Source organism: Streptomyces sp. NPDC001709, assembly GCF_053596375.1.
The window spans coordinates 113,727-201,985 of record NZ_JBSFGB010000018.1; the positions used below are offsets into that span (position 1 = coordinate 113,727).

General features: G+C 71.2%; 79 protein-coding genes, 7 tRNA genes and 2 pseudogenes (1 of these 88 only partly in view). 21 read left to right on the forward strand and 67 right to left on the reverse strand.

Going from position 1 to position 88,259, the window contains the following annotated elements; all coding sequences use genetic code 11:
• The 11 genes from rpoZ to pyrR form a co-directional block, all read right to left on the reverse strand.
• Positions 1–109: the beginning of a DNA-directed RNA polymerase subunit omega gene (gene rpoZ / locus ACWC0C_RS25680; RefSeq protein WP_003982715.1), read on the reverse strand. It extends 164 nt beyond the left edge of the window; 109 of the gene's 273 nt are visible here — the first part of the coding sequence; its start codon is at positions 107–109; its stop codon lies off the left edge, out of view.
• Between the two features lie 52 nt (positions 110–161).
• Complete coding sequence (gene gmk / locus ACWC0C_RS25685) at positions 162–719, reverse strand: guanylate kinase (RefSeq protein WP_450866135.1); 558 nt, start codon at positions 717–719, stop codon at positions 162–164.
• A gap of 73 nt (positions 720–792) precedes the next feature.
• On the reverse strand, positions 793–1,116 hold the full coding sequence (locus tag ACWC0C_RS25690; RefSeq protein WP_003977346.1) for an integration host factor: 324 nt from the start codon (positions 1,114–1,116) through the stop codon (positions 793–795).
• 299 nt (positions 1,117–1,415) lie between these two features.
• On the reverse strand, positions 1,416–2,261 hold the full coding sequence (gene pyrF / locus ACWC0C_RS25695) for an orotidine-5'-phosphate decarboxylase (protein ID WP_449196731.1): 846 nt from the start codon (positions 2,259–2,261) through the stop codon (positions 1,416–1,418).
• The gene (locus ACWC0C_RS25700) at positions 2,258–3,364 is read right to left on the reverse strand and encodes a quinone-dependent dihydroorotate dehydrogenase (protein ID WP_450866137.1); all 1,107 of its coding nucleotides are present in this window, start codon (positions 3,362–3,364) and stop codon (positions 2,258–2,260) included. The genes pyrF and ACWC0C_RS25700 overlap by 4 nt, the downstream gene beginning before the upstream one ends.
• A 67-nt stretch (positions 3,365–3,431) precedes the next feature.
• Positions 3,432–6,740, reverse strand: coding sequence for a carbamoyl-phosphate synthase large subunit (gene carB, locus ACWC0C_RS25705; protein ID WP_450866138.1), 3,309 nt, complete (start codon positions 6,738–6,740; stop codon positions 3,432–3,434).
• A complete protein-coding gene (carA, locus tag ACWC0C_RS25710) occupies positions 6,733–7,875 on the reverse strand; it encodes a glutamine-hydrolyzing carbamoyl-phosphate synthase small subunit (protein ID WP_449196728.1) in 1,143 nt (380 codons plus the stop codon). The genes carB and carA overlap by 8 nt, the downstream gene beginning before the upstream one ends.
• On the reverse strand, positions 7,872–8,432 hold the full coding sequence (locus ACWC0C_RS25715; protein ID WP_449196727.1) for a PH-like domain-containing protein: 561 nt from the start codon (positions 8,430–8,432) through the stop codon (positions 7,872–7,874). Before ACWC0C_RS25715 ends, carA begins: the two co-directional genes overlap by 4 nt.
• Positions 8,429–9,715 carry a dihydroorotase gene (locus ACWC0C_RS25720; protein ID WP_450866141.1) on the reverse strand — a complete coding sequence of 429 codons (1,287 nt, stop codon included), beginning with the start codon at positions 9,713–9,715 and terminating at the stop codon, positions 8,429–8,431. The genes ACWC0C_RS25715 and ACWC0C_RS25720 overlap by 4 nt, the downstream gene beginning before the upstream one ends.
• Before the next feature lie 5 nt (positions 9,716–9,720).
• Positions 9,721–10,707 carry an aspartate carbamoyltransferase catalytic subunit gene (locus tag ACWC0C_RS25725; RefSeq protein ID WP_450866142.1) on the reverse strand — a complete coding sequence of 329 codons (987 nt, stop codon included), beginning with the start codon at positions 10,705–10,707 and terminating at the stop codon, positions 9,721–9,723.
• 86 nt (positions 10,708–10,793) lie between these two features.
• Positions 10,794–11,375 (reverse strand): bifunctional pyr operon transcriptional regulator/uracil phosphoribosyltransferase PyrR, encoded by a 582-nt coding sequence (gene pyrR / locus ACWC0C_RS25730; RefSeq protein ID WP_449196824.1) that lies wholly within the window; start codon positions 11,373–11,375, stop codon positions 10,794–10,796.
• Positions 11,376–11,637: 262 nt separating this feature from the next.
• Here pyrR and bldD point away from each other — a divergent pair, with 262 nt between their 5' ends.
• Positions 11,638–12,141, forward strand: a complete 504-nt coding sequence (gene bldD / locus ACWC0C_RS25735; RefSeq protein ID WP_086170636.1) for a transcriptional regulator BldD — start codon at positions 11,638–11,640, stop codon at positions 12,139–12,141.
• Positions 12,142–12,291: 150 nt separating this feature from the next.
• On the opposite strand, the gene nusB is transcribed toward bldD, so the two are convergent.
• From nusB to ACWC0C_RS25800, 13 genes are all read right to left on the reverse strand, one after another.
• Positions 12,292–12,726 carry a transcription antitermination factor NusB gene (nusB, locus tag ACWC0C_RS25740; RefSeq protein ID WP_449196724.1) on the reverse strand — a complete coding sequence of 145 codons (435 nt, stop codon included), beginning with the start codon at positions 12,724–12,726 and terminating at the stop codon, positions 12,292–12,294.
• A gap of 2 nt (positions 12,727–12,728) precedes the next feature.
• Positions 12,729–13,295 (reverse strand): elongation factor P, encoded by a 567-nt coding sequence (gene efp, locus ACWC0C_RS25745; RefSeq protein WP_014671526.1) that lies wholly within the window; start codon positions 13,293–13,295, stop codon positions 12,729–12,731.
• A 56-nt stretch (positions 13,296–13,351) separates the two neighbouring features.
• Positions 13,352–14,467 (reverse strand): aminopeptidase P family protein, encoded by a 1,116-nt coding sequence (locus tag ACWC0C_RS25750; RefSeq protein WP_449196723.1) that lies wholly within the window; start codon positions 14,465–14,467, stop codon positions 13,352–13,354.
• Positions 14,468–14,559: 92 nt separating this feature from the next.
• Positions 14,560–15,432 (reverse strand): Pro-rich N-terminal domain-containing protein, encoded by an 873-nt coding sequence (locus tag ACWC0C_RS25755; RefSeq protein WP_449196722.1) that lies wholly within the window; start codon positions 15,430–15,432, stop codon positions 14,560–14,562.
• Positions 15,433–15,608: 176 nt separating this feature from the next.
• Entirely contained in the window at positions 15,609–16,700 is a 1,092-nt protein-coding gene (gene aroB, locus ACWC0C_RS25760; protein ID WP_449196721.1) for a 3-dehydroquinate synthase, read from the reverse strand.
• The gene (locus tag ACWC0C_RS25765) at positions 16,697–17,179 is read right to left on the reverse strand and encodes a shikimate kinase (RefSeq protein WP_449196823.1); all 483 of its coding nucleotides are present in this window, start codon (positions 17,177–17,179) and stop codon (positions 16,697–16,699) included. The genes aroB and ACWC0C_RS25765 overlap by 4 nt, the downstream gene beginning before the upstream one ends.
• A 32-nt stretch (positions 17,180–17,211) precedes the next feature.
• Complete coding sequence (aroC, locus tag ACWC0C_RS25770; RefSeq protein WP_449196720.1) at positions 17,212–18,396, reverse strand: chorismate synthase; 1,185 nt, start codon at positions 18,394–18,396, stop codon at positions 17,212–17,214.
• A gap of 165 nt (positions 18,397–18,561) precedes the next feature.
• On the reverse strand, positions 18,562–19,401 hold the full coding sequence (locus tag ACWC0C_RS25775; RefSeq protein WP_450866144.1) for a shikimate dehydrogenase: 840 nt from the start codon (positions 19,399–19,401) through the stop codon (positions 18,562–18,564).
• Entirely contained in the window at positions 19,382–21,046 is a 1,665-nt protein-coding gene (gene mltG, locus ACWC0C_RS25780; protein WP_450866146.1) for an endolytic transglycosylase MltG, read from the reverse strand. The genes ACWC0C_RS25775 and mltG overlap by 20 nt, the downstream gene beginning before the upstream one ends.
• A 123-nt stretch (positions 21,047–21,169) precedes the next feature.
• A complete protein-coding gene (gene ruvX / locus ACWC0C_RS25785) occupies positions 21,170–21,634 on the reverse strand; it encodes a Holliday junction resolvase RuvX (RefSeq protein ID WP_023552096.1) in 465 nt (154 codons plus the stop codon).
• 37 nt (positions 21,635–21,671) lie between these two features.
• Positions 21,672–24,344 carry an alanine--tRNA ligase gene (gene alaS, locus ACWC0C_RS25790; RefSeq protein ID WP_450866148.1) on the reverse strand — a complete coding sequence of 891 codons (2,673 nt, stop codon included), beginning with the start codon at positions 24,342–24,344 and terminating at the stop codon, positions 21,672–21,674.
• On the reverse strand, positions 24,344–24,691 hold the full coding sequence (locus ACWC0C_RS25795; RefSeq protein ID WP_450866149.1) for a hypothetical protein: 348 nt from the start codon (positions 24,689–24,691) through the stop codon (positions 24,344–24,346). The genes alaS and ACWC0C_RS25795 overlap by 1 nt, the downstream gene beginning before the upstream one ends.
• Positions 24,692–24,707: 16 nt before the next feature.
• Positions 24,708–25,154 carry a DUF948 domain-containing protein gene (locus ACWC0C_RS25800; RefSeq protein ID WP_449196714.1) on the reverse strand — a complete coding sequence of 149 codons (447 nt, stop codon included), beginning with the start codon at positions 25,152–25,154 and terminating at the stop codon, positions 24,708–24,710.
• A 161-nt stretch (positions 25,155–25,315) separates the two neighbouring features.
• Between ACWC0C_RS25800 and ACWC0C_RS25805 the strand changes: the two genes are divergently transcribed.
• Entirely contained in the window at positions 25,316–27,484 is a 2,169-nt protein-coding gene (locus ACWC0C_RS25805; protein ID WP_450866151.1) for an ATP-binding protein, read from the forward strand.
• Between the two features lie 89 nt (positions 27,485–27,573).
• Here ACWC0C_RS25805 and rpsD read toward each other — a convergent pair whose 3' ends face one another.
• The 3 genes from rpsD to ACWC0C_RS25820 all read right to left on the reverse strand — a co-directional run bounded on the left by rpsD (position 27,574) and on the right by ACWC0C_RS25820 (position 30,563).
• Entirely contained in the window at positions 27,574–28,188 is a 615-nt protein-coding gene (gene rpsD, locus ACWC0C_RS25810) for a 30S ribosomal protein S4 (protein ID WP_055705441.1), read from the reverse strand.
• 316 nt (positions 28,189–28,504) lie between these two features.
• Positions 28,505–29,860, reverse strand: a complete 1,356-nt coding sequence (locus tag ACWC0C_RS25815) for a replication-associated recombination protein A (protein ID WP_450866153.1) — start codon at positions 29,858–29,860, stop codon at positions 28,505–28,507.
• A gap of 46 nt (positions 29,861–29,906) precedes the next feature.
• Positions 29,907–30,563: a vitamin K epoxide reductase family protein gene (locus ACWC0C_RS25820; protein ID WP_450866154.1), complete on the reverse strand. Its 657-nt coding sequence runs from the start codon at positions 30,561–30,563 to the stop codon at positions 29,907–29,909.
• Between the two features lie 144 nt (positions 30,564–30,707).
• Between ACWC0C_RS25820 and ACWC0C_RS25825 the strand changes: the two genes are divergently transcribed.
• The 4 genes from ACWC0C_RS25825 to ACWC0C_RS25840 are packed head-to-tail and all read left to right on the forward strand — an operon-like array spanning position 30,708 to position 34,247.
• On the forward strand, positions 30,708–31,574 hold the full coding sequence (locus ACWC0C_RS25825) for an ABC transporter ATP-binding protein (RefSeq protein ID WP_450866155.1): 867 nt from the start codon (positions 30,708–30,710) through the stop codon (positions 31,572–31,574).
• Positions 31,571–32,416 carry an ABC transporter permease gene (locus ACWC0C_RS25830; protein WP_450866156.1) on the forward strand — a complete coding sequence of 282 codons (846 nt, stop codon included), beginning with the start codon at positions 31,571–31,573 and terminating at the stop codon, positions 32,414–32,416. The genes ACWC0C_RS25825 and ACWC0C_RS25830 overlap by 4 nt, the downstream gene beginning before the upstream one ends.
• Positions 32,413–33,624 (forward strand): sensor histidine kinase, encoded by a 1,212-nt coding sequence (locus tag ACWC0C_RS25835; RefSeq protein ID WP_450866158.1) that lies wholly within the window; start codon positions 32,413–32,415, stop codon positions 33,622–33,624. The genes ACWC0C_RS25830 and ACWC0C_RS25835 overlap by 4 nt, the downstream gene beginning before the upstream one ends.
• Complete coding sequence (locus ACWC0C_RS25840) at positions 33,621–34,247, forward strand: response regulator (RefSeq protein ID WP_449196707.1); 627 nt, start codon at positions 33,621–33,623, stop codon at positions 34,245–34,247. Before ACWC0C_RS25835 ends, ACWC0C_RS25840 begins: the two co-directional genes overlap by 4 nt.
• A 40-nt stretch (positions 34,248–34,287) precedes the next feature.
• Here the strand turns inward: ACWC0C_RS25840 and hisS are convergent, their stop codons facing one another.
• Both hisS and ACWC0C_RS25850 read right to left on the reverse strand, forming a co-directional pair.
• Positions 34,288–35,550: a histidine--tRNA ligase gene (hisS, locus tag ACWC0C_RS25845; RefSeq protein ID WP_450866160.1), complete on the reverse strand. Its 1,263-nt coding sequence runs from the start codon at positions 35,548–35,550 to the stop codon at positions 34,288–34,290.
• A 12-nt stretch (positions 35,551–35,562) separates the two neighbouring features.
• Positions 35,563–36,276: an MBL fold metallo-hydrolase gene (locus ACWC0C_RS25850; protein WP_450866161.1), complete on the reverse strand. Its 714-nt coding sequence runs from the start codon at positions 36,274–36,276 to the stop codon at positions 35,563–35,565.
• Between the two features lie 170 nt (positions 36,277–36,446).
• Here ACWC0C_RS25850 and ACWC0C_RS25855 point away from each other — a divergent pair, with 170 nt between their 5' ends.
• The gene (locus ACWC0C_RS25855; protein WP_450866163.1) at positions 36,447–37,277 is read left to right on the forward strand and encodes a peptidylprolyl isomerase; all 831 of its coding nucleotides are present in this window, start codon (positions 36,447–36,449) and stop codon (positions 37,275–37,277) included.
• Between the two features lie 152 nt (positions 37,278–37,429).
• Positions 37,430–38,659 (forward strand): DUF349 domain-containing protein, encoded by a 1,230-nt coding sequence (locus tag ACWC0C_RS25860; protein WP_449196703.1) that lies wholly within the window; start codon positions 37,430–37,432, stop codon positions 38,657–38,659.
• Between the two features lie 71 nt (positions 38,660–38,730).
• Here the strand turns inward: ACWC0C_RS25860 and relA are convergent, their stop codons facing one another.
• From relA to pgsA, 15 genes are all read right to left on the reverse strand, one after another.
• Positions 38,731–41,268: a GTP pyrophosphokinase gene (gene relA / locus ACWC0C_RS25865; protein ID WP_449196702.1), complete on the reverse strand. Its 2,538-nt coding sequence runs from the start codon at positions 41,266–41,268 to the stop codon at positions 38,731–38,733.
• Positions 41,269–41,611: 343 nt separating this feature from the next.
• Complete coding sequence (locus ACWC0C_RS25870) at positions 41,612–42,160, reverse strand: adenine phosphoribosyltransferase (protein WP_449196701.1); 549 nt, start codon at positions 42,158–42,160, stop codon at positions 41,612–41,614.
• Complete coding sequence (gene secF / locus ACWC0C_RS25875; RefSeq protein WP_449196700.1) at positions 42,157–43,263, reverse strand: protein translocase subunit SecF; 1,107 nt, start codon at positions 43,261–43,263, stop codon at positions 42,157–42,159. Before secF ends, ACWC0C_RS25870 begins: the two co-directional genes overlap by 4 nt.
• Before the next feature lie 3 nt (positions 43,264–43,266).
• A complete protein-coding gene (gene secD, locus ACWC0C_RS25880) occupies positions 43,267–45,051 on the reverse strand; it encodes a protein translocase subunit SecD (RefSeq protein WP_450866165.1) in 1,785 nt (594 codons plus the stop codon).
• Between the two features lie 142 nt (positions 45,052–45,193).
• Positions 45,194–45,697: a preprotein translocase subunit YajC gene (gene yajC / locus ACWC0C_RS25885; RefSeq protein ID WP_449196698.1), complete on the reverse strand. Its 504-nt coding sequence runs from the start codon at positions 45,695–45,697 to the stop codon at positions 45,194–45,196.
• A gap of 189 nt (positions 45,698–45,886) precedes the next feature.
• Positions 45,887–46,969 carry a Holliday junction branch migration DNA helicase RuvB gene (gene ruvB / locus ACWC0C_RS25890; RefSeq protein WP_449196697.1) on the reverse strand — a complete coding sequence of 361 codons (1,083 nt, stop codon included), beginning with the start codon at positions 46,967–46,969 and terminating at the stop codon, positions 45,887–45,889.
• 26 nt (positions 46,970–46,995) lie between these two features.
• A complete protein-coding gene (gene ruvA, locus ACWC0C_RS25895) occupies positions 46,996–47,601 on the reverse strand; it encodes a Holliday junction branch migration protein RuvA (protein WP_449196696.1) in 606 nt (201 codons plus the stop codon).
• On the reverse strand, positions 47,598–48,137 hold the full coding sequence (ruvC, locus tag ACWC0C_RS25900; protein ID WP_449196695.1) for a crossover junction endodeoxyribonuclease RuvC: 540 nt from the start codon (positions 48,135–48,137) through the stop codon (positions 47,598–47,600). Before ruvC ends, ruvA begins: the two co-directional genes overlap by 4 nt.
• Positions 48,138–48,263: 126 nt before the next feature.
• On the reverse strand, positions 48,264–49,016 hold the full coding sequence (locus ACWC0C_RS25905) for a YebC/PmpR family DNA-binding transcriptional regulator (RefSeq protein ID WP_361692804.1): 753 nt from the start codon (positions 49,014–49,016) through the stop codon (positions 48,264–48,266).
• A gap of 48 nt (positions 49,017–49,064) precedes the next feature.
• Positions 49,065–49,670: a pyridoxal 5'-phosphate synthase glutaminase subunit PdxT gene (gene pdxT, locus ACWC0C_RS25910; protein ID WP_449196694.1), complete on the reverse strand. Its 606-nt coding sequence runs from the start codon at positions 49,668–49,670 to the stop codon at positions 49,065–49,067.
• A 21-nt stretch (positions 49,671–49,691) separates the two neighbouring features.
• Positions 49,692–50,597 (reverse strand): pyridoxal 5'-phosphate synthase lyase subunit PdxS, encoded by a 906-nt coding sequence (gene pdxS, locus ACWC0C_RS25915; protein WP_449196693.1) that lies wholly within the window; start codon positions 50,595–50,597, stop codon positions 49,692–49,694.
• A gap of 126 nt (positions 50,598–50,723) precedes the next feature.
• Positions 50,724–51,266: a hypothetical protein gene (locus ACWC0C_RS25920; protein ID WP_449196692.1), complete on the reverse strand. Its 543-nt coding sequence runs from the start codon at positions 51,264–51,266 to the stop codon at positions 50,724–50,726.
• 716 nt (positions 51,267–51,982) lie between these two features.
• On the reverse strand, positions 51,983–53,146 hold the full coding sequence (locus tag ACWC0C_RS25925) for a glycosyltransferase family 4 protein (protein WP_449196691.1): 1,164 nt from the start codon (positions 53,144–53,146) through the stop codon (positions 51,983–51,985).
• The gene (locus ACWC0C_RS25930; protein ID WP_449196690.1) at positions 53,143–54,051 is read right to left on the reverse strand and encodes a phosphatidylinositol mannoside acyltransferase; all 909 of its coding nucleotides are present in this window, start codon (positions 54,049–54,051) and stop codon (positions 53,143–53,145) included. The genes ACWC0C_RS25925 and ACWC0C_RS25930 overlap by 4 nt, the downstream gene beginning before the upstream one ends.
• On the reverse strand, positions 54,048–54,716 hold the full coding sequence (gene pgsA, locus ACWC0C_RS25935; protein ID WP_449196689.1) for a phosphatidylinositol phosphate synthase: 669 nt from the start codon (positions 54,714–54,716) through the stop codon (positions 54,048–54,050). The genes ACWC0C_RS25930 and pgsA overlap by 4 nt, the downstream gene beginning before the upstream one ends.
• A gap of 296 nt (positions 54,717–55,012) precedes the next feature.
• Between pgsA and ACWC0C_RS25940 the strand changes: the two genes are divergently transcribed.
• Together ACWC0C_RS25940 and ACWC0C_RS25945 are read left to right on the forward strand one after the other, a co-directional pair.
• Positions 55,013–57,214 carry an elongation factor G-like protein EF-G2 gene (locus ACWC0C_RS25940; protein WP_449196688.1) on the forward strand — a complete coding sequence of 734 codons (2,202 nt, stop codon included), beginning with the start codon at positions 55,013–55,015 and terminating at the stop codon, positions 57,212–57,214.
• 211 nt (positions 57,215–57,425) lie between these two features.
• Complete coding sequence (locus tag ACWC0C_RS25945; RefSeq protein ID WP_449196687.1) at positions 57,426–59,072, forward strand: hypothetical protein; 1,647 nt, start codon at positions 57,426–57,428, stop codon at positions 59,070–59,072.
• 29 nt (positions 59,073–59,101) lie between these two features.
• On the opposite strand, the gene ACWC0C_RS25950 is transcribed toward ACWC0C_RS25945, so the two are convergent.
• The 4 genes from ACWC0C_RS25950 to ACWC0C_RS25965 all read right to left on the reverse strand — a co-directional run bounded on the left by ACWC0C_RS25950 (position 59,102) and on the right by ACWC0C_RS25965 (position 63,632).
• Positions 59,102–59,659 carry an HIT family protein gene (locus ACWC0C_RS25950; RefSeq protein WP_449196686.1) on the reverse strand — a complete coding sequence of 186 codons (558 nt, stop codon included), beginning with the start codon at positions 59,657–59,659 and terminating at the stop codon, positions 59,102–59,104.
• 67 nt (positions 59,660–59,726) lie between these two features.
• Positions 59,727–61,703, reverse strand: a complete 1,977-nt coding sequence (gene thrS, locus ACWC0C_RS25955; RefSeq protein ID WP_449196685.1) for a threonine--tRNA ligase — start codon at positions 61,701–61,703, stop codon at positions 59,727–59,729.
• A 121-nt stretch (positions 61,704–61,824) separates the two neighbouring features.
• The gene (locus tag ACWC0C_RS25960) at positions 61,825–63,069 is read right to left on the reverse strand and encodes a hypothetical protein (RefSeq protein WP_450866171.1); all 1,245 of its coding nucleotides are present in this window, start codon (positions 63,067–63,069) and stop codon (positions 61,825–61,827) included.
• Positions 63,066–63,632, reverse strand: coding sequence for a DUF4365 domain-containing protein (locus tag ACWC0C_RS25965; protein WP_449196683.1), 567 nt, complete (start codon positions 63,630–63,632; stop codon positions 63,066–63,068). The genes ACWC0C_RS25960 and ACWC0C_RS25965 overlap by 4 nt, the downstream gene beginning before the upstream one ends.
• Before the next feature lie 168 nt (positions 63,633–63,800).
• Here ACWC0C_RS25965 and ACWC0C_RS25970 point away from each other — a divergent pair, with 168 nt between their 5' ends.
• A complete protein-coding gene (locus ACWC0C_RS25970) occupies positions 63,801–64,526 on the forward strand; it encodes an exonuclease domain-containing protein (RefSeq protein ID WP_449196682.1) in 726 nt (241 codons plus the stop codon).
• Positions 64,527–64,571: 45 nt separating this feature from the next.
• Here ACWC0C_RS25970 and ACWC0C_RS25975 read toward each other — a convergent pair.
• The 7 genes and pseudogenes from ACWC0C_RS25975 to ACWC0C_RS26005 form a co-directional block, all read right to left on the reverse strand.
• Positions 64,572–64,643, reverse strand: a tRNA-Val gene (locus ACWC0C_RS25975).
• 39 nt (positions 64,644–64,682) lie between these two features.
• Positions 64,683–65,129, reverse strand: a complete 447-nt coding sequence (locus tag ACWC0C_RS25980) for an SRPBCC family protein (protein ID WP_450866173.1) — start codon at positions 65,127–65,129, stop codon at positions 64,683–64,685.
• A 214-nt stretch (positions 65,130–65,343) separates the two neighbouring features.
• Positions 65,344–65,668, reverse strand: a pseudogene (locus ACWC0C_RS25985) (exo-rhamnogalacturonan lyase family protein); the annotation flags it as partial.
• Positions 65,669–66,532: pseudogene (locus tag ACWC0C_RS25990) on the reverse strand (ABC transporter substrate-binding protein); the annotation flags it as partial. It lies immediately after the preceding pseudogene.
• 31 nt (positions 66,533–66,563) lie between these two features.
• The gene (locus ACWC0C_RS25995; protein ID WP_450866174.1) at positions 66,564–67,559 is read right to left on the reverse strand and encodes an alpha/beta fold hydrolase; all 996 of its coding nucleotides are present in this window, start codon (positions 67,557–67,559) and stop codon (positions 66,564–66,566) included.
• 875 nt (positions 67,560–68,434) lie between these two features.
• Positions 68,435–68,506 (reverse strand) — tRNA-Val (locus ACWC0C_RS26000).
• 85 nt (positions 68,507–68,591) lie between these two features.
• A complete protein-coding gene (locus ACWC0C_RS26005) occupies positions 68,592–69,068 on the reverse strand; it encodes a TIGR02611 family protein (protein ID WP_449196679.1) in 477 nt (158 codons plus the stop codon).
• Positions 69,069–69,259: 191 nt separating this feature from the next.
• Here ACWC0C_RS26005 and ACWC0C_RS26010 point away from each other — a divergent pair, with 191 nt between their 5' ends.
• Entirely contained in the window at positions 69,260–69,673 is a 414-nt protein-coding gene (locus ACWC0C_RS26010; protein WP_004002642.1) for an SsgA family sporulation/cell division regulator, read from the forward strand.
• Between the two features lie 307 nt (positions 69,674–69,980).
• Positions 69,981–70,541 carry a CGNR zinc finger domain-containing protein gene (locus ACWC0C_RS26015; RefSeq protein WP_450866176.1) on the forward strand — a complete coding sequence of 187 codons (561 nt, stop codon included), beginning with the start codon at positions 69,981–69,983 and terminating at the stop codon, positions 70,539–70,541.
• A 132-nt stretch (positions 70,542–70,673) separates the two neighbouring features.
• Here ACWC0C_RS26015 and ACWC0C_RS26020 read toward each other — a convergent pair whose 3' ends face one another.
• Positions 70,674–70,826 carry a hypothetical protein gene (locus ACWC0C_RS26020; RefSeq protein ID WP_165289388.1) on the reverse strand — a complete coding sequence of 51 codons (153 nt, stop codon included), beginning with the start codon at positions 70,824–70,826 and terminating at the stop codon, positions 70,674–70,676.
• A 200-nt stretch (positions 70,827–71,026) separates the two neighbouring features.
• Positions 71,027–71,470, reverse strand: a complete 444-nt coding sequence (locus ACWC0C_RS26025) for a hypothetical protein (protein ID WP_449196677.1) — start codon at positions 71,468–71,470, stop codon at positions 71,027–71,029.
• Positions 71,471–71,757: 287 nt separating this feature from the next.
• Here ACWC0C_RS26025 and ACWC0C_RS26030 point away from each other — a divergent pair, with 287 nt between their 5' ends.
• Positions 71,758–72,282 (forward strand): DsbA family protein, encoded by a 525-nt coding sequence (locus ACWC0C_RS26030; RefSeq protein WP_450866178.1) that lies wholly within the window; start codon positions 71,758–71,760, stop codon positions 72,280–72,282.
• A gap of 43 nt (positions 72,283–72,325) precedes the next feature.
• On the opposite strand, the gene ACWC0C_RS26035 is transcribed toward ACWC0C_RS26030, so the two are convergent.
• From ACWC0C_RS26035 to ACWC0C_RS26045, 3 genes are all read right to left on the reverse strand, one after another.
• Positions 72,326–73,150, reverse strand: a complete 825-nt coding sequence (locus ACWC0C_RS26035; RefSeq protein ID WP_449196675.1) for a GNAT family N-acetyltransferase — start codon at positions 73,148–73,150, stop codon at positions 72,326–72,328.
• A 113-nt stretch (positions 73,151–73,263) separates the two neighbouring features.
• On the reverse strand, positions 73,264–74,085 hold the full coding sequence (locus tag ACWC0C_RS26040) for an aminotransferase class IV (protein WP_450866180.1): 822 nt from the start codon (positions 74,083–74,085) through the stop codon (positions 73,264–73,266).
• Positions 74,082–75,137, reverse strand: a complete 1,056-nt coding sequence (locus ACWC0C_RS26045; RefSeq protein WP_450866182.1) for a chorismate-binding protein — start codon at positions 75,135–75,137, stop codon at positions 74,082–74,084. The genes ACWC0C_RS26040 and ACWC0C_RS26045 overlap by 4 nt, the downstream gene beginning before the upstream one ends.
• A 178-nt stretch (positions 75,138–75,315) precedes the next feature.
• Between ACWC0C_RS26045 and ACWC0C_RS26050 the strand changes: the two genes are divergently transcribed.
• The 5 genes from ACWC0C_RS26050 (at position 75,316) to ACWC0C_RS26070 (ending at position 75,793) form a co-directional block, all read left to right on the forward strand.
• Positions 75,316–75,388 (forward strand) — tRNA-Gly (locus ACWC0C_RS26050).
• Between the two features lie 38 nt (positions 75,389–75,426).
• A tRNA-Cys gene (locus tag ACWC0C_RS26055) sits at positions 75,427–75,500 on the forward strand.
• Between the two features lies 1 nt (position 75,501).
• Positions 75,502–75,573 (forward strand) — tRNA-Val (locus ACWC0C_RS26060).
• A gap of 47 nt (positions 75,574–75,620) precedes the next feature.
• A tRNA-Val gene (locus ACWC0C_RS26065) sits at positions 75,621–75,692 on the forward strand.
• Positions 75,693–75,721: 29 nt separating this feature from the next.
• Positions 75,722–75,793, forward strand: a tRNA-Val gene (locus ACWC0C_RS26070).
• 88 nt (positions 75,794–75,881) lie between these two features.
• On the opposite strand, the gene ACWC0C_RS26075 is transcribed toward ACWC0C_RS26070, so the two are convergent.
• Both ACWC0C_RS26075 and ACWC0C_RS26080 read right to left on the reverse strand, forming a co-directional pair.
• A complete protein-coding gene (locus ACWC0C_RS26075) occupies positions 75,882–76,184 on the reverse strand; it encodes a TFIIB-type zinc ribbon-containing protein (RefSeq protein WP_450866184.1) in 303 nt (100 codons plus the stop codon).
• A gap of 80 nt (positions 76,185–76,264) precedes the next feature.
• Complete coding sequence (locus ACWC0C_RS26080) at positions 76,265–77,212, reverse strand: aminoglycoside phosphotransferase family protein (protein ID WP_450866186.1); 948 nt, start codon at positions 77,210–77,212, stop codon at positions 76,265–76,267.
• A 66-nt stretch (positions 77,213–77,278) separates the two neighbouring features.
• Between ACWC0C_RS26080 and ACWC0C_RS26085 the strand changes: the two genes are divergently transcribed.
• Entirely contained in the window at positions 77,279–77,485 is a 207-nt protein-coding gene (locus tag ACWC0C_RS26085; RefSeq protein ID WP_450866187.1) for a hypothetical protein, read from the forward strand.
• A 128-nt stretch (positions 77,486–77,613) separates the two neighbouring features.
• On the opposite strand, the gene ACWC0C_RS26090 is transcribed toward ACWC0C_RS26085, so the two are convergent.
• Positions 77,614–77,790: a hypothetical protein gene (locus ACWC0C_RS26090; RefSeq protein ID WP_450866189.1), complete on the reverse strand. Its 177-nt coding sequence runs from the start codon at positions 77,788–77,790 to the stop codon at positions 77,614–77,616.
• Positions 77,791–78,393: 603 nt separating this feature from the next.
• On the opposite strand from ACWC0C_RS26090, the gene ACWC0C_RS26095 reads away from it, so the two are divergent.
• A complete protein-coding gene (locus tag ACWC0C_RS26095) occupies positions 78,394–79,797 on the forward strand; it encodes a protein kinase domain-containing protein (protein WP_450866191.1) in 1,404 nt (467 codons plus the stop codon).
• Positions 79,798–80,065: 268 nt separating this feature from the next.
• Here ACWC0C_RS26095 and ACWC0C_RS26100 read toward each other — a convergent pair whose 3' ends face one another.
• The 4 genes from ACWC0C_RS26100 to cbiE form a co-directional block, all read right to left on the reverse strand.
• Positions 80,066–80,884, reverse strand: coding sequence for a TrmH family RNA methyltransferase (locus ACWC0C_RS26100; protein WP_449196668.1), 819 nt, complete (start codon positions 80,882–80,884; stop codon positions 80,066–80,068).
• Positions 80,885–80,972: 88 nt separating this feature from the next.
• A complete protein-coding gene (gene cobA, locus ACWC0C_RS26105) occupies positions 80,973–82,205 on the reverse strand; it encodes a uroporphyrinogen-III C-methyltransferase (RefSeq protein WP_450866193.1) in 1,233 nt (410 codons plus the stop codon).
• Between the two features lie 220 nt (positions 82,206–82,425).
• Positions 82,426–86,772, reverse strand: a complete 4,347-nt coding sequence (gene cobT / locus ACWC0C_RS26110; protein ID WP_450866195.1) for a nicotinate-nucleotide--dimethylbenzimidazole phosphoribosyltransferase — start codon at positions 86,770–86,772, stop codon at positions 82,426–82,428.
• A gap of 345 nt (positions 86,773–87,117) precedes the next feature.
• The coding region (gene cbiE / locus ACWC0C_RS26115) for a precorrin-6y C5,15-methyltransferase (decarboxylating) subunit CbiE (RefSeq protein WP_450866197.1) at positions 87,118–88,259 on the reverse strand (1,142 nt) is incomplete at its 5' end.

An 88,259-nucleotide genomic window follows, 5' to 3' on the forward strand; every position in this document is an offset into this window, starting at 1 on the left:
CACGCTTGGCCGCGTAGATCACGAGGCTGTACTTCGAGTCGGTGGCCTCGAGAAGCTCGTCGATCGGCGGGTTGATGATGCCCTCGGGCGCGGTGATGGAAGAGGACACGCTCTACCTTCCGATGGGTGGGAAAAGATCATTCATGATCACACACTCGTGATCACACAACATCCATCAAGGCTAGCAGCTCGCGCGCCACGTCCTCGACGGAGGTGTTGACCAAGGTCGTGTCGAACTCCGGCTCGGCCGCCAGTTCGGTCCTGGCCGCCTCCAGGCGGCGCTCGATGACCTCGGGCGGCTCGGTGCCACGGCCGGTCAGCCTGCGCACCAGCTCCTCCCAGGAGGGCGGAGCCAGGAACACCAGCTGGGCGTCGGACATGGAGTCCCGGACCTGCCGGGCGCCCTGGAGGTCGATCTCCAGCAGGACGGCCTCGCCGTTCTCCAGCCGTTCCTGTACGGCCGCGCGGGGCGTGCCGTAGCGGTTGCCGGCGAACTCGGCCCACTCCAGCAGCTCGCCGTTGGCGATCAGCTTGTCCATCTCCTCGTCGGTGACGAAGAAGTAGTGGACTCCGTGCTGCTCGCCGGGGCGCGGCCTGCGGGTGGTGGCCGACACCGAGAGCCAGACCTCGGGGTGTTCCTTGCGCATATGGGCGACGACCGTGCTCTTGCCGACCCCCGAGGGGCCGGAGAGCACGGTCAGCCGCGGACGTTCACTCATGCAGCGATTATTCCAGCAATCCCGGAGTGCCCGGGACTCCCGGTCCGCCTCCCCGTGGGCCGGGGCTGCGGCCTCAGGAGCCGGTGCTGCCGAACTCACGCTCCAGGGACGCGATCTGGTTGGAACCGAGACCGCGCACGCGGCGGCTCTCGGAGATGCCCAGACGCTCCATGATCTGCTTGGCGCGGACCTTGCCCACGCCCGGAAGGGACTCGAGCAGCGCGGAGACCTTCATCTTGCCGATGACGTCGTTCTCCTGGCCCTGCTTGATGACCTCGTGCAGGGAGGCGCCGGAGTGCTTGAGTCGATTCTTGACCTCGGCCCGCTCCCGGCGAGCCGCGGCGGCCTTTTCGAGCGCGGCTGCGCGCTGTTCGGGGGTAAGGGGCGGAAGAGCCACGCCTACGTCACCTCGGATGTCGAACTGTCGGATACGGACCGGTGAGGAACCTAGTCGCCCCACACCTGGGGAGCCACGAGCAACACGCTTCGCCCGTTCTCCCCCACTACCTAATGGGTGTGGGGGTGTCCCCACAGCTCGGAGACTAGCGGTCAAGTCCGCCAGAGTCAGCGAGAACAGCGGAAAAGTCCTGGTCAGCCTCCGCCAGGCCGGACATTTCAGACATAATGCCCCCGATTTGAGGATGTATTCACGCTCAAGTCGTCATGCCGCCGCTCCCGGAGCACCCCTCGCAGGACTCAGGCACCCGCGACAGCGGCCTGGATCTCCTGCGCGAAGCGCTCGGCGGACGCGCGCAGCGCCCCGACGTCGGGACCGTGACGCAGGACACCCCGGCTGACGTTCGGCACGACGTTGCGCAGCGCCGCGCCGAACACCTGCGGAAGGTCGGCCGGGGTCGCGCCCTGGGCGCCGACGCCGGGGGCGAGCAGCGGGCCGTTGATGGCCAGGTCGTACGACGACAGGTCGCCGACGGTGGCGCCGACCACGGCACCGAAGGAGCCCAGCGGCTCCTCCCCCGCGTTCTCGGCGGCCAGGTGGGCCAGCATGGTCGCGCCCACGGTACGGCCGTCGGCGCGGACCGCGTGCTGGACCTCGGGCCCTTCCGGGTTGGAGGTCAGCGCCAGCACGAACAGTCCGGCGCCGCTCTCCCGGGCCAGCGCGACGGCCGGGCTGAGCGAGCCGTAGCCGAGGTACGGCGAGACGGTCAGGGCGTCGGAGAACAGCGGGGCGTCCTTGTGCAGGAACGCCTCGGCGTACCCGGCCATGGTCGAGCCGATGTCGCCGCGCTTGGCGTCCATCACGACGAGGGTGCCGGCCGCGCGCGCCTCCTGGACGATCGTCTCCAGGACGGCGACGCCGCGCGAGCCGAAGCGCTCGAAGAAGGCGCTCTGCGGCTTCATCACCGCGACCCGGTCGGCCACCGCCTCGACGACCGTGCGGCTGAACCGCTCCAGACCGGCCACGTCGTCGTTCAGGCCCCACTCAGCGAGCAGGGAGGCGTGCGGGTCGATGCCGACGCACAGCGGGCCGCGCTCGTCCATGGCGCGGCGCAGGCGGGCACCGAAGGGCTCCAGGATCGTCATGCGGGCTTCCTCACGTCGGCGCCGACCGCGTCGGCGAGGGTGGCGTACGGGCTGGTGCGCAGGCGGGCGGCGAGGCCCTTGTGGATCGCACGGGTCCAGAAGGGGCCCTCGTAGATGAAGGCGCTGTACCCCTGGACCAGCGTGGCACCGGCCAGGATGCGCTGCCAGGCGTCCTCGGCGGTCTCGATGCCGCCCACGCCCACGAGCGTGATCCGGTCGCCCACGCGCGCGTACAGGCGGCGCAGCACCTCCAGGGAGCGCGCCTTGAGGGGGGCACCGGACAGGCCGCCGGTCTCCTTCACCAGCGAGGGTGCGGATTTCAGACCGAGTCCCTCGCGCGCGATGGTGGTGTTGGTCGCGATGATGCCGTCCAGGCCCAGCTCCACGGCCAGGTCGGCCACGGCGTCGATGTCCTCGTCGGCGAGGTCCGGCGCGATCTTCACCAGCAGCGGGACGCGCCGGCCGGGGACCGTGCGGTCGGCGGCCTCGCGCACGGCGGTCAGCAGCGGGCGCAGCGACTCGGTGGCCTGCAGGTTGCGCAGGCCGGGCGTGTTCGGCGAGGAGACGTTGACCACCAGGTAGTCCGCGTACGGCGCGAGGCGCTCGGCCGACTTCACATAGTCGGCGACGGCCTCCGCCTCCGGGACGACCTTCGTCTTGCCGATGTTGACGCCCACGACCGTCTTGAAAACCGGCTGACGCGAGGCGAGGCGGGCCGCCACGGCCAGCGAGCCGTCGTTGTTGAAGCCCATGCGGTTGATCAGCGCGCGGTCCGCGACGAGGCGGAACAGCCGCTTCTTGGGGTTGCCGGGTTGCGGCTCGCCGGTGACCGTGCCGATCTCGACGTGGTCGAAGCCCAGCATCGACATGCCGTCGATCGCGACGGCGTTCTTGTCGAAGCCGGCGGCGAGCCCGAAGGGGCCGTGCATGCGCAGCCCGAAGGCCTCGGTGCGCAGCTCCTTGTAGCGGGGTGCGAGGGCGGCTGCGATGAAAGTGCGCAGCACGGGGATGCGGACGGCCAGGCGGATCCAGCGGAAGGCCAGGTAGTGGGCCTTCTCGGGGTCCATCCGTGTGAACACCAGGCGGAAGAACAGCTCGTACATCTCGAAAAAGTCCTCAGAGGTCCTCAAGAAGAGGGGGACACCGTTTCCGGTGTCCCCCTCAGGGCTGCTAGTCGCGGCCCGCGGTCAGGTGTTCCGCGTGTTCCTGGAGCGAACGGACGCCCACGTCACCGTGGTTGAGTGCGTCGATGCCCTGGACGGCCGCGGCGAGTGCCTGGACGGTGGTCAGGCACGGCACGGAGCGGGCCACCGCGGCCGTACGGATGTCGTAGCCGTCGAGGCGGCCACCGGTGCCGTACGGGGTGTTGACGATGAGGTCGACCTCGCCGTCGTGGATCAGCTGGACGATGGTCCGCTCGCCGTTCGGGCCGGTGCCCTCGGACTGCTTGCGCACGACCGCGGCGTTGATGCCGTTGCGCTTGAGGACCTCGGCGGTGCCCGACGTGGCCAGCAGCTCGAAGCCGTGGGCGACCAGCTCACGCGCCGGGAAGATCATCGAGCGCTTGTCGCGGTTGGCGACCGAGATGAACGCGCGGCCCTTGGTGGGCAGCGGGCCGTAGGCGCCCGCCTGCGACTTGGCGTACGCCGTGCCGAAGACGGAGTCGATGCCCATGACCTCGCCGGTGGAGCGCATCTCCGGGCCGAGGATGGTGTCGACGCCGCGGCCGTGGATGTCGCGGAAGCGCGACCACGGCATGACGGCCTCCTTGACGGAGATCGGCGCGTCCAGCGGCAGCTCGCCGCCGTCGCCGTCCTTCGGCAGCAGGCCCTCGGCGCGCAGTTCGGCGATCGTCGCGCCCAGCGAGATGCGGGCGGCGGCCTTCGCGAGCGGCACCGCCGTCGCCTTGGAGGTGAAGGGGACCGTCCGGGAGGCGCGCGGGTTGGCCTCCAGGACGTAGAGGATGTCTCCGGCCATGGCGAACTGGATGTTGATGAGCCCGCGGACCCCGACACCCTTGGCGATGGCCTCGGTCGAGGCACGCAGCCGCTTGATGTCGAAGCCGCCGAGGGTGATCGGGGGCAGGGCGCACGCCGAGTCGCCGGAGTGGATGCCGGCCTCCTCGATGTGCTCCATCACGCCGCCGAGGTACAGCTCCTCGCCGTCGTAGAGGGCGTCGACGTCGATCTCTATCGCGTCGTCCAGGAAGCGGTCGACGAGGACCGGCCGGGAGGGGCTGATCTCGGTCGACTCGGCGATGTAGGCGGCGAGGCGGGTCTCGTCGTAGACGATCTCCATGCCGCGCCCGCCGAGCACGTACGACGGCCGGACCAGGACCGGGTAGCCGATCTCGTCGGCGATGGCCTTGGCCTCGTCGAAGGTGGTGGCCGTGCCGTGCTTCGGGGCCGGCAGGCCCGCCTCGGCGAGGACGCGCCCGAAGGCGCCGCGGTCCTCGGCCGCGTGGATGGCCTCCGGGGACGTGCCGACGATCGGCACGCCGTTGTCCTTCAGGGCCTGCGACAGGCCGAGCGGGGTCTGGCCGCCCAGCTGCACGATCACGCCCGCGACCGGTCCGGCCTGCTGCTCGGCGTGCACGATCTCCAGCACGTCCTCCAGCGTCAGCGGCTCGAAGTACAGCCGGTCGGAGGTGTCGTAGTCGGTGGAGACGGTCTCCGGGTTGCAGTTGACCATCACGGTCTCGTAGCCCGCGTCGCTCAGCGCGAAGGAGGCGTGGACGCAGGAGTAGTCGAACTCGATGCCCTGGCCGATGCGGTTCGGGCCGGAGCCCAGGATGATGACGGCCGGCTTCTCGCGGGTCGCGACCTCCGACTCCTCGTCGTAGGCGGAGTAGAAGTAGGGCGTCTTCGCGGCGAACTCGGCGGCGCAGGTGTCGACCGTCTTGTAGACCGGGCGCAGGCCGAGCGCGTGCCGGACCTCGCGGACGACGTCCTCGCGCAGGCCGCGGATCTCACCGACCTGCTGGTCGGAGAAGCCGTGCCGCTTGGCCTCGGCGAGCAGCTCGCGGGTCAGCTCGGGCGCCTCGGCCAGCTCGTCCGCGATCTCCTTGATCAGGAAGAGCTGGTCCACGAACCAGGGGTCGATCTTCGTGTACTCGAAGATCTCCTCGGGCGTGGCACCGGCGCGGATGGCCTGCATGACCGTGTTGATCCGGCCGTCGGTGGGGCGCACGGCCTCGCGCAGCAGCGCGTCCTTGTCCCCGGTCTCGCCGACGAAGGTGAACTGGCTGCCCTTCTTCTCCAGCGAGCGCAGCGCCTTCTGGAAGGCCTCGGGGAAGTTGCGCCCGATGGCCATGGCCTCGCCGACCGACTTCATGGTGGTGGTCAGCGTGGAGTCGGCCTGCGGGAACTTCTCGAAGGCGAACCGCGGGGCCTTGACCACCACGTAGTCGAGGGTCGGCTCGAAGGAGGCCGGCGTCTCCTGGGTGATGTCGTTCGGGATCTCGTCCAGGGTGTAGCCGACGGCCAGCTTGGCGGCGATCTTGGCGATGGGGAAGCCGGTCGCCTTGGAGGCGAGGGCCGACGACCGCGACACACGCGGGTTCATCTCGATGACGATCACGCGGCCGTCGTCGGGGTTCACCGCGAACTGGATGTTGCAGCCGCCGGTGTCGACGCCGACCTCGCGGATCACGGCGATGCCGATGTCGCGCAGGATCTGGTACTCGCGGTCGGTGAGCGTCATCGCGGGCGCGACGGTGATCGAGTCACCGGTGTGCACGCCCATGGGGTCGAAGTTCTCGATGGAGCAGACGACCACGACGTTGTCGTGCTTGTCGCGCATCAGCTCCAGCTCGTACTCCTTCCAGCCGAGGATGGACTCCTCCAGGAGCACCTCGGTGGTCGGGGAGAGCGTGAGGCCCTGACCGGCGATGCGGCGCAGCTCCTCCTCGTCGTGGGCGAAGCCGGAGCCGGCGCCGCCCATGGTGAAGGACGGGCGGACGACGACGGGGTAGCCGCCGAGCGTCTCGACGCCCTTGAGGACGTCGTCCATGGAGTGGCAGATGACCGAGCGGGCGGACTCGCCGTGTCCGGTCTTGCGCCGGACCTCCTCCACGACCTCCTTGAACAGGTCGCGGTCCTCGCCCTTGTGGATCGCCTCGGGCTTGGCGCCGATCAGCTCGACGCCGTACTTGGCCAGGACGCCGTTCTCGTGCAGCGAGATGGCGGTGTTCAGGGCCGTCTGGCCGCCCAGGGTGGGCAGCAGGGCGTCGGGGCGCTCCTTGACGATGATCTTCTCGACGAACTCCGGGGTGATCGGCTCGACGTACGTGGCGTCGGCGATCTCCGGGTCGGTCATGATCGTCGCCGGGTTGGAGTTGACGAGGATCACGCGCAGGCCCTCGGCGCGCAGGATGCGGCACGCCTGCGTGCCGGAGTAGTCGAACTCGGCGGCCTGGCCGATGACGATCGGGCCGGAGCCGATGACCAGGACGGACTGGATATCGGTGCGCTTAGGCACGCTGGCCCTCCATCAGGGAAACGAAGCGGTCGAACAGGTAGGCGGCGTCGTGCGGGCCCGCTGCCGCTTCGGGGTGGTACTGGACGGAGAAGGCCGGCTGGTCGAGCAGCTGCAGCCCCTCCACGACGTCGTCGTTCAGGCAGACGTGGGAGACCTCGGCGCGGCCGAACCTGGTCTCGCTGACCTTGTCGAGCGGCGCGTCCACGGCGAAGCCGTGGTTGTGCGCGGTGACCTCGACCTTGCCGGTCGTACGGTCCTGGACCGGCTGGTTGATGCCGCGGTGGCCGTACTTCAGCTTGTAGGTGCCGAAGCCGAGGGCGCGGCCGAGGATCTGGTTGCCGAAGCAGATGCCGAACAGCGGCGTCCTGCGCTCCAGGACGGCGGTCATCAGCGCGACCGGGCCGTCGGCCGTGGCCGGGTCACCGGGGCCGTTGGAGAAGAAGACCCCGTCCGGGTTCACGGCGTAGATCTCGTCGGCCGTGGCCGTCGCCGGGAGCACGTGCACCTCGATGCCGCGCTCGGCCATCCGCTGCGGGGTCATGCCCTTGATGCCGAGGTCGACGGCGGCGACGGTGAACCGCTTCTCGCCGATCGCGGGGACGACGTACGCCTCCTTGGTCGCGACCTCCTCGTACAGGCTCAGGCCCTTCATGCGGGGCTGGGCCTGCACACGCGTGAGGAGCTCGGACTCGGCCGTGATCGCCTCGCCGGAGAAGATGCCGGCGCGCATGGAGCCGCGCTCGCGCAGGTGGCGGGTGAGGGCGCGGGTGTCGATCCCGGAGATGCCGACCACGCCCTGGGCGACCAGCTCGTCGTCCAGGGAACGCTTGGCGCGCCAGTTGGACGGCACGCGCGCGGGGTCGCGCACGACGTAGCCGGAGACCCAGATGCGGCTCGACTCGTCGTCCTCGTCGTTCCAGCCGGTGTTGCCGATCTGCGGGGCGGTCGCGACGACGATCTGCCGGTCGTACGAGGGATCGGTCAGGGTTTCCTGGTAGCCGGTCATACCGGTGGAGAACACGGCCTCGCCGAAGGTCTCCCCCACGGCCCCGTAGGCGCGGCCGCGGAAGGTGCGGCCGTCCTCCAGGACGAGTACGGCGGGAACCTTGGCAGTTCCCCTGGTGGAGGTCGTCATCGTGCGCCTTCCGTGTCGTTGATCATGTGGTTCAGGGTGTCGACCCACTCGGTGTGCTCGGCCGCCTCGTCGGAGCGGAAGCCGGAGTCGATCAGCTTGTCGCCGAGCGCCCAGGTCACCACCAGCAGTCCGCCCTCGGGGAGGACCTTGCCGGCGATGGCCTTGTCCAGCCGGGCCCCGCGCAGCGCGGTGGTGGGGACGAAGAAGTCTCTGGCTCCGGGGCGTTCGACCTCCAGACCTTGCTCCGTCAGGGTCAGCTCGACCCGGCTGCGGGTGCCCAGGCCGTGGGCCACGATGCGGTCCAGCCACTGTCCTGCGGTGGTGGAGCCGTGGTAGCGGCCGCTCAGCTCAAGTTTCGCCGGGCCGGTCTCCTCCGGCGCGCTGGGCGGCGCGGGCAGGTCACTCTGGAGGGTGCCGCGCCACTTCCAGCCCTCGCGCATCAGCCAGTAGACGAGCGCGATGAAGAGGGCGAGTCCGACGAGCCAGCCGATGCGGGCCGGCCAGTCGGTGACGTCGGCCGACCTCTTGGCCTCGGCCAGCAGGATTACAGGTGTCACGTGAGCTTCCCGTCGACGAGCGTGGCCTTGCCCCGCAGCCACGTGTGCGTCACACGGCCCGGCAGCTCACGCCCCTGGTACGGGGTGTTGCGGCTGCGCGAGGCGAAGCCCGCGGGGTCCACCCGGCCACGGTATTCCGTGTCGACGAGGGTGAGGTTGGCGGGCTCACCAGCCGAGACGGGACGGCCGTGCCCGGTGGCCTGTCCGATCTGCGCGGGCTTGACGGACATACGGTCGGCGACGCCGGCCCAGTCCAGCAGGCCCGTGTCGACCATGGTCTCCTGGACCACTGACAACGCGGTCTCCAGGCCGACCATGCCCATGGCGGCCGCGGCCCACTCGCAGTCCTTGTCCTCGTGCGGGTGGGGGGCGTGGTCGGTGGCGACGATGTCGATCGTGCCGTCCGCGAGCGCCTCGCGCAGGGCGTGCACGTCCCGCTCGGTGCGCAGCGGCGGGTTGACCTTGTAGACCGGGTTGTAGGTGCGCACCAGCTCGTCGGTGAGGAGCAGGTGGTGCGGGGTCACCTCGGCGGTGACGGCGATGCCGCGGGACTTGGCCCAGCGGACGATCTCCACGGAACCGGCGGTCGACAGGTGGCAGATGTGGACGCGGGAGCCGACGTGCTCGGCGAGGAGCACATCGCGGGCGATGATCGACTCCTCGGCGACGGCCGGCCAGCCGCCCAGGCCCAGCTCGGCGGAGACGACGCCCTCGTTCATCTGGGCGCCCTCGGTGAGCCGCGGCTCCTGCGCGTGCTGGGCGACGACCCCGCCGAAGGCCTTCACGTACTCCAGCGCACGGCGCATGATCACCGCGTCGTCGACGCACTTGCCGTCGTCGGAGAAGACGGTGACCCCGGCGGCGGACTCGTGCATGGCGCCCAGCTCGGCGAGCTTCTTGCCCTCCAGGCCGACGGTGACGGCGCCGATGGGCTGCACATCGCAGTAGCCGTGCTCCTGGCCCAGCCGGTAGACCTGCTCGACGACGCCGGCGGTGTCGGCGACGGGGAAGGTGTTGGCCATGGCGAAGACCGCGGTGTAGCCCCCGGAGGCGGCCGCGCGGGTGCCGGTCAGGACCGTCTCGGAGTCCTCGCGGCCCGGCTCGCGCAGGTGGGTGTGCAGGTCGACCAGGCCCGGCAGCAGCACCTTGCCGCCGGCCTCCACGACCTCGGCGCCCTCGGCGGACAGCCCCGTGCCGACCGCCTCGATCACCTCGCCGTCGATCAGCACGTCCTGCGGCTCGCCGCCGAGCACCTTCGCACCACGGATCAGGATCTTGCTCATGGGTCTTACTTCTCCTCGGAACCGGTGGGGCGGGTGTGGGTGACGGCGGGTTCGTTGCCGCCGAGCAGCAGGTACAGGACGGCCATCCGGATGGAGACGCCGTTGGCGACCTGCTCGACGGCGGTGCAGCGGTCGGAGTCGGCGACCTCGGCGGTGATCTCCATGCCGCGCACCATCGGGCCGGGGTGCATCACGATGGCGTGCTCGGGCAGCCGGGCCATCCGGTCGCCGTCGAGGCCGTAGCGGCGGGAGTACTCGCGCTCGGTCGGGAAGAAGGCGGCGTTCATCCGCTCGCGCTGGACCCGGAGCATCATCACCGCGTCGGACTTCGGCAGCACGCTGTCGAGGTCGTACGACACCTCGCACGGCCAGCTCTCGACACCGACCGGCACCAGCGTGGGCGGGGCGACCAGGGTGACGTCGGCGCCGAGGGTGTGCAGCAGGTCGACGTTGGAGCGGGCGACCCGGCTGTGCAGGACGTCGCCGACGACGGTGATGCGCTTGCCGGACAGGTCCTGGCCGAGGCCGGCGTCCCGGCCGATCAGCCGACGGCGCATGGTGAAGGCGTCCAGCAGGGCCTGGGTGGGGTGCTGGTGGGTGCCGTCGCCGGCGTTGATGACGGCCGCGTCGATCCAGCCGGAGTTCGCGAGGCGGTACGGGGCTCCGGAGGCGCCGTGCCGGATGACCACGGCGTCGACGCCCATCGCCTCGAGGGTCTGGGCGGTGTCCTTCAGGGACTCGCCCTTGGAGACGCTGGACCCCTTGGCGGAGAAGTTGATGACGTCGGCGGAGAGGCGCTTCTCGGCGGCCTCGAACGAGATACGCGTGCGCGTGGAGTCCTCGAAGAAGAGGTTGACGATCGTGCGGCCGCGCAGGGTCGGCAGCTTCTTGATCGGCCGGTCGGCGACCCGGGCCATCTCCTCGGCGGTGTCGAGGATCAGGACGGCGTCGTCGCGGGTGAGGTCGGCGGCCGAGATGAGATGACGCTGCATCTGTCAGGCTCCGTAAGGCAGTTCGGGAGGATTGGGGCAAATCGGCGCGCATGCGGGCACGCCGAAGCGGCCGTGCGCCGGATCTGCTACTGGTCGGCCCGCTTCACACCGAGCAGCACGGTGTCGCGACCGTCCTCCTCGGCGAGCTGGACCTTGACCGTCTCCCGCAGCGACGTGGGGAGGTTCTTGCCGACGTAGTCGGCGCGGATGGGCAGCTCCCGGTGGCCCCGGTCCACCAGGACCGCGAGCTGGACCGCACGGGGGCGCCCGATGTCGTTCAGGGCGTCGAGGGCGGCACGGATGGTACGGCCGGAGAAGAGCACGTCGTCGACGAGGACGACCAGCTTGCCGTCGATGCCGTCACCGGGGATCTCGGTGCGGGCCAGCGCACGCGGCGGGTGCATGCGCAGGTCGTCGCGGTACATGGTGATGTCGAGCGAGCCGACCGGGACCTTGCGGTCGGTGATCTGCTCCAGCTTGACGGCGAGCCGCTGGGCGAGGAAGACACCCCGGGTGGGAATACCGAGGAGCACCACGTCGTCGGCGCCCTTGGCGCGCTCCACGATCTCGTGGGCGATACGGGTCAGCACGCGGGCGATGTCGGGGCCTTCGAGAACGGGCCGCGCATCGGATGCACGCAGCTGGGCGTGCGAGTCCTGCTTGTCCATGTTGTCCATGGAAAACGGACCTCCTTCTCCGCCTCACGGGACGGATCTTAAAGGACGTCGGATTTGCGCCATCCACCGTAGCAGGTCCAGGCGAGGGCCCCGATCACCCCCCTGGCGCAACCGGCTGCCACTACCACGGAAGAGTCGGTGTGGACCATTCGGCTTGACGCACAAGAGTCACGCTGCGTAACCTCACAGTGAGTTACCAGCCGCGCGGCGGGAAGCCAGTCCGGCCGCGTCGACACAGTGTCCGGGGAGCTATATGTCCAGCGAATACGCCAAACAGCTCGGGGCCAAGCTCCGGGCCATCCGCACCCAGCAGGGCCTTTCCCTCCACGGTGTCGAGGAGAAGTCCCAGGGTCGCTGGAAGGCCGTGGTGGTGGGTTCGTACGAGCGTGGCGACCGTGCCGTAACCGTACAGCGGCTCGCCGAGCTGGCCGATTTCTATGGGGTTCCTGTGCAGGAGCTCCTGCCGGGCACCACGCCGGGCGGCGCCGCCGAGCCCCCGCCGAAGCTGGTTCTGGACCTGGAGCGGCTGGCCACGGTGCCGGCCGAGAAGGCGGGCCCCCTGCAGCGCTACGCGGCGACGATCCAGTCCCAGCGCGGTGACTACAACGGCAAGGTGCTCTCCATCCGCCAGGACGACCTGCGCACACTCGCCGTCATCTACGACCAGTCCCCCTCGGTCCTCACCGAGCAGCTGATCAGCTGGGGTGTGCTGGACGCGGACGCCCGCCGCGCGGTGGCGACGCACGAGGAGAGCTGACCGCTCCGAGCATCAGCAGAAACGTGCCGCCGGGGTGCCCGGAACCTGACTGGTTCCGGCCACCCCGGCGGCTTTTCCACATCACCGGGGAAACGCCGGAGGCCCGCAGCACAGGCATGCTGCGGGCCTCCGGCGAGGTCGTACCGGGCTTTACGCCTGGTCCCGGCGCAGGGACGGCTTGAGCTCCTTGAGCCGGCCGAGCAGACCGTTCACGAAGGACGGCGACTCGTCGGTCGAGAACTCCTTCGCCAGCTGCACCATCTCGTCAAGGACGACGGCGTCGGGGGTCTCGTCGACCCAGATCAGCTCGTACGCACCCAGCCGCAGGATGTTGCGGTCGACCACCGGCATCCGGTCCAGCGTCCAGCCGACCGCGTACTGGGCGATCAGCTCGTCGATCCGCCTCGCGTGTTCCGCGTAGCCCTCGACCAGCTGCATCGTGTACTCGCTGACCGGCGGCTGCCGGGTGTCGGACCGGGACAGCCGGATCCAGTCCGCGAGGACCGTCAGGACGTCGGCGTTGCGCTGGTCGCCCTCGAAGAGGATCTGGAAGGCGCGCTTGCGGGCCGTGTTGCGGGCAGCCACGGTTAGCTGTTCACCCGGCCGAGGTAGTCGCTCGTACGGGTGTCGACCTTGATCTTCTCACCGGTGGTGATGAAGAGCGGGACCTGGATCTGGTGGCCGGTCTCCAGGGTGGCGGGCTTGGTACCACCGGTGGAGCGGTCGCCCTGGACACCCGGCTCGGTCTCGGCGATGGTCAGCTCGACGGCCGCCGGGAGCTCGACGAAGAGCACCTCGCCCTCGTGCTGCGCGACGGTGGCGGTGAAGCCCTCGACGAGGAAGTTCGCGGCGTCGCCGACGGCCTTCCGGTCGATGTGCAGCTGGTCGTAGGTCTCCATGTCCATGAAGACGAAGTACTCGCCGTCCATGTACGAGAACTGCATGTCGCGCTTGTCGACAGTGGCGGTCTCGACCTTGACGCCGGCGTTGAAGGTCTTGTCGACCACCTTGCCGGACAGCACGTTCTTCAGCTTGGTGCGCACGAAGGCCGGGCCCTTGCCGGGCTTGACGTGCTGGAACTCGACGACGGACCAGAGCTGGCCGCCTTCGAGCTTGAGCACCATGCCGTTCTTGAGGTCGTTCGTGGAAGCCACGGTTGCGGAATCTCCTGGACTGACGTACGACCCCGGGGCATGCGCACAGCGCGAGGCTAGAGCGCGAGCAGCTCCTTGGTCGTGATGGTGAGTAGCTCGGGTCCGCCGTCCGCCTCGGGGCGTACGACGAGCGTGTCATCGATCCGGACACCGCCCCGGCCCGGGAGGTGGACCCCCGGTTCGACGGTGACCGGCACGCAAGCGTCCAGTTTACCCATGGCCGCGGGCGCCAACTGCGGGTCCTCGTCGATTTCGAGTCCGACGCCGTGTCCGGTCAGCGGTGGCAGGGCCTCCGCATAGCCGGCGGAGTCCAGTACGTGGCGTGCCGCGCGGTCCACGTCGCGGTAGGCGGCGCCGGGTGCCAGGGACTCGCGTCCGGCGCGCTGGGCGGCGAAGACGAGGTCGTACAGCTCGATCTGCCAGTCCGCGGGCGAGGTGCCGATCACGAAGGTCCGGCCGATCTCGCAGCGGTAGCCGCGGTAGGTCGCGCCCAGGCACACCGTGAGGAAATCGCCCTCCTCCACCCGGCGGTCGGTGGGGCGGTGACCGCGGCGGCCGGAGTTCGGCCCGGTGGCGACGGACGTGGGAAAGGCCGGCCCGTCGGCGCCGTGGTCGACCAGGCGGCGCTCCAGCTCCAGCGCGAGGTGCCGTTCGGTGCGGCCGACCAGGATGGATTCCAGCAGCTCGCCGAGCGCCTGGTCGGCGATCTCCGCGCCGATGCGCAGGCAGGAGATCTCCTCCTCGTCCTTGACCACCCTGAGCTGCTCGACGGCCGCGCCGAGGTCGCCGAGGCGGAGACCTGGGGCGACGGCGGTGATGGCCCTGTGCCGGGCGACCGTGAGGTGGTGTTCCTCCACGGCCAGGGAATCGGCGTCCTGGGCCACGGCGAGGTCGGCCGCCGCGACTGCGGCGTCGCCGCCGAGGACGCCGTTCGGCGGGAGGACGTGCAGGCGCAGGTTCTCGTCCGGGCGGCCCTCGTAGGGGCGGTCGTCGGGCGGGCCCGTGCAGACGAGGAGGTCCTCGCGTTTGCCGAGCAGCAGCGCGGAGCCCTGGGGGGCTGCGGCGGCGAGGTAGCGCACGTTGGCTGGGCGGGTGACGAGCGCTGCCGTGGTGCCGGCCGCGGTGAAGTGGTCTCTCAGGCGGGATCGGCGGGTCGCGTACACCTCTGACATGAGATGAGCGTAGGAGTTTTGACCGGTTTGTGCCGGTTTTTGGGGGCCGAGTGGGGCCCGCGCCCCTTCAGGTGGGACCACCTGCCCCCTGCTTACCAGCTCGGTGGGCTCGCTATCGCTCTCGCCAGGACCTCGTCCAGTACGCGGGCCGTGCCGTGGATGTCCAGCTGGGAGTTGTCGATGATCGGGAGGCCCGAGCCGTACCAGCCGGCCATGCGGCCGTGGATGCGGGCCACCTCCTCGTCGGTGAGGCGGCGGTTGCCGGTGCGCTCGGCGTTGCGTTCCAGGACGATGTCCAGGCCCGGCAGCAGGACGACCGGGAGCAGACCGGGGCCGACGTGCCGCTTCCAGCCGCCGAGGCCGACGACCGGGCGGTCCGGGAAGACGGCGTCGTCCAGGATGCAGGAGATGCCGTTGGCGAGAAAGTTGCGGGCGGCGAAGCCGCAGGTGCGGCGGGCCAGGCGGTACTGGGCCTCGGAGTTGTCGTTCCAGCCCGACTGGGGGTCGGCGAAGCCGGAGCGGACCCATTCGCGGACGTCGTCCAGGCTGATGTGGGCGGTGGGCACGCGGCGGTGGTCCGCCCAGTACTTGGCGACGCTGGTCTTGCCCGCGCCGGCCGGGCCGATCAGCAGGACGGCCAGGGTCGTGGTCGCCGGGTCGGGGACCGCGGCCTGGGCCGGGGGCGCCATGGGCACACCGACCGGGCCGCCGGGAGGCAGCGGGACGTGACCGGTGGTATCAGGGGCCGACGGGACGGCGGGCTGCGCTGCGGGGGGCTGGGGCGCGGGGGGTTGCGGGGGCGTCGGCGGGACGGCGCCGGCCGGGGCCGGGAAGCCCGGCGGCGGGGGCACGGGGGCGGGTCCCGGGTGCGGGCCCGGGTGGTGTGCGGCCGACGCCCAGCCGGCGTGCGGCACCTGCCCCGGCTGGTGGGGCGGCGGCAGCGGAGACCCCACTGCGTGCTGCATCCGTTGCCACTCCGTCTCGTACAAGCAGTTCGTGCAGGCAGCGGGGGCTAACCCGCTGCCTACCGAACGGTACCGTCCCCCGCCGTCATTTGGTGAAACGGCCGGGGGCGGCCTGAAGTGCCCATTCCGCAAAGGAAGTCGAGGTCAGGAATCGGGCGGACGGAACAGCCGGGGACTTACTGGCCCACTTCTCCGTACGCGGCGAGCAGCACGGCCGGGTCCGGCCCCTCCAGGACGGTCGGCTTGGCCAGGCCGTCGAGGACGATGAAGCGCAGCAGGTCGCCGCGGGACTTCTTGTCGATCTTCATGGTCTCCAGCAGCTTGGGCCACTGGTCGTAGCGGTAGTGCAGCGGGAGGCCGACCGCTTCCAGGACCGTGCGGTGGCGGTCCGCCGTCGCGTCGTCCAGCCGGCCCGCCAGGCGGCCCAGTTCGGCGGCGAAGTGCATGCCGACGGCGACCGCCGCGCCGTGCCGCCACTTGTAGCGCTCGTTCTGCTCGATGGCGTGGCCGAGCGTGTGGCCGTAGTTGAGGATCTCGCGCAGGCCCGACTCCTTCAGGTCCGACGAGACGACCTCCGCCTTCACCCGGATGGAGCGCTCGATCAGCTCGGCCGTGTGCGGGCCCGCAGGGGTCCGCGCGGACTCGGGGTCGGACTCGATCAGGTCCAGGATCACCGGGTCGGCGATGAAGCCGGCCTTGATGACCTCGGCGAGCCCGGAGACGTAGTCGTTGACCGGGAGGGAGTCCAGGGCGGCCAGGTCGCACAGGACGCCGGCCGGCGGGTGGAAGGCGCCGACGAGGTTCTTGCCCTCGGCGGTGTTGATGCCGGTCTTGCCGCCGACCGCCGCGTCCACCATCGCCAGCACGGTGGTCGGGATGGCGATCCAGCGCACCCCCCGCAGCCAGGTCGCGGCGACGAAACCGGCGAGGTCCGTGGTCGCGCCGCCACCCACGCCGACGACGACGTCGGAGCGGGTGAAGCCCGACTGGCCGAGCGCCTTCCAGCAGTAGGCGGCGACCTCGGCCGTCTTGGCCTCCTCGGCGTTCGGCACCTGGATGGCGATCGCCTCGTAGCCCTGCCCGGCCAGGTCGGCGCGCAGCGCGTCACCGGTCTCGGCCAGCGCCTCGGGGTGGATCACCGCGACCCGCTTGGCCTTGGCACCGATCAACCCGGCCAGCTCGCCGAGCAGTTGACGCCCGACCAGCACCTCGTAGGGGTCGGTGCCCGCCGTGCCGGCGACCTGGATCCGGGTGACTGCCTCGCTCATGCTTCCTTCAACTCCAGTGCGTCCAGCGCTGCTTGGGTGACCTCTTCGGGGGTACGGCCGTCCGTCGGTACGACGGCGGAGGCGACCTCCTCGTACAGGTGCCGCCGCGCCTCCATCAGTTCGCGCCACTGCTTGCGCGGGTTGACGGCGAGCAGCGGCCGGGCCACGTTCAGGCCGGTGCGCTTGACGGCCTCCTCCACGTCCATGGACAGGTAGACCACCCGGTGCCCGGAGAGCAGCGCGCGCGTGTCGGCGTCGAGGACGGCGCCGCCGCCGAGCGCGAGGACGCCCTCGTGCTCGGCGAGCGCGGTGCGCACGGCCCGCTTCTCGATCGCCCGGAAGACGGGCTCGCCCTCGTCGACGAAGATCTCGGCGATGGCACGGCCCTCGGCGGCGACGATGTCCTCGTCGGTGTCCCGGTAGCCGAGCCCGAGGCGCTCGGCGATCATCCGGCCGACGGTGGACTTGCCGACGCCCATCGGTCCGACCAGGACGACCGCAGGCACGGCGCTCACCGGATCCGGAGGTTGTCGAGGTACGACTGCACGTTGCGGCGGGTCTCGGCCACGGAGTCGCCGCCGAACTTCTCGGCGACCGCGTCCGCGAGGACGAGCGCGACCATGGCCTCGGCGACGATGCCGGCGGCCGGCACGGCGGAGACGTCGGAGCGCTGGTGGTGGGCCTGGGTGGCCTCGCCGGTGGTGACGTCCACGGTCTGCAGGGCGCGCGGCACGGTCGCGATCGGCTTCATCGCGGCCCGCACCCGCAGCAGCTCCCCGGTGCTCAGTCCGCCCTCGGTGCCGCCGGCGTGACCGGAGACCCGCCGGATGCCCTCGGGCGTGTTGACGATCTCGTCGTGCGCCTTGGAACCGGGTACCCGAGCCAGCTCGAAGCCGTCGCCGATCTCGACGCCCTTGATCGCCTGGATACCCATGAGGGCACCGGCGAGCCGGGCGTCCAGCTTGCGGTCCCAGTGCACGTGCGAGCCGAGGCCGACCGGAACGCCGTACGCCAGCACCTCGACCACACCACCGAGCGTGTCGCCGTCCTTGTGGGCCTGGTCGACCTCCGCGACCATCGCCTTCGAGGCGTCCGCGTCCAGGCAGCGCAGCGGGTCGGCGTCCAGCTTCTCGACATCGGCCGGCGTGGGGTACACGCCCTGCGGAGCCTTCACGGAGCACAGCTCGACCACGTGGGAGACGATCTCGATGCCGGCCGTCTCCTTCAGGTAGGAGCGGGCGACCGCGCCGAGGGCCACCCGGGCGGCCGTCTCACGGGCGGAGGCGCGCTCCAGGATCGGGCGGGCCTCGTCGAAGCCGTACTTCTGCATGCCGGCGAGGTCGGCGTGGCCGGGGCGCGGGCGGGTCAGCGGCGCGTTACGGGCGAGGCCCGCAAGGATCTCCGGGTCCACCGGGTCGGCCGCCATGACCTGCTCCCACTTGGGCCACTCGGTGTTGCCCACCATGATCGCGACCGGGGAGCCGAGGGTCAGGCCGTGCCGGACGCCGCCCAGGAAGGTGACCTCGTCGCGCTCGAACTTCATCCGCGCACCGCGGCCATAGCCGAGCCGCCGCCGTGCGAGGTGGTCCGCCACCATCTCCGTGGTGATCGGCACGCCGGCGGGAAGCCCCTCCAGCGTCGCGACAAGTGCGGGACCGTGGGATTCCCCCGCGGTCAGCCAACGCAGCCTGCTCAACGGTGCTCCTCAGTGCTCGCGCCCGGTACTGCCCTGCGTACGCACGTCCTCGCGTACGGCGACGGCGTGACCGGGTGCGCGACCCCGGTACGCCACCTCCGATCCTCCCACGTCCGGGGCGATTGTCCGGCCGCCGGTCCAGCAGGCGGACGCGTCGCCGGGCGGTCAGCGGGCGGCGAGCGCCTTCTCACCGGCGCGGCGCATCGCCTCCACGGGCACCGGGGAGCGGCCGGTCATCTGCTCGACCTGGAGGACGGCCTGGTGGACCAGCAGGTCGAGGCCGCTGACCACGGCTCCGCCGAACATGGACCAGCGGGCCGCCAGCTCGGTGGGCCAGGGGTCGTAGAGCACGTCGAAGAGGGCGGCGGGACGCTCGGGTACGGCGGCGGCGAGCGCGTCGGTCGTGCCGGCGGGCGTGGTGGCGATCACCAGGGGGGCGCGCAGTGCCTGCTCGGCGTCCGCCCAGTCCGCCGTACGCACGTCCACGTCGAGGCGTTCGCCCCACCGGCGCATCTCGGCGGCGCGGGCCTCGCTGCGGACGTAGGCGACGACCTCACCCGTGCACACGCGGGCCAGGGCGGCGAGCGCGGAGGAGGCGGTGGCGCCGGCACCGAGGATGGCGGCGGAGTCGACCTGCTCGATGCCGTGCTCGCGCAGGGCGGCCACCATGCCCGGGATGTCGGTGTTGTCGCCGAGCCGGCGGCCGTCCTCGGTGAGGACGACCGTGTTGACCGCGTCGACGGAGGCGGCCGTGTCGCTGATCTCGTCCACCAGCGGGATGACCGCCCGCTTCAGCGGCATGGTCAGCGACAGCCCCGCCCACTCCGGCCCGAGCTTCTCGAAGAAGCCGGGCAGTCCGGCCTCGTCCACCTCGAAGCGGTCGTACGACCACCCGGTGAGCCCGAGTTCGTCGTACGCGGCCCGGTGCAGCACCGGGGAGAGCGAGTGGGCGATGGGCTTACCGAGTACGGCGGCACGGCGGGCGTCAGTTGCCCGAGCTGGCATTGAACTTTTCCTTGAGTCGCTGGAATTCGGCGAGGGTCTTGGCGAATTCGGTGTTGTTCACCCCGTCGGTCGCCACGAAATAGATCCAGCCGTCGTGTGTCGGATCCAGTGCCGCCTTCAGCGCGTCCTCACCGGGGTTGCCGATCGGACCGGGCGGAAGTCCCTTGCGGGTATAGGTGTTGTACGGGCTGTGGTTGCCGTTGATCTCTTTGAGGGAGATGTGGATGTTGCTCGTGCCCTTGACGTAGTTGTACGTCGAGTCGAACTGCAGGTACTGGTTCGTCTCGGTATTGGTGGGCTTCAGGCGGTTGTAGACCACTTCCGCCATCTTGCGGAAGTCGTCGTGCGTCTTGCCCTCCGCCTGTACCAGGCTCGCGACCGTGACCAGCTCGAACGCGTTGTTCAGGCCCAGGGCCTGCGCCTTCGCCGTGAGACCGTAGGCGTCGTACTTGGACCTGGCCTCCGCGACCATCTGCTTCAGGATGCTGTCCGGCTTCATGCCCTTGGCGGCCGGATAGTTGCCCGGGAAGAGGAAGCCCTCCAGCGGGTCCTTGATCTCGCCGGCGTACTGCGTGTTCTGCGCCCAGCTCGGCAGGCCGAAGCTCTTGTATTCCTTCTGGGCGACCTTCCGGGTGGTGCCGGCGGAGAGTTCGAGTTTCTTGTCGATCGCCTCGTAGACGCCCGCGTTGCGCTCGCCCGGAGTCACCACGACATTGTTCTGGCTCTTCGGGTCCAGCATCATCTTCACGGCGCTGGCGGCGGACATCTCCTTTTTCAGGAGGTACGCACCCGCCTGGATGCGGTTGCCGCCCTGGATGTCGTTCTGCGCGTGCACGAAGGCTTCGGCGCTCTTGACGACCCCGGCCTGCTTCAGACGGTTGCCGATGTCCCAGCCGCCCGCGCCCTTGGGGATCTCGACCGTCACGGTCTCGTTGGTGCCGCTGCCCACGTAGTCGGGAGCCGGGGCGAAACGATTTTGGTAGAACTTGTAGCCGAAGTAACCGGCCGTGCCGATGCCGCCGCCCAGGACGAGGACGACGACCATGCAGGCGCAGCCGGTGCGTCGTTTCTGGCCCTTCTTGGCGGGTTTCTTGCCCTTGCCGCGCCGGTCACGGCGGCTCTGGAGCTCGTGCTCCTCCTCGTCGTCATCGGCGCCGCCCCCCGAGAAGAAGGCGTGCTCCTCCTCGTCGGGCGCGGTCTCGGGCTCGGGTTCCGCCTCCGGGCGCCTGCGGCCGGGCGGCTGCGGCGGCGGGTAGGCGTCCTCGCCGCCGTAGAAGGTGGGCTGCTCCCCATAGGCGGCGGGCTGCTGGCCGTACGGGTCGCCGGGGTCGGCGGGGTACGGCACCTGGCCGTGGGCTCCGGCCGCGTCCCAGCCGCCGTGCTGCTGGTACTGCTGCTGGGGCTGGGCGGTGTACTGCGGATGACCCTGTTCGTCGTAGTACTGGTAGTGCTGGTCGCCGTACCCGGGCTGCTGCTCCTGGTTCCAGTTGCCGTACTGCGGCTGCTGCGGGTAGTGCTGCGGCTGGCCGCCGTAGCCAGGCTGCTGGCCGAGGTGCGCCTGCTGCCCTTCCCATCCGCCGTCCCCGTACAACGGGTCCTGCGGATGCCACGGTTCGGGGCCTGGGCCCCGGCCATACTCAGTCATCGATCCCCTAGAGCCGCGAGGCCGACCGGTCGCGGGGCCGGTGGGCCCGCTTCCGTTCCGCCTCTTGCTGTGCGTCGGCTGTTCGAACACCGGCGCATCGCGCGGAACGTTACCGTATCGCGATCAGATGACCACTTCGACGCCCTCGCCGGGTGCTTTACCTGACACCCGTTCGGATTCCAGGGCCTGCTGCAGGATGATCACAGCGGCTGCCTGGTCGATGACGGCCCGGCCCTTCTTCGATTTCACCCCCGAGGCGCGCAGTCCCTGGCTGGCCGTCACGGTCGTCATCCGCTCGTCCACCAGGCGGACCGGCACCGGCTTGATGCCCTTGGCCAGCTCCTGGGCGAAGGCACGGACCTTGACGGCGGCCGGGCCCTCGCCCCCTTTGAGGGAGCGGGGGAGTCCGACGACGACCTCGATCGGCTCGTACTCCTCCACCAGTTGACGCAACCGGCGGTGGGCGGCGGGGATGTCCCGGCCGGGGACCGTCTCCACCGGAGTGGCGAGGATCCCATCGGGGTCGCACGAGGCGACCCCGATCCGGGCGTCCCCGACGTCGATCGAGAGCCGACGTCCTCTGCGCATTTCCGACCGTTTCCTTACTTCGCCGTCTTCTTCGCCGTCACTTGGCGGTGTCGGCGACGAGACGCTCGACGGCCTCGACGGCCTCACCGACGGCGGCGGGGTTCTGGCCGCCGCCCTGGGCCACGTCCGGCTTGCCGCCACCGCCGCCGCCGAGGGTCTTGGCGGCCGTGCGGACCAGGTCACCGGCCTTGAGACCGCGCTCGCGGGCGGCCTCGTTGGTGGCGATGACCGTCAGCGGCTTGCCGCCCGTGACCGTGAAGAGGGCCACGACCGCGGCCCGTCCGCCCTGGATGCGGCCGCGCACGTCGAGGACCAGCTTGCGCAGGTCATCGGGGGTCGTACCGTCCGGGACCCGGCCGGTCACCACGGCCACACCGCGCACGTCCTTCGCGGACTCGGCGAGACCGGCGGCGGCCTGGAGCACCTTCTCGGCGCGGAACTTCTCGATCTCCTTCTCGGCGTCCTTCAGCTTGCCGAGCATCGAGGAGACCTTCTCCGGCAGCTCCTCCGGGCGGCCCTTGAGCAGCTCGGTCAGCTGGTTGACGACCGTGTGCTCGCGGGCGAGGAAGGTGTAGGCGTCCACGCCGACCAGGGCCTCGATACGACGGACACCGGAGCCGATGGAGGACTCGCCGAGCAGCTTCACCAGGCCCAGCTGGGCGGTGTTGTGCACGTGCGTGCCGCCGCACAGCTCCTTGGAGAAGTCGCCGATGGTGACCACGCGGACGCGCTCGCCGTACTTCTCGCCGAACTCGGCGATGGCGCCCTGCTTCTTGGCCTCGTCGATGCCCATGATCTCGGCGTGCACGTCGAGGTCGCGGGCGAGCACCTCGTTGATCTTCTGCTCGACGTCGGTCATCACGGCCGTCGGCACGGCGGACGGGGAGCCGAAGTCGAAGCGGAAGCGGCCGGGCTGGTTCTCGGAACCGGCCTGGGCGGCCGTCGGGCCGAGGGCGTCGCGCAGGGCCTGGTGGGTCAGGTGGGTGGCCGAGTGGGCGCGGGCGATGGCCTTGCGACGGCGGGCGTCGATCGAGGCGTGGGCCTTGGCGCCGACGGTCACTTCGCCGACCTGGACGACGCCCTTGTGGACGTAGACACCCGGGACCGGCTTCTGGCAGTCGCGGATCTCGATCACGGCACCGGAGTCGGCCTTGATCCGGCCGGTGTCGCCGATCTGGCCGCCGCCCTCGGCGTAGAACGGGGTGCGGTCGAGGACGATCTCGACCTCGTCGCCCTCGGTGGCGGCCGGCGAGGAGACGCCGTCGACGAGGATGCCGACGATGGTGGTCTCGCCCTCGGTGTCGCTGTAGCCGATGAAGTCGGTCTCGCCGGCGGCGTCGGCGATCTCCCGGTAGGCACCCATGTCGGCGTGGCCGGTCTTCTTGGCCTGGGCGTCGGCCTTGGCGCGCTCCCGCTGCTCCTTCATCAGGCGGCGGAAGCCCTCCTCGTCCACGGAAAGGCCCTGCTCGGCGGCCATCTCCAGGGTGAGGTCGATCGGGAAGCCCCAGGTGTCGTGGAGCAGGAAGGCCTTGTCGCCGGCCAGGACCGTGCCACCGGCCTGCTTGGTCTCGGTGACGGCGGTGTCGAGGATGTTGGTGCCGGCCTTCAGGGTCTTGAGGAAAGCGTTCTCCTCGGCGAGGGCGACCTTCTCGATGCGCTCGCGGTCGGTGATCAGTTCGGGGTACTGCTGCCCCATCATCCGGATCACGGTGTCGATCAGGTCGAGCACGACCGGGCCGGTGGCACCCAGCAGGCGCATGTTGCGGATGGCGCGGCGCATGATGCGGCGCAGGACGTAGCCACGGCCCTCGTTGCCGGGGGTGACGCCGTCGCCGATCAGCATCGTGGCCGTACGCATGTGGTCGGTGACCACGCGGAGGGACACGTCCGAGTCGTGGGCGTCGCCGTAGCGGACGCCGGTCAGCTCGGTGGCCTTGTCGATGACGGCCATGGAGGTGTCGATCTCGTACATGTTCTGCACGCCCTGCAGAATCATGGCGAGCCGCTCCATGCCAAGGCCCGTGTCGATGTTCTTGCTCGGCAGGTCCCCGAGGATCTCGAAGTTGTCCTTGCCGATGCCCTCGCCGCGCTCGTACTGCATGAAGACGAGGTTCCAGATCTCCACGTACCGCTCGTCGTTGACGGCGGGGCCGCCCTCGACGCCGAACTCGGGGCCGCGGTCGTAGTTGATCTCGGAGCAGGGGCCGCAGGGGCCGGGGACGCCCATGGACCAGTAGTTGTCCTTCATGCCCAGGCGCTGGATGCGCTCCTTGGGCACGCCGACGACCTCGTGCCAGATGCGCTCGGCCTCGTCGTCGTCCTTGTAGACGGTGATCCACAGGCGCTCGGGGTCGAGGCCGTAACCGCCCTTGTCCTGGGGCGTGGTGAGCAGCTCCCAGGCGTACTTGATGGCGCCTTCCTTGAAGTAGTCGCCGAAGGAGAAGTTGCCGCACATCTGGAAGAAGGTGCCGTGGCGCGTGGTCTTGCCGACCTCTTCGATGTCGGGCGTGCGCACGCACTTCTGCACGCTGGTGGCGCGCGGGTAGGGCGGCTTGACCTCACCCAGGAAGTAGGGCTTGAAGGGCACCATGCCGGCGGGGACGAGGAGCAGAGTCGGGTCGTCCGCGATGAGCGACGCCGAAGGGACGACGGTGTGCCCGCGCTCCTCGAAGAAGCTCAGCCAGCGGCGGCGAATCTCGGCCGACTCCATCAGTGGTCCTCATTCCGGTTGTACGAGTACGTCGTGTTCTCGATGTACTTCGGGTTGCTGCGGTTGTTCTCGATGGCGGGGTAGCGCCGGGGCCCGGGGAGTTCGGGGGCCGCGTCGATGCCGAGCGCCTCGCCCAGCTCGGCCTCCCGCTGCGCCATGTTGTCGCGGACGTCGAGCGCGAAGCCCACCGCGCGGTCCTTGAGTCGCTGACCGGTCTCCAGGGCCTTGTTGGCCGCGGTCGCGGCGAGGCTCTCCGGGGTCAGCTGCTTGAGCTTGCGGTTGACCTTGGTGGTGACCCACACGCCGGCGGCGACACCTGTGGTGAACCAGAACGTACGGCGGAACATCGCTCGGTCTCAGCCCCTACTTCCCGCGGAGGTTTCGCTTGCGTCGTGCGGCGGGAACCGTGCGGCCCACGATCACGGTACGCCGGGGTGCCTTCGCGGGCACGTCCTCCTTGCGGCCGCCCAGCGCCCGGCGGACGCCGTAGCCGAAGGCCGCGACCTTGACCAGCGGGCCGCCGAAGGTGGAGGCGACGGTGGTCGACAGCGCGGAGGCGTTGGACGTGACCTCCTGGACGTCGGAGGCGATGGCGTCGACGCGGTCGATCTGGGTCTGCGCGGAGCGCACGGTCGCGGAGGCGTCGGCGAGCAGGGGGACGGCCTGGTCGGTCACGTCCGCCACGAGCTTGGTGGTCGCCTTGAGCGTCTGGGCCAGCCTCGCGAGAGCCACCGCGAGGAAGGAGACCAGGATCGCCCAGAAGACGGCCACCAGGATCCCGGCCACCTCTCCACCGGACACTGTGTGCACCCGCTCCCTGAAACGTGCCCCAACATCGAAAGCATCGAAAAACTCGAGTCCGAGCCTATCGCGCCGGGGCCGGGGCTCCGTACCGGATTACCGGGTGGCGGGGGCGGAGTTACGGGAAGCGATTGTACGCATTGAACACGTTTCAGTACGCTCCGTGTCCCATGCGAGGTCCTCAGCGTCCTGATCCCTTCACCGACGGCGATCCGCCCCTGGAACTGACCACGTTCGTCGGGCGCTCGGCCGAACTCAGCGGGCTGACGGACACGCTCGGCGGGGCGCGGCTGGTGACCGTGACCGGCATCGGCGGTGTCGGCAAGTCCCGGCTGGCCGCGCGGGTCGCCGCGGGGTGGGAGTCCGCCGCCGGGCGGGTGGAGCTGGCGCCGGTGCGCGATCCGCAATTCGTGGAGTACGCGGTGGCGGAGGCGCTGGGGCTGACCGACCACACCGCCCGGCTGCCCCGGGAGACGCTGCTGGGGCATCTCGCCGGCCGTCCGGCCCTGCTGGTGCTGGACGGGGTCGAGCATCTGGTAGACGCCTGTGCCGAGTTGACGGCGGAGCTGCTGCGGAAGCTGCCGGAGCTGCGGGTGCTGGCCGTGGGCCGGCGTCCGCTGGGGCTCGCGGGCGAGCGGCTGTTCCCGCTGGCGCCCCTGGGCGAGGACGAAGCGGTGGAGCTGTTCGCCGACCGGGCCCGGGAGCAGGGGCTACGGGTGTCCGACGGCCCCGAGGTGCGCGAGCTGTGCCGGCGGCTGGAGGGGATCCCGCTGGCGCTGGAGCTGGCGGCCGGGCGGCTGCGCGCGCTGTCCCCGGCACAGCTGCTGCAGCGGCTGGACGACCGGTTCCGGCTGCTGACGGCGAGCGGCCGGGACGGCGCCGGGCGCGCGGTCCCCGGCGGCCCGCCGTCCCGCCACCGGACACTGCGCACGGCGATCGGCTGGAGCCACGAGCTGTGCACGCCCGCCGAGCGGCTGCTGTGGGCGCGGCTGTCGGTGTTCGCGCAGACCTTCGACCTGGAGGCCGCCGAGTATGTGTGCAGCGGGGACGGGCTGCCGGCCGAGGACGTTCTGGACGTGCTGTCGGAGCTGGTGACCCAGTCGGTCGTGACCCGCGAGGAGAGTCCGGCCGGGCCCCGCTACCGGATGCTGGACACCGTCCGGGACTACGGCGCCGAGTGGCTGGAGGGCGTCGGGGACGCGGGGCGGCTGCGCAGGCGGCACCGGGACTGGTACCTGGGCCTGGCGACCTGGTGCGAGCTGGACTGGTTCTCGCCCCGGCAGGGTGAGGTCGCCGCGCGGGTCGAGGCGGAGCTGCCCAATCTACGGGCGGCCCTGGAGTTCTGTCTGACGGAGCCGGAGGAGGCCCATCTCGGCCAGTACCTCGCGGGGTCGCTGTGGTTCTGCTGGGTCGGCTGCGGTCGGCTCGCGGAGGGCCGGCGCTGGCTGGCGCGCAGTGTGGAGCTGGAGTCGGAGTACGAGCAGTCGCGGCTGAAGGCGCTGTGGGTGCTGGGCTATGTGGCGATCCTCCAGGGCGACACGGTGCCGGCGCTGACGGCGCTGCGGGAGTGCCGGGAGCGGGCCGAGCAGGTCGCGGATCCGACGGCGGTGGCGTATGCCGAGCATCGCACCGGCTGTCTGGCGCTGGTCAGCGATGACATGGTGCGTGCAGAAACGCTGCTGCGGTCGGCGCTGGACCGCTACCAGGAGATCGGCGAACTCAACAGCAACGTGCTGATGGGCCAGGTGGAGCTGGCGATGACGCGGGCCTTCCAGGGGGACCTGCCGGACGCGGTGCGGCTGTGCGAGGACGTGCGCCGGGTGTGCGAGGACCACGGGGAGCGCTGGGCCCGCTCCTACGCGCTGTACGTGCTGGCGTACGCCGCCTGGCAGGACGGCGCCCAGGACAGGGCACGGGAACTGCTCGCCGAGTGTCTGCGCAACGCCCACGCCTTCCACGACCTGCTCGGCTCGGTGCTGTCGCTGGAGCTGCTGGCCCTGGTGACGGCGGCCCAGGGCGATCCGGCCGAGGCGGCGCTGCTCCAGGGGGCGGCGGGCCGCATCTGGCCGTCGGTGGGACTGCCGCTGTTCGGCTCGGCGTACTACAACGCGCCGCACGAGCGGTGCGAGGCGATCGTGCGGGAGTCGCTGGGCGACGGGGGCTACGAGGAGTGCGTGCGGGAAGGTGCCCGACTGGACCGCGCGGACGCCGTGGCGCGTGCCCTTCGGCAGGATGCGGTACGGCCGTTGGAAGCGCTGCCGGCTCCGCGCGGGGCGAGCGACGCGCCCCGCAGGGGCGCGGGGAACTGTGCTACCAGCCCTGACCGGCCCGCGCTGTAGAGACGACCGAAAACGCGGCCCGCCGCCTCGCCCACCCGGCAGGGCCGGGCGGGGAGACGGCGGGCTGAGGTATTACGCCGTGGCTGGGGTCAGCGGGCGTAGTACTCGACGACGAGCTGCTCGTCGCAGATCACCGGGATCTCCTTGCGGTTCGGCTCGCGGTCCAGGCGGAACGCCAGGGCCTTGAGGTTCACCTGCAGGTAGCGCGGGGTCTCACCCTCGGGGGCGAAGCCACCCTCGCGGGCGATCGTGAAGAGCGTCTTGTCCTTGGAGCGGTCGCGGACCTGCACGACGTCGTCCGGACGGACACGGAAGGACGGCTTGTCGACCTTCTGGCCGTTGACCTGGATGTGGCCGTGGACGACCATCTGACGGGCCTGGTAGATGGTGCGGGCGATGCCCGAACGCAGGACCAGGGCGTCGAGACGGCGCTCGAGCTCCACGATCAGGGCCTCACCGGTCTTGCCCTGAACCTTGGACGCGCGCTCGTAGGCGCGGACCAGCTGGCGCTCGGAGATGTCGTACTGCGCACGCAGACGCTGCTTCTCCAGCAGACGGACCTTGTAGTCCGAGTTCTGCTTGCGGCCACGGCCGTGCTCACCCGGCGGGTAGGGGCGGGCCTCGAAGTACTTGACGGCCTTCGGGGTCAGCGCGATGCCGAGGGCACGCGACTTCTTGACCTTGGGGCGGGACTGGTTCGCCACTGTCTCTATCTCTTTCGTAGTTTCCGGCTCGTCAGAGTTAAGGGAGGTCGCCTCCGCAGCCGGGGAATCCCGCCGGGTCCGCATGGGACCTGCCGGGCAGCCGTTCCCCTGGTCTGGGCACAACGTGCAGCACGCGAGTGGCCCACCGACCGTCCCGGGGCTCCGGGTGGTGGTGGGCTGCCCGCGACACCGTTCGACGGTGCGCGACGCTCCTGGAGTCCGTTTTCCCGAGGACTGGCCCCGGGGGCCGGACTCCGGCCGGGTGTCCCGCTCTGACTGCGCGGGACTCGGCACTTCGGCCAAGTCTACAGGGCGCTCAGGACCGCCTGCGACCGAGGTGCTTCCTGGTCCACTCCACCGCGTCCGCGTACCGCGCCTCGGTGCCGTGCCGGCCCGGGGTGTAGTACTCGCGGTCCTTCAGGGCGTCCGGGGCGTACTGCTGCTGGGCGATGCCCTCGGGCAGGTCGTGCGGGTACACGTACCCCTGCGCGTGGCCGAGCTTGGCGGCGCCCTTGTAGTGCCCGTCGCGCAGGTGGGGCGGGACCGGGCCGGCCAAGCCCTTGCGTACGTCCTCCATGGCGGCGCCGATCGCGGTGGTCGCCGAGTTGGACTTGGGGGCGAGCGCGAGGGCGATGGTGGCGTGGCTGAGGGTGAGGGCGGCCTCGGGGAAGCCGATCATGGCGACGGCCTGGGCCGCGGCGACCGCGATGGGCAGGGCGTTCGGGTCGGCCAGGCCGATGTCCTCGCTCGCGGAGATCATCAGGCGGCGCGCGATGAAGCGTGGGTCCTCGCCGGCCTCGATCATGCGCGCCAGGTAGTGCAGGGCGGCGTCGACGTCGGAGCCCCTGATGGACTTGATGAGGGCGCTGGCGACGTCGTAGTGCTGGTCGCCGTCGCGGTCGTACTTCACCGCTGCCCGGTCGACCGTCTGCTCCAGCGTCTCCAGGCTGATCTCGCCCTCGCCCTGGTCCAGCGCCGCCCCGGCGGCGGCCTCCAGGGCGGTCAGGGCCCTGCGGGCGTCGCCGCCGGCGATGCGCAGCAGGTGCTCCTCGGTGTCCTCGGGGAGGCCGACGGCGTCCTTCAGGCCGCGCTCGTCGGTCAGCGCGCGCTTGAGCAGGCCCCGGATGTCGTCGTCGGTGAGGGGTTCGAGGGTGAGCAGGAGGGAGCGGGAGAGCAGGGGCGAGATCACCGAGAAGTACGGGTTCTCGGTCGTGGCCGCGATCAGGGTCACCCAGCGGTTCTCGACGGCCGGGAGCAGGGAGTCCTGCTGGGCCTTGCTGAAGCGGTGGATCTCGTCCAGGAAGAGGACGGTCTCCTTGCCGAAGCCACCGGTGGCGCGGCGGGCGCCGTCGATGACCGCGCGGACCTCCTTGACGCCGGCGGTGATCGCGGACAGCTCCACGAACCGCTTGTTCGTCGCCTTGGAGACGACGTACGCGAGGGTGGTCTTGCCGGTGCCGGGCGGGCCCCAGAGGATCACCGAGGACGGTCCGGCCGGGCCGCCGGAGCCCTCGCCGACCAGCCGGCGCAGCGGGGAGCCGGGCTTCAGCAGATGCTGCTGGCCCACGACCTCGTCGAGGCTGCGCGGGCGCATGCGCACCGCCAGGGGGCTGGCTGCCGGGTCCTTCTCCTGGCGTTCTTCTGCTGCGGCGGTGAACAGGTCGGGTTCCACGTCCAAAACCCTAAATCACGGCACTGACAACGCGGCCGGTGCGGGGTCAGGCCCAGAGCTGGCTGCCCCAGCGGGTCAGGATCAGCATGGCGATGACACCGCAGTGGGTGACCGGGACGACCCAGGTGAACTCGGCGAGGAACCGCTTCAGCCAGCCCGGCGCGGGCAGGAAGTCGTTGCGGACGTTGAACGAGGTCACGTACCAGAACATGGTGATCGTGGCGACCCAGGCCAGTGAGCACCACAGGCACAGCGCGTTGATCCGGTACAGGGACTGGAACTGCAGCCAGGTGACGAAGCCGACACCGAAGAGCGTGCCGAAGTTGAAGGTCAGCCAGTACCAGCGCGGGAAGCGGGCGCGGGTCAGCAGGCTCATGCCGACGCAGATGACGATGCCGTAGCAGACCAGGCCGAGCATGGGGTTCGGGAAGCCGAAGACCGCCGCCTGCTTGCTCTCCATGACGCTGCCGCAGGACACGACCGGGTTGACGCTGCAGCCGGGCGTGAAGGTCTTGCCCGCGACCTTGGCCTCGAGGATCTTGAACTTGTCGATCGTGATGACCCAGGAGGCCAGCACTCCGGCCGCCCCGGTGATCACCAGCAGGAGGGCGAAGGCACGGCTGCCGCCCACCGTGCGCGGGGCGTCGGCGGCACGCTCGGGACCCGGCTCCGTGGAGACGTCGTTGACTGTCGTCTTGCTCATCACGCCGATCCGTCACTTGAGAGTTGGACCATCTTCGGGCACGGCTCATTGTGCCGCACGCACATGTGTGTCCACCGTTCGGAGGACATAAGGAGGTACGCACGGTGGTCACGGACCGTTCGGTTCCGGCCGATGCTCGAGGGCATGACAGCACACGCGAACGAACTCGCGGTGGACGTCCGGGGGCTGCGCAAGCGGTACGGGGGCGTGACCGCGGTGGACGGGCTCGATCTCGGCATCCGGCACGGTGAGGTGTTCGGCCTGCTCGGGCCGAACGGCGCGGGCAAGAGCACCACGGTGGAGATCCTCCAGGGCAACCGGTCGCGCGACGGGGGCGAGGTGTCGGTCCTGGGCTCGGACCCGGCGACGGGCACGCGCGCGTGGAGGTCCCGTGTGGGAATCGTCTGGCAGGACGAATCCGCGCCCGCGGAGTTGACGGTCCGCGAGACCGTACGGCACTTCGCCCGCTACTACCCGCGTCCGCGGGATCCGGAGGAGGTCATCCGCCTGGTCGGCCTCGAGGCGAAGGCGAACAGCCGGATCAAGGGGCTCTCCGGCGGCCAGCGGCGCCGCCTCGACGTGGCGCTCGGCGTGATCGGCGGCCCCGAGCTGCTGCTCCTGGACGAGCCGACCACCGGCTTCGATCCGGTCGCCCGGCGCCGGTTCTGGGACCTGATCCGGCTGCTCGCCGACGAGGGCACGACGATCCTGCTCACCACGCACTACCTGGAGGAGGCCGAGACCCTCGCGGACCGGCTCGCGGTCGTCGCGCAGGGCCGGGTCGTCGCCGAGGGCACACCCGCCGACCTGCGCCGGCGGTACGGCGGTGAGGCCACCGTCGCCTGGCGGGAAGCCGACGGCTCGCCGCGCACGGAGCACACCGACATGCCGACCCGGACCGTCGCCGCGCTCATGGGCCGCTTCGGCGGTGAGATACCCGGACTGACCGTGACCCGCCCCACCCTGGAGGACGTCTACCTCCGGCTGACCGGCCAGGAGGCCGCCCGATGACCACGACCGCGGTACGAGCCACCGCCCGCGAGAGCGCCGGCTCCCTGCCCGGCGCCTGGAGGCTCGGGCTGCTGCGCGGCGGCCTGGAGATCAAGCAGTTCTTCCGGCTGCGCGAGCAGGTGGTGTTCACCTTCTCCTTCCCGGTGGTGTTCCTGTTCCTGTTCGCGTCGATCTTCCACGACGATGTCGGGCACACCGGGATCACCGCCTCCCAGCTGTACGTTCCCGCGATGATGGCCTCCGGGATCATGTCGACGAGCTTCCAGTCGCTCGGCATCTCCATCGCCGTGGAACGCGACGAGAAGGTGCTGCGGCGGCTGCGGGGCACCCCGATGCCTCCCGCGGCCTATTTCCTCGGCAAGATCTGGCTGGTTCTGTTCACCGCTGTCCTGGAGACCGCGATCCTGCTGGCCGTCGGCACGACGTTCTACCACGTCCACCTGCCGTCGGACGCCGGGCGCTGGTTCGACTTCGGGTGGATCTTCGTGCTCGGTCTGACCGGGTGCGCGCTGCTCGGCATCGCCATCAGCTCGGTGCCCAAGTCGGCCAAGAGCGCCAGCTCGGTCGTCGTCCTGCCCTTCCTGGTGCTCCAGTTCATCTCCGGGGTCTACATCGCCATCGACACCATCCCCGGCTGGATGCTCGACATCGGCGCCCTGTTCCCGCTGAAGTGGATGTGCCAGGGGCTGCGGGGCGTGTTCCTGCCCGACTCCGCCAAGGTGCTGGAGCAGGCGGGCAGCTGGGAGTTCGGGCGGATCGCCCTGGTGCTGGCCGCCTGGTGCGTCGGAGGATTGGCGCTGTGCTTGCTGACCTTCCGGTGGAAGAACCGGCGCGACGGATGAGGGGCGACCGCGCCCGGGGCGTCGACGCCTGGGACCGCACGATCCGGCTCTGGGACGTCTACTTCGCCGTCGCGTGGGTGGCCACGCTGGCCCTCGTCCTCGGCGCGGAGCATCCCCCGTGGCCGGTGCGCGCGGTCGCGGCCGGACTGCTCGTGCCGCTGGTGCCCTGGTACGCGGTGTTCGGCCGCCGCCTGCTCACGGAGGATCCTCCGGGCGGGCGGCGCGGCCTGTGGTACCTGGCCGGGGCGCTGGCGCTGTTCCTGCCGTCGGCGGTCCTGGCGGGCGAGACCCGGCTGGTCACGTTCGCGCTGGTCCCCCAGTGCTTCATGACCCTGCGCATGCGCGGCGCCCTGGTCGCGGTGGCGGTGATCAACCTGGCGCCGGTCGCGGGCTGGGCGCTGCTGTGGCGGCCGGGCGGCGACGTCCTGTTCGCCAACGTGCTGTTCGCCGTGGTCTGTCTGGCGTTCTCCGGGGTGGTCGGCGCCTGGATCATCCGGATCATCGAGCAGAGCATGGAACGCGCCGAGCTGATCGCCGAGTTGGACGCCAGCAGGCACGAGGTCGCCCGGCTGTCGGCCGCGCACGGCGCCCTCGCCGAACGGGAGCGGCTGGCCCGCGAGATCCACGACACCCTCGCGCAGGGCTTCACCAGCCTGCTGATGCTGGTCCAGGCCGTGGACGCGGAACTCGGCTCGGATCCCGCGCAGGCCCGCCGCCATCTCGCCCTCATGGAGGACACCGCCCGCCGCAATCTCGCCGAGGCCCGCGCGCTGGTCGCCGGCGGCGCACCCGCCGACCTGGCGGGCGCCAGCCTCCCGGACGCGCTGGACCGGCTGGCCGCCCGCCAGGAGGCGGCACTGGAGGTGACCGGTCCGGTGCGCGCGCTGCCGGCCGGTGTGGAGGTGGTGGCCCTGCGCGCCTGCCAGGAGGCCCTCACCAACGCCCGTAAGCACGCCGGGAGTTCGGTGCCGGTCGAGGTCCGCCTCGCCTACGCCGACGACACGCTGACCCTTTCCGTCCGCGACGAGGGCCGCGGCTTCGATACGGCCGCCGCGTCGAACGGGTACGGTCTGGCCGGGCTGCGCGCCCGCGCCACCGAGGTGGGCGGGACGGCATCGGTGCACAGCGCGCCCGGCGACGGTACGACGGTGACCGTACGCCTGCCCGCTCCCGCCGTTGTGTCCGCCCTGACAAGTGAGGTGCCGTGATCCGGATCGTCCTGGCCGACGACCACCCCGTCGTACGGGAAGGCCTGCGCGCCATGCTGAGCGCCGAACCGGACCTGGAGGTGGTCGGCGACGCGGCCAGCGGGCCGCAGGCGGAGGCCCTGGCGGCGGAACTGGGGCCGGACATCGTGCTGATGGACCTGCGTATGCCGGGCGGCGGGGGCGTGGACTCGATCGTGCGGATGACCGCGGCCGGGCTGCCGTGCCGGGTGATCGTGCTGACGACGTACGAGACGGACCGGGACATCCTGCGCGCCGTGGAGGCGGGCGCCGCGGGCTACCTGCTCAAGGACCTGCCCCGGCGCGAGCTGGCGGACGCGGTACGGGCCGCTGCGCGGGGCGAGACGGTTCTGGCCCCCTCAGTGGCGGCCCGCCTGGTGGACCAGCTCCGCACCAGGCCGGAACGCCCCCGGCTGTCCGACCGCGAGACGGCGGTCCTCCGCCTGGTGGCCGAGGGCTGCACCAACGCGGAGATCGGCCGCAGGTTGTTCATCGGCGAGTCGACGGTGAAGACCCATCTGCTGCGGATCTTCGGCAAGTTGGGGGTGGACGACCGGACCGCGGCGGTGACGAGCGCGATGCGGCACGGGTTGCTGGAACAGTGAGAGGGCGCCGGGAACGACCGGCGCCCTCGCATCGCTCACATCAGCCGAGCCGGGACTCCAGCTCCGCCACGATCTCGTGCACACCGATCGCCGTCTGCTCGCCGGACTCCATGTCCTTGAGCTGGACGACGCCCTCGGCGAGGTCGCGTTCGCCGGCCACGAGCGCGTAGCGGGCGCCGCTGCGGTTGGCGTTCTTCATGGCGCCCTTCAGACCCTTGCCGCCGTACGAGAAGTCCGCCGCGATGCCGACCTTGCGCAGCTCGGTCACCTTCGCGAACAGCACGCGGCGGGCCTCCTCGCCGAGCGGGACGGCGTAGACCGAGGTGGCGGACGGGAGGTCCAGCTCCACGCCCTCCGCCTCCAGCGCGAGGACCGTGCGGTCGACGCCGAGGGCCCAGCCGACCGACGGCAGCGCGGGGCCGCCGATCATCTCCGACAGGCCGTCGTACCGGCCGCCGCCGCCCACCGCGGACTGCGAGCCCAGACCGTCGTGCACGAACTCGAAGGTCGTACGGGTGTAGTAGTCCAGGCCGCGCACCAGCTTCGGGTCGTTCTCGAAGGCCACGCCCGCCGCCGTGATCAGCTCGCGCACCTCCTCGTGGTACGCCTTGCAGGCGTCGCACAGGTAGTCGCGGAGCAGCGGGGCACCCGTCAGCTGCTTCTGGACGGACTCGCGCTTGTCGTCCAGGACGCGCAGCGGGTTGATGTCGACGCGGCGGCGCGTGTCCTCGTCCAGGTCCAGGCCGCGCAGGAAGTCCTGCAGCGCGGCCCGGTACACCGGACGGCACTCCTTGTCGCCCAGGCTGTTGAGGAGGATCCGGAAGTTGCGCAGGCCCAGCGAGCGGTACGCCTGGTCGGCCAGGATGATCAACTCGGCGTCCAGCGCCGGGTCCTCCGCTCCGATCGCCTCGGCACCGACCTGGGAGAAGTGCCGGTAGCGGCCCTTCTGGGGGCGCTCGTAGCGGTACTGCGAGCCCGAGTACCAGACCTTCACCGGGAGGTTGCCCGTCTTGTACAGGTTGGCCTCGAGGACCGCGCGCAGCACGGGGGCGGTCGTCTCCGGGCGCAGGGCCAGCTTGTCGCCGCCCTTCGTCTCGAAGACGTACATCTCCTTCGTCACGATGTCGGTGGACTCACCGACGCCGCGCGCGAACAGCTCCACGCTCTCGAAACCGGGCGTCTCGATGTAGCCGTAGCCGGAGCTCCTGAGCGGCGCGGCGATCGCCTCGCGGACGGCCAGGAACCTGGCGCTGTCCGGCGGCAGCAGGTCGTATGTGCCCTTGGGGGCCTTGAAAGTGCTCACGGAAGTCTCTCGTCACATTCCTCGTCGGGGAGCGATGTTCACGTCCGCTCCCTGGCCGGCGGCCACCTGCCGCAGATAGGCGTTGGTGGCGCGCTCCTGGCCGATGGTCGTCTGGGGGCCGTGGCCGGACAGCACCACGGTGGAGTCGTCGAGCGGCAGGCACACGCGGGCCAGCGACTCGAGCATGTCCGCCATGGATCCGCCCGGCAGGTCGGTGCGTCCGATGGAGCCGGCGAACAGCAGATCCCCGGAGAAGAACACCGACGGGATGTCGGCGGTCTCGGGCATCCGGAAGGTCACCGACCCCTTGGTATGGCCCGGCGCGTGCGCGACGGAGAATTCCAGGCCCGCCAGTTCGAGGGTCGTGCCGTTCGTCAGCTCCCGGACGTCGTCCGGCTCCCCCACGGTCAGCTCGCCCATCAGCGGCATGCCGATGGACCGGCCGAGCGCCTTCTCGGGGTCGCTCATCATGTACCGGTCCTCGGGGTGGATCCAGGCCGGTACGTCGTGGGCGCCGCAGACCGGGACGACCGAGGCCACGTGATCCAGGTGGCCGTGGGTGAGGACGACGGCGACGGGCTTGAGCCGATGCTTCTTCAGCGCTTCCTCGACGCCTTCGGCGGCCTGGTGGCCGGGGTCGATGATCACGCACTCCTCACCGGCGGCGGGGGCGACGAGATAACAGTTCGTCCCCCAGGCCCCGGCGGGGAACCCGGCAATGAGCACGATCGTCCTTCGTTGTGTCGATACGGGTGGCTGCAAGCTGTCGTCCAGAGCCTACCGGCGCTGCCGTTTCCTCAGCGAACCCATATACGGTACGGGGCTACACGCAACGGTCGGCTCACGAGGACGCACGCGTACCGGTCGACACACGACACGCATGAGGAGAGAACCCGGTGGTCAGCCAGGAGCAGCGGCGGCGTCAGCTCGCCCGGGAGAAGTTCTTGCGGCAGCAGCAGCGGCGCACACAGGCGCGCCGCAAGGCCGCCGTGCGCAACTCCGTGATCGCGTCGGTACTGGGCGTGGTCGTGATCGGAAGTGTCGCGCTGTACACGACCGGAGTGCTGAAGAACGACGACAAGAAGACCAACACCGCGGCCGACGTGACGCCCAGCGCCACGCCGACCAGCAAGGCCCCGGACCCGTGCGCGAAGCCCGCGGCCGGCTCGGTGAAGAAGCTGAGCTGGAAGAAGGAGCCGGCGATGACGATCGACACGTCGGCGAAGTACTCGATGAAGCTCGCCACGACGTGCGGTGACATCGACATCGCGCTGAAGACGGCGGCCGCCCCGCACACGGTGAACTCGTTCGACTTCCTGGCGGGCCAGGGCTACTTCGACCACACCAAGTGCCACCGTCTGACCACGACCGGCATCTATGTGCTGCAGTGCGGCGACCCCCAGGGCACCGGCATGGGCGATCCGGGTTACAAGCTCCCGGACGAGAACCTGAAGGACAAGAGCCTGAAGGGCAACACCTACCCGGCGGGCACGGTGGCGATGGCCAACACCGGTCATCCGCACACCGGCGGCAGCCAGTTCTTCCTGGTCTACAAGGACAGCCCGTTGCCGCCCACTTACACGCCGTTCGGCACGGTGTCCGACGCGGGCATGAAGGTGCTGCAGAAGATCGCCGCCGCCGGCGCCCAGGCGGCCGATCCGTCCACGGGCAACACCGCTCCCAATGCGACCGTGGTGATCAACAAGGCGACGGTGACGAAGTCCTGACCCGGTCCTGATGCTCAAGACGGCCAACTGCGGAATTTCGGTCGCGCTGGATGCGGACAGGCAACCCGCTGGTCGCCTATGTTGGCCGTGACGAAACTGTGGACGATGCCCGGGCTGCGAAGGCCCCGCAGGCATCATGTGGAGGAGGCGCTGTGAGCAGCGACCCGTGGGGCCGCGTCGACGAGACGGGGACCGTGTACGTGCGTACGGCCGACGGCGAGCAGGTCGTCGGTTCCTGGGCGGCCGGCTCCCCTGAGGAGGCGCTGGCCTACTTCGAGCGCAAGTACGAGGGCCTGGTTGTCGAGATCGGCCTCCTCGAGAAGCGAGTGCAGACCACCGACCTGTCGGCGAAGGACGCCCAGACCGCGATCGACCACCTGCGTGAGCAGGTGGACGCGCACCACGCGGTCGGCGATCTGGACGCGCTGCGGGGGCGTCTCGACAAGCTCGTGGAGACCGTGGCGGCGCGCCGGGAGGAGCGCAAGCAGCAGCGGGCCAAGCAGTCCGACGAGGCCCGCAAGGCCAAGGAGGACCTGGTCTCCGAGGCGGAGCAGCTGGCGCAGTCCGACCAGTGGCGGGCGGCCGGCGAGCGGCTGCGGGCGCTGGTGGACACGTGGAAGGGGCTGCCGCGTCTGGACCGCAAGTCCGACGACGAACTGTGGCACCGCTTCTCGCACGCCCGGTCGGCGTTCTCCAAGCGGCGCAAGGCGCACTTCGCGCAGCTGGACGCGCAGCGCGAGGAGGCCCGCCGGACCAAGGAGCGACTGGTCGCCGAGGCCGAGGCGCTGTCGGGCTCGACGGACTGGGGTCCGACGGCGGCGCGCTACCGCGAGCTGATGGCGCAGTGGAAGGCCGCGGGCCGCGCCCAGCGCGAGCACGAGGACGACCTGTGGAACCGCTTCCGCGGCGCCCAGGACGTGTTCTTCGCGGCCCGCGGCTCGGTGTTCGCCGAGCGGGACGCGGAGCAGTCGGAGAACCTGAAGCTGAAGGAGGAGCTGGCCGAGGAGGCCGAGAAGCTCCTGCCGATCGGCGACCTGAAGTCCGCGCGGGCCGCCTTCCGCTCGATCAACGAGCGCTGGGAGGCCATCGGCCACGTCCCGCGGGACGCGCGGCCGAAGGTCGAGGGCCGGATGCACGCGGTCGAGCGGGCGATCCAGGAGGCCGAGGAGGCCGAGTGGCGCCGGACGAACCCGGAGGCACGCGCGCGTGCCGAGGGTCTGACCGGTCAGCTGCAGGCCGCCGTGGACAAGCTGCGGGTGCAGATCGACCAGTCCCGCGCCCAGGGCAACAACGCCAAGGCCGACAAGCTGGAGCGTGAGCTGGAGGGCCGCCAGGCGCTCCTGGACCAGGCTCTGAAGGGCTTGCAGGAGTTCGGCGGCTGATCCCCCGAAGCACATGCGAAAGGCCCCGTACGCGCCGTACGGGGCCTTTCACATGGCTGCGTGGGACCGGTTTACGACCGGGTGCGTCCCGACGTCACGCGGTACACGTCGTACACGCCCTCCACGCCCCGTACGGCCTTCAGGACGTGGCCGAGGTGCTTCGGGTCGCCCATCTCGAAGGTGAACCGGGAGGTGGCCACCCGGTCGCGGGAGGTCTGGACGGCCGCCGAGAGGATGTTGACGTGCTGGTCGGACAGCACGCGGGTGACGTCCGACAGCAGGCGCGAGCGGTCCAGCGCCTCGACCTGGATGGCGACCAGGAACACCGAGGACTGGGTGGGCGCCCACTCGACGTCGAGGATCCGCTCCGGCTCGCGGGACAGCGACTCGACGTTGACGCAGTCGCTGCGGTGAACCGATACGCCGCTGCCCCGGGTGACGAACCCGATGATCGGGTCGCCCGGTACGGGCGTACAGCAGCGGGCCAGCTTGACCCACACGTCGTCGACGCCCTTGACGACGACGCCCGGGTCGGCGCTGGAGCGGCGTTTGCGGCCGCGGGTGCGGGACGGCGGGACCGCCTCGTCGATCTCCTCCGTGGCGGCTTCCTCGCCGCCGAGGGCCTGGACGAGCTTCTGCACGATGTGCTGCGCGGAGACATGACCCTCGCCGATCGCGGCGTACAGCGCGGAGATGTCCGAGTAGCGCATCTCGTGCGCGAGCGTGACGAGGGAGTCGCCGGTGAGGATGCGCTGGATCGGCAGGTTCTGCTTGCGCATCGCCCGGACGATCGCGTCCTTGCCCTGCTCGATCGCCTCGTCCCGGCGCTCCTTGGAGAACCAGGCGCGGATCTTGTTGCGGGCGCGCGGCGACTTGACGAAGCCGAGCCAGTCGCGGGACGGTCCGGCACCGGGTGCCTTGGAGGTGAAGACCTCCACCAAGTCGCCGTTGTCCAGGGTGGATTCGAGCGGTACGAGCCTGCCGTTGACCCGCGCTCCTATGGTGCGGTGGCCGACCTCGGTGTGGACGGCGTACGCGAAGTCGACGGGCGTGGCCCCCGCGGGCAGCGCGATGACGTCGCCCTTGGGGGTGAAGACGAAGACCTCGTTGCGGGACAGGTCGAAGCGCAGGGACTCCAGGAACTCGCCGGGATCCTCGGTCTCCTTCTGCCAGTCCAGCAACTGCCGCAGCCACGCCATGTCGTTGATGGCGTCCTTGTCCTTGCCGGAGGCCTTGGGCACGTCCGTACGCACCTTGGAGGCACCGGCGACGGCCTCCTGCTTGTACTTCCAGTGCGCGGCGATGCCGTACTCGGCGCGGCGGTGCATGTCGAAGGTGCGGATCTGCAGTTCGACCGGCTTGCCGTTGGGCCCGATGACCGTCGTGTGCAGCGACTGGTACATGTTGAACTTGGGCATCGCGATGTAGTCCTTGAACCGGCCCGGGACCGGGTTCCATCGCGCGTGCACGGTGCCGAGGGCGGCGTAGCAGTCACGGACCGTGTCGACAAGGACACGGATCCCCACCAGGTCGTAGATCTCGGCGAAGTCGCGGCCCCGCACGATCATCTTCTGGTAGACGCTGTAGTAGTGCTTCGGGCGGCCGGTGACGGTCGCCTTGATGCGGGCGGCCCGCAGGTCGGCCTGGACCTCGTCGGTCACTATGGCGAGGTACTCGTCCCGCTTGGGCGCCCGCTCGGCGACGAGCCGCACGATCTCGTCGTACATCTTGGGGTAGAGGATCGCGAACGCGAGGTCCTCCAGCTCCCACTTGATGGTGTTCATGCCCAGGCGGTGGGCGAGCGGCGCGTAGATCTCCAGCGTCTCGCGCGCCTTCTTCTCCTGCTTCTCGCGCTTCAGGTAGCGCATGGTGCGCATGTTGTGCAGGCGGTCGGCGAGCTTGATGACCAGGACGCGCGGGTCCTTGGCCATCGCCACGACCATCTTGCGCACGGTCTCGGCCTGCGCGGCCTCGCCGAACTTGACCTTGTCCAGCTTGGTGACGCCGTCGACGAGGAGGGCGACGACGTCGCCGAAGTCGCGGCGCAGGTCGTCCAGGCCGTACTCGGTGTCCTCGACGGTGTCGTGCAGCAGCCCCGCCATCAGGGTGGCCGGGTCCATGCCCAGCTCGGCGAGGATGGTGGTGACGGCGAGCGGATGCGTGATGTACGGGTCGCCGCTCTTGCGCTTCTGGCCGCGGTGCCAGCGCTCGGCGACCTGGTAGGCGCGCTCGATCTGGCGCAGCGTGGAGTTCTCGATCTTGGGGTCGTTGCTGCGCACTATCCGCAGCAGGGGTTCCAGGACCGGGTTGTACGGGTTCGCGCGCTGCACACCGAGGCGGGCGAGGCGGGCGCGGACGCGGTTGGAGGAGCCGGTGCGGACGGGCTGGCCGACGGGCTGACGCACGACGGGGGGCTGGGCCGGGCGCTCGGGCGGGGCCGGCTTGGGACGTGCGGCCTCGGCAGCCTTCTCGACGGGCGCGGACTGGGCGTGCTCGATCGGCCCGCGGGTGTCGTTCTTCGCGTCGGACACGTGCGGCGCGGGCTTCGCCGCGGCGGCCGAGGCGGACTCGGGCTTGGCGGCGGTCAGGTGCTGGGCCTCGTCTGGCAAGAGGGCTCCTCGTGCGCGATCCGGGTCCCCCGGTCAGGCTCCGGAGACCCCATGGTAGCGATCCTGCGGCTGGTCATCGCCTTCAGCCTGAAGTGAGGACCGTCAACCAGTGCAACGCGGGAGGCTTCCGCCGGATTCCGAAGAGGTGGATTCCGGGTGTTCGCAGGGCGTGCGGGGGGTGTCCTGCGGGGTGGCCTCGGCTTCGCCTTCGGCCCGCTTTTGTTTTCCCACCCGCACCACCCGTGCACCTTTCGCCGTCGGCGGCCGCGGCAGGTGTAGGGGTGCGGGTGGGAAACACAAAGCGGCCTACGGCGAAGCCGAGGCCGCTTGTGCGGTAACGCGCTCAGACCTGGAGCAGTGCCTCCAGCGGCGCTCCGCCCAGCGCCGGCTCCAGCCGGGTCCGGCCGCCCAGGAAGCCGAGCTCCATCAGCACCGCGAGGCCGGAGACATCCGCACCGGCGCGCTGGATCAGCTGGATCGCGGCCTCGGCCGTACCGCCCGTGGCGAGCACGTCGTCCACGATCAGCACACGGTCACCGGCGGCCAGATCCTCCGCGTGCACCTCGATCTCGGCCGAGCCGTACTCCAGGTCGTACGCCTGGCGCAGCGTCGCTCCGGGCAGCTTGCCCGCCTTGCGGACCGGGATGAAGCCGAGGCCCGCGCGGACGGCCACCGGGGAGCCGAGGATGAAGCCCCGGGCCTCCAGTCCGACGATCTTGGTCGCGCCGGTGTTCGCGGCGATCTCGGCCAGCGCGTCGGTCAGCGCCGTGAACGCGGCCGGGTCCGCCAGCAGCGGGGTGATGTCCTTGAACATCACGCCCGGCTCGGGATAGTCGGCGACGTCCCGGATACGGCTGAGCAGCAGCCCTGTGATGTCCGCGAGCTCGGTCATCGGCGCTTCCCGGAGGGTCGGCCGCGGCCCCGGCTGCGGGACGCGGGCTGGTTGCGGGGGCCCACGACGGCGGGGGCGGCGTCGGAGTCGTCGTCGGACACCGTGCGGTCCGCGGTGAGGTCCTCCTCGGCGGCGGCCTGGGCGCGCTTGGCCAGGACCCGCTTGGTGAGGGCCTTCATCGCCGGCTCGCGCTCCTTGAGGTCGGCGACGAGCGGCGTGGCGATGAAGATCGAGGAGTAGGCACCGGCGGCGAGGCCGACGAACAGCGACAGCGAGATGTCGTTCAGCGTGCCGGCGCCGAGGAAGCCACCGCCGATGAAGAGCAGACCGGCGACCGGCAGCAGGGCGACGACCGTGGTGTTGATGGAGCGGACCAGGGTGCCGTTGATCGAACGGTTCGCGATGTCGCCGTAGGTCCAGCGGGTCTGCTTGGTGATGTCCTTCGTCTGCTCCTTGAGGCTGTCGAAGACGACGACCGTGTCGTAGAGCGAGTAACCGAGGATCGTCAGCAGACCGATGACCGTACCGGGCGTGACCTCGAAGCCGACGAGGGCGTAGATACCGGTCGTGATGGTGATGTCGTGGATCAGCGCGACCAGGGCCGCGACGGCCATGCGCCACTCGAAGGCGATGGCCAGGTAGATCACGACGAGCACCATGAAGATGCCCAGGCCCTCCCAGGCCTTGTTGGCGATCTGCTGGCCCCAGCTCGGGCCGACCAGGTCGGCGGCGAGCTTCTCGGGGTTGAGGCTCAGGTCCTTGGCCAGCTCCTGCTTGATCTTGTCGGACTGGCCGGTGTCGATGCCGGCGATCTGGATGCGCAGGCTGCCGTTGCCGAGCTTCTGCACGATCGCCTCATGGCCGGAGGCGTCCTTGGCGTAGGTCTCCGCCTGGGCCACCGAGGTGCTCATGCCGGTCGGCGTGGTGAAGACCGCGCCGCCCTTGAACTCGATGCCCATGTTCAGGCCACGCACCGCCAGGCCGAGGATGGCCGTGATGGTGATCAGGATGGAGATGCCGTACCAGATCTTGCGCTTGCCGACGAAGTCGTACGAGATCTCGCCGCGGTGCAGTCGAGCGCCGAGGTTGCCGAGTTTCGACATGGCTCAGGCCTCCTTCGGGTCGACAGAGCCGGCGGCAGGACCGGCGGGACGGCGGGTGCGGCGCAGCGGCGGCTTGGCACCCAGGCTCTTCGGGTCGAGACCGGACCACTTGTGGCCGTTCGCGAAGAACTTACGGCGGGCGAGGAGTGTCATCAGCGGCTTGGTGAACAGGAAGACGACGACGACGTCGAGCAGGGTGGTCAGGCCGAGGGTGAACGCGAAGCCCTGGACCTTGCCGACGGTCACGATGAACAGGACGGCGGCGGCGAGGAACGACACGAAGTCGGAGACCAGGATGGTGCGCCGGGCGCGCGGCCAGCCCCGCTCGACGGCGGGGCGCAGGGTGCGGCCCTCGCGGATCTCGTCCCGGATGCGTTCGAAGTACACGATGAACGAGTCCGCGGTGATACCGATGGCGACGATGGCACCGCAGACGGCCGGCAGATTCAGCGCGAAGCCGATGGCCGGGCCGAGCAGCGACATGATCACGTAGGTGAGGATCGCGGAGACGAGCAGGGAGGCCATGGCGACGACCGACAGGCCGCGGTAGTACGCGACCAGGTAGATCACGACCAGGGCGAGGCCGATCGCGCCGGCGAGCAGACCGGCGTGCAGCTGCTCACCGCCGAGCGCGGCGGTGACGGTGGTGACGGACTGCTCCTGGAAGGAGAGCGGCAGGGCGCCGTACGACAGCATGTTGGCGAGGCTCTGGGCGTCCTGCTGGGTGAAGCTGCCGGAGATCTCCGCCTGGCCGCCGGTGATGGCCTGCCGCACGAACGGGCTGGAGACGACCTCGCCGTCGAGGACGATGGCGAACTCGTTCTGCGGGTCCTGCTTCTGGGCCAGCTGGCCGGTGATGTCGGCGAACTTCTTGGAGCCGCCGGAGGTGAAGGTCATCTGGACCTGCCAGCCGGAGGCGCCCTGGGTGTCGAAGACGGCCTGCGCCTTCTTCACGTCGGTGCCGTCGACGGCGGCCGGGCCGAGCACGTACTTGTACCAGAGCTTCTTGATCTGGCCGCAGGCCACCGTGGGCTCACCGGGCTTGGCGGCGCCGCCCACCTTGGCGCGCTCGGCGGGCTTGGTGCAGTCCAGGGCGGCGTACTGGGCCTGGAGCTTGGCGGCGGCCGAGCCGCTGCTCGAGGAGGCCGAGGGGGTGGCCGACGGCTTGGAGCTGCCGGAGGCGGAGGTGCTCGGCGAGGGGGTGGAGTCGGCCTTCAGCGCGTCCGTGACCGCGCGGCCCTGGGAGGTCGCCGAGGCCGTAGGGGACGCGGTGGAGGACGAGGACGCCTTCTCCTTGGAGGAAGAGGCGGAGGGGCTCGTGCTCGGCTTCGGCGAGGAGCTGCCGCTGGGGGACGCGCTCGGCGAGGGGCTCTGCCCGGCGGGGACGCTGGGCTCGCTGGCCAGGACCGGGCGGAAGTACAGCTTGGCGGTGGTGCCGACCTGCTGCTGGGCTTCCTTGGAGTTGGTGCCCTTGGGGATGTTGACGATGATGTTGTCGTTCCCCTGGGTCTGCACCTCCGCCTCGGAGACGCCGAGGCCGTTGACACGGCGGTTCATGATGTCGACCGCGGTGTCCATGTTGGCCTTGTTGATCGCGGACCCCTGGTCGGCCTTCGCCTTGAGCGTGATGCTCGTACCACCGGCGAGGTCGATGCCGAGACGCGGAGTGGTGTTCCCGGAGAGGAACATGCCTCCGGTGAGCGCCACGATGGCGATCAGGATGAGGGCCAGCGAGCGCCCCGGCTTGCTCTGGGCACTCGCGCTCCGGCCCCTCTTAGGTGCTGCCACCTTCTCGTACTCCCTCTCGGGCCGCCCCGCGCCCGGTCGGCGCGGTCGGCCATGACATGGTGTCGGGCTGTCCGTGCGGGAAACAGACGCCCGGTGGTGCGCGGGGCGTGATTATGCCGCGCAGCGCACCACCGGGGCGTGACTACTTCGCGTCGGAGTCGCCGTCGGTCTTCTTCGGCTCGTCCTCCGCCTTGGCCTCGGCGGCCTCGGCCGCGTCGGTGCCGTCTTCGCCAGCGTCCTTCTTACCGAGGTCGACGGCCTTGTCGTCGGAGGCGGCGGCAGCGGGCGAGTCGGACTCGTCGGTCTCGGTGAGGGAGGAGGCGTCGTCCGGGACGATGTCGGCGTCGGCCTTCAGGTCGTGCTCGATGCCGTGGACGATGCGGTTGTACTCGTCGTCCGTGAGGACGGCGCCGATCGCGTTCTTGGCGAAGAGGAGCTCGACGCCCGGACCGGCGTCGAGGAGGACCGTGTCCTCATTGACCTCCTTGACCGTCGCGTACATCCCCCCGATCGTGCGGACACCGGAGCCGGGCTGCATCTCGTTCCGCATGGTGGCAGCCTGCTGCTGCTTCTTCTTGGCCGAGCGCGTCATCAGGAACATGGCCGCGATGAGCACGATGAAGGGGAGAAGGGTAAAGGCATTCACGGGACGGGGTTTCCTTCGCGCGACCGCGACGGAGAGCGGCCTTTTGGATGGGGGTGTGGTCGGCGCCGCCCGCAAGGGCGGCATCGGCGGAGTCTAAGCGAGTCCGCGTGCATGGAACAACGCTCAGCATGGCACCTGGGTTCCTGCCCGGGCCAATGCCTTGGCCGTCCCATAGCCATCATGGCCCCATCAGGTCCCGAACAGGTCCTGTTGTCCGTTTCCCCCGGTCGTGCCCCCGGTCGCCGAGTGGGGCGGGGTCAGGCCGAGGTGCGCCCAGGCGGCGGGCGTGGCGACCCGGCCGCGCGGGGTCCGGGCGAGCAGTCCCTCCCGGACGAGGAACGGTTCGGCGACCTCCTCGACGGTCTCCCGCTCCTCCCCCACCGCGACGGCGAGCGTGGACAGGCCGACCGGGCCGCCGCCGAAGAGCTTCAGCAGGGCCTGAAGGACGGCGCGGTCGAGGCGGTCGAGGCCGCGCGCGTCGACCTCGTAGACGGCGAGGGCGGCCGCGGCGATCTCGCGGGTGACCAGGCCGTCCGCCTTGACCTGCGCATAGTCGCGGACGCGGCGCAGCAGGCGGTTGGCGATGCGGGGCGTGCCACGGGAGCGGCCGGCGATCTCGGCGGCGCCGTCCGGCTCGATCTCGACGTCCAGCAGGTTCGCCGAGCGGTGCACGACCCGTTCCAGTTCGCGCGGCTCGTAGAACTCCATGTGCGCGGTGAAGCCGAAGCGGTCGCGCAGCGGGGGCGGCAGCAGGCCCGCGCGCGTGGTGGCGCCGACCAGGGTGAAGGGGGGCAGTTCGAGCGGGATGGCGGTGGCGCCGGGGCCCTTGCCGACGATGACGTCGACACGGAAGTCCTCCATCGCCATGTACAGCATCTCCTCGGCGGGCCGGGACATGCGGTGGATCTCGTCGAGGAAGAGGACCTCGCCCTCCTGGAGGGAGGAGAGGATCGCGGCGAGGTCGCCGGCGTGCTGGATGGCGGGGCCGGAGGTGATGCGGATGGGGGCGCCCATCTCGGCCGCGATGATCATCGACAGGGTGGTCTTGCCGAGGCCGGGCGCGCCGGAGAGCAGCACATGGTCGGCGGTGGCGCCACGCGCGCGTGCGGCGCGCAGGACGAGGTCGAGCTGTTCGCGGACCTTCTCCTGGCCGATGAACTCGCCGAGGTCCTTGGGGCGCAGCGCGGCCTCGACGGCCTGGTCCTCCCGGTCGGCGGACGCACCGACGAGCCGCTCGGAGGCGGGGGTGTCGGTGGTGTCGTCCCAGTTCATATGCGTGTGCCTCGATCGTCGTGGGGTCAGCGGGCGCGGTTCAGGGTCTGCAGGGCGGCCTTCAGCAGCTGCCCGACCTGCGGGGTACCGCCGGCGGCCTCCGCCTGGGGCGCCACGGCGGCAACGGCCTCGTCGGCCTCGCGGGTGGCGTAGCCGAGACCGATGAGGGCCGCGTGCAGCTGGTCGCGCCACCCCTGGGTGACCGGGGCGCCGACCGCGGGGGCGCCGACGGGTTCGCCGAGCCGGTCCTTCAGCTCCAGCAGCAGCTTCTGCGCGCCCTTCTTGCCGATGCCGGGGACGGCGGTGAGGGCCTTCTCGTCGCTGGTGGCCACGGCGCGGCGCAGCGCGTCCGGGGTGTGCACGGCGAGCATGGCCTGGGCGAGGCGCGGGCCGACGCCGCTCGCGGTCTGGAGCAGCTCGAAGACCTGGCGCTCGTCGTCGTCGACGAAGCCGTACAGGGTCAGCGAGTCCTCACGGACGACGAGGGAGGTGTGCAGCTTGGCGGGCTGACCGATGCGGAGCGTGGACAGCGTGTTGGGCGTGCACTGGACGGCCATGCCGACGCCGCCGACCTCGACGACCGCTGCGTCGGGGGCGAGCGCGGCGACCGTGCCACTGACGAAGGCGATCATGCCGTACGGCCTTTCGTTGCGTTGACGGTGTGGCGGGCGACCGCCTGCTGGAGCCGGTTCTGGGCGGGGGCGCGCCAGATGTGGCAGATGGCGAGCGCGAGGGCGTCCGCGGCATCGGCGGGCTTGGGCGGCGCGGAGAGCCGGAGCAGCCGGGTGACCATGGCGCCGACCTGGGCCTTGTCGGCACGTCCGGAGCCGGTGACGGCCGCCTTGACCTCGCTCGGGGTGTGCAGGGCGACCGGGATGCCGCGCCGGGCGGCGCACAGCATGGCCACGGCGCTGGCCTGGGCGGTGCCCATCACCGTACGGACATTGTGCTGGCTGAAGACTCGCTCTACGGCGACGAACTCGGGCCGGTGCTCGTCCAGCCACTGCTCGATGCCCTGCTCCACGGCAAGGAGGCGGTGGCTGAGATCGGCGTCCGCGGGCGTGCGTACGACACCGACGCCGAGCATGGTGAGCGGGCGGCCCGCGACCCCCTCGACGACACCGACACCACACCGGGTCAGCCCGGGGTCCACCCCCAGTACGCGCACCGGGCCCCTCCCTCCGATCGCCTCGATCACGTGTTTGTGCAGGCTATCGGGTCCCACTGACAATGACGGCGGGCCGGTGGGACGTGTCCCACCGGCCCGCCGGAAATCCGCTGAACCCGCGGAGCGTTACGCGTCGACCTTCTCCATGATCTCGTCGCTCACGTCGAAGTTGGCGAAGACGTTCTGCACGTCGTCGCTGTCCTCGAGGGCGTCGATGAGCTTGAAGATCTTCTTGGCGCCCTCCTCGTCCAGCTCGACCTGGACGGACGGCACAAAGCTGGACTCGGCGGAGTCGTAGTCGATGCCGGCCTCCTGGAGGGCGGTGCGCACTGCGACCAGGTCGGTGGCCTCGCTGATGACCTCGAAGGTCTCGCCGAGGTCGTTGACCTCCTCGGCGCCCGCGTCCAGGACGGCACCGAGCACGTCGTCCTCGCTCAGCTCGCCCTTGGGGACGATGACGACGCCCTTGCGGCTGAACATGTAGGACACCGAGCCCGGGTCGGCCATGTTGCCGCCGTTGCGGGTCATGGCGACGCGGACGTCGGAGGCGGCGCGGTTGCGGTTGTCGGTGAGGCACTCGATGAGCACCGCGACACCGTTGGGGCCGTAGCCCTCGTACATGATCGTCTCGTAGTCGGCGCCGCCGGCCTCGAGACCGCCACCGCGCTTGATCGCGGAGTCGATGTTCTTGTTCGGGACCGACTGCTTCTTGGCCTTCTGGACGGCGTCGTAGAGCGTCGGGTTGCCGTCGAGGTCGACGCCGCCCATGCGCGCCGCGACCTCGATGTTCTTGATCAGCTTCGCGAAGAGCTTGCCGCGCTTGGCATCGATCACGGCCTTCTTGTGCTTCGTCGTGGCCCATTTAGAGTGGCCGGACATCTGCCTGTCTCCTTCGCGTAACCAATCTCTGTACGAACGTCAGAGATCCTACAAGGACTCCGACGCCCGGTTGGCGCGCACCATGTCGACGAAGAGGGAGTGCACACGGTGGTCGCCGGTCAGTTCCGGATGGAACGACGTGGCGAGCGCGTTGCCCTGGCGGACGGCGACGATGTGACCGTCGTGCTCGGCGAGCACCTCGGCCTCGGCCCCGACGGACTCGACCCACGGGGCACGGATGAAGACGCCCTCTACAGGATCGCCCTCGACGCCCTTGACGTCGACCGCGGCCTCGAACGACTCGTTCTGCCGTCCGAAGGCGTTGCGGCGCACGATCATGTCGATGCCGCCGATGGTCTCCTGACCCGAGCGAGGGTCGAGGATCTTGTCGGCGAGCATGATCATGCCCGCGCAGGTGCCGTAGACGGGCATGCCGTCACGCACGCGCGCGCGGAGGGGCTCCATCACGCCGAACAGCACGGCCAGCTTGGAGATGGTGGTGGACTCGCCGCCGGGCAGGACGAGGCCGTCGACCTCGGCGAGTTCCTCGGGGCGCCGCACCGGCCTGGCCACGGCGTCGGCCGCGGCCAGGGCGATGAGGTGCTCCCGTACGTCGCCCTGGAGGGCCAGGACGCCTATGACAGGAGTGTTCATGGGGTTCGGTTACCTGTGTGCTTACCAGCCGCGGTTCGCGTAGCGCTCGGTCTCGGGGAGGGTGTCGCAGTTGATGCCGACCATGGCCTCGCCGAGGTTGCGGGACGCGTCCGCGATGATCTTCGGGTCGTCGTAGAAGGTGGTGGCCTTCACGATGGCGGCGGCGCGCTTGGCCGGGTCGCCGGACTTGAAGATGCCGGAGCCGACGAACACGCCTTCGGCGCCGAGCTGGCGCATCAGGGCCGCGTCGGCCGGGGTGGCGACGCCGCCGGCGGAGAAGAGGACGACCGGGAGCTTGCCCAGCTCGGCGACCTCCTTGACCAGCTCGTACGGGGCGCGCAGCTCCTTGGCGGCGGCGTACAGCTCGTGGTTGTCGAAGCCGCGCAGCTTGGCGATCTCGTTCTTGATCTGGCGCAGGTGACGGACGGCCTCGACGACGTTGCCGGTGCCGGCCTCGCCCTTGGAGCGGATCATCGCGGCGCCCTCGGCGATGCGGCGCAGGGCCTCGCCCAGGTTGGTGGCACCGCAGACGAACGGAGTGGTGAAGGCCCACTTGTCGGAGTGGTTGACCTCGTCGGCCGGGGTGAGGACCTCGGACTCGTCGATGTAGTCGACGCCGAGGGACTGCAGCACCTGGGCCTCGACGAAGTGGCCGATGCGGGACTTGGCCATGACCGGGATCGAGACGGCGTCGATGATGCCCTCGATCATGTCCGGGTCGGACATGCGGGCCACGCCGCCGTCCTTGCGGATGTCGGCCGGGACCCGCTCCAGGGCCATGACGGCGACGGCGCCCGCGTCCTCGGCGATCTTCGCCTGCTCCGGCGTGACGACATCCATGATCACGCCGCCCTTGAGCTGCTCGGCCATGCCGCGCTTCACGCGGGCGGTGCCGGTCTCGGGGGCCTGGTTCTCGGTGCTGGACACGGGTGACCTCACTGATGGGAAAGAGGATTTCTGCACCGACGAGGAAACGTGAGTGGACCAGGCCACAGCAAGGGCCAATGGCAAGCCGGTGGATCCTTTTCGTTCAGGGGAGGTTCCCCTGGGGGTTCAGGCGGCCCGCTCCACCAGGGCCACGGGGGGCTCGTCGTCCATCTCGAAGGCCAGCGGGAACGGGGCGTGGCCGGCCAGCCGGAACCAGCGGACCTTGCGGTGTTCGCGCAGCCTGCGGGCGGCTCCGACGGCGTCGTTGTGGAAGCGGCGGGCCATCGGGACCCGGCGGACGGCCTCGGCCAGCTCGTGGGCCGCCTCCTCGCCGCCGGGTGCCTCCCGTACGGCCTCCACCTGGGCCGGTTCCGCGAAGACCGCGCGCAGCGCCTGGCTCAGCTCGCTCTCCGCGACCTCGCGCTGCTCCTCCTCGGCCTGCCGGGCGGCGTGCGCGGCCTCGTACAGCACGATCGAGGCGGCCGGGTCCAGCACACCCGAGGTCGCGAGTTCCTGCGCGACGGAGGCCCGGCGCAGCAGCTGCGCGTCGAGCGCGGCCCGCGCGGCGTCCATGCGCACGTGCAGCCGGTCCAGCCGCCCGGCCGTCCAGCTCAGGTACACACCGATCGCGACGAGTGCGACAAGGATCCAGATGAGGGTTGCGGTCACGCCGGAAGGCTATCGGCTGCGCACACCCGGCCTTCACGGCAATCCCGCACCGGGTCCGGCCGCCCTCCAGCAGGCTGGGCGCGCCACCGAGTGCTGCTGCGGGTGCTCCGGCCCGGTACGCGACTGAGGCTGCGGGCGCGCCGCAGCGGCTCAGGACTACGGCTGTCGCCCGCACGGCACGGCACGGACACCGGGACCGCAGCGGACCGGTCCCCGCGGACCCCGGAAGCGTCCGGGCCGTCCTGTGACTCGCGGGCTGGGCCGGGGGCTGGTGGCCTGGGGCGGCCCGGCCGGGGCTGAGGCTCTGCCTGTTCGCGGTGGGCGGTGCCACTGTGGTGCGGGGAGGAATCGGGCTGGGCCAGGTGCAAGGCGGCCCGGCCGAGGCTGAGGCTCCGCACGGTCCGTGGTGGCTGGCATCGGCTGGTGCCGGGGGGAATCGGGCTGGGCCAGGCGCTAGGTGGTGGACCGGCCGAGACCAAGGATCCGCACCGTCCGCGAGGGCCGACGCCGGGTGGTACGGCCGGCCCCAGTGCGTCGTGGGCCGGCTGGCGCTGAGGCTCCGCACGGTCTGCGGTAGCCGGGGAAGGCTGGGACCGGGAGGGCGTGGCTGTGGTCGTGGGGTGGGTCGGGTTCGTGTCGGTCGGGTGTGTCCCGCGCCCGCGTTGCGGCACCGCTCCGGCCGATCGGCCCCTGCAGCCCGGACCGTGTTCGTGGTCTCAGTCGCGGGCGAGCCCGAAGCGTGCCCGGAGCCCCGTCGTGCGCTCGTCCGCGGCGACCGCTGCCGCGCCGGCCGTGACCGTTTCGTAGACGGACAGGATGTCCGCGCCGACCGTCGACCAGTCGAAGCGCCGTACATGGGCGCTGCCGCGTTCGCGCAGCTCGGTGCGGCGGGCTGGGTCCTCCAGGAGCCGTACGGCCACCTCGGCGAGTGCGTCGGCGTCCTCGTTGGCGAAGACCTCGCCCGCCTCGCCCTGGTCCAGGACCTGCACGAAGGCGTCCAGGTCGGAGGCGAGGACAGGGGCGCCCGCGGACATCGCCTCCACCAGGATGATGCCGAAGCTCTCGCCTCCGGTGTTGGGCGCGACGTACAGGTCGACGCTGCGCAGGAAGCTCGCCTTGTCCTCGTCGCTGATCATGCCGAGGAACTCCACGCGCGAGCGCAGCTCCTTCGGCAGGTCCTCGACGGCCGCCTCCTCGTCGCCGCGCCCCGCGACCAGCAGCCGGGTCTGCGGGCGGGCGGCGAGGATCTTCGGCAGGGCCTTCATGAGGACCGGCAGGCCCTTGCGGGGCTCGTCGATGCGGCCGATGAAGCCGATGGTGTCGCCCTGCCACTCCGGCTTCGGCTCGGCCTTCGCGAAGAAGTCCACGTCGACGCCGTTGGGGATGACCACCGCGTCTCCGCCGAGGTGCTCGACCAGCGTCCGGCGGGCGTACTCGCTGACCGCGATCCGGGCGCTGATCTTCTCCAGGGCGGCCTGGAGGATGGAGTACGCGGCGATCATCGCGCGCGAGCGCGGGTTGGACGTGTGGAAGGTGGCCACGATCGGGCCGGACGCCGCCCAGCAGGTCAGCAGGCCCAGCGAGGGCGAGGTCGGCTCGTGGATGTGGACCACGTCGAAGGCGCCCTCGTGCAGCCAGCGCCGTACCCGCGCGGCCGACAGGAAGCCGAAGTTCAGCCGGGCCACCGAGCCGTTGTACGGCACCGGGACCGCGCGGCCGGCCGAGACGACGTACGGCGGCAGCGGGGTGTCGTCGTCGGCCGGGGCGAGCACGGAGACGTCGTGCCCGAGGCGGAGGAAGTACTCGGCGAGGTCGCGGATGTGGAACTGGACCCCGCCGGGCACGTCCCAGGAGTACGGGCAGACGATCCCGATTCTCACGAGGGTCCCTTCGCGGGGTCGAGGTCGGCGAGCCACAAGCGCTGGAGCATGTGCCAGTCCTCCGGATGGTCGGCGATCCCGGTGGCGAAGGCGTCGGCCAGCGCCTGTGTCATGACAGACGTCTTCTCGGCGCGCGTACCTGACTCCGGTACCTCGATCGGGGGGTGCACACGGCCCTGCATGACGGGCGAGTCGTCGTACCAGAGCGTGACCGGCAGTAGCAGCGCGCCGGTCTGCTGGGCGAGCAGAGCCGGGCCCGCGGGCATCCGGGTCCGCTCGCCGAAGAAGTCGACCTCGACACCGGAGGCGGACAGGTCCCGGTCGGCGACCAGGCAGACCAGACCGCCGTCACGCAGCCGCCGGGCCAGGGTGCCGAAGGCGGAGCCGCCGCTGTGCGGCAGGACCTCCATGCCGAGACCCTCGCGGTAGGCGACGAAACGGTCGTACAGCGTCTCGGGCTTCAGCCGCTCGGCGACCGTGGTGAACGGCGTCTCCAGCTTGGTGGTGACCCAGGCGCCGGCCAGGTCGTAGTTGCCCATGTGCGGCAGGGCGAGGATGACGCCCTGGGGGGAGGCGAGCCCGTCGGTGAGGTAGTGCACGTCCTTCGGGTCGAAGCCCGTCTTTATGCGCTCGCGGCTCCAGGCCGGCAGCCGGAAGGACTCCATCCAGTAGCGCAGGTACGAGCGCATGCCCGCGCGGGACAGCTCGCGCAGGCGCTCCGGGCCGGCGTCGGGCAGCACGCGCGCGTAGTTGGACTCGAGGCGCTGTACGCCCTTGCCGCGCTGCTTCCAGGCGAGGTCGGCGATGGTACGGCCGAGACGGACCGCGGCGGGTTCGGGGAGCTTCTTGACGGTGCTCCAGCCGACGCCGTACAGCCCGTCGGTGAGCCGTTCGGCGGCGCTCACTTCGCGGCCTCGCTGGGGCTCTGCCGGGCCGCGGCGGCCTCGGCCTCCGCGGACTCGCGGCGCACGGTGACGACCCGCTGGATCAGCGTGACGAGGCTGCCGACGGCGACGATCCACAGGGCGATCGGCAGCAGCCACTGGATGCCCGGCACACCGAACTTGTGGAAGCCCGCGAAACCGGCCGCGACCAGCGAGATCACCAGCCGCTCGGCGCGCTCGACGAGCCCGTTGACGGCGACCGGCAGCCCGATCGACTCGCCGCGCGCCTTGGTGTACGACACCACCTGGCCGCTGGCCAGGCAGAAGATCGAGACGGCGCACAGGGCGTTGTTGTGGCCGTTGCCCGCGTACCAGAGCGCGAAGCCGCCGAAGATGGCGCCGTCGGCGACCCGGTCGAGGGTGGAGTCCAGGAAGGCGCCCCAGCGGCTGGAGCGGCCCAGCTGCCGGGCCATGTTGCCGTCGACCAGGTCGGAGAAGACGAACAGGGTGATCACGACCGTGCCCCAGAAGAACTCTCCCCGGGGGTAGAAGACCAGCGCTCCCGCGACCACTCCGGCCGTGCCGATGAGCGTGACCGTGTCTGGGCTGACCCCCCGCCGGATGAGAAACGCGGCGAACGGCGTGAGGACACGCGTGAAGAATGCACGCGCGTACTTGTTCAGCATGGCCTTCCCGACGGTCGGTGTCGCCGCGGCCCCTGGTGGCCTCCGGCTGGCCCATCGTAGCCACGCGCGTGCGTGCGTGACGGGCGGGCACCCACGGCCCGTGGCGCGAACCGGTATGCGCCGCCGTACGCGGGCGCGCGCGGCGCGATCGGCGGCCGTGGCTGTCGTTCGTATGGACGCAGCGTGACGGGAGTGGAAAGCTCGAATAACCGCGGGCGTCGCCGGAGCCGCCAGTGCACGCGGGTCCCGCACGTCCGCGCCCACACATGACCTCACCGTGCACGGGAGGCAGGATCATGGGCGACAAGACACAGACACACCACCCCGGGGCCGCCGGCAGGGCTCTGGAGGCCGACCAGCCCGCATCCGTACGGAACGTGGTGCTGGTCGGCCACTCCGGTTCGGGCAAGACGACTCTGGTGGAGGCCCTCGCGCTGAGTGCGGGGGCGGTGAACCGGGCGGGCCGCGTGGAGGACGGCGGAACCGTCTCGGACTACGACGAGATCGAGCACCGGCAGCAGCGCTCCGTACAGCTCTCCCTGGTGCCGGTCGAATGGGACGGCATCAAGATCAACGTCCTCGACACTCCCGGATACGCCGATTTCGTCGGGGAGCTCAGGGCCGGTCTGCGTGCGGCGGACGCGGCCCTCTTCGTCGTCTCGGCCTCGGACGGCGTGGACGGCTCCACGCGGATGGTCTGGGAGGAGTGCGCGGCCGTCGGGATGCCGCGCGCGATCGTGATCACACACCTGGAGGCCGCACGCGCGGACTTCGAGGAGATGACACGTACGTGCGCCGAGGCCTTCGGCGGCGACGACCCGGACGCGGTGCTGCCGCTGTATCTGCCGCTGCGCGGACCCGAGGGTCCCGACGGGCACGCGCCCGTGACCGGGCTGGTCGGGCTGCTGTCGCAGAAGGTGTTCGACTACTCGACCGGCGAGCGCAAGGAGTCCGAGCCCGGCGAGGACCAGCTGCCGCACATCGAGGAGGCCCGCAACCGGCTCATCGAGGGGATCATCGCCGAGAGCGAGGACGAGACCCTCATGGACCGCTATCTCGGTGGCGAGCAGGTCGACGTCAAGACGCTGATCCAGGACCTGGAGCGGGCCGTCGCCCGCGGCTCCTTCTTCCCCGTCCTGGCCGCCGCCCCCGCCGCCGACGGCGCCAAGCAGGGGCTCGGCACGGTCGAGCTGCTGGAGCTGGTCACCGGCGGCTTCCCGACCCCGTTCGAGCATCCGCTGCCCGAGGTCACCACCGTCGACGGCAAGGCGCGCCGGCTGAAGCCGTGCGACACCGGCGGACCGCTGGTCGCCGAGGTCGTGAAGACCTCCTCCGACCCCTACGTCGGCCGCGTCTCCCTGGTGCGCCTGTTCTCGGGCACTCTGCGCCCCGACCAGACGGTGCACGTCTCCGGGCACGGACTGACCGACCGCGGCCACGAGGACCACGATGTCGACGAGAAGGTCGGCGCCCTGTCCATGCCCTTCGGCAAACAGCAGCGCCCGGTGACGCACGCCGTCGCCGGCGACCTGGTGTGCGTGGCCAAGCTCGGCCGTGCCGAGACCGGGGACACGCTCTCCGCCAAGGACGACCCGCTCCTGATGGAGCCCTGGCGGATGCCCGACCCGCTGCTGCCGCTCGCGATCCAGGCGCACAGCAAGGCCGACGAGGACAAGCTCTCGCAAGGCCTGTCCCGGCTGGTGGCCGAGGACCCGACGATGCGTCTGGAGCAGAACCAGGACACCCACCAGGTGGTCCTGTGGTGCCTGGGCGAGGCCCACGCGGACGTCGCCCTGGAGCGGCTGCGCAGCCGCTACGGCGTCCAGGTCGACGTCGTGCCGCACAAGGTCTCCCTCCGGGAGACGTTCGCGAACAAGGCCGCCGGGCGCGGGCGGCACGTGAAGCAGTCCGGCGGGCACGGCCAGTACGCCATCTGCGAGATCGAGGTGGAGCCGCTGCCGGGTGGCTCGGGCATCGAGTTCGTGGACAAGGTGGTCGGCGGCGCCGTACCGCGCCAGTTCATCCCGTCCGTGGAGAAGGGCGTACGGGCGCAGGCCGCCAAGGGGGTCGCCGCCGGATACCCGCTGGTGGACGTGCGGATCACGCTGCTGGACGGCAAGGCGCACTCGGTGGACTCCTCCGACGCCGCCTTCCAGACCGCGGGCGCCCTGGCACTGCGCGAGGCCGCGGCCGACGCGAAGATCCATCTGCTGGAGCCGGTGGCCGAGGTGTCCGTGCTGGTCGGCGACGACTACGTGGGCGCGGTGATGAGCGACCTGTCCAGCCGGCGCGGGCGGTTGCTCGGCACCGAACAGGTGGGCTCGGGGCGGACCCTGATCCGGGCCGAGGTGCCCGAGTTCGAGATCGGCCGGTACGCCGTGGACCTGCGCTCGCTGTCGCACGGCACGGCCCGTTTCGACCGCTCCTACGCCCGGCACGAGCCGATGCCGCCGCAGATCGCCGAACGGATCCGCGAACAGGCGGGCGAGAACGGGTAGTTCACCACTTCGCGCCGGGAGCGCGGGCGGGCGGCTTCGGCCGTCCGCCCGCGGGTTGTCGGTGGCGGCGGATACGCTGATCACCTGATCGCGTCGTGCCGCAGTCGTCCGGTGGTGACGGGTAATCGACGCGTCGGCCTGTTCAACAGGTGTGCGGAGCGAGGAAGTCGGGAAGGCCGCAGAAGCGAAACCGGCGGCGATGGGGGCGGGAATGTCGTTGGGAACGGAGTGGGACGGGCCCCAGGTACCCGTCTCGGGCGACGCGAGTCAGGCGGCGACGGCCGCGCTGGCCTCCGCGGCATACCGGGACAGCCCGATGGACGAGATCAAGAAGGCCGACAACGAATGGCACCAGACGACCGTCAATACCGGCCGGATCGCGCTGCTGCGGCCCAACCTCGGTGAGGCGTTCTCGCGGGCCGTGGTCGCCCGGATGCTCGCTCCCGGCCGCAAGCCGCTCATCCAGTCCTTCGGCTCCGAGCCCCAGTTCGTCGTCGAGCACTGCCTCGCGGCCAACAACATCCGCCGGGAGCGCGACAACCGTCTGACGGCCGTCACCGTCCTGTGCGGAGTGCTGTTCCTGCCCGGACTGATCGCCTGGCTGCTGGTCTTCCAGCTGCGCACGTTCGTCGCCAAGCGCGACGACAAACGGGTCGGCGCGCTCGCCACCGCCCTGCTCCTCGGTGTCGGCGTGCTCGCCGCGCTGTTCCTGATCAAGATGCCGTTCCACGGCTTCTGGGCGTGGTATGCCCGGGCGTGCGTCGTCGTGCCCGTGCTGGGCTGGTTCTGGGCCAAGCGGATCTGCGAGAGCACGGCCAAGGACCTACGGGCCCGCTGGGGCGGCCTGCTCTCGGGCACCAGCGTCGGCGCCAAGGTCCCCGAGGCCGTGCCGAGCGGTCCGAACCAGACCGCCGCCGAGGAACTGCGCCAGTCGCTGGCCCGGCTCGGCGCCGAGCAGCAATCCAACTCGGTCTTCTACGCAGGCCCCAAGGGCATACTCGGCATGGGCACCCGCTGGGGTTCCTGGCAGCTCGCCGAGGACCTGGTGGCCGCCGACCCGACCCGGGAGATCCACCCCTTCCGCAGCTGGGACGTCATACGCGCGATCCACGACCAGCTCGCCCTGCTGGAGCGCGGCCCGCTGAACACCGGCGGCTTCCCCAAGGCATCCATCAAGCACTGGATCGTCACGCCGATCGGTGAGAAGGCCGCTGAGGTGTCCCGGCCCGAGGGCACCGACGTCGAGGCCTTCCAGGTCAAGCCGCACGCGATACAGGAGATCTGCAACAAGCAGCAGTTCGGCAGCGGCGACCGGCACTATCTGGGTGTGCAGTGGACGCTGTGGGACGGGCAGCTGGTCATCACCATGCTGATCACCGTGACCGTGCTGCACGAGACGCTGCGCATCGAGGTCACCGGGCACGCGCTGGGACCGGTGAACCCCCTGTTCACCTCCAAGCCGGAGCCGCCGAGCAAGGAGGTCGCCAAGTCGCTCAAGCCCTGGGAGACCCGGAAGGTCATGCTGCCCCTGGTCACCACCGACGAGGTGGTACGGCTCGCGACGCGCGCCCCGCTGAGCTGGTATCCGCCGCTGCTCAACTGGCTCGGCGGCTCGGTGACCCTGCCTGAGCCGTTCGGCCTGCGGCACGCCTGGGCCGACCAGCCGTGGCGGCACCGCTTCATGGCCGACGACGCGCTGCGCGCGGCCACGCCGGTGCTACGGGTGGTGCACTCGGCGGCGATCAGGGTGCTGGAGGAGAACGGCGTGGACACGGAGAAGTTCGGGACGCGGTCCGGCATCCTCAGCGGGCTGGTGCAGGATGTGGCGCCCAGGAAAGCCGACCTGTACGACGCGTGAGCGGTGCCCTCGGCAGAGCGCACCCGGGCCTATGCCGGCCAGGCCTCGGCCAGCATCTTCCTGGTGTCGGCCAGAAGCTGCGGCAGCACCTTCGTGTGGCCCACGACCGGCATGAAGTTCGTGTCGCCGCCCCAGCGCGGCACGATGTGCTGGTGCAGGTGGGCGGCGATACCGGCGCCCGCGACCGTGCCCTGGTTCATGCCGATGTTGAAGCCGTGCGCGCCGGAGGCGGTACGCAGGGCCGTCATCGCCTGCTTGGTCAGCTCGGCCAGCTCGGCGGTCTCCGGCCCGGTCAGCTCGGTGTAGTCGGCGACGTGCCGGTACGGCACGGTCATCAGGTGGCCGCCGTTGTACGGGTAGAGGTTGAGGACGGCGTACACATGCTCCCCGCGCCGGACGATCAGTCCGTCCTCGTCGGACTTGGCCGGGATCGAGCAGAAGGGGCAGCCGTCGTCGGCCCCCGGACCGGTCGGCTTGTTCTCGCCCTGGATGTAGGCCATCCGGTGGGGCGTCCACAGGCGCTGGAACGCGTCCTGCGTCCCCACTCCGATCTGCTGCTCCGGCTCACTCGTCATGCTGTGCAGCATATGGCGTCCCGCCTGCGGACAGGGAAGGCCCCCGGGGAGAACCCCGGGGGCCTCGGAATCAGGCGGTTCAGACCTGGGCCCGCTCCACCACGACTTGAGCGATCTTGGCGATGGCCTCGTCGAAGGGGATGCCGTTCTCCTGGGAGCCGTCGCGGTAGCGGAAGGACACCGAGCCGTTCGACATGTCCTCGTCGCCCGCGATGACCATGAAGGGCACCTTCTGCTTCTGGGCGTTGCGGATCTTCTTCTGCATACGGTCCGAGGAGGAGTCCACCTCGACGCGCAGGCCCTTCTTCCGGGCCGCCGCCGCGAACTTCTGCAGGTACTCCACGTGCGCGTCGCCGATCGGGATGCCCAGCGCCTGCACCGGCGCCAGCCACGCCGGGAACGCGCCCGCGTAGTGCTCCAGGAGCACCGCGAAGAAGCGCTCGATCGAGCCGAAGAGGGCTCGGTGGATCATCACCGGGCGCTGCTTCGAGCCGTCCGGGCCCGTGTACTCCAGGTTGAACCGCTCGGGCAGGTTGAAGTCGAGCTGGATGGTCGACATCTGCCAGGTACGGCCGATCGCGTCCTTGGCCTGCACGGAGATCTTCGGGCCGTAGAAGGCGGCGCCGCCCGGGTCCGGGACGAGGGGCAGGCCCTGCTTCTCGGCGACCTGGCGCAGGGTCTCGGTCGCCTCCTCCCAGACCTCGTCGGAACCGACGAACTTCTCCGGGTCCTTGGTGGACAGCTCCAGGTAGAAGTCGGTCAGGCCGTAGTCGCGCAGCAGGCCGAGGACGAAGGTGAGCGTCTTGTCCAGCTCCTCGGACATCTGCTCACGGGTGCAGTAGATGTGCGCGTCGTCCTGCGTGAAGCCGCGGGCGCGGGTCAGGCCGTGCACGACGCCCGACTTCTCGTACCGGTACACGGTCCCGAACTCGAAGAGACGCAGCGGCAGTTCGCGGTAGGAGCGGCCGCGCGCGTCGAAGATCAGGTTGTGCATCGGGCAGTTCATGGGCTTGAGGTAGTAGTCCACGCCCTCGTCGAGCTGCATGGGCGGGTACATGCCCTCGGCGTACCAGTCCAGGTGCCCGGACGTCTCGAAGAGCTTCCCCTTCGTGGCGTGCGGGGTGTAGACGAACTCGTAGCCCTCTTCCTCGTGGCGGCGGCGCGAGTAGTCCTCCATGACCCGGCGGACGATGCCGCCCCTGGGGTGGAAGACGGCGAGGCCGGAGCCGATCTGCTCGGGGATGGAGAAGAGGTCCAGTTCGGTGCCGAGCTTGCGGTGGTCGCGCTTCTCGGCCTCGGCGAGGAAGTCCAGGTAGCCCTTCAGCTCGTCCTTGGACGGCCAGGCGGTGCCGTAGATGCGCTGCAGCATCGGGTTCTTCTCGCTGCCGCGCCAGTAGGCGGCCGCGTTGCGCATCAGCTTGAACGCCGGGATCAGGCGGGTGGAGGGCAGGTGCGGACCGCGGCAGAGGTCCTTCCAGCACAGCTCGCCGGTCTTGGCGTCCAGGTTGTCGTAGATCGTCAGCTCGCCGGCGCCGACCTCGACGTCCGCGCCGTCGTCGTGCGAGGCCGAGCCCTTGAGGCCGATCAGCTCCAGCTTGTACGGCTCGTCGGCCAGCTCCTCGCGGGCGGCCTCGTCGGTCACCACACGGCGGGCGAACTTCTGCCCCCGCTTCTGGATCTCCTGCATCTTCTTCTCGATGGCCTTGAGATCCTCGGGCGTGAACGGCTTCTCGACGTCGAAGTCGTAGTAGAAGCCGTCCTTGACGGGCGGGCCGATGCCCAGCTTCGCCTCGGGGAACAGCTCCTGCACGGCCTGGGCCATGACGTGCGCGGTGGAGTGGCGCAGGATGTTCAGGCCGTCCTCGGACGAGATCTCTACACCCTCGACCTCGTCACCCTCGGACAGCTCGTGGGCGAGGTCCTTCAGCTCACCGCCCACGCGCGCGGCGATGATCGAGCGCTCGCCCGCGAAGAGGTCGGCGGCCGTAGTGCCCGTCGTCACCACGCGTTCTTCCCGCTCGGAATCGCGTTGGATGATCACACGGACGTCTGACACCGGTCTCTCCTGACTGAAGGTGGGGTGCGGCGCCGTACCAGGAACGCGCGCACAGGCGATCGTACCGACCCCACGGCACCGACCGCGAAACGGTCACCCTCAGTCCCCTGTCCGATACTGCTCAGTCCTCGTCCCCGTACTCTCCCGGCTCCCTGTCCCCGCACGCCTCCTCGAAGAAGTCGAGGTTCTCCTGCAGGGACTTCAGCAGCCGGTCCCGCTCCCCCTCGTCGACCTGCACGGGTACGACCCCGGAGGCGCCGGTGAGCCGGCGGAAGCCGCCCCGGCGCTCCAGCCGGCCGTGCACGCGCACCGGCAGGCCGACGAGGTGGGCGTGGCCTGCGATGCGGTAGTCCTCCTCGTCCAGGGTGACGCGGACGTGCGGCACGTCCGCACCGGTGAGGACGCGCAGCCGTACGGTGCCCTCGCCGCCGGGGCCGGAGCGGCGCATGCGGACGACGGCGCCGGTGATGCGGACCGGCACGGAGGGTTCCTCGCGCAGATAGCGGGCGGCGGCCTCGCGCAGGACGGGCAGGTCGCCGGGTGAGAACTCGACGGGTTCGGCCGAGGGGGCGCAGCCCTCGGGGACGCCGGCGCCCGGCGCCCAGGCGACGGCGATCCGGGCGCCCTCGGTGCCCCGGACGAGCACGGCCAGCGCCTCGGTCAGCTCGCGGCTGACTCCGGCCTCGACGGCGCCGTCGAAGGCGTCCATGCCGCCGGTGGCCCGCTGGTAGTCGATGGCCTCGCGGGCCGCGTACAGCGCCTGGTGGAGGCGGACGGCGAGGGAGCGGCCGGTGGGCACGGGCACGAAGGCGGTGAGGTGGCGTCCCTCGGCGGAGGGGCCGACGAGGACGTCGTCCAGGAGGGCGGCGGCGGCGCGGCGGTGGCGGGCGCCGTAGTAACCGGCACGCGCGCGTGTGGCGAGGGCGGCGGCGAGCAGCATCTGCCGGGCGGCGCCGCGCAGTTGCTCGTCCGCGGTCCAGGGCGCGGCGCCGACCGGTCCGCTCGGGGTGTCCCGTCGCCAGCGGATCTCGTCGCTGGGTACGGCGAGGGAGATCAGCACCTCGCGGGCGGCGGGCGTCTCGCTGCGGGCGAGGGCGTCGAGGGCCTCGCCGAGCAGGTCCTCGCTGTCGGGGAAGGCCCGGCTCTCCGGCACCAGCAGGCTGGTCCCGCCACCGCCCGGCCCCGGCGGGGTCCAGCGGCCGTAGCGTCCCGGGGCTCCGCCGCGCCGCTGCCAGCCGTGCCGGTGCAGCAGGGCGCCGAGCACGGCGGGGTCGACCTGGGCGGGGTCGGGGGGCCGGTGCCAGGCGAGGTCGTCCGGATGCGGCCGGACCTGGCGTGGCAGCTCCTCGTAGGGGCGGATCCTCATGGCCTGCCTCCCGTCCCGACCCGCGTCATGATCTCGCACAGCGCCCGGTCGTCGAAGATGCGCGAGGTCGGGATCCGCACGGTGGTCCGGTTCCGGCCGGTGATGGGGTGGCCGGCCAGGTTCACCCAGTAGCAGCAGTGCCTGAGGTCGAGCCGGTCGTGGCTGGCGCGCAGCCAGTCGTCCTGCGAGCGCGGGACGAGCATGACGACCAGGACCTTGTGCACCGAGACCGGGGTGCGGGCGAGCTTGCGCAGGTGGTCGTTGTCGAGGGTGAAGGAGAAGTGGCGCCCCGGAGGGTTCGGCGCGACCTGGTACGTGGCCTTCAGCTGCACCTTGATCGTGACCTCGTCGTCGACGGTGTGTCCGGGCGCGCTGTGACTGACGTGCCAGTCGATGCCGTTGTCCGGGAAGGGCTGGGACAGCGAGCAGCCGGCCGCGGCGGCGACCGCGTGCAGATAGCCGACCTGCAGTGTCTCCATGCAGGCGGTGGTGGCGAGCGTGCCGCGGAGGGGGCCCGCGCGATCGGGCAGCAGCCCGCCCCGCTCGGGCTGCGCTATGGCCATGACCAACAGCCTTCCAGGCAATGAGTGTCCCCGCTGCGGGCCGCTGAACTGCAAAGACCCGTACTCCTGTTGTCTCCTCGCGGCGTACGGCGCAAACGGCCCGGGTATCACCAAACGGGCAGAAGACGGAACGTCACCTGCCCTGGGTGAACGAGGAGTTGGGTTGGGATGACGTACTGGTACGAGGGGCCGCTGGCCGCCTTCGACACGGAGACGACGGGCGTGGACGTCGAGACCGACCGGATCGTGTCGGCCGCCGTCGTCGTCCAGGACGCGCCGGGTACCCGGCCCCGGGTTTCCCGCTGGCTGGTGAACCCGGGGGTGCCGGTGCCCGAGGCGGCGACGGCGGTGCACGGGCTGACGGAGGAGCACCTGCAGCACAACGGCCGCTGGCCGGCGCCGGTGATGTACGAGATAGCCGAGCAGCTGGCGGAGCACGCGGCGATGGGCCGCCCGCTGGTGGTGATGAACGCGCCCTTCGATCTCACGTTGCTGGACCGGGAGTTGCGCCGGCACCGGGCGTCGTCGCTGGACCGCTGGTTCGAGTCGGTGCAGCTGAGGGTGCTGGACCCGCGGGTGCTGGACAAGCACCTGGACCGCTACCGCAAGGGCCGCCGCACGCTGACCGACCTGTGCGACCACTACGGCGTGACGCTGCAGGACGCGCACGACGCGGGCGCGGACGCGCTGGCCGCCCTGGAGGTCGTACGGGCCCTGGGCCGCCGTTTCGCGACCCGTCTTGAGCGCCTGACCCCCGCCGAGCTGCACACCCTCCAGGCCAACTGGCACGCGGCACAGGCCCGCGGGCTCCAGGCGTGGTTCGCGCGCAGCGGCTCGGAGGAGATCGTCAGCACGGACTGGCCCCTGCGGCCGGAGCTGCCGGCGGCGGCATGAACACGCGGAAGGCCGGTCCGCGTGTGCGGACCGGCCTTCTCCCGGTGGGCGATACTGGGTTCGAACCAGTGACCTCTTCGGTGTGAACGAAGCGCTCTCCCACTGAGCTAATCGCCCGGGAACGCACTGAACAATACAGGTCCGGGCGCCGATCCTTCAAACCGCTTGCAGCCGGCGCAGCAGCCCACGCCGCCCGGACCACATCATCAGGCGGTGGTTGGCCCGGAAGACCGGGCGGCCGGGTACGGCGAGCCGGCGGAGCAGTGGCTTGTGCACGTGGACTTCCTGGTCGTAGCGGGCCAGGGTGCCTGGGCCCTCGGCGGTGACCGTCCAGCGCACCCAGCCCTCGAGGTCACCGGACAGGGTGACCTCCAGCACACCGGCGCCGGGGTCGTGGCGGGTCCGGCGTGCGGTGACGGTCATGTCGTACGGCAGCACGGACCGGATGGTGATCACACCCGTGTCGTCGTCGAGCCGCGTCACCGAGCGGACCTGCGGCCACCAGCTCGGATAGTCCTCTGGGCGCTCCAGCGCCGCGTACACGGCGGCGGGCGGCGCGGGCAGGGACCACAGGCTGCGGAAGCGGTAGTGGGTCCAGTCCATGGGCAGAGTCTGCCCGGTGCAGGGCGGGGATCTGAGTACGCGTACTCAGGCGCCGCGCCGCGCGCCGGGGCAGACTCGGTGGGCGAGCGCCGCCGCCCGTGCGACGGCGCTCCCCGGCACCGGCTAGGGCATGGTGTCGCCGGGCGGACTCGGTGTAGGCGTCCAGGCGTGAATGGCCCTGGAAGAGCAGCAGGGTGCCGAAGTCCGAGCCCTAACGGGCCTTCTGTTCGGCCTTGGTGGCATTGAAGTAGCGGCAGTAGTCCAGGTAGGCCGTCTTGAACGCGGGCATGTCGACGAGATGGATGAGCTCGGCGCACAGCCCGCCATGGTGGATAGCACGCGCGCCCTGGCCTTCTCCCACTTGGGTCCCTTGCGCTCCCACTCCGTGAGCCATGCCGACACCAGGGCGGCGACAGCTCGGAGTTGTCCCAGGCGTAGCCGCCGACGTCGTAGCGCCAGACGTGCCGGGCGGAGTCGTAGGTGTGCATGATGTCGCCGTAGTCCCAGAAGCCGTACCAACGGCGCATCTCCACCTGGTCGAACTGGGCGACCTCCTTGGGGTGGGAGGTGTGCGCGGAGGCGCTGAGCATCAGGGAGGCGAGGTACTGGCCGGTGTGCTTGCCGTCCGTGGTGGGGATCGGTGCGAGGCCATAGGCGCTGTCGCCTTCGCTCTCGTAGCGGACGGTGAAGTTGTCCCAGGTGAACTCGGAGGCGCCGTGGCCTGCGAAGAGAGGGGACTTGGGGTCGTCCTGGGCGACGACCTTCGGGTCGGTGACGATGCCCGCCTTGACGCGGTTGTAGCCGTCGGTCCACCACTGAGTCAGATCGGCCTTGTCGAAGCCGAGTCCGTCCTTGGTGAAGAACGCCTTGCCGTGCTGGCGACGGTCTTCAGGGCCTTGAAGCAGTCGTCCCAGGTCCATCCCGGGTGCGGCTCGACACCGGCCTTCTGGAACACCTTCTTGTCGACGACGAGCGCCATGGTGTTGGAACCGACGGGAATTCCGAGCTGCTTTCCGTCGACCTCGCCCACCTTCGTCACACCGTCCCGGAAGTGATCCAGGGTCAGATTTCCTGCCTGCACCTGTGACGTGAGGTCGAGCAGAATTCCTCGCTTGTCGTACTTCCGGAGAAAGGTGACGGCATTTTGGAAAACGTCCGGGGGATTTCCGCCGGCGGCCTGGGTCTGGAACTTCTCCCAGAAGGACGCGTACGTCTGGAAGTCGGTCTTGACCTTGATCTTCGGGTACTTCTTCTCGAAGAGCGCGATGGTCCGGTTGATCTTCTTGGCCCGCTCCTCGGCACCCCACCAGGAGTAACGGATCGTCACCGTCCCGTCCCCGGAACCGCGAGGCCCCGGCCGACTTCAGGATCGTACACCTCTCAAGATTCCTGCTGGTTCCCATGACGCACCCCGGGCCCCTCCGTAAGGGGGCGTCAGCCGGGCAGGGCGGCGAGCCAGTCGATCAGGATCCGGTTCGTCTCCTCCGGGCGCTCCTGCTGGACGAAGTGGCCGCAGCCGTCGAGGATGTGCGAGCCGAGGAGCCCGGGCAGCGTCTCGGGGTACGCCTTGACGGCGTCGGTCAGCCAGGCGAGCGAGGCGTCCAGGCCACCGCCGACGAACAGCGACGGCTGCGCGATCGGCGCACCCTCGTGACCTGCCAGGTCCGCCCAGTCCCGGTCCATGTTCCGATAGCGGTTCAGCGCCCCGGTCAGTCCGGCCCGCTCGAACTCCCCGGCCAGGAAGTCGAGTTCGCCCTCGCTCAGCCAGGCCGGAAGCGGGCCGGCGGGAAAGCGTTCACGCAGCGTGCCGCCGCGACCGACGAAGTACGGGGCGGGGGCGCCGGGAGCGGGCATCGTGTCCGCGGACAGGGCGGCGTAGAAGCCCGCGAGCCAGCCGCGCACATCGGGCTCGATCTCCGCCTCGGCCCGGCCCGGCTGTTGGAAGTAGGAGACGTAGAACTCCTCGTCCCCGCCCATCCGCGCGAAGACCTCGCTGGGCCGCGGACCGCCGGGCGGGGTGTACGGAACGCCCAGCAGACCCACGGCCCGGAACACATCGGGCCTGGTCAGAGCGGAGGTGGCGGCGATCGTGGCGCCCCAGTCGTGCCCGACGACCACCGCGGACTCCTCCCCCAGGGCCTCCACGACGGCGACGTTGTCCGCGACCAGGTCGAGCATCCGGTACGCGTCCACGGCCGCCGGCTTGGAGGAACGGCCGTAGCCCCGGACGTCGACGGCCACGGCGCGGTAGCCGGCGGCGGCCAGGGCCGGCAACTGGTGCCGCCAGGAGTACCAGGACTCCGGGAACCCGTGCACCAGCAACACGAGGGGGCCACGGCCCTGCTCCACGAGGTGGGTGCGCCCGGCCGGAGTGGGGACCAGGTGGTGGGTGGCGGTGGGAGTGGGGGTCGGGGCGGGATTCCCGGGCATGGGGCCTCCTGGGGGGCGGGGCGGGTGGGGAGTGCTGGTGCGAGGGGGCGGGGTGCGGGGGGGGGCCGGGGGGCGGGGTGCGGGTGTGCGGCTGCTGTCCGGTGACGAGCCGGGGAACGCCTGTGCGGTCGCCGCCGGTGGCGATGATCGTGCGGTGGGCGGGCTGGTGGGCACGAGGAAATTTGCCGGTTCGGCAAAAGGCGACCTGCTCGGCGGGCGTCGGGATGAGGATCCGGCGGGCCAAGGGACAAGGGTCCGGCGGGCCTCGGGACAAGGGTCCGGTGGGCCTCGCCTCGGGTGCCTCTGCGGATAGCGCGCCGATCGGCACGGGCGTGCGGTGGCGTCCGGGTGCCGGACTTGGTGCCTCAGGCCTGTCCTTGCCTGGGCCATCGGCCTTGGCGGACCACTGGCGGCGGGACCATCGGCCTAAGCTGGGCCACCGGCCTCGGTGAGACCACTGCTCTTGGCGGACCACCGGCCTCAGTAGGGCCACCGGTCTTGGCGGGACCACCGATCTTGGCGGGACCACCGATCTTGGCAGGACCACCGGCCTCCGTGAGACCACCGACCATGGCGGACCACCGGTCTTGGCAGAGCCACCGACCTCAGCGGGGCCACCAGCCTCGGCGAGACCAGTCTTGGCGGGATCACCGGCCCAGGCGGGATCACCGGCCCAGGCGAGACCACCGGTCCTGGCAGGACCACCGGCCTCCGTGAGACCACCGGTCTCGGTGGCGGCTGGGGTCCGTTGCCCGCCCGCCACGCTCGCTCACCGGAACGTGGCGGAGCCGGCTGGGCAAGGCCCCGTCGACCGGCCCGGACGCGCATACGCCGACGGCCCACCTGCTCTGTCGCAGGTGGGCCGTCGGTCCGGGTGGGCGATACTGGGTTCGAACCAGTGACCTCTTCGGTGTGAACGAAGCGCTCTCCCACTGAGCTAATCGCCCGGGCGCAGGAAGAACATTACCCCATGTCAGGCGGTGCCTCCGACCAGGGGGCCGGGGCGCTGGGCGCCCGGGCGGCGCGGTCGGGTCACTGATCCTTGATCTTCCACGGCATGACGAGGCCGAACTTCCACGCGTAGACCCCGACCAGCACGGCCACGATCACCAGCCCGATCACGGTCAGTGTGATGTTGCGGCGGCGCACCCTGGGATCGAGTGCCCGCTGGGCGGCCTCGGTGACCTTGCGTTTGGTCCAGCGGAGCACGAGCTGGGCCCAGACGAACTCGGTCGCCCAGATCGCCATGCCGCCGAAGATCACCACCCAGCCGGGTCCGGGCAGCGGCAGCAAGATGATCCCGGTGACGACGACCGCGAGGCCGACCACGAAGACGCCGACCTGCCAGCTCAGGTGCAGCAGCCGACGGGCCTTGATGAATTCCGGCGCCCGGGATCCGAGCCCGGCGCTATCCCCGGACCGGGCGTCCTGCCCCGCTTCGGGCCGGTCCGTCCTCGCCTCGTCCGCTGCCACGGCGACCTCGCCCGACTCGTCACTCCCCGTATTCATACAGACAAACCCTACCGGAGTGAATCCAGTCACCGGAATGGTCGTAGATCCCGTACGAGTTCTCGGCCGGAAGAGTTACGTAAAGACACGCAAAACCCTCAGAGGGGTTTACAACGGCATCGTAGGTGGCATGTCGATTTCGCCGACGTGCGAATCCCCGAGCGCACACTGAGCGAAAGGCCCTGGCGCTTATGAACACCACGGTCAGCTGCGAGCTGCACCTGCGCCTCGTTGTGTCGAGCGAGTCCTCCCTGCCTGTCCCCGCAGGCCTGCGGTACGACACGGCCGACCCCTACGCCGTGCACGCCACCTTCCACACCGGAGCCGAGGAGACCGTCGAGTGGGTGTTCGCCCGCGACCTCCTCGCCGAGGGGCTTCACCGGCCCACCGGCACCGGCGACGTCCGCGTCTGGCCATCCCGCAGTCATGGTCAGGGCGTCGTGTGCATCGCCCTCAGCTCTCCGGAGGGGGAAGCTCTGCTCGAGGCCCCGGCGCGGGCCCTGGAGTCCTTCCTGAAGCGAACCGACGCCGCCGTGCCGCCCGGCACGGAACACCGGCACTTCGATCTGGATCAGGAGCTCTCACACATCCTGGCGGAGAGCTAGGTCGCGGCCTCCGAAAGCAGCCCGGCGCCGTCCACTCGGGGAGACGGCTCGGGCCAAGACAACCGCATACGGCACAGCCCGGCGCCGTCACCGTGAGCGTTTCGCGGGACGGCGCCGGCCTGTGCCCGCACGGTCCCGCCCGGGGCATGGCCTGTGCGGCTCGCCGCGGTGCGGGAACCGCCTCGGGCATCGCGGCGTTGTACGGGCAATCGAGGTCGGGCGGCGGACGGTGCGACGGACGGGGTTGTCGCTACCATCGGCCACCATCGGCGGGCATCCGCCCGACCCTCAGGCCAGGGAGCGAAACGTGCTGATCACCCACGACACCCGGTGCGCCCTCGACACCGTGGTGGATCTGGTGAACACCGCGCCGGAGGACGACGCGGCGGCCGACGGACTGCCCGATGTCCCGGCTCTCGCGGAATTCGTACGAAACCACGACATCAGCGATGTCGGTGTGCTGTCGGAGTTCGATCTCTCGGCGGTGCGCAGGGTCCGGGGGCGCTTCGCGGCGATCTTCGCGGCGCCGGACGCCCGCTCCGCCGCCGGCCTGATCAACGAGCTGGTCGCCGCGGCGGGCACCACCCCGCGCCTGACGGACCACGACGGCTACGACTGGCATGTGCACTACTTCGCACCCGGCGCCTCCATGGCCGACCATCTCGCCGCCGACGGCGGGATGGCGCTCGCCTTCTTCGTGGTGGCCGGGGAGCAGGAGCGGCTGCGGCGCTGCGAGGCACCGGACTGCCGGCGCGCCTTCGTCGACCTCTCCCGCAACCGCTCACGCCGCTACTGCGACAGCCGCACCTGCGGCAACCGGCTCCACGTGGCCGCCTACCGGGCCCGCCGCAAGGAAGCGACGGACTGAATCTCCAGGCCCGAGGCGAGGGTGCACCAGGTTCGAGGGGTCGAGACGGCCTCCGGGGTTTCGCCCAGGGTGGCCACGGACCGGTAGGCGACGTCGGTCCCGGCGGGTGGCGCCGGGACGGACGTGTACGGCTCACAGCAACAGCAGGTCGTGCAGCGCAGCCATGAGCAGCAGACACCCGATCACCGCAAGGAAGATCATCAGCGGTGGCTGGGATAGGGCGAAGAGGCACCCGCGCGGCTCGTCCTTCGGCGGCGCGGCCTCGCTCTGTCTCGTGTCCAGCATCTCGCGGCAGATCATGACGCAGGAGGGACCCTGTACGCGATCAGCACGCCAGCGATATGCGGGAGTTGCCGCATTCGGCGCCGTCTCGTCCGACTTGCTTCGGGTTGTGAACGGTTCCGGACGTCAGCGCGACGCTCTGTGTCGTTTCAGTCCGAAGGGCGCCCGCGGGGTCGTAGCGTCACCGCGGTGGCATGCAGCTGTCATATGCCGTGCTTCTTGAGGATCGCCTCGATGTCGCTGAAGTCGTCGGCGGAGCCCTGGGCGCGCGGGGCGGTCGCGGACCCGGTCGCGGGGCGGGTGCCCGCGCCCAGGGAGGGTGCGGAGGCCCCCGGAGCCATGGCCTCGGTCCGGTCGCCGCGGGCCGCCTTGCGCTCGGCGCGGGTGCCGCCGCGCCGGCGTTCGACCGCCCGGGTGCCCGTGAACAGGAGCCAGGCGCCGCCCAGCACCCCGAAGCCCGCCCAGGCGGTGGGGCTGAAAGCGGTGTCGGCGAGCCAGCCGACGACCCCGGTCATCACCAGGCCGACCGGCACCAGCGAGTAGGCCGCGATGCGGGCCGCCGCGAGGAAACGCTTGCGGTAGGCCGTGACCACCGCGATGCCCAGGCCCGCCACGGACGCGGCGGAGCAGACGGTCTCGGCAATCATCCGGTCCTCCTGGCGGGCTCGGTCAGTGGAAGCAAGGGAAGCAGGGTTGGTAGCGGACGTAGGGGAAACAGCAGGAACAGCAACGTGGCGGACACGGCACACCGGCACGGCGCGCCGTCCCCGTCTCCTCCATCCTGCACCGTTTCGTCCTCGCGATGCCATGCTCCGGCGGGACATCAGGGACATCTCCGGGTCGTCTCCTCCTGGGGTGCCGGTGCAGGGCCGGGGCGCCGCAGCCGTGCCGTCCCGATTGGGTCGCTCGCGTCCGGCCTGGAAGACTGGTCGGCATGAGCGACTCCTCCCCCGCACGCACCGACGTCCTCGTTCTCGACGTCTGGTGCGAACTGCAGTGCCCCGACTGCCGCACCGCCCTGGACGACGTCCGCGCCCTGCGCGCCCGCTACGGCGACCGGCTGGAGCTGCGGCTGCGGCACTTCCCGCTGGAGAAGCACAAGCACGCCTTCGCCGCCGCGCAGGCCGCCGAGGAGGCGCTGGAGCAGGGCACGGGCTGGCCGTACGTCGAGGCCGTGCTGGAGCGGGTCGAGGAGCTGGACCGTAAGGGAGAACCCTTCCTGGTCGAGGTGGCCCGTGAACTCGGGCTGGACGCCGAGGAGTTCGACACCGCGCTGATCGACGGCCGGCACATCCTGATCGTGGACGCCGACCAGGCCGAGGGCAAGGCGATCGGCGTGACCGGCACCCCGACGTACGTCATCGGCGGCGAACGCCTCGACGGCGGCAAGAGCCAGGAGGGGCTGCGCGAGCGCATCGAGGAGATCGCCGACCGGCTGCTGGGCGAGCAGAGCGCCTGAGCCCCGCAGCAGGGGCTCGGTGCCTACAGCAGGGCTCGGTGCCCTACAGCAGGGGTTTGGAGAGCGAGTGGGTCACCGTCTCGTAGCCGAGTGACTCGTACAGCCGCTCGGCCGGGGTGTTGCCCGCGTGCACATTGAGGCCGAGGACCGCCCGACCGGCCTCGATGGCCTGGCGCTCCGCCAGCAGCATGAGCGTACGGCCGTGTCCCCGGCCACGGTGGGCCGCGTCGATCTCGACGACGAACACGTACGCCTTGGTGTCCTGCAGGGCCACCCACAGCGTGCCCACCCGGGCCCCTTCGTGCTCCAGGACGCTGAAGAGCATGCCGTCGGTCGCGAGTCCGTGCGACAGCAGGCTTTCGTGGTCGCTGCGGGCCTTGGCGCGGGCCGTGGCCTCGGGGATGCCACGATCGATCCACAGCCGCGCGTAGTTCTCGCGCTCCCGCTCCTTCCACGCGTCGAACTCGACGCCGGTCATGGGCCGCGCGCGGGTGCCCGGCGGCAGTTCGGGCGGGATGGTGCCGAGGTGCTTCTCCATGCCGCGGTTGCGCAGGGTGTAGCCGAGGGCGCCGAACATCCGGAGGGCGATGTCGGCCGAGGCGGGGACGAGGGTCTCGATCTGGGTGCAGCCCCAGCCCCGCACGACCTCCTCGGCGGCGAGCGCGGCCACCGTGCCCCGGCCGCGCCGTCGGTCGGGCTCGGCGATCCACAGGTCGATGACGCGGGCCACCGAGTCGCCGAAGGACGGCGAGGTGCCGAGGTGGATCTCGCCGACAGGACGGCTGTTCACGCACACCTGGTAGCGGCGGGAGCGCGTGCCGTCGGGGTTGTGCCGGAGCGGCTCGAGCGGCCGCAGGGTCGTGGTCATCACTGGTGTTCTACCCACGGCCGACCCTCAAGTCAGCCCGTTTTCCCGGGCCACGGCCGCTGGCGGGGCTCAGCGGCCGGTGGACGGGCCCGGGCCCGGTGCGCAGACCCGGCTCAGGGGTCCAGATCCTGCCCGGACCGCTCGTCGAAGATCCGCATGGCCTTGGCGGTCACCGGGCCCGGGGTGCCGGGCAGCTCGCGGTCGTCGACCCGGTGCACGGCCTGGACGTCCCGCAGGGTCGAGGTGAGGAAGACCTCGTCGGCGCGGAGCAGGACGTCCAGCGGCAGGTCGGTCTCCTTGGCGCCGGTCCACTCGACGGCCAGCGCGCGGGTGATGCCGGGGAGGCAGCCGGAGGCGACCGGCGGGGTGTGGAGCTCGCCGTCCAGGACGACGAAGACGTTCGACCCGGTGCCCTCGCAGAGCTGTCCGACCGTGTTGCCGAACAGCGCTTCCGAGGCGCCGTGTTCATGGGCGCGGGCGAGCGCGACGACGTTCTCGGCGTAGGAGGTGGTCTTCAGGCCGGTGAGGGCGCCGCGTTCGTTGCGGGTCCACGGGACGGTGATCACGGCGGTGGTGTCCGGGCGGCGGGTGGTCTCGCCGAGGGCGACCACGAGGGTCGGGCCGTGCTCGCCGCGGTCGGAGCCGAGCGGGCCGTGGCCTCCGGTGTAGGTGATGCGCAGCCGGCCGAGCGGCATCGGGTTGGCCTCCAGGACGGCCGCACAAGCCTCGCGGACCTCGTCGTGGTCCGGGTCGGGCAGACCGAGGCCGCGGGCCGAGCGGGTCAGCCGGTCGAGGTGGCGGGTGAGCGCGAACGGCCTTCCGCCGACCGCCTTCACCGTCTCGAAGATGCCGTCGCCGACGGTGAGCCCGTGGTCGAAGACGGAGACATGGGCGGACTCCAGGTCCCGCAGCCCGCCGTCCAGCCAGATCCTCATGCGAACAACCCTCCACTCGCCTCGTACGCTCCCGACGCTACCGCGAGCAGCCGGGACGCCTTCAGCTCGGTCTCCCGCCACTCGCCCTCGGGGTCCGATCCCCAGGTGATGCCGGCACCGGTGCCGAAGCGCAGGGCGCCCTCGGCCCGGTCGATCCAGAAGGTGCGGATGCCCACGGCCAGCTCGCCCGTGCCCCGGTCGGCGTCGACCCAGCCGATGCCGCCGCAGTACGGCCCGCGCGGGGCGGTCTCCAGGGCCTCGATGATCCGCAGGGCGCTCGACTTCGGCGCGCCGGTCACCGAACCGGGCGGGAAGGCGGCCGCGAGGAGCTCCGGCCACCCGGCGCCGTCGCGCAGCTCGCCGCGGACGGTGGAGACCAGGTGGACCAGGCCGGGGTGCTTCTCCACCGCGCACAGGTCCGGGACGGTCACGCTGCCGGTCGTGCAGACACGCCCGAGGTCGTTGCGGACCAGGTCCACGATCATCACGTTCTCGGCGTAGTCCTTCTCCAGGAGGTCCGCCTCCGTGCGTCCGGTGCCCTTGATGGGCCCCGACTCCACGACCCGCCCGTCCCGGTGCAGGAACAGCTCGGGCGAGGCGGTGGCGATCTCCACGCCGTGCTCCGGCAGCCGGATCGTTCCGGCGTACGGCGCCGGGTTGCCGCGGGCCAGCAGGGCGGTCAGGGCGTCCACATCGGCGTCCGGGGCGACGGGCGCGCTGAGCACCCGGCAGAGGTTGGCCTGGTAGACCTCGCCGGCCGCGATGTGCTCGCGTATCCGGTGGACGGCCGCCGTATAGGCGCCCCGGTCCAGGGAGGAGGTCCAGTCCCCCACCGCCGGGCCCCGCCAGCCGCCCGGCACTGGGGCGGGCACCGGCTCCTCACGTACGTCCGCGAAGCGGGCGCAGGTCAGCCGGCCCTCGAAGTCGGCGCAGACGGCCCAGAAGCCCGTGGAGTCCAGGGCGGCGGGGTCGCTGGTGACGTCGAGGAGACCGGTGGCGACGCGGTCGCCGAAACGGGCCAGAGCGGGAAGCCGGGAAGGGTGGTGGAGCACGTGGACGAGTCTAGGTCGGGTGTCCGACAGGTGGCCCCGGGATGTCCCGGCGGGGGCCCCGGCCACGGGGTCCGCCGAGGGCAGCGGCACACGCTGCGCAAACGCGTTTTTGTACTGGCCCGGGAATCCGCTAGAGTTCAACACGTCGCCGGGACGCGGAAGCGGACCGAAACGACAGGCGGACGTAGCTCAGTTGGTAGAGCGCAACCTTGCCAAGGTTGAGGTCGCGAGTTCGAGCCTCGTCGTCCGCTCGAAGGAAGAAGGGGTCATCCCGATCCCCTACACTCCTGGTGGAGTGGCCGAGAGGCGAGGCAACGGCCTGCAAAGCCGTCTACACGGGTTCAAATCCCGTCTCCACCTCCAAGGACGATTAGCTCAGCGGGAGAGCGCTTCCCTGACACGGAAGAGGTCACTGGTTCAATCCCAGTATCGTCCACTGGATCTTCTCGCAAGATCCACGGGTCTTCTCGAAGATCCCCACCCGCGCGATTAGCTCAGCGGGAGAGCGCTTCCCTGACACGGAAGAGGTCACTGGTTCAATCCCAGTATCGCGCACCGCCTGTGACTCACCGGTCACAGTCTGCGGACGATTAGCTCAGCGGGAGAGCGCTTCCCTGACACGGAAGAGGTCACTGGTTCAATCCCAGTATCGTCCACACAGCAAAGAGCCCCCGGCCGTCTCGTACGGCCAGGGGCTTCTTCGTGCGCCCCGCTGGATCGGTTGGATCAGCCGGATCAGCCGGATCAGCTGGAGAAGAGCATGTGGGCCCAGCTCTTGTGGCCGTGGTGGCCGTAGTGACCGTGACCGCCGTGGTGACCTTCGTGGTGGCCGCCGTGCGGGGCGCCCCAGGCGGGCGCGTGCGGGGCCGGGTACGGGGCGGCGGGCGGGGCCGGGGGGACGGACTTCGACCACTGGGCCTCCAGCTGGGTCAGCGCCTCCAGCTCGCCGTAGTCGAGGAAGATGCCGCGACAGCCGCTGCACTGCTCGATCTGAACGCCGTTGCGGTTGTAGGTGTGCATCGGCGCATGGCACTTCGGACACTGCATGGTCGGCTCAACTCCTCGCCGGTCGGTCCTGCTTCGTGTTTCCCCAGGACAGACTCCGTCCAGCCCTGGCCGGTTGCAGCCTAGCCCGTCTCCCCGGGCGCCAACTCTTCTGGAATCGGGGCCATTCGGGCACATGCGTCGATGACGGCCAGCTCCACCTCGTCCAGCGGACGGCCGGCCGCGAGCGCCTTGGTGACGGCGAGGGCGGCCGTCTGCACGGTCAGCGCGCGGGCCGGGACGTCGAGGACGGGCCAGGGGTCGCCGGCCGCGGGTACGGCGGGGCCGCCGGCCCGCTGGTACGCGCCGAGGAAACGCGTCCACTCGTCGGGCGGGAGGAGCCCGCAGGCGTACCAGGCGGCGGGGCGGGCGAGGTCCCAGGCCGCGACGCCGGTCCCCAGGTCGTCGACGTCGATCAGTCGCCAGGGGCCGTCCGGCGCCGGGTGCCGGACGAGCTGGCCGAGGTGCAGGTCGCCGTGGCAGAGGACGGGGGTGCCCGGCATGGGGGCCTCGGCGCGGGCCCAGTCGGGGAGGGCGGCCCAGGCGGCGAGGACGGGGGCGGCCGCGGGGTGGGGTTGGGCGCGCAGGGCCGTGTGGAGCCGGGCGAGGGCGCGGGCGGCTTTGGCGGGACCGCGCATCGCGGGGAGGCCGTCGGGCGGGGGCGTGCGGTGCAGGCGGGCGAGGAGGGTGGCGGTGGCTTCCCAGGGGGCCGCGTCCGGGGCGTCGGGGTCCACGGGGGTGCCGTACGGCCAGAAGGTCACCAAGCGGCCCTGCACCGGGGTGGGGGCCGGAGTGAGCGGGGGCAGGAGGACGTCCGGGAGGCGGGCGGCGGTGGCCAGGCGGAGGGCCAGCTCGGCGGGGTCCGTGCCCGGGGCGTGGGCCTTTGCGACCGTGTCGGCATGCCGTACGACGGTGGCGTCGGGGCGGTCGGCGAGGGGGACGGGGGTGTCGGCGCAGGCGCAGGGGGATCCGGCGTTGTCCGGGTGGGCGGCGGCTCTCGCCTTTGCGGTGAGCGCGGGGAGGAGGGTCAACGGGGCCTCTGCGGTCGAGGGGCGGTGAGGTGAGCGTACGTCGCTTTCGGGAGCGGGGGTGCGCTGTTGCCCGGTGCTGATGCCGAGCGGGTGCGGCAGCACTTCGAAGGCGCCGGCACTGCAGCTCCCGAGGGGCGCGGGGAACTGCGCGACCAGCCACGACGGACCGGCAGCCGCACCCGCACGCACCCCGCACGGCACCGCAGCGCACCGCACCGCACCGCACCGCACCGCACCCGGAAGCCGTACCGCAAGCCCCTGATCGCCCCGTAAACGGCGCAATGCCGGCGCAGCTCCCCAGCTGCGCCGGCATTTGTGCCGTCCGCCGCACCCCCGTCCCCACGGGGTTTCCTGGATGGATGTCCCCGCCCGGACCGCTCTTCCGGGCCTGGGGTCGCCGCTCAGCGCCCCAGCATCGCACCCACGGACGACGCCTGTGTGGCCACCGTCTCCCAGCCGTCGAAGACGAGCAGGAGCAGGGCCGCCAGGGGAAGGGCCATGAGCGTCGCCACCAAGGGGTGGCGACGGCCCGTCCGGCGGGCTGCGAACGCGGGACGTCGCGGTGCCGTGTGGGCCATGGTCCCTCTCCTGACCGTTTCGGTTGTCGTCGGCAGCGGCGGGTGTCTGACCTCGGGGGACGAGTGCTACACCCGCCGCTTGACCTCAAATCTAGGCGCGGGGCCCATCGCGGGCGTCATGCCTTCGTACCGATTGCCGGGCCTCCCCGAGGATGAGCCATGACCTGGGACGTACTCCCCTGGGTGGAGGCGCAGCTCCAGGTCTAGGGGTCTTCCCCGAGGGGTCGCCCGCTGTGTCCGGTCATTTCCGAAGCGTCCACCAGGCCGGGAGGAGTGACTTCGATCACTCCGGGCGGGGGTGGGACGTGTGCTGTGTCCGGTTCGTGATCCGTTCCGCGCCCGGAGCCGCGGACGGTCCGTGGTGGGTGTCGCGGGGGTGCGCGAACCGGCACCACCTGCCGTCTCGCGTCCTCAACACCCGTGTGTTCAGCATCGGTTGGGTGCATCTGTGGCTCAATGGCCCGGAAGTCGCCGACTTCCTGACCGTGTTTCACCCCGTATCGGTGGCCCGCACAATCCGTCCGGGCTGGAGGGCGCGGCCTCTGCGCGCAGGCGGCCGTGGAAACGTAAGCTGTGCCACGTCACAGGGACCGGGCAGCGGGGATGAACATGGCGATGATGCGCCTGAGGCGCGAGGACCCGCGCGTCGTCGGCTCGTTCAGGCTTCACCGACGGCTCGGCGCGGGCGGGATGGGTGTGGTCTACCTCGGCTCCGACAAGAAGGGGCAGCGGGTCGCGCTGAAGGTGATCCGGCCCGATCTGGCGGAGGATCAGGAGTTCCGCTCGCGGTTCGCCCGTGAGGTCTCGGCGGCCCGGCGGATCAGGGGCGGCTGCACGGCCCGGCTGGTCGCCGCGGACCTGGAGGCCGACCGGCCCTGGTTCGCCACACAGTACGTGCCCGGGCCGTCCCTGCACGACAAGGTCGCCGACGAGGGCCCGCTCGGCGCCGCCGACACCGCGTCGATCGGCGCGGCGCTGTCCGAGGGTCTGGTCGCCGTGCACGAGGCCGGTGTCGTCCACCGGGACCTCAAGCCCTCCAACATCCTGCTGTCCCCGAAGGGGCCGCGGATCATCGATTTCGGCATCGCCTGGGCCACGGGCGCCTCCACCCTCACCCACGTCGGTACGGCGGTCGGCTCCCCCGGCTTCCTCGCGCCCGAGCAGGTGCGCGGCGCGGCCGTCACCCCGGCGACGGACGTCTTCTCCCTGGGCGCGACCCTCGCCTACGCCTCCACCGGCGACTCGCCCTTCGGGCACGGAAGTTCCGAGGTGATGCTGTACCGGGTGGTGCACGAGGAACCGCACCTGCACGGCGTACCGGACGCACTCGCCCCGCTGGTGCGGGCCTGCCTGGCGAAGGACCCCGACGACCGGCCCAGCACCCTGCAGCTGTCGCTGCGGCTGAAGGAGATCGCCGCCCGCGAGGCCCAGGGCCTGGCCGACGTACGGCCGCCCGCGCCGCGCACCGCGGAGGCGGACCGGCCCACCGGGCGGCTCATCGACACCTATCCCGAGCAGCAGCGCACCCAGCGGCGCACCTCCCCCGGCACACCGGTGCCGCGCGGCGGCGCGCCCTCGCGGAGCGGGGTGCCGTCGCGCGGCGCGGCCGGCAACGGCCCGCGCGGTAACGGTACGGGTGCCTCCGCGCGGCCGGGCTCGGCCCGCCCGACCCCGGCGCCGCGTGGTGGCGGCGCGCGCTCGGGCAACGGAAACCGTCCCGCTGCGCGCAACGGCTCCGGGCGGCGGGCGCCGCGTGCGACGGGCAGTGGGCTACGGCCGGCCAATCCCCGGCTGCTGCGCCAGCGGCTTTTCGTGTTCGTCGTGGTGACGTTGCTCGTGGCACTCGGCATCGCGGTGGCACAGGGCTGCCAGGGCCCGGCACGCGGGCTCGGGGACGACGGCGGCCGACCTCAGCAGCGCACCCAGCCGAGCCACCGGACGACGGACGCGGACCAGCCGATGTCCCAACGGTACGGGTCAACGCCGAGCCAGGACTTCGGAAAGTGACCGACGCCCCGCGAACAGCCGGGGCTCCGGGATATGGCGGCCATTCGGGGGGCTGAGGTTTCGGATGGTGGTAGCTCTCCGGGGCTGAGGCTCGGGTCGCGGCAGCCCTTCAGGAGCGGAGGCTTCAAGAGGTGGCGGCACCCCAAAGCGGCCAACGCACAGGCCCCAAGAGGCGCCGCCGCCCCAGAGCGGCTGACGCTTCGGACACGTCACCGCCGCTCCCCCGGGCCGGCGCGGGCTCGGGTGGGTCAGGGTGAGTCGAGGAAGATCAGGACTCCGGGCGGCCCGTGGCCACCGCGTAGAAGGCGACCGCCGCGGCCGCGCCCACGTTGAGCGAGTCGACTCCGTGGGCCATCGGGATGCGGACCCATTCGTCGGCGGCGACCAGGGCCTGGGTGGACAGTCCGTCACCCTCGGCGCCGAGCATCAGGGCCACCCGGTCCATCCTGTGCGGGGCGGCCTCGTCGAGGGAACGGGCCTTTTCGTCCGGAGTGAGCGCGAGCAGGGTGAAACCGGCCTCGCGGACCGACTCCAGGCCCTTGGGCCAGGTCTCCAGCCGGGCGTACGGCACCGAGAACACCGCGCCCATGGACACCTTGACGCTCCGCCGGTACAGCGGGTCGGCGCAGTCGGGTGACAGCAGGACCGCGTCCATGCCGAGGGCGGCCGCCGAGCGGAAGATCGCGCCGATGTTGGTGTGGTCGTTGACCGACTCCATGACCACGACCCGGCGCGCGGAGCGCAGGAGTTCGCCGGCCGTCGGCAGCGGCTTGCGCTGCATCGAGGCGAGCGCTCCGCGGTGCACGTGGTAGCCGGTGACCTGCTCGGCGAGTTCGGGGCTCACGGCGTAGACGGGGGCGGGCAGTTCGTCGATGACGTCGCGCATGACGTCGATCCACTTGGCCGAGAGCAGCATGGAGCGCATCTCGTAGCCCGCTTCCTTGGCCCTGCGGATGACCTTCTCGCCCTCGGCGATGAACAGGCCCTCGGCGGGCTCGCGCTTGCGGCGCAGCTCGACGTCGGTCAGGCCCGTGTAGTCGGAAAGACGCGGGTCGTCGGGATCCTCGACGGTGATGAGATCGGCCACAGGGTGATACTGCCTTGTCCTGGGTGCGGTGCCAACGGCTGGGAACGGGTGCGTTACCCCGGGTTACGCGTGATCAAGGGGTGGGTGGTCAGGCGGCGGGCTCCGGGCCGACCGTCACGACCTCGCCGATGACGATGACCGCGGGGGGCTTCACTTCCTCGGTCCGTACGGTCTCGGCGACCGTCGCGAGGGTGGCGTCGACGCGGCGCTGCGCGGCCGTCGTACCCTCCTGGATCAGCGCCACGGGTGTCTTAGGGGACTTGCCGTGTGCGACGAGCGTCTCGGCGATCTTCCCGATCTTGTCGACGCCCATCAGGATCACGAGCGTGCCGGTGAGCCTGGCCAGCGACGGCCAGTCGACCAGGGAGCGCTCGTCGTCCGGGGCGACATGGCCGCTGACGACCGTGAACTCGTGGGCGACACCCCGGTGGGTGACGGGGATACCGGCCGCGCCCGGCACGGAGATCGAGCTGGAGATGCCGGGGACCACGGTGCAGGGAATGCCGGCCTCGGCGAGCGCCTGGACCTCCTCCATCCCCCGGCCGAACACGAACGGGTCGCCGCCCTTGAGCCGTACGACCGACTTGCCCTGCCGGGCGTGCTCGATGAGCGCGTTGTTGATGGCCTCCTGGGCCATGTAGCGGCCGTACGGGATCTTCGCCGCGTCGATCACCTCGACGTGCGGCGGCAGTTCGGCGAGCAGGTCGCGCGGGCCGAGCCGGTCGGCGATGACGACGTCCGCCTCGGCGAGCAGCCGGCGGCCGCGGACCGTGATCAGGTCGGGGTCGCCGGGGCCGCCGCCGACCAGGGCGACGCCCGGGGTGCGGGTGCGGTGGTGGGGCGCCACCAGGGTGCCGTCGCGCAGGCCCTCCACCACCGCGTCCCGGATGGCGGCGGTGTGGCGGGGGTCGCGACCGCGCGCGTCCGTGGTGAGCACGGCGACGGTGACGCCCTCGCTGTGGCCGGTGGCCGGGGTCCAGGCGGTCGCCCGGTCGGCGTCGTCGGAGCGGACGCACCAGACGCGGTGGCGCTCCGCTTCGGCAGAGGCCGCGGTGTTGGCGTCGGGGTCGCTGGTGGCGATGAGGGCGTACCAGGCGTCTGCGAGGTCGCCGTCCGCGTAAGGGCGCCGCTCCCAGGTGAGCTCGCCCGCGTCCGCCATGGCTTCCACGGAGGGAGTCGCCTCGGGGGATACGACGACGATGTCCGCGCCGGCCGCGATCAGTGCCGGGAGGCGGCGCTGGGCCACCGTGCCGGCGCCGAGGACGACCACGCGGCGGCCGGAGAGGCGGAGGCCTACGGGGTAGGCGGGGTGTTCGGCCATGGGGCGGCTCCTCCGGTGGCTGTGCGGTGGCGCTGACGTGCGGATTTTACGTTGGCGGCGGTGAAGGCGGCTCAGGTGTCCGGTGGCTGGGCATCGTCGCCGGGTGCGGGTGCGTGAGCCCGTGCCCACCCGTCCCGCCCTGCGGGACGACTGCCCACGGGCCCACGGACGTGTACAACAGGGGCCCGGCACCGCAGTCCCGGGCCCCTTGTGGCTGCCGCTATTTCTCAGTGACCCCAGCCGAATCGAACGTAGCCACCTCGTGCATCGCCCGTGCCGTGCTCTGGACCAGCGGCAGGGCCAGCAGGGCACCGGTTCCCTCGCCCAGGCGCAGGTCCAGGTCGACCAGCGGGCGCAGCCCCAGCTTGTTGAGGGCGGCCACGTGGCCGGGCTCGGCGCTGCGGTGGCCGGCGATGCAGGCCGCGAGGACCTCGGGGGCGATGGCGCGGGCGACGAGGGCCGCGGCGCCGGCGCTGACGCCGTCCAGGATCACCGGCGTACGCAGGGACGCGCCGCCGAGGAGCAGGCCGACCAGGGCCGCGTGCTCGAAGCCGCCGATGGCCGCGAGGACGCCGATCGGGTCGGCCGGGTCCGGCTGGTGGAGTTCCAGGGCGCGGCGGACGACCTCGGTCTTGCGGGCGAGGGTCTCGTCGTTGATGCCGGTGCCGCGGCCGGTCACCTCCGCCGGGTCGGCGCCGGTGAAGACGGAGATCAGGGCTGCGGACGCCGTGGTGTTGGCGATGCCCATCTCGCCGGTGAGCAGCGCCTTGTTGCCGGCCGCCACCAGGTCGCGGGCGGTCTCGATGCCGACCTCGATGGCCGCCTTGGCCTCCTCGCGGGTCATCGCGGTGCCGGTGGTCATGTCGGACGTACCACCGCGGATCTTGCGGGGCAGCAGACCGGGCGTGGCGGGCAGGTCGGCGGCGACACCGACGTCCACGACGCACACCTCGGCGCCGACCTGGTTGGCGAAGGCGTTGCAGACCGCTCCCCCGCCCAGGAAGTTGGCCACCATCTGGGCGGTGACCTCCTGCGGCCAGGGGGTGACGCCCTGGGCGTGCACGCCGTGGTCGCCCGCGAAGATGGCGACGGCCGCGGGCTCGGGGATCGGCGGGGGGCACTGCCGGGACAGCCCGGACAGCTGAGCGGAGATGATCTCCAGCATGCCCAGCGCGCCGGCCGGCTTGGTCATGCGCTTCTGGCGCTCCCAGGCCTCACCGAGGGCCTTGGCGTCGAGCGGGCGGATCTGTGCGACGGTCTCGGCAAGCAGGTCGTGGGGTTCCTCTCCGGGCAGGGCGCGGCGGCCGTACGTCTCCTCGTGCACCACCCAGGACAGGGGGCGTCGCTTGGACCAGCCGGCCTGCATCAGCTCGGGCTCGTCCGGGAACTCGTCGACGTACCCGACACACAGGTAGGCGACGACCTCCAAGTGCTCGGGCAGGCCGAGCGCGCGGACCATCTCCCGCTCGTCGAAGAAGCTGACCCAGCCGACGCCGAGGCCTTCGGCGCGGGCGGCGAGCCAGAGGTTCTCCACCGCGAGCGCCGAGGAGTAGGGCGCCATCTGCGGCTGAGTGTGACGGCCGAGGGTGTGGCGGCCGCCGCGGGTGGGGTCTGCGGTGACGACGATGTTGACCGGGGTGTCGAGGATGGCCTCGATCTTCAGTTCCTTGAACTGCTTGGCCCGGCCCTTCGGCAGCGACTTGGCGTACGCCTCGCGCTGTCGCATCGCCAGTTCGTGCATCGTCCGCCGGGTGTCGGCGGAGCGGATGACGACGAAGTCCCAGGGCTGCGAGTGGCCCACGGAGGGCGCCGTGTGGGCGGCCTCCAGGACGCGCAGCAGTACCTCGTGCGGAATCGGGTCGCTGCGGAAGCCGTTGCGGATGTCCCTGCGCTCGCGCATGACCTTCAGTACGGCCTCGCGCTCGGCGTCGGCGTAGCCGGGCGCGGCGGGGCCGGTGGACTGTCGTGCTTCCGCCACTGCGGCCGTGCTCTCTTCTTCCTGGTCGGCGGCCCTGGTCTGCAGGTCCTCCGCTTGCTGTACGACATCGGGGGCGTGCTCCGCGTCCGACGCCGCCACGGGGGCAGGCTCGCCCTCGCGCGGGGCCGGCACCATGGCCACCGGCTCGGGGGCGTCGTCGGGGATGACGAGGGGCTGCGGCGGAGTCGGCGCCAGATGCGGGGTCGTGGGCACCTGGCCCTCGACCGGCACGAACTGCCCGAGCGGCTGCTCCGGGTGCGGCGACACGCTGGGGGACAGCGGCTCACCCGGCCCAGCGGGGGCAGGCTGCCCGACGGTCTCCGGGTGAACGGCGGCGCTGTCGGCAGGGCGCGCGGCCTCGGCCCCGGTTTCGGCGGCGGCTGGCGTGGGGGCGGCCTGGGCGGGCTGCGTCTGCGGGCCGGCGGGGGCGGCGACGACTGCCTGCGGGCCGGCAGGGGCGGCGACGACTGCCTGCTGGACGGCGTCGGGGGCGGCCGCGTCGGGCTGGGCCTGCGCGTTCGGCTCAACGGCCGGCTGGGGCTGAAGGTCGGCGGCCGGCTGGGGGTGCGGCGCGACGGGCACGGCCTGGGCGTCCTGCGCGAGGGGCTCGGCCAGCTGCGGGCCCTGGGCCGGGTAGGGGTGCGGCCCGGGCGTCCCGGCGCCTTCGGCCGCGGGCTGCGGTACGGCCTCCTGGGCCGGAGAGACAGCGGCGGCCTGGGCTTCCGCCGTCTCCGGCGCGGGGGCCGGGGTGACGGGCGCGGGTGCGGGCGCCGGTACGGCATCGGCCGCGGGTGCCGCTGCGGGCTCGGGCGTCTGTACCGCGTCGGCATCGGCAGCGGCATCGGCGACAGCCACCGGCTGGGCGGCGGGCTGGGCGTCCACCGCGCCGGGTTGCGACTCCACGGCACCAGGGGTGTCCGGGTCGGGCTGCGCCGGGGGAACGGCGGCCGGGGTGGGAAGGGCCTCCGCAGCGGCCTCCGGCACCTCGGCGGCGGGAACGGCTGCCGGGGTCTCGACTCCGCCCTGGGCTGCTACGGCCGCCCCTTCAGCAACATCCGCGACCTGCCCAACCGACGCGTCCTCGCCCTGCTGTACGCCCTCACCGCGCTGCTGCGGGACCTGGCCCGGCACGGCCTCCGCGGCGACCTGGGCCGCATCGGACGCCTCCGGCGCGGAAACGGTCTCCACGGTCCCGGCGGCGCCCTCGGTGACAACGGCGCCCTCGGCGACCGCAACCGCCTGCCCGGCGTCGACGGCGATCGGCGCGCCCTGTGCCTGCGGCAGACCCTCGCCCTCGGACGGCTGAGCGTGCTCGGACGTCTCGGCGGCGACCACGGGCACCTCCTCCGGAACCTGACCCGGCACGGCCTCGCCCAGCACCACCGGGGCTCCCGCCTCCTGGACGGCTCCCTGTTCGGCGGGGTCGGTCATCGGTGCCTCCTGCGGGGCAGCCGCGGCCTGATCACCGGCCACGTCGCCCTCCTCGACGGCGACGGGCACGGCCCCGGACACCTGAACCGCCTCGGCCACGGGGTCACCGGGCGCGGCGGCACCGCCGTCGGCGACCGGGCCACCGTCCACGGCGGCCATGACCTCGGCATGCGGTGCGGCGGCCTCGCCAGCAGCCTGAGGGACACCCTCGGCGCCCTGACCGGAAACAGTCTGAACACCCTCCGGCCCTTCGGCCGGGGCGGGCTCGAAGGCGCCCTCGGCCCCCGGACCCACGACGAACGGTTGGACGCCCTCAGGAGCCGCCCCCGCAGGAGCCGACCCCTCAGGCGCCGGCTGAACAGCAGCCGCATACACCCCGTCGTGGCCGTGCACGGGCTGCGCGCCGTCGTGACCGTGCACCACCTGGGCCGTGCCCGGCGCCTGCGCGGCCGCCTGGTTCGCGAGGCGGGCGACGGCGGCCTGGGCGGCGTCGGACGCGTCGGACTGGGCGACGGCGGCCGGGTCAACCGTTTCGGCGGCCGGTGCCTGCGCGCCGGCCTGGGCCACCGCGGCCGGAGCCGGTGCGCCGGTCTCCGCCACCACGGGGGTGGCCGGCGCCGCGCCCCAGGGGGCCGCGCTTTGCGGGGCCATGTCGTGCAGCGGCTGGGCGTCGAGGTACTCGGGGCCGGCCGTGGCGGGACCCGGCTGCCGCATCGGCGCTCCGGCCGGGCCGCGGTCGGCGAGGGAGCGGACCGGGCTCGCGGAGGCGTCGGGGATCGGCGGGCCGAGGTGCAGCGGACGGCGCGGCGACTGCGGCGCGGCCGACTGGTCCTGCGGGGCCGAGAGGATGGGCGACTGCGGCACGGAGGCCGGAGCCGGGTTCGGCAGGCGGACGCCGCCGAGGTCGACGGAGCCGCTGTCGCGGCCGGACGTCTCGTGCGGGCCCGGCTCGTGGACGGCCTCGACGACCGGTTCCGGAGCGGGTGGCGGCACCTCGTTGCCCCACGCGCCCTGGGCGCCCGGCAGCAGCAGGTCTTCGTCCTCGGCGGGTGTCTCGGAGAGGTAGGTGTACGCACCGTGCGCGGGGACGCCCGGCTGCTCCACCATGCCTGCGCTCTCCGGCTGCCCCTCGGCCGGGACCTGGCCGGTGTCGGTCATGCGTACCCCTCGCCCATCGGTTTAATGCTCCTACGACCAGCTCACCCGGAACGGCGCACCGACCGCCCGTAGTGAAGAACGAGCGTCCGTGCCCAGCGGCACGAACGACCCGCCGGAAAAGGCGACAAAGCCATTCAGTGGCATTGTCCCGGCCGTTCCGCCGTCGCGACAGCATGATCCGCGACAGCCCGCTGTGGACTGCGCCACGTTGCGCGTCCTCCGGTTCCGCAGTACCACACCCACCCCAAAACGGGCGTGCTTTCCGGACATTGGCGAACGAAGTTCCGGGCCGCCCGGTGCGGTACAACGATCGGCCAGCCTACCGCGCGCAGTACGACAACCCGATCACGGGGCGCGGTCCGGTAGTACGCCGCTGAGCAGGAACGCGACGCTCCGCTCGGTCTCCGTCCAGGCGCGGGTGTCGAGTTCGACGGACTGCAGCAGGGCGCACTCGACCCGGTATCCGTGCTCGGTCAGGTCCCGCCCGACGAGTTCGGCCGCGTCGCGGGTCGCGGCGTGCGTGACGATGCGCTGCGGGCGCCGGTCGGCGACCGCGGAGACGACGGCCGCTCCCCCACCGCCGACCCGGACGACGTCCGGCTCGGGCAGGTTCTCCAACGCGTGCGGGGCGGTGCCCTGGACCACTTGGAGCTGTACGCCGAACCGGCGCGCGGCCGTCTCGGTGCGGGCGCAGGCCCGCGGATCCCGGTCGACGGCGATGACGGCAGCGCCGGCGCGTGCGGCCTCGGTGGCGAAGGCACCGGAGCCGCAGCCGATGTCCCACACGAGGTCGCCGACCCGGGGGCCGAGACGCGCGAGTTGCGCGGCGCGCAGCAGCTCCGTCTCACCCTCGCCGAGGCTGCCACCGGGTCCGTCGGCGTACGACTCGTCTGGCTGCACCCAGCCGCGCGGTTCGGCGCCCGGGTCCCGGCCGGCGATCCAGCCGCCGCTGTCCGCCGCGACGCCCGGTGCGGCGGGGCCGATGACGATGACGACGTTGGGGTCGCGCCAGGTGTGGTCGGCCGCCTTGTCGGAGGTGACGACGGTGACGCGCTCGCGTTCGGTGCCCAGTTCCTCGCAGATGACGAAGGTCCGGTGGACGCCCTCCAGCAGGAGCCCGAGTTCGGCGGGTCCGGCGCCCGGCGCGGTGAGGACGGCGACCTTGGTGTGGGCGCGGCAGACGTTCACGGCCCGGCGCAGGGTGCGCGGGTGGGCGACGACCACCTGGGCGTCGTCCCAGGGCATGGCGGCGCGGGCGAAGGCGGCGGCGACCGCGGAGACGGCGGGGACGACCTCGATCTCCAGGCCGAACTCCGGTGCGCGCAGGGTGCGTACGACGCCGAAGAAGCCGGGGTCGCCGTCGGCGAGGACGACCGCGGTGCCGCGGTGGGTGCGTTCGCCTGGATGGAGTTCCCGGGCCGGGACTGGTGGTTCCTCGGCGTGGTCGGTCTGCTGGTCGTCCCCGTGCAGGTGGCGCTGATCCCGAT

What these genes read in the sequence shown, in the direction of transcription:
- ACWC0C_RS25995 (WP_450866174.1), bottom strand. Translation starts at nt 67,559, where the DNA reads ATGCCCGGGAATCCCGCCCCGACCCCCACTCCCACCGCCACCCACCAC.
- ACWC0C_RS25830 (WP_450866156.1), top strand. Translation starts at nt 31,571, where the DNA reads ATGACCACGACCGCGGTACGAGCCACCGCCCGCGAGAGCGCCGGCTCC.
- cobT (WP_450866195.1), bottom strand. Translation starts at nt 86,772, where the DNA reads ATGACCGACACCGGCCAGGTCCCGGCCGAGGGGCAGCCGGAGAGCGCA.
- cobA (WP_450866193.1), bottom strand. Translation starts at nt 82,205, where the DNA reads ATGGCCGAACACCCCGCCTACCCCGTAGGCCTCCGCCTCTCCGGCCGC.
- secF (WP_449196700.1), bottom strand. Translation starts at nt 43,263, where the DNA reads ATGTCGAAACTCGGCAACCTCGGCGCTCGACTGCACCGCGGCGAGATC.
- ruvX (WP_023552096.1), bottom strand. Translation starts at nt 21,634, where the DNA reads ATGCGCAGAGGACGTCGGCTCTCGATCGACGTCGGGGACGCCCGGATC.
- ACWC0C_RS25980 (WP_450866173.1), bottom strand. Translation starts at nt 65,129, where the DNA reads ATGGACTGGACCCACTACCGCTTCCGCAGCCTGTGGTCCCTGCCCGCG.
- ACWC0C_RS26005 (WP_449196679.1), bottom strand. Translation starts at nt 69,068, where the DNA reads ATGAATACGGGGAGTGACGAGTCGGGCGAGGTCGCCGTGGCAGCGGAC.
- mltG (WP_450866146.1), bottom strand. Translation starts at nt 21,046, where the DNA reads ATGACTGAGTATGGCCGGGGCCCAGGCCCCGAACCGTGGCATCCGCAG.
- ACWC0C_RS26095 (WP_450866191.1), top strand. Translation starts at nt 78,394, where the DNA reads ATGAACATGGCGATGATGCGCCTGAGGCGCGAGGACCCGCGCGTCGTC.
- pdxT (WP_449196694.1), bottom strand. Translation starts at nt 49,670, where the DNA reads ATGAACACTCCTGTCATAGGCGTCCTGGCCCTCCAGGGCGACGTACGG.
- ACWC0C_RS25960 (WP_450866171.1), bottom strand. Translation starts at nt 63,069, where the DNA reads ATGAGGATCCGCCCCTACGAGGAGCTGCCACGCCAGGTCCGGCCGCAT.
- ACWC0C_RS26035 (WP_449196675.1), bottom strand. Translation starts at nt 73,150, where the DNA reads ATGACCACGACCCTGCGGCCGCTCGAGCCGCTCCGGCACAACCCCGAC.
- ACWC0C_RS25755 (WP_449196722.1), bottom strand. Translation starts at nt 15,432, where the DNA reads ATGCAGCACGCAGTGGGGTCTCCGCTGCCGCCGCCCCACCAGCCGGGG.
- ACWC0C_RS25945 (WP_449196687.1), top strand. Translation starts at nt 57,426, where the DNA reads ATGTCGTTGGGAACGGAGTGGGACGGGCCCCAGGTACCCGTCTCGGGC.
- ACWC0C_RS25870 (WP_449196701.1), bottom strand. Translation starts at nt 42,160, where the DNA reads ATGACCGAGCTCGCGGACATCACAGGGCTGCTGCTCAGCCGTATCCGG.
- ACWC0C_RS26075 (WP_450866184.1), bottom strand. Translation starts at nt 76,184, where the DNA reads ATGCAGTGTCCGAAGTGCCATGCGCCGATGCACACCTACAACCGCAAC.
- ACWC0C_RS25700 (WP_450866137.1), bottom strand. Translation starts at nt 3,364, where the DNA reads ATGTACGAGCTGTTCTTCCGCCTGGTGTTCACACGGATGGACCCCGAG.
- ACWC0C_RS26030 (WP_450866178.1), top strand. Translation starts at nt 71,758, where the DNA reads ATGAGCGACTCCTCCCCCGCACGCACCGACGTCCTCGTTCTCGACGTC.
- ACWC0C_RS25965 (WP_449196683.1), bottom strand. Translation starts at nt 63,632, where the DNA reads ATGGCCATAGCGCAGCCCGAGCGGGGCGGGCTGCTGCCCGATCGCGCG.
- ACWC0C_RS25750 (WP_449196723.1), bottom strand. Translation starts at nt 14,467, where the DNA reads ATGTCAGAGGTGTACGCGACCCGCCGATCCCGCCTGAGAGACCACTTC.
- ACWC0C_RS26025 (WP_449196677.1), bottom strand. Translation starts at nt 71,470, where the DNA reads ATGATTGCCGAGACCGTCTGCTCCGCCGCGTCCGTGGCGGGCCTGGGC.
- ACWC0C_RS25835 (WP_450866158.1), top strand. Translation starts at nt 32,413, where the DNA reads ATGAGGGGCGACCGCGCCCGGGGCGTCGACGCCTGGGACCGCACGATC.
- ruvB (WP_449196697.1), bottom strand. Translation starts at nt 46,969, where the DNA reads ATGAACTGGGACGACACCACCGACACCCCCGCCTCCGAGCGGCTCGTC.
- ACWC0C_RS25795 (WP_450866149.1), bottom strand. Translation starts at nt 24,691, where the DNA reads ATGTTCCGCCGTACGTTCTGGTTCACCACAGGTGTCGCCGCCGGCGTG.
- ACWC0C_RS25970 (WP_449196682.1), top strand. Translation starts at nt 63,801, where the DNA reads ATGACGTACTGGTACGAGGGGCCGCTGGCCGCCTTCGACACGGAGACG.
- ACWC0C_RS25765 (WP_449196823.1), bottom strand. Translation starts at nt 17,179, where the DNA reads ATGGGCGTCGGCAAGTCCACCGTCGGCCGGATGATCGCCGAGCGCCTC.
- ACWC0C_RS25775 (WP_450866144.1), bottom strand. Translation starts at nt 19,401, where the DNA reads ATGCCAGCTCGGGCAACTGACGCCCGCCGTGCCGCCGTACTCGGTAAG.
- ACWC0C_RS25825 (WP_450866155.1), top strand. Translation starts at nt 30,708, where the DNA reads ATGACAGCACACGCGAACGAACTCGCGGTGGACGTCCGGGGGCTGCGC.
- alaS (WP_450866148.1), bottom strand. Translation starts at nt 24,344, where the DNA reads ATGGAGTCGGCCGAGATTCGCCGCCGCTGGCTGAGCTTCTTCGAGGAG.
- pgsA (WP_449196689.1), bottom strand. Translation starts at nt 54,716, where the DNA reads ATGCTGAACAAGTACGCGCGTGCATTCTTCACGCGTGTCCTCACGCCG.
- ACWC0C_RS25725 (WP_450866142.1), bottom strand. Translation starts at nt 10,707, where the DNA reads ATGCAGCGTCATCTCATCTCGGCCGCCGACCTCACCCGCGACGACGCC.
- ACWC0C_RS25820 (WP_450866154.1), bottom strand. Translation starts at nt 30,563, where the DNA reads ATGAGCAAGACGACAGTCAACGACGTCTCCACGGAGCCGGGTCCCGAG.
- pyrF (WP_449196731.1), bottom strand. Translation starts at nt 2,261, where the DNA reads ATGACGATCCTGGAGCCCTTCGGTGCCCGCCTGCGCCGCGCCATGGAC.
- ACWC0C_RS25805 (WP_450866151.1), top strand. Translation starts at nt 25,316, where the DNA reads ATGCGAGGTCCTCAGCGTCCTGATCCCTTCACCGACGGCGATCCGCCC.
- aroB (WP_449196721.1), bottom strand. Translation starts at nt 16,700, where the DNA reads ATGAGCGAGGCAGTCACCCGGATCCAGGTCGCCGGCACGGCGGGCACC.
- ACWC0C_RS26020 (WP_165289388.1), bottom strand. Translation starts at nt 70,826, where the DNA reads ATGCTGGACACGAGACAGAGCGAGGCCGCGCCGCCGAAGGACGAGCCG.
- carA (WP_449196728.1), bottom strand. Translation starts at nt 7,875, where the DNA reads ATGACGACCTCCACCAGGGGAACTGCCAAGGTTCCCGCCGTACTCGTC.
- ACWC0C_RS25940 (WP_449196688.1), top strand. Translation starts at nt 55,013, where the DNA reads ATGGGCGACAAGACACAGACACACCACCCCGGGGCCGCCGGCAGGGCT.
- ACWC0C_RS26010 (WP_004002642.1), top strand. Translation starts at nt 69,260, where the DNA reads ATGAACACCACGGTCAGCTGCGAGCTGCACCTGCGCCTCGTTGTGTCG.
- ACWC0C_RS25950 (WP_449196686.1), bottom strand. Translation starts at nt 59,659, where the DNA reads ATGCTGCACAGCATGACGAGTGAGCCGGAGCAGCAGATCGGAGTGGGG.
- ruvA (WP_449196696.1), bottom strand. Translation starts at nt 47,601, where the DNA reads ATGATCGCCTTCGTCAGTGGCACGGTCGCCGCGCTCGCCCCCGACGCA.
- ACWC0C_RS25720 (WP_450866141.1), bottom strand. Translation starts at nt 9,715, where the DNA reads ATGAGCAAGATCCTGATCCGTGGTGCGAAGGTGCTCGGCGGCGAGCCG.
- gmk (WP_450866135.1), bottom strand. Translation starts at nt 719, where the DNA reads ATGAGTGAACGTCCGCGGCTGACCGTGCTCTCCGGCCCCTCGGGGGTC.
- ACWC0C_RS25905 (WP_361692804.1), bottom strand. Translation starts at nt 49,016, where the DNA reads ATGTCCGGCCACTCTAAATGGGCCACGACGAAGCACAAGAAGGCCGTG.
- pyrR (WP_449196824.1), bottom strand. Translation starts at nt 11,375, where the DNA reads ATGGACAAGCAGGACTCGCACGCCCAGCTGCGTGCATCCGATGCGCGG.
- ACWC0C_RS26040 (WP_450866180.1), bottom strand. Translation starts at nt 74,085, where the DNA reads ATGAGGATCTGGCTGGACGGCGGGCTGCGGGACCTGGAGTCCGCCCAT.
- bldD (WP_086170636.1), top strand. Translation starts at nt 11,638, where the DNA reads ATGTCCAGCGAATACGCCAAACAGCTCGGGGCCAAGCTCCGGGCCATC.
- ACWC0C_RS26090 (WP_450866189.1), bottom strand. Translation starts at nt 77,790, where the DNA reads ATGGCCCACACGGCACCGCGACGTCCCGCGTTCGCAGCCCGCCGGACG.